Source organism: Staphylococcus sp. FSL W8-1207 (assembly GCF_038003745.1).
Classification (GTDB): Bacteria; Bacillota; Bacilli; order Staphylococcales; family Staphylococcaceae; genus Staphylococcus; species Staphylococcus equorum.
Genome location: NZ_JBBOPU010000001.1, coordinates 403,700 through 519,042, shown reverse-complemented (window position 1 = coordinate 519,042; position 115,343 = coordinate 403,700). Strand labels below are relative to the sequence as shown.

113 protein-coding genes, 6 tRNA genes, 3 rRNA genes and 1 riboswitch (2 of these 123 running past the window's edge) are annotated in these 115,343 nt (G+C 33.7%); of the genes, 18 read left to right on the top strand and 104 right to left on the bottom strand.

The window, feature by feature from the left end; genetic code table 11:
- Nucleotides 1-704, bottom strand: the 5' portion of a protein-coding gene (locus NSR03_RS02525) for a UDP-N-acetylmuramoyl-tripeptide--D-alanyl-D-alanine ligase (protein WP_064783567.1). It extends 652 nt beyond the left edge of the window; 704 of the gene's 1,356 nt are visible here — the first part of the coding sequence; the start codon lies at nt 702-704; its stop codon lies beyond the left edge, outside the window.
- A gap of 12 nt (nt 705-716) precedes the next feature.
- Entirely contained in the window at nt 717-1,787 is a 1,071-nt protein-coding gene (locus NSR03_RS02520) for a D-alanine--D-alanine ligase (RefSeq protein ID WP_069813890.1), read from the bottom strand.
- A 274-nt stretch (nt 1,788-2,061) separates the two neighbouring features.
- Here NSR03_RS02520 and rodA point away from each other — a divergent pair, with 274 nt between their 5' ends.
- Nucleotides 2,062-3,264: a rod shape-determining protein RodA gene (gene rodA / locus NSR03_RS02515; RefSeq protein WP_002507099.1), complete on the top strand. Its 1,203-nt coding sequence runs from the start codon at nt 2,062-2,064 to the stop codon at nt 3,262-3,264.
- Nucleotides 3,265-3,420: 156 nt separating this feature from the next.
- Here the strand turns inward: rodA and NSR03_RS02510 are convergent, their stop codons facing one another.
- The 3 genes from NSR03_RS02510 to csoR form a co-directional block, all read right to left on the bottom strand.
- Nucleotides 3,421-3,561 carry an Lmo0850 family protein gene (locus NSR03_RS02510; protein WP_002507098.1) on the bottom strand — a complete coding sequence of 47 codons (141 nt, stop codon included), beginning with the start codon at nt 3,559-3,561 and terminating at the stop codon, nt 3,421-3,423.
- Nucleotides 3,562-3,774: 213 nt separating this feature from the next.
- Nucleotides 3,775-3,996, bottom strand: a complete 222-nt coding sequence (csoZ, locus tag NSR03_RS02505; RefSeq protein WP_021339944.1) for a putative copper chaperone CsoZ — start codon at nt 3,994-3,996, stop codon at nt 3,775-3,777.
- A 5-nt stretch (nt 3,997-4,001) separates the two neighbouring features.
- Entirely contained in the window at nt 4,002-4,295 is a 294-nt protein-coding gene (gene csoR / locus NSR03_RS02500) for a copper-sensing transcriptional repressor CsoR (RefSeq protein ID WP_002507096.1), read from the bottom strand.
- Between the two features lie 143 nt (nt 4,296-4,438).
- Between csoR and cls the strand changes: the two genes are divergently transcribed.
- The gene (gene cls / locus NSR03_RS02495; RefSeq protein WP_021339943.1) at nt 4,439-5,923 is read left to right on the top strand and encodes a cardiolipin synthase; all 1,485 of its coding nucleotides are present in this window, start codon (nt 4,439-4,441) and stop codon (nt 5,921-5,923) included.
- 127 nt (nt 5,924-6,050) lie between these two features.
- Nucleotides 6,051-6,701, top strand: a complete 651-nt coding sequence (locus tag NSR03_RS02490) for an HD domain-containing protein (RefSeq protein ID WP_021339942.1) — start codon at nt 6,051-6,053, stop codon at nt 6,699-6,701.
- A 70-nt stretch (nt 6,702-6,771) separates the two neighbouring features.
- Here NSR03_RS02490 and yidC read toward each other — a convergent pair whose 3' ends face one another.
- The 7 genes from yidC to NSR03_RS02455 all read right to left on the bottom strand — a co-directional run bounded on the left by yidC (nt 6,772) and on the right by NSR03_RS02455 (nt 12,633).
- Nucleotides 6,772-7,641 carry a membrane protein insertase YidC gene (yidC, locus tag NSR03_RS02485; protein ID WP_002507093.1) on the bottom strand — a complete coding sequence of 290 codons (870 nt, stop codon included), beginning with the start codon at nt 7,639-7,641 and terminating at the stop codon, nt 6,772-6,774.
- An 87-nt stretch (nt 7,642-7,728) separates the two neighbouring features.
- Nucleotides 7,729-8,367, bottom strand: a complete 639-nt coding sequence (thiE, locus tag NSR03_RS02480; protein ID WP_021339941.1) for a thiamine phosphate synthase — start codon at nt 8,365-8,367, stop codon at nt 7,729-7,731.
- Entirely contained in the window at nt 8,367-9,158 is a 792-nt protein-coding gene (thiM, locus tag NSR03_RS02475; protein ID WP_069813894.1) for a hydroxyethylthiazole kinase, read from the bottom strand. Before thiM ends, thiE begins: the two co-directional genes overlap by 1 nt.
- The gene (gene thiD / locus NSR03_RS02470) at nt 9,151-9,972 is read right to left on the bottom strand and encodes a bifunctional hydroxymethylpyrimidine kinase/phosphomethylpyrimidine kinase (protein WP_069813892.1); all 822 of its coding nucleotides are present in this window, start codon (nt 9,970-9,972) and stop codon (nt 9,151-9,153) included. The genes thiM and thiD overlap by 8 nt, the downstream gene beginning before the upstream one ends.
- A complete protein-coding gene (gene tenA, locus NSR03_RS02465) occupies nt 9,965-10,654 on the bottom strand; it encodes a thiaminase II (protein ID WP_064783564.1) in 690 nt (229 codons plus the stop codon). The genes thiD and tenA overlap by 8 nt, the downstream gene beginning before the upstream one ends.
- A gap of 78 nt (nt 10,655-10,732) precedes the next feature.
- A riboswitch (TPP riboswitch) is annotated at nt 10,733-10,832 on the bottom strand.
- Between the two features lie 214 nt (nt 10,833-11,046).
- Complete coding sequence (locus NSR03_RS02460; protein ID WP_069821179.1) at nt 11,047-11,730, bottom strand: transglycosylase family protein; 684 nt, start codon at nt 11,728-11,730, stop codon at nt 11,047-11,049.
- A gap of 483 nt (nt 11,731-12,213) precedes the next feature.
- Nucleotides 12,214-12,633, bottom strand: a complete 420-nt coding sequence (locus NSR03_RS02455) for a single-stranded DNA-binding protein (protein WP_340719177.1) — start codon at nt 12,631-12,633, stop codon at nt 12,214-12,216.
- Nucleotides 12,634-12,823: 190 nt separating this feature from the next.
- Here NSR03_RS02455 and NSR03_RS02450 point away from each other — a divergent pair, with 190 nt between their 5' ends.
- A complete protein-coding gene (locus NSR03_RS02450; RefSeq protein ID WP_002507086.1) occupies nt 12,824-13,264 on the top strand; it encodes a YwpF-like family protein in 441 nt (146 codons plus the stop codon).
- A gap of 68 nt (nt 13,265-13,332) precedes the next feature.
- Here NSR03_RS02450 and fabZ read toward each other — a convergent pair whose 3' ends face one another.
- From fabZ to NSR03_RS02295, 31 genes are all read right to left on the bottom strand, one after another.
- Entirely contained in the window at nt 13,333-13,773 is a 441-nt protein-coding gene (gene fabZ, locus NSR03_RS02445) for a 3-hydroxyacyl-ACP dehydratase FabZ (protein ID WP_069813854.1), read from the bottom strand.
- A gap of 57 nt (nt 13,774-13,830) precedes the next feature.
- Complete coding sequence (gene murA / locus NSR03_RS02440; protein ID WP_021339774.1) at nt 13,831-15,096, bottom strand: UDP-N-acetylglucosamine 1-carboxyvinyltransferase; 1,266 nt, start codon at nt 15,094-15,096, stop codon at nt 13,831-13,833.
- 106 nt (nt 15,097-15,202) lie between these two features.
- Complete coding sequence (locus NSR03_RS02435) at nt 15,203-15,436, bottom strand: DUF1146 family protein (RefSeq protein WP_002507083.1); 234 nt, start codon at nt 15,434-15,436, stop codon at nt 15,203-15,205.
- A 323-nt stretch (nt 15,437-15,759) separates the two neighbouring features.
- Nucleotides 15,760-16,164: a F0F1 ATP synthase subunit epsilon gene (locus NSR03_RS02430; RefSeq protein WP_002507082.1), complete on the bottom strand. Its 405-nt coding sequence runs from the start codon at nt 16,162-16,164 to the stop codon at nt 15,760-15,762.
- Nucleotides 16,165-16,183: 19 nt separating this feature from the next.
- Nucleotides 16,184-17,596 carry a F0F1 ATP synthase subunit beta gene (atpD, locus tag NSR03_RS02425; RefSeq protein ID WP_021339775.1) on the bottom strand — a complete coding sequence of 471 codons (1,413 nt, stop codon included), beginning with the start codon at nt 17,594-17,596 and terminating at the stop codon, nt 16,184-16,186.
- Nucleotides 17,597-17,618: 22 nt separating this feature from the next.
- A complete protein-coding gene (gene atpG / locus NSR03_RS02420) occupies nt 17,619-18,485 on the bottom strand; it encodes an ATP synthase F1 subunit gamma (protein WP_002507080.1) in 867 nt (288 codons plus the stop codon).
- A gap of 30 nt (nt 18,486-18,515) precedes the next feature.
- Nucleotides 18,516-20,027 carry a F0F1 ATP synthase subunit alpha gene (gene atpA / locus NSR03_RS02415; RefSeq protein WP_002507079.1) on the bottom strand — a complete coding sequence of 504 codons (1,512 nt, stop codon included), beginning with the start codon at nt 20,025-20,027 and terminating at the stop codon, nt 18,516-18,518.
- A 20-nt stretch (nt 20,028-20,047) separates the two neighbouring features.
- A complete protein-coding gene (locus NSR03_RS02410) occupies nt 20,048-20,587 on the bottom strand; it encodes a F0F1 ATP synthase subunit delta (protein ID WP_002507078.1) in 540 nt (179 codons plus the stop codon).
- Nucleotides 20,587-21,114, bottom strand: a complete 528-nt coding sequence (locus NSR03_RS02405; protein ID WP_021339776.1) for a F0F1 ATP synthase subunit B — start codon at nt 21,112-21,114, stop codon at nt 20,587-20,589. Before NSR03_RS02405 ends, NSR03_RS02410 begins: the two co-directional genes overlap by 1 nt.
- Before the next feature lie 96 nt (nt 21,115-21,210).
- Nucleotides 21,211-21,417 (bottom strand): F0F1 ATP synthase subunit C, encoded by a 207-nt coding sequence (atpE, locus tag NSR03_RS02400; RefSeq protein WP_002507076.1) that lies wholly within the window; start codon nt 21,415-21,417, stop codon nt 21,211-21,213.
- Nucleotides 21,418-21,456: 39 nt separating this feature from the next.
- Entirely contained in the window at nt 21,457-22,179 is a 723-nt protein-coding gene (atpB, locus tag NSR03_RS02395) for a F0F1 ATP synthase subunit A (RefSeq protein WP_002507075.1), read from the bottom strand.
- A gap of 28 nt (nt 22,180-22,207) precedes the next feature.
- The gene (locus NSR03_RS02390; RefSeq protein WP_069813852.1) at nt 22,208-22,558 is read right to left on the bottom strand and encodes an ATP synthase subunit I; all 351 of its coding nucleotides are present in this window, start codon (nt 22,556-22,558) and stop codon (nt 22,208-22,210) included.
- Between the two features lie 153 nt (nt 22,559-22,711).
- Nucleotides 22,712-23,845: a non-hydrolyzing UDP-N-acetylglucosamine 2-epimerase gene (wecB, locus tag NSR03_RS02385; RefSeq protein ID WP_021339778.1), complete on the bottom strand. Its 1,134-nt coding sequence runs from the start codon at nt 23,843-23,845 to the stop codon at nt 22,712-22,714.
- A 22-nt stretch (nt 23,846-23,867) separates the two neighbouring features.
- Nucleotides 23,868-24,497 (bottom strand): uracil phosphoribosyltransferase, encoded by a 630-nt coding sequence (upp, locus tag NSR03_RS02380; RefSeq protein ID WP_002507072.1) that lies wholly within the window; start codon nt 24,495-24,497, stop codon nt 23,868-23,870.
- An 18-nt stretch (nt 24,498-24,515) separates the two neighbouring features.
- The gene (gene glyA / locus NSR03_RS02375) at nt 24,516-25,754 is read right to left on the bottom strand and encodes a serine hydroxymethyltransferase (protein WP_069813851.1); all 1,239 of its coding nucleotides are present in this window, start codon (nt 25,752-25,754) and stop codon (nt 24,516-24,518) included.
- Between the two features lie 23 nt (nt 25,755-25,777).
- Nucleotides 25,778-26,302: a TIGR01440 family protein gene (locus NSR03_RS02370; RefSeq protein ID WP_002507070.1), complete on the bottom strand. Its 525-nt coding sequence runs from the start codon at nt 26,300-26,302 to the stop codon at nt 25,778-25,780.
- A gap of 149 nt (nt 26,303-26,451) precedes the next feature.
- Nucleotides 26,452-26,874: a low molecular weight protein arginine phosphatase gene (locus tag NSR03_RS02365; RefSeq protein WP_021339781.1), complete on the bottom strand. Its 423-nt coding sequence runs from the start codon at nt 26,872-26,874 to the stop codon at nt 26,452-26,454.
- Entirely contained in the window at nt 26,871-27,914 is a 1,044-nt protein-coding gene (locus tag NSR03_RS02360; protein ID WP_021339782.1) for an L-threonylcarbamoyladenylate synthase, read from the bottom strand. The genes NSR03_RS02365 and NSR03_RS02360 overlap by 4 nt, the downstream gene beginning before the upstream one ends.
- 94 nt (nt 27,915-28,008) lie before the next feature.
- Nucleotides 28,009-28,845, bottom strand: coding sequence for a peptide chain release factor N(5)-glutamine methyltransferase (prmC, locus tag NSR03_RS02355; RefSeq protein ID WP_021339783.1), 837 nt, complete (start codon nt 28,843-28,845; stop codon nt 28,009-28,011).
- Nucleotides 28,832-29,908: a peptide chain release factor 1 gene (gene prfA / locus NSR03_RS02350; protein WP_002507066.1), complete on the bottom strand. Its 1,077-nt coding sequence runs from the start codon at nt 29,906-29,908 to the stop codon at nt 28,832-28,834. The genes prmC and prfA overlap by 14 nt, the downstream gene beginning before the upstream one ends.
- Entirely contained in the window at nt 29,908-30,507 is a 600-nt protein-coding gene (locus NSR03_RS02345; RefSeq protein ID WP_002507065.1) for a thymidine kinase, read from the bottom strand. Before NSR03_RS02345 ends, prfA begins: the two co-directional genes overlap by 1 nt.
- 195 nt (nt 30,508-30,702) lie before the next feature.
- The gene (locus tag NSR03_RS02340) at nt 30,703-30,960 is read right to left on the bottom strand and encodes a type B 50S ribosomal protein L31 (RefSeq protein WP_002507064.1); all 258 of its coding nucleotides are present in this window, start codon (nt 30,958-30,960) and stop codon (nt 30,703-30,705) included.
- Nucleotides 30,961-31,103: 143 nt separating this feature from the next.
- On the bottom strand, nt 31,104-32,420 hold the full coding sequence (rho, locus tag NSR03_RS02335) for a transcription termination factor Rho (protein ID WP_069813848.1): 1,317 nt from the start codon (nt 32,418-32,420) through the stop codon (nt 31,104-31,106).
- A gap of 182 nt (nt 32,421-32,602) precedes the next feature.
- A complete protein-coding gene (locus NSR03_RS02330; protein WP_002507062.1) occupies nt 32,603-34,030 on the bottom strand; it encodes an aldehyde dehydrogenase family protein in 1,428 nt (475 codons plus the stop codon).
- Between the two features lie 281 nt (nt 34,031-34,311).
- On the bottom strand, nt 34,312-34,635 hold the full coding sequence (locus tag NSR03_RS02325) for a winged helix-turn-helix transcriptional regulator (protein WP_002511426.1): 324 nt from the start codon (nt 34,633-34,635) through the stop codon (nt 34,312-34,314).
- Nucleotides 34,636-34,722: 87 nt separating this feature from the next.
- Nucleotides 34,723-35,982 carry a UDP-N-acetylglucosamine 1-carboxyvinyltransferase gene (locus NSR03_RS02320; RefSeq protein ID WP_021339784.1) on the bottom strand — a complete coding sequence of 420 codons (1,260 nt, stop codon included), beginning with the start codon at nt 35,980-35,982 and terminating at the stop codon, nt 34,723-34,725.
- Nucleotides 35,983-36,297: 315 nt separating this feature from the next.
- On the bottom strand, nt 36,298-37,158 hold the full coding sequence (fdaB, locus tag NSR03_RS02315; protein WP_002507059.1) for a class IIb fructose-bisphosphate aldolase FdaB: 861 nt from the start codon (nt 37,156-37,158) through the stop codon (nt 36,298-36,300).
- A 364-nt stretch (nt 37,159-37,522) separates the two neighbouring features.
- Nucleotides 37,523-39,133 carry a CTP synthase gene (locus tag NSR03_RS02310; RefSeq protein ID WP_021339785.1) on the bottom strand — a complete coding sequence of 537 codons (1,611 nt, stop codon included), beginning with the start codon at nt 39,131-39,133 and terminating at the stop codon, nt 37,523-37,525.
- Between the two features lie 332 nt (nt 39,134-39,465).
- Complete coding sequence (gene rpoE, locus NSR03_RS02305; RefSeq protein WP_069813788.1) at nt 39,466-40,014, bottom strand: DNA-directed RNA polymerase subunit delta; 549 nt, start codon at nt 40,012-40,014, stop codon at nt 39,466-39,468.
- A gap of 109 nt (nt 40,015-40,123) precedes the next feature.
- Nucleotides 40,124-40,984, bottom strand: coding sequence for a GNAT family N-acetyltransferase (locus tag NSR03_RS02300; RefSeq protein ID WP_021339787.1), 861 nt, complete (start codon nt 40,982-40,984; stop codon nt 40,124-40,126).
- A gap of 77 nt (nt 40,985-41,061) precedes the next feature.
- Nucleotides 41,062-41,430, bottom strand: coding sequence for a VOC family protein (locus NSR03_RS02295; RefSeq protein ID WP_002507055.1), 369 nt, complete (start codon nt 41,428-41,430; stop codon nt 41,062-41,064).
- A gap of 91 nt (nt 41,431-41,521) precedes the next feature.
- Here NSR03_RS02295 and coaW point away from each other — a divergent pair, with 91 nt between their 5' ends.
- Entirely contained in the window at nt 41,522-42,319 is a 798-nt protein-coding gene (coaW, locus tag NSR03_RS02290; RefSeq protein ID WP_021339788.1) for a type II pantothenate kinase, read from the top strand.
- Between the two features lie 180 nt (nt 42,320-42,499).
- Here coaW and NSR03_RS02285 read toward each other — a convergent pair whose 3' ends face one another.
- The 3 genes from NSR03_RS02285 to NSR03_RS02275 form a co-directional block, all read right to left on the bottom strand.
- Nucleotides 42,500-43,165, bottom strand: a complete 666-nt coding sequence (locus tag NSR03_RS02285; protein ID WP_021339789.1) for a DUF2750 domain-containing protein — start codon at nt 43,163-43,165, stop codon at nt 42,500-42,502.
- A gap of 125 nt (nt 43,166-43,290) precedes the next feature.
- Nucleotides 43,291-44,484 (bottom strand): L-aspartate--L-methionine ligase LdmS, encoded by a 1,194-nt coding sequence (gene ldmS, locus NSR03_RS02280; protein WP_069802420.1) that lies wholly within the window; start codon nt 44,482-44,484, stop codon nt 43,291-43,293.
- Entirely contained in the window at nt 44,481-45,665 is a 1,185-nt protein-coding gene (locus NSR03_RS02275; protein ID WP_031266098.1) for a M20 family metallopeptidase, read from the bottom strand. The genes ldmS and NSR03_RS02275 overlap by 4 nt, the downstream gene beginning before the upstream one ends.
- Nucleotides 45,666-45,940: 275 nt before the next feature.
- Between NSR03_RS02275 and NSR03_RS02270 the strand changes: the two genes are divergently transcribed.
- A complete protein-coding gene (locus NSR03_RS02270; protein WP_002507050.1) occupies nt 45,941-46,411 on the top strand; it encodes an S-ribosylhomocysteine lyase in 471 nt (156 codons plus the stop codon).
- A 129-nt stretch (nt 46,412-46,540) separates the two neighbouring features.
- On the opposite strand, the gene NSR03_RS02265 is transcribed toward NSR03_RS02270, so the two are convergent.
- From NSR03_RS02265 to deoC, 4 genes are all read right to left on the bottom strand, one after another.
- A complete protein-coding gene (locus NSR03_RS02265; protein ID WP_002507049.1) occupies nt 46,541-46,894 on the bottom strand; it encodes a DoxX family protein in 354 nt (117 codons plus the stop codon).
- Nucleotides 46,894-48,078, bottom strand: a complete 1,185-nt coding sequence (gene deoB, locus NSR03_RS02260) for a phosphopentomutase (RefSeq protein WP_021339792.1) — start codon at nt 48,076-48,078, stop codon at nt 46,894-46,896. Before deoB ends, NSR03_RS02265 begins: the two co-directional genes overlap by 1 nt.
- An 11-nt stretch (nt 48,079-48,089) precedes the next feature.
- Entirely contained in the window at nt 48,090-49,391 is a 1,302-nt protein-coding gene (locus NSR03_RS02255; RefSeq protein ID WP_069813790.1) for a pyrimidine-nucleoside phosphorylase, read from the bottom strand.
- Between the two features lie 64 nt (nt 49,392-49,455).
- A complete protein-coding gene (gene deoC, locus NSR03_RS02250) occupies nt 49,456-50,118 on the bottom strand; it encodes a deoxyribose-phosphate aldolase (protein WP_069813792.1) in 663 nt (220 codons plus the stop codon).
- 177 nt (nt 50,119-50,295) lie between these two features.
- Between deoC and deoD the strand changes: the two genes are divergently transcribed.
- Nucleotides 50,296-51,006 carry a purine-nucleoside phosphorylase gene (gene deoD, locus NSR03_RS02245; RefSeq protein ID WP_002507045.1) on the top strand — a complete coding sequence of 237 codons (711 nt, stop codon included), beginning with the start codon at nt 50,296-50,298 and terminating at the stop codon, nt 51,004-51,006.
- Nucleotides 51,007-51,370: 364 nt separating this feature from the next.
- Here the strand turns inward: deoD and NSR03_RS02240 are convergent, their stop codons facing one another.
- The 9 genes from NSR03_RS02240 to NSR03_RS02200 all read right to left on the bottom strand — a co-directional run bounded on the left by NSR03_RS02240 (nt 51,371) and on the right by NSR03_RS02200 (nt 59,697).
- Nucleotides 51,371-51,820: a Dps family protein gene (locus tag NSR03_RS02240; RefSeq protein WP_002507044.1), complete on the bottom strand. Its 450-nt coding sequence runs from the start codon at nt 51,818-51,820 to the stop codon at nt 51,371-51,373.
- 181 nt (nt 51,821-52,001) lie between these two features.
- Entirely contained in the window at nt 52,002-52,865 is an 864-nt protein-coding gene (gene rbsK / locus NSR03_RS02235; RefSeq protein ID WP_021339795.1) for a ribokinase, read from the bottom strand.
- Between the two features lie 19 nt (nt 52,866-52,884).
- On the bottom strand, nt 52,885-53,268 hold the full coding sequence (locus NSR03_RS02230) for a thiol-disulfide oxidoreductase DCC family protein (protein WP_021339796.1): 384 nt from the start codon (nt 53,266-53,268) through the stop codon (nt 52,885-52,887).
- Between the two features lie 315 nt (nt 53,269-53,583).
- Nucleotides 53,584-54,951 (bottom strand): EVE domain-containing protein, encoded by a 1,368-nt coding sequence (locus NSR03_RS02225; RefSeq protein WP_056935804.1) that lies wholly within the window; start codon nt 54,949-54,951, stop codon nt 53,584-53,586.
- A gap of 72 nt (nt 54,952-55,023) precedes the next feature.
- Entirely contained in the window at nt 55,024-56,004 is a 981-nt protein-coding gene (locus NSR03_RS02220) for a YeiH family protein (RefSeq protein WP_002511433.1), read from the bottom strand.
- A 243-nt stretch (nt 56,005-56,247) separates the two neighbouring features.
- Nucleotides 56,248-56,475, bottom strand: a complete 228-nt coding sequence (locus NSR03_RS02215; RefSeq protein ID WP_002507039.1) for a hypothetical protein — start codon at nt 56,473-56,475, stop codon at nt 56,248-56,250.
- Between the two features lie 20 nt (nt 56,476-56,495).
- Nucleotides 56,496-57,434, bottom strand: a complete 939-nt coding sequence (manA, locus tag NSR03_RS02210) for a mannose-6-phosphate isomerase, class I (RefSeq protein WP_069813796.1) — start codon at nt 57,432-57,434, stop codon at nt 56,496-56,498.
- Nucleotides 57,435-58,201: 767 nt separating this feature from the next.
- A complete protein-coding gene (locus NSR03_RS02205; protein WP_021339799.1) occupies nt 58,202-58,900 on the bottom strand; it encodes a FadR/GntR family transcriptional regulator in 699 nt (232 codons plus the stop codon).
- Nucleotides 58,901-59,040: 140 nt separating this feature from the next.
- Nucleotides 59,041-59,697 carry an NAD(P)-binding oxidoreductase gene (locus NSR03_RS02200; RefSeq protein ID WP_002507034.1) on the bottom strand — a complete coding sequence of 219 codons (657 nt, stop codon included), beginning with the start codon at nt 59,695-59,697 and terminating at the stop codon, nt 59,041-59,043.
- 152 nt (nt 59,698-59,849) lie between these two features.
- On the opposite strand from NSR03_RS02200, the gene NSR03_RS02195 reads away from it, so the two are divergent.
- Nucleotides 59,850-60,149: an ArsR/SmtB family transcription factor gene (locus NSR03_RS02195; RefSeq protein WP_069821182.1), complete on the top strand. Its 300-nt coding sequence runs from the start codon at nt 59,850-59,852 to the stop codon at nt 60,147-60,149.
- A gap of 17 nt (nt 60,150-60,166) precedes the next feature.
- Entirely contained in the window at nt 60,167-61,138 is a 972-nt protein-coding gene (czrB, locus tag NSR03_RS02190) for a CDF family zinc efflux transporter CzrB (protein WP_021339801.1), read from the top strand.
- 79 nt (nt 61,139-61,217) lie between these two features.
- Here the strand turns inward: czrB and NSR03_RS02185 are convergent, their stop codons facing one another.
- The gene (locus NSR03_RS02185; RefSeq protein ID WP_002507031.1) at nt 61,218-61,949 is read right to left on the bottom strand and encodes a metallophosphoesterase family protein; all 732 of its coding nucleotides are present in this window, start codon (nt 61,947-61,949) and stop codon (nt 61,218-61,220) included.
- Between the two features lie 131 nt (nt 61,950-62,080).
- On the opposite strand from NSR03_RS02185, the gene NSR03_RS02180 reads away from it, so the two are divergent.
- On the top strand, nt 62,081-63,220 hold the full coding sequence (locus tag NSR03_RS02180; RefSeq protein WP_021339802.1) for a hypothetical protein: 1,140 nt from the start codon (nt 62,081-62,083) through the stop codon (nt 63,218-63,220).
- 212 nt (nt 63,221-63,432) lie between these two features.
- On the opposite strand, the gene NSR03_RS02175 is transcribed toward NSR03_RS02180, so the two are convergent.
- The 5 genes from NSR03_RS02175 to glmS form a co-directional block, all read right to left on the bottom strand.
- Complete coding sequence (locus NSR03_RS02175) at nt 63,433-64,287, bottom strand: HAD family hydrolase (protein ID WP_002507029.1); 855 nt, start codon at nt 64,285-64,287, stop codon at nt 63,433-63,435.
- A 67-nt stretch (nt 64,288-64,354) separates the two neighbouring features.
- Nucleotides 64,355-65,137 (bottom strand): ABC transporter ATP-binding protein, encoded by a 783-nt coding sequence (locus NSR03_RS02170; RefSeq protein ID WP_021339804.1) that lies wholly within the window; start codon nt 65,135-65,137, stop codon nt 64,355-64,357.
- Between the two features lie 56 nt (nt 65,138-65,193).
- Nucleotides 65,194-65,553 (bottom strand): DUF2200 domain-containing protein, encoded by a 360-nt coding sequence (locus NSR03_RS02165; RefSeq protein WP_069813800.1) that lies wholly within the window; start codon nt 65,551-65,553, stop codon nt 65,194-65,196.
- A gap of 257 nt (nt 65,554-65,810) precedes the next feature.
- Nucleotides 65,811-66,761 (bottom strand): DNA/RNA non-specific endonuclease, encoded by a 951-nt coding sequence (locus NSR03_RS02160; protein WP_021339805.1) that lies wholly within the window; start codon nt 66,759-66,761, stop codon nt 65,811-65,813.
- Nucleotides 66,762-67,061: 300 nt separating this feature from the next.
- Entirely contained in the window at nt 67,062-68,867 is a 1,806-nt protein-coding gene (glmS, locus tag NSR03_RS02155) for a glutamine--fructose-6-phosphate transaminase (isomerizing) (protein ID WP_021339806.1), read from the bottom strand.
- 664 nt (nt 68,868-69,531) lie between these two features.
- Between glmS and NSR03_RS02150 the strand changes: the two genes are divergently transcribed.
- Genes NSR03_RS02150 through NSR03_RS02135 form a run of 4 tightly spaced genes read left to right on the top strand, consistent with a single transcriptional unit; the run spans nt 69,532 to nt 74,690 of the window.
- On the top strand, nt 69,532-71,079 hold the full coding sequence (locus tag NSR03_RS02150; protein WP_002507024.1) for a PTS mannitol transporter subunit IICB: 1,548 nt from the start codon (nt 69,532-69,534) through the stop codon (nt 71,077-71,079).
- Between the two features lie 37 nt (nt 71,080-71,116).
- Nucleotides 71,117-73,147, top strand: coding sequence for a BglG family transcription antiterminator (locus NSR03_RS02145; RefSeq protein ID WP_069813802.1), 2,031 nt, complete (start codon nt 71,117-71,119; stop codon nt 73,145-73,147).
- A 5-nt stretch (nt 73,148-73,152) separates the two neighbouring features.
- On the top strand, nt 73,153-73,587 hold the full coding sequence (locus NSR03_RS02140) for a PTS sugar transporter subunit IIA (protein WP_021339808.1): 435 nt from the start codon (nt 73,153-73,155) through the stop codon (nt 73,585-73,587).
- Complete coding sequence (locus NSR03_RS02135) at nt 73,587-74,690, top strand: mannitol-1-phosphate 5-dehydrogenase (protein ID WP_021339809.1); 1,104 nt, start codon at nt 73,587-73,589, stop codon at nt 74,688-74,690. The genes NSR03_RS02140 and NSR03_RS02135 overlap by 1 nt, the downstream gene beginning before the upstream one ends.
- A gap of 95 nt (nt 74,691-74,785) precedes the next feature.
- Here NSR03_RS02135 and glmM read toward each other — a convergent pair whose 3' ends face one another.
- From glmM to NSR03_RS02040, 19 genes are all read right to left on the bottom strand, one after another.
- Nucleotides 74,786-76,141 carry a phosphoglucosamine mutase gene (gene glmM, locus NSR03_RS02130; protein ID WP_069813804.1) on the bottom strand — a complete coding sequence of 452 codons (1,356 nt, stop codon included), beginning with the start codon at nt 76,139-76,141 and terminating at the stop codon, nt 74,786-74,788.
- Between the two features lie 29 nt (nt 76,142-76,170).
- Nucleotides 76,171-77,103: a CdaR family protein gene (locus NSR03_RS02125; protein WP_021339811.1), complete on the bottom strand. Its 933-nt coding sequence runs from the start codon at nt 77,101-77,103 to the stop codon at nt 76,171-76,173.
- Between the two features lies 1 nt (nt 77,104).
- The gene (gene cdaA / locus NSR03_RS02120; protein WP_002507018.1) at nt 77,105-77,911 is read right to left on the bottom strand and encodes a diadenylate cyclase CdaA; all 807 of its coding nucleotides are present in this window, start codon (nt 77,909-77,911) and stop codon (nt 77,105-77,107) included.
- Nucleotides 77,912-78,048: 137 nt separating this feature from the next.
- Complete coding sequence (gene rocF, locus NSR03_RS02115; RefSeq protein ID WP_021339812.1) at nt 78,049-78,954, bottom strand: arginase; 906 nt, start codon at nt 78,952-78,954, stop codon at nt 78,049-78,051.
- A gap of 290 nt (nt 78,955-79,244) precedes the next feature.
- Nucleotides 79,245-79,317: transfer RNA gene (locus NSR03_RS02110), tRNA-Lys, on the bottom strand.
- A gap of 4 nt (nt 79,318-79,321) precedes the next feature.
- Nucleotides 79,322-79,396: transfer RNA gene (locus NSR03_RS02105), tRNA-Gln, on the bottom strand.
- A 4-nt stretch (nt 79,397-79,400) separates the two neighbouring features.
- A tRNA-Tyr gene (locus tag NSR03_RS02100) sits at nt 79,401-79,484 on the bottom strand.
- A 16-nt stretch (nt 79,485-79,500) separates the two neighbouring features.
- Nucleotides 79,501-79,576: transfer RNA gene (locus NSR03_RS02095), tRNA-Val, on the bottom strand.
- A gap of 8 nt (nt 79,577-79,584) precedes the next feature.
- Nucleotides 79,585-79,656 (bottom strand) — tRNA-Glu (locus NSR03_RS02090).
- A gap of 3 nt (nt 79,657-79,659) precedes the next feature.
- Nucleotides 79,660-79,734 (bottom strand) — tRNA-Asn (locus NSR03_RS02085).
- A gap of 11 nt (nt 79,735-79,745) precedes the next feature.
- Nucleotides 79,746-79,860: ribosomal RNA gene (rrf, locus tag NSR03_RS02080) — 5S ribosomal RNA — on the bottom strand.
- Between the two features lie 81 nt (nt 79,861-79,941).
- Nucleotides 79,942-82,865, bottom strand: a 23S ribosomal RNA gene (locus NSR03_RS02075).
- Nucleotides 82,866-83,153: 288 nt separating this feature from the next.
- Nucleotides 83,154-84,706, bottom strand: a 16S ribosomal RNA gene (locus NSR03_RS02070).
- The 16S, 23S and 5S rRNA genes sit together here with 6 tRNA genes alongside, the layout of an rRNA operon.
- 492 nt (nt 84,707-85,198) lie before the next feature.
- A complete protein-coding gene (locus NSR03_RS02065; protein ID WP_002507016.1) occupies nt 85,199-86,263 on the bottom strand; it encodes an Mrp/NBP35 family ATP-binding protein in 1,065 nt (354 codons plus the stop codon).
- Between the two features lie 322 nt (nt 86,264-86,585).
- Nucleotides 86,586-87,038: a SepA family multidrug efflux transporter gene (locus NSR03_RS02060; RefSeq protein ID WP_002507014.1), complete on the bottom strand. Its 453-nt coding sequence runs from the start codon at nt 87,036-87,038 to the stop codon at nt 86,586-86,588.
- A gap of 224 nt (nt 87,039-87,262) precedes the next feature.
- On the bottom strand, nt 87,263-88,603 hold the full coding sequence (gene sdrM, locus NSR03_RS02055; protein ID WP_021340029.1) for a multidrug efflux MFS transporter SdrM: 1,341 nt from the start codon (nt 88,601-88,603) through the stop codon (nt 87,263-87,265).
- Between the two features lie 338 nt (nt 88,604-88,941).
- Complete coding sequence (trhA, locus tag NSR03_RS02050) at nt 88,942-89,625, bottom strand: PAQR family membrane homeostasis protein TrhA (protein ID WP_021340028.1); 684 nt, start codon at nt 89,623-89,625, stop codon at nt 88,942-88,944.
- Nucleotides 89,626-89,642: 17 nt separating this feature from the next.
- Complete coding sequence (locus NSR03_RS02045; protein ID WP_021340027.1) at nt 89,643-90,830, bottom strand: UTP--glucose-1-phosphate uridylyltransferase; 1,188 nt, start codon at nt 90,828-90,830, stop codon at nt 89,643-89,645.
- Nucleotides 90,831-90,954: 124 nt separating this feature from the next.
- Nucleotides 90,955-91,449, bottom strand: coding sequence for a metal-dependent hydrolase (locus tag NSR03_RS02040; protein ID WP_002507010.1), 495 nt, complete (start codon nt 91,447-91,449; stop codon nt 90,955-90,957).
- Nucleotides 91,450-91,625: 176 nt separating this feature from the next.
- Between NSR03_RS02040 and NSR03_RS02035 the strand changes: the two genes are divergently transcribed.
- Together NSR03_RS02035 and NSR03_RS02030 are read left to right on the top strand one after the other, a co-directional pair.
- Nucleotides 91,626-91,886, top strand: a complete 261-nt coding sequence (locus NSR03_RS02035; protein WP_002507009.1) for a SunI/YnzG family protein — start codon at nt 91,626-91,628, stop codon at nt 91,884-91,886.
- Nucleotides 91,887-92,045: 159 nt separating this feature from the next.
- Complete coding sequence (locus NSR03_RS02030) at nt 92,046-92,360, top strand: heme oxygenase (protein ID WP_002507008.1); 315 nt, start codon at nt 92,046-92,048, stop codon at nt 92,358-92,360.
- A gap of 123 nt (nt 92,361-92,483) precedes the next feature.
- On the opposite strand, the gene NSR03_RS02025 is transcribed toward NSR03_RS02030, so the two are convergent.
- From NSR03_RS02025 to NSR03_RS02000, 6 genes are all read right to left on the bottom strand, one after another.
- On the bottom strand, nt 92,484-93,857 hold the full coding sequence (locus NSR03_RS02025; protein WP_069813202.1) for a YjiH family protein: 1,374 nt from the start codon (nt 93,855-93,857) through the stop codon (nt 92,484-92,486).
- Between the two features lie 210 nt (nt 93,858-94,067).
- Nucleotides 94,068-95,030 (bottom strand): FecCD family ABC transporter permease, encoded by a 963-nt coding sequence (locus NSR03_RS02020; protein ID WP_069813204.1) that lies wholly within the window; start codon nt 95,028-95,030, stop codon nt 94,068-94,070.
- Complete coding sequence (locus NSR03_RS02015; protein ID WP_069801832.1) at nt 95,027-96,061, bottom strand: FecCD family ABC transporter permease; 1,035 nt, start codon at nt 96,059-96,061, stop codon at nt 95,027-95,029. The genes NSR03_RS02020 and NSR03_RS02015 overlap by 4 nt, the downstream gene beginning before the upstream one ends.
- Nucleotides 96,062-96,072: 11 nt before the next feature.
- Nucleotides 96,073-97,083, bottom strand: a complete 1,011-nt coding sequence (locus tag NSR03_RS02010) for an ABC transporter substrate-binding protein (RefSeq protein ID WP_069813206.1) — start codon at nt 97,081-97,083, stop codon at nt 96,073-96,075.
- A 92-nt stretch (nt 97,084-97,175) separates the two neighbouring features.
- On the bottom strand, nt 97,176-98,237 hold the full coding sequence (locus tag NSR03_RS02005; RefSeq protein ID WP_002511440.1) for an alanine/ornithine racemase family PLP-dependent enzyme: 1,062 nt from the start codon (nt 98,235-98,237) through the stop codon (nt 97,176-97,178).
- Nucleotides 98,238-98,239: 2 nt separating this feature from the next.
- On the bottom strand, nt 98,240-99,997 hold the full coding sequence (locus NSR03_RS02000; protein ID WP_065367473.1) for an IucA/IucC family protein: 1,758 nt from the start codon (nt 99,995-99,997) through the stop codon (nt 98,240-98,242).
- A 402-nt stretch (nt 99,998-100,399) separates the two neighbouring features.
- Here NSR03_RS02000 and NSR03_RS01995 point away from each other — a divergent pair, with 402 nt between their 5' ends.
- On the top strand, nt 100,400-102,361 hold the full coding sequence (locus tag NSR03_RS01995) for an IucA/IucC family protein (RefSeq protein WP_069813208.1): 1,962 nt from the start codon (nt 100,400-100,402) through the stop codon (nt 102,359-102,361).
- A 124-nt stretch (nt 102,362-102,485) separates the two neighbouring features.
- Here the strand turns inward: NSR03_RS01995 and NSR03_RS01990 are convergent, their stop codons facing one another.
- From NSR03_RS01990 to NSR03_RS01965, 6 genes are all read right to left on the bottom strand, one after another.
- Entirely contained in the window at nt 102,486-102,992 is a 507-nt protein-coding gene (locus NSR03_RS01990) for an Asp23/Gls24 family envelope stress response protein (RefSeq protein ID WP_002507000.1), read from the bottom strand.
- A 68-nt stretch (nt 102,993-103,060) separates the two neighbouring features.
- Entirely contained in the window at nt 103,061-103,300 is a 240-nt protein-coding gene (locus tag NSR03_RS01985; protein WP_002506999.1) for a DUF2273 domain-containing protein, read from the bottom strand.
- A 12-nt stretch (nt 103,301-103,312) separates the two neighbouring features.
- Complete coding sequence (gene amaP, locus NSR03_RS01980; RefSeq protein WP_069813210.1) at nt 103,313-103,849, bottom strand: alkaline shock response membrane anchor protein AmaP; 537 nt, start codon at nt 103,847-103,849, stop codon at nt 103,313-103,315.
- Nucleotides 103,850-103,975: 126 nt separating this feature from the next.
- A complete protein-coding gene (locus tag NSR03_RS01975; RefSeq protein WP_069820745.1) occupies nt 103,976-105,586 on the bottom strand; it encodes a BCCT family transporter in 1,611 nt (536 codons plus the stop codon).
- A gap of 259 nt (nt 105,587-105,845) precedes the next feature.
- On the bottom strand, nt 105,846-106,865 hold the full coding sequence (locus NSR03_RS01970) for a zinc-binding alcohol dehydrogenase family protein (RefSeq protein ID WP_069813212.1): 1,020 nt from the start codon (nt 106,863-106,865) through the stop codon (nt 105,846-105,848).
- Between the two features lie 21 nt (nt 106,866-106,886).
- On the bottom strand, nt 106,887-107,894 hold the full coding sequence (locus NSR03_RS01965) for an NADP-dependent oxidoreductase (RefSeq protein ID WP_069820735.1): 1,008 nt from the start codon (nt 107,892-107,894) through the stop codon (nt 106,887-106,889).
- A gap of 147 nt (nt 107,895-108,041) precedes the next feature.
- On the opposite strand from NSR03_RS01965, the gene NSR03_RS01960 reads away from it, so the two are divergent.
- Nucleotides 108,042-109,037: an LLM class flavin-dependent oxidoreductase gene (locus tag NSR03_RS01960; protein WP_021338384.1), complete on the top strand. Its 996-nt coding sequence runs from the start codon at nt 108,042-108,044 to the stop codon at nt 109,035-109,037.
- 72 nt (nt 109,038-109,109) lie between these two features.
- Here NSR03_RS01960 and NSR03_RS01955 read toward each other — a convergent pair whose 3' ends face one another.
- The 8 genes from NSR03_RS01955 to rplQ form a co-directional block, all read right to left on the bottom strand.
- A complete protein-coding gene (locus NSR03_RS01955) occupies nt 109,110-109,988 on the bottom strand; it encodes an alpha/beta hydrolase (RefSeq protein ID WP_021338385.1) in 879 nt (292 codons plus the stop codon).
- A 213-nt stretch (nt 109,989-110,201) separates the two neighbouring features.
- Nucleotides 110,202-110,594, bottom strand: coding sequence for a 30S ribosomal protein S9 (rpsI, locus tag NSR03_RS01950; protein ID WP_002506992.1), 393 nt, complete (start codon nt 110,592-110,594; stop codon nt 110,202-110,204).
- A gap of 19 nt (nt 110,595-110,613) precedes the next feature.
- On the bottom strand, nt 110,614-111,051 hold the full coding sequence (gene rplM / locus NSR03_RS01945; RefSeq protein WP_002506991.1) for a 50S ribosomal protein L13: 438 nt from the start codon (nt 111,049-111,051) through the stop codon (nt 110,614-110,616).
- Nucleotides 111,052-111,258: 207 nt separating this feature from the next.
- Nucleotides 111,259-112,062: a tRNA pseudouridine(38-40) synthase TruA gene (gene truA / locus NSR03_RS01940; RefSeq protein ID WP_037539455.1), complete on the bottom strand. Its 804-nt coding sequence runs from the start codon at nt 112,060-112,062 to the stop codon at nt 111,259-111,261.
- Nucleotides 112,063-112,068: 6 nt separating this feature from the next.
- Nucleotides 112,069-112,875 carry an energy-coupling factor transporter transmembrane component T family protein gene (locus tag NSR03_RS01935; RefSeq protein ID WP_021338395.1) on the bottom strand — a complete coding sequence of 269 codons (807 nt, stop codon included), beginning with the start codon at nt 112,873-112,875 and terminating at the stop codon, nt 112,069-112,071.
- Nucleotides 112,865-113,728 carry an energy-coupling factor transporter ATPase gene (locus NSR03_RS01930; RefSeq protein WP_002511443.1) on the bottom strand — a complete coding sequence of 288 codons (864 nt, stop codon included), beginning with the start codon at nt 113,726-113,728 and terminating at the stop codon, nt 112,865-112,867. The genes NSR03_RS01935 and NSR03_RS01930 overlap by 11 nt, the downstream gene beginning before the upstream one ends.
- Nucleotides 113,725-114,534: an energy-coupling factor transporter ATPase gene (locus tag NSR03_RS01925; RefSeq protein WP_002506987.1), complete on the bottom strand. Its 810-nt coding sequence runs from the start codon at nt 114,532-114,534 to the stop codon at nt 113,725-113,727. The genes NSR03_RS01930 and NSR03_RS01925 overlap by 4 nt, the downstream gene beginning before the upstream one ends.
- Before the next feature lie 619 nt (nt 114,535-115,153).
- Nucleotides 115,154-115,343, bottom strand: partial view of a 50S ribosomal protein L17 gene (gene rplQ / locus NSR03_RS01920; RefSeq protein ID WP_002506986.1) — the 3' portion only. Its footprint extends 179 nt past the window's final position; only the last 190 of its 369 coding nucleotides appear in the window; its start codon lies off the right edge, out of view; the stop codon is at nt 115,154-115,156.

Genomic DNA, 115,343 nt, shown 5'->3' with positions numbered 1-115,343 from the left:
GTAACGTGAGATTCTAATAATGGCTCATCACCATCATAAATAAAGACGCCATTTGATCTTAAGCCTGTGATAATTTCAGCTTTTGCTTGGGCAATACCTTCTCTAGAACCTAAATCTTGCATATGTGATTCACCAATATTAGTAATTATTGCTATATTGGGTTCGGCTAAATTTGACAATAACTCAATTTCATTGAATCCAGACATTCCCATTTCTAAAATTGAAATCTCAGTATCTTGATCCAATTCTAATATTGTTAATGGTAATCCGATTTCATTATTGTAATTGCCTTGTGTTTTTTTAACTTTAAATTGTGGTTTTAAAACACTTTCAATCATGTCTTTGGTAGTCGTTTTACCATTTGAGCCTGTTACTGCAATGACTTGAGGCCCAACAAATTCTAAATAAGCTTTAGCTAATTGTTGTAACGCTTTAAGTGTATTCTCAACCCATATCACTGGACCGTCTATGTTTTTATCTAAAGTTACATCTTTTTGATAAAATACTGCACCTGCCCCATCTTTCAGTGCTTGTGCGACGTATTTATGTCCATCTACATTTTCACCTTTAAAAGGAATGAATAAATTTTGATTGTTAATTACACGTGAATCAATAGAAACACCTTTAATCGTATGATCTAAATATTCATTATCAATGTCACATGGAATCCATTCTTTGATTTGTTCTAAAGTTACTTCAATCATTATTCATTCGCCTCAGTCAATTTTGTATTTATTTTGTTTCTTATCTTCATGCTTTTCTTTCGCTAATTCAATTAATCTTTCAATTAATTCAGCATATGTTACACCCATGTTTTCCCAAAGTCTTGGATACATACTAAAAGCAGTAAAACCTGGCATTGCATTTGTTTCGTTAATAAAAATTTGATTGTCTTCAGTGACAAAGAAATCAGCTCGTAACAAACCAGAACAATCTGTCGCTTTAAATGCTTCGACTGCCATATTTCTTAATGTTGTTTGTACTTCTTCATCTAAATCAGCAGGAATATCTAATTTTATTTTTCCATCTTTGTACTTAGCTTTGTAATCATAGAATGCTACTTCTTTAATCACTTCACCTGGCGCAGTCGTTTCAGGATAGTCATTACCAAGTACAGCTACTTCTATTTCTCTCGCATCAATACCTTGTTCAATTACTAATTTACGGTCAAATTGGAATGCTTCTTCAATACCAATTTTCAATTCTTCTTCATTATTACATTTACTAATACCAACACTAGAACCTAAGTTTGCTGGTTTTACAAATACTGGATATTCTAACTTGTCATGTACAAGTTTCAAAATGTTACTTTCATATTTATGATATTCACTTCTTAAAAAGCTCACATAAGGTAGTTGAGGTAATCCTCTATGCGCGAATAATTGTTTCATAACAAGTTTATCCATCGAACTTGAGGCAGCTAAAACACCGTTTCCTACATATGGTATATCTAATACTTCAAACAAACCTTGAATTGTACCATCTTCACCATTCGGTCCATGTAATACTGGGAAAACTGCACTATAGGCGTTCCCTGTGCTACCAATACTAAGTAGTTGAGAGATTTCACCTGCAGCAACATCTGTTAAACGTAAAGTGTCTATTTCATTTATAGTGTCTACGATATTTTCTTTCTTTTTCCAGTCACCTTCATTTGTTATGTAAATGATGTCTATTTGATATTGATCTTTATCTATTGCGTTTAAGACATTTTGTGCTGTTAATATTGAAACATCGTGTTCCGCACTTTTTCCTCCGTATACGATACATACATTTTCTTTAGCCATACTTTAGCCTCCATATACAATTCTTAAACTACATCATATCACGATTTAATATTTTTTTGCATTTGTTAAGTAGTATAAAAACTTTTTATTTTTCAATTTAGTATATGGCACTTTACAATGGATTAAAAGTAATAACTTTAACTCATCAATATATAGTTATCTTATTATAATTTTTCAATTTGGCACCCTACTTCTAGCAATATACATTAAAGTTCGGTAAAATCTATATATATTACAAAGTTAAAGAAAACTAAGCTTTTCAAAGGAGTAAGAAATGAGTACTTCACGTCAATTAAAAAACAACCATTGGATACGGCGAGTCGACTGGACTTTAGTAGGCTTCCTCGTATTGTTAGCAATTATTAGTGTAACAATAATCAACTCAGCTATGGGTGGCGGTCAATATAGCGCCAACTTTGGCATTAGGCAAGTTCTGTATTATGTCCTTGGCGGATTCATAGCATTTTTAATCATGTTAGTTTCACCTAAGAAACTAATGAAATATACATATTTACTGTACTTTCTTTTTTGCGCAGCCTTATTTATATTAATCATTATTCCAGAAACACCGTTCACACCTGTTATAAATGGTGCAAAGAGTTGGTATAAACTAGGTCCAATCAGCGTACAGCCTTCAGAATTTATGAAAATAGTATTGATATTGGCGCTTGCTAAACTAATCTCAAAGCATAATCAATTTACTTTCAATAAATCATTGGAGACAGATTTTAAATTACTGCTGAAAATTTTTGGTATTTCCATTATTCCTATGGGCCTTATCCTACTGCAAAACGACTTGGGCACAACGCTTGTTATTTGCGCCATTATTGTTGGTGTAATTATAGTGAGTGGTATCACATGGAAAATAATTGCACCATTATTTATTACAGTATTTCTCTTAGCATCAAGTATCATCTTATCTATTATTTTCAAACCATCACTTATAGAGAATAGTTTGGGTATTAAAACTTACCAACTCGGACGCATTAGTTCATGGTTAGATCCTTATACTTATAGTAGTGGCGACGGCTATCATTTAACAGAATCACTTAAAGCCATTGGATCTGGTCAACTATTTGGTAAGGGATTCAATCAAGGTGAAGTATATATCCCTGAAAATCATACTGATTTTATTTTCTCCGTTATTGGAGAAGAGTTTGGATTCATTGGCTCAGTTATTTTAATTCTAGTGTTTTTAGGACTAATGTTTCACCTAGTTAGACTTGCAACTAAAATTGAATCACCATTCAGCAAATTATTTATTATTGGTTACACAGCACTAATTCTATTCCACGTGTTACAAAATATAGGTATGACAATACAATTATTACCTATCACTGGTATTCCATTACCATTTATAAGCTATGGTGGTAGTTCCTTATGGAGTTTAATGTGTGGTATTGGTGTATTATTATCTATTTCTTATCATCAACCAAAACAGTACTCACCTGACGTTCAAAAACAAGCTCAAAAATAAAATCATTTTAATTTTTACTTCTAAAAAATAACTGTTACAATCATCTCAATGATCGTAACAGTTATTTTTTTACCAATTATTAAATAAAACAGGTTTCTGTATAACAAAAAAAACGACTGGAGCACACTGCTCCAATCGCTTAGTTAGGTAACTTTACTATTTCAGTTCGTTAGCGGCTTTCACAGTTGTCGGCAAAGTCTGCATAACTTCTAATCTTGATTTGGTTTTCTTTATGTTTACCCCTAATGATGATAATAGTTTAACTACATTTTGAATCTTTTCGTTATCTTTACTCATATCATCACCCCTAAATTACTTGCTTCTACTATATCTTACCCTATTTAATTACTAAATACTACATTATATTCAAAATTTTTTTATTATAGTCAAATATTTAGTCAATTTTATTGTATAATTACATCGTAAAAATAATTTTCCTTTGTAAAATAAGTTTTCAAAAGTAACAAAAACCAGTTAAAGTGAAACTGTACTCTTTTTTAATATTTCAATTTAATATAAAATTTCATATCCTAAATCATAAACTTCTTTTTCTAAATTATTTAAACTTGCAGGGGTTTCAAAATCAATGAAAATTTTGCCATTATTGCTTTCTATTTCTATGTTGACTTGGTGTACACCGTGTAATTGCTTAAGCTGCTGTTCAATATGTTTTTGTTGTGTTTCATTTTCTATACCGGAAATATAAATAACTTTTGTTACCACTACGTTCACCTTGCCTAATCCTTCATTAATTTTTGAAATGTAACCAATAGTTCTTCCATAGCTTCTTCTTGTTGACCCTGCTCTACTTTTTCCATAATACAACTTTTCATATGATGGTCTAATAATTTAGTAGCAACACCATTTAAAGCCGATCGAGTGGCTCTAATTTGTGTGAGCACGTCATCACAATAAACATCTTCATCTACCATGCGATTAATTGCTCTCACTTGGCCTTCTATACGATTTAATCTTGATTTTAAATTAGATTTAATTTGTTCTGAGTGATGCGCTTTTTGTATTTCCGCCATATATTACACGCCTCCTAATAATTTCAATTATATGATATACCCCTAGGCGGTATTAGTCAAATGATAAAACCTTATATTCATGTTACAATAATTAAGACTTTTATAGTACTTTAATTAACTGAAATTCATTTTGGAGGTTTAATATGATAGATATATTTTCTTTAACGTTTAACAACACAAACGTTATTCTTAACATCATTTTTCTTGGCGCATTTATATTAAACCTTATCTTTGCCTTCACAATTATTTTTATGGAACGACGTTCGGCTGGTGCCGTGTGGGCGTGGCTGTTAGTGTTAGTCTTCATACCTATATTAGGCTTTATCATCTATCTATTGTTTGGACGACAAATTCAGCGAGACCGTATTTTCACCTTAGATGAAGAAGATAAAATAGGTATTGAAATGATTGTTAATGAACAATTAGAAGCCTTAAAGAACGATGAATTTTCAAAAGGTAATCATCAAATTGTTAAATTTAAAGATATGGTTCAAATGTTGTTATACAATAATGCTGCCTTTTTAACAACAGATAATGATATTGATATCTTTACAGATGGTAGAGAAAAGTTTGATGCACTTATTAAAGATATAAACGAGGCAAAGGATTATATCCATATCCAATACTATATCTTTAGAAATGACGACTTAGGTAAACGTATTTTAATAGCGCTCGAGCAAAAACTTGAGCAAGGGTTAGAAGTGAAGATGCTTTATGATGACATGGGCTCACGTAGTTTATCACTTAAAGATTTTAAATCATTTCGAAACAAAGGTGGTAAAGTAGAAGCCTTTTTCCCTTCTAAATTGCCATTAATCAATTTAAGAGTGAACAATCGAAATCACCGGAAATTAGTGATTATCGATGGACATATTGGTTACATTGGTGGTTTTAATGTTGGTGATGAATATTTAGGATTAAAGAAAAAATTTGGTTACTGGAGAGATACACATTTACGAATTGTTGGCGATGCTGTCAATGCACTTCAATTACGTTTTATGCTTGATTGGAACGTTCAATCAACACGCGATAATTTGAAATACGCTGAACGTTATTTTCCTGATGTGGATTCTGGAGGTACGATTGGTGTCCAAATCGCATCTAGCGGGCCAGACGAAGAATGGGAGCAAATCAAATATGGTTATTTGAAAATGATTACTTCTGCTAAACAATCTATTCATATTCAATCTCCTTACTTTATTCCTGACCAATCATTCTTAGACGCGATAAAAATCGCAGCATTAGGTGGCGTCGATGTGAATATCATGATCCCTAATAAACCTGACCATCCATTTGTATATTGGGCTACCTATAATAACGTAGCATCACTGTTAGATGCAGGTGCCAATATTTTCCATTACGATAATGGATTTTTACATTCAAAAATACTGCTTATAGATGACGAAGTTGCGAGTGTGGGTACTACAAATATGGATCACCGAAGCTTTACTTTAAATTTTGAAATTAATGCTTTTATTTATGACACATTCATAACGAAAGAACTTAAAGCCACTTTTGAAAAAGATTTAGCCTTATCCTATCGACTAACAAAAGAGGAGTATGAGAAGCGAAGTTTGTGGATTAAATTTAAAGAAGGTATTGCAAGACTTATATCACCTATTTTGTAATAATTTAACTCTGTCCAAAGTAATCGATGAACATCAATATTACTTTGGACTTTCTTTATTATAAAGTAAATGATTATACTAAATCACTAGCTTATATAACTTTATTTCTATGAAAAGAGGTGTTTAGATGAATCCGCAAGAAATAGTCAATTCAGCGCATATATATATGGAGTCATTTCATAAAGAGGATGCAACTGGCCACGATGTCGCTCACGTATTGCGCGTCGTTAAAATGGCAAACTACATTGCGCAACAAGAGCAAGTTGGAAATTTATTAACCATTCAACTAGCTAGTTTATTACATGATACGGTTGACGCTAAACTTACCGACACTAGTCAAGCAAAACATAGATTAACACAATTTTTGACACAACTTCAGCTGCCAATACAACAGCAAGAAGCTATTCTACATATTATTGAACATATGAGTTATAAAAATGGAGAAAATAATGATATTTCATTATCAATAGAGGGTCAAATTGTACGTGATGCTGATCGCCTCGATGCTATCGGAGCAATTGGAATTGCTCGTACTTTCCAATATGCTGGTCATTTTGGAGAACCCATGTGGATTGAAGGAGCATACAACGATACTTTGTCTAACAAAGAAATCGATAATAAAAATGTTCCAGCATCAGCTATTAAACATTTTTATGAAAAACTGTTTAAACTTAAAGCTTTAATGCATACACCAACCGCTAAACGACTTGCACAACAGAGACACGAATATATGGAAGTATTTGTAACTCAATTTTTTAATGAATGGTATTTCAAATAATACAAAAAAGTCATCGTAGTTTAAAACTACGATGACTTTTCATTACAAATTTACTTAAAATTTAAATAATTTATTTTTTCTTATTTTTCTTAGAAACAACTTGTGTGTTTTTACCTTTGCTCGCTGTTTCAGCTTTGTTTTTCTCCATAGCTTCAATCATTGGTGCTACTTCTTTTTTAGCAAGTTTAGAATAATGCATATTCGCCACTTGTGTTTGTACAATCAAGAATGCGGCACTGACTGACCAGTATAGACCTAATGCTGATGCAGAACTTAATGAAATCCACACAATCATAATTGGCGAAATAATCATCATCATATAACCCATTTGACGCTGTTCGTTTGGCATACTCTTACTTGAAACATAAGCTTGTAAGAAGTATAAGACACCTGCTATAATCGTAATCCAAATATCTGGTTGAGCTAAGTTAAACCATAAGAAATCAGGGTGTTCAGTGAAACCACCACTTGAAGGATATTTCAATACGAAGAAAAGACCCATGATGATTGGCATTTGAAGCAAGATTGGTAAACAACCTAACATGCTCTTCATCGGATTCATATCATATTTCTTGTAAACTTCCATCATTTCTTGGTTAGCTGCCATTTTTTCTTCTTGCGTACGTGAACGCTTAACCTTTTCTTGAATTGCATCAATATCCGGTTTAGCAACTTTCATTTTTTCACGCATCATGTGACTGTTTTTATAATTCGATAACATGAATGGTAATAATATGATACGCATCGCCAATACAATGACAATAATTGCTAGTCCATAGTCGTTATTAAAACTAGTTCCTAACCAATGTATAAGACTGTCCATTGGATTTACGAACGTGTTATAGAAAAACCCATCTCTATTTTCAGGTTTAGAATAGTCACAACCTGCTAAAAAGACCATTACACCTAATAATAAAGGGAGTAGCGCTTTCTTCTTCATTTTTCCACCTCTAATGATTTATTCACATAGAATTTATTTTATCATACTCATAGGGAAGTAGAAAACAAAAAAAGAAATTTTTATACATTATTCAACAGTTTTTAAAAATTGTCTTACTGATTCACTTATATTTTGACTTTTAGCAATAGCCGAAATAATTGATATACCATCTGCCCCAGCATGAATTATAGATGGTGTATTATCTAAATTGATGCCACCAATCGCAACAATCGGAAAATCATTAACGTAATGTCTTAATTGTGTAATCATTTCTGGACCAACTGGCAAACTTGCATCATCTTTAGATGTCGTAGCAAACATTGGACCAACACCCATATAATCGACATATTTCAAATCAGAATTTAAGTATTCCTCTACATCACCTACACTCAGACCAATGATTTTATTTTCAAATTGTTGTGCAAATTCATTTACTTCTAAATCATTTTGCCCTACATGAATACCATCTGCATCAATATCTTTAGCTAAACTCACATCATCATTTACTATAAAAGGTACATCGTATTGATGGCACAACGAAAGTAATTGTTTTGCCATCCCCACTTTATCATCACCTACTAATGCAGTTTCCCCTTTCTCTCTATACTGAAATAGTGTTATACCTGCTTCTAAAGCTTCAGTTACAACATCAATAATCGATTCACCTTCTGCAACATCTTGCGTGCCACAAATAAAATAAAGTTTTAGCTTACTTTTATCAAACATTATTGCATCTCTTGACTGCGTATTAAATTCAAATAATCATTATATGTGACTTGATATAGGGCATTTATTAATTCAACCATAAATGTGCCAGGCCCTCGGTTAACCGAATTTTTTTCAGCTTGTTCAGCAGCAATATTATATATAGTCACTGCTTCTACCAATTGATTTAATTGTGGCTGCTGCTTGGATTCTAAAAAGCTCGCTATCGCAGCGCCTAATAAACAACCTGCACCTGTGATTTTTGCAAGCATAGGCGAACCATTAGCAAGTTTCAGAATTTTATCTTCATGCATTACAATATCTTCTTTACCTGTGATAACTATCGCTGTCCCGAATTGTGTATGAGCTTTTTTAGCAATAGTCACAGCATCCAGATTTATATCACTATCTGTACCTTTCATCTGTGTATCATTATCAATTAGTGTTAAAATTTCTGAGGCGTTACCTTTGATAACTGCTACCTTAACCTCACTTAAAAATGTCTCACAGAAATCTTTGCGGTATTGTGATGCACCTACAGCAACAGGATCAAAGACGATTGGTGTTCCAATTTGATTAGCTACCTTCGCAATTTTTAAAATGTCTGACTCTTTATCTTTAGTCAGCGTGCCAATATTAATCAGTAAAGCATTCGCGTGAGTTAACATATCTGACGCTTCCTCTGGTGCTTCACTCATTGCTGGACTTGCTCCTAAACTTAATAAGCCATTTGCTGTAAAATTTTTAACAACATCGTTTGTATAACAAATAACTAACGGGTTACTATTTCTGAGTACTTCTAAATTATTCATCATCTAATCCTACCTCTTTCATATATGCAAAATGATTAACTGGTCCTCTACCTTGACCAATTTCAGGTGTGTGTTTAATGCTTAAAGAAATGAACTGTTTTGCTTTTTTCACTGCTTCATATATTGTTTTACCTTTTGCTAATTCTGCAGTAATCACTGCCGAAAAAGTACACCCTGTACCATGCGTATGTTTTGTATCAAATCGAGGTTCTTCAAAAATATATACATTTTCATTAGTGAATAAATAATCTTTAGCAAAGTCTAAATCCTCTGAATGTCCACCTTTGATAACAACACCTTTACTGCCAATTTCATTAATGAAAATGTCACCTGCTTTATAAATTGATGATTCGTCTTGTATCGTTAATCCTGTTATTTCCTCTGCTTCGGGCAAGTTTGGTGTTGCCACAGCAGCATAAGGCAATAAAATATTTTGCAAGTCAGCTTTAGCATCCTCATCCATCAACGAGTCACCACTTTTAGCTAACATTACAGGATCTATCACATAAGGAATCTCTGGATATTGCTTTAAATAATATTGTATTAATTCCATCATTTCTTTTGAAGCTATCATGCCTGTTTTCAGCGCATGAGGTAACTCATCATCAAAGATACTTTCTAATTGCTCGGATAACCAACTTGTTTCTATGTTATGAATATGTTGAACGCCTTTTGTGTTTTGCGCTACGATACTCGTTATCGCAGCCATACCGTATACGCCACAAGCATGAAATGATTTTAAATCTGCCATGACACCTGCGCCACCCGTTGGGTCAGTGCCTGCTATAGTTAAAGCAATTTTAGGTTTATTCATTATTAACCCCTCCATAAAGCCATTCTTCTTCAATGAATGACATATTAAAAAATTTGCGTTCATGAACTGTACTCTGTAAGAAACAATCTTTGATGTCAGCTTTCTCTTGTTTTGTGCAATTTTGTGTCAATTTATCCATTAAATTATCAAAAATATGCACAAGTTCATCCATTTCGGTACTATAAAATTCAAACCATTTTGCCAAAATAGAATCGGTATTTAAAGTATGGTCTTGTAACGCTTGTTGTGCAATAACTTGATATACGTATGGACAAGGCGCCATGGCAGCAATTGTGTATGCTGCATTTTCTTTAGCAAAAGCATTAAAATACATGTGTTTAATATAATGATCGCCGCTCGGTGGCCAAACTTTCTCTCGTACAATTTCATTGTAAGGTTCATTTACATATTCAGCTAATATTTCGTGTGCCGCTACTTCTCCATCAACAATAAATTGTATCTGTTCAACTAAAAATTTTACATCTTCCATTTGCTCCATTTTAGGTATGAGTAATGCGTAAATATTAGCAAACTCTTTTAAATAAGATGCATCTGCTCTTAAATAAAATTTAGTAGCATCCTTAGATAAATGACCTTGTAACATTTCTTGTATAAATGGGTCATTATAAATGTCATCAATAATTGGCTTGGCATCTATTTTTAATTCTTTTGAAAATAACACGTTAAGTCCTCCTAAATATAAAAAAACTACATTCCAAGTAAGAATGTAGTTAATTAATAGAAAGGCTAAGCAATTCAATTATAAATTAAACTACTTTCCTACGTTGGCATTAACCAAATCAGGTCGTAAGGGTCTGAACTAAATCATCTCAGCCATAAAGGCTCCCCTAGTAGATTTTCATATATTATTATTTCTTTAAACATAACAAATGTAGTGTGACATTGCAAAAGAACGTACTTCAATGAAGCGTCTATGTTGTAAATATTATAGCGATGACACAGTAACTACAAGCTGTAGTTGTATTAGTGGAAATCGTGGACAAAAAAATGCCAACAAAGTCGGTGACTTTATTGGCATACGTTTATAGTATTTATAGTTAATTACTGACTAAATTATGCAGTAACCCATTGTGAAGCGCCAACTTCATTATAAAGTTTAACTGCTGCAGCATCTTGTACTGATTCAGGTACTTCTGTTGGAGATACACCTTGGTAAGCTGCTGGAGCTACTGAATCCCAAGTGCTTTGTAAGAATTGATATTTACCTGCTGCACCTGATGATGGGTTAACAGCTTTAAGATCGCCGCCTGATTCACGTTGAGCGATTGCTTGTAAATGAGAGTTAACATTTACTGATGAACCACTTGAAGCTTCACTTGAGCTTGATTCTTTTGAAGTAGATTCTTGTTGTGGTTGTTGAGTTGCTTCAGTTTTTGGTGCTTCTTGTTGAGCTGGTTCTGCAGCTTGTTCAGCTGGTGCTGATTGTTGTGCTGGCTCTGCTGCTTGTTCAGCTGGTGCTTCTTGTTGAGCAGGTGCTTCAGTTGAGCCTCCGCCAAAGCTCCAGCTAAAGTTTGTACCATCTGATTCAAAGCTATAGTCTGTACCATTATAATTGAAATCTATGTCATAAGCGCCTTCTTGTACAGGTGCTTCATTTAATTGTTCTGAGTTTGATTGAGCTAATTGAGCTAATTCTGCTTTGTCTACGCCTTGTTCTGAAGCGTCAGCTGAATTACCTGCTGCTCCTGTTACGCCTAATCCTAGTGCTAAAGTTGATGCGATTACTGTTTTTTTCATTGTTAAAAAGTCCTCCTATAAGGTGATTAATTTATTTTATGATTAATTTGCAAGTACAACTATATCATTCAAAAGTTCTTTGTAGGTTACAGTGAAATAAAAAAACAAACCTTTTTTTTACAACCTAATTACATCACCAATACTCATTTTTATGTATATTTAAGCATATAAGTACTACCATGATAACCTTTTGTACTATAATTGACTTTATATCCTTGTAATATTTTCGTAATTAAACTGATTATTCTGTATTATGTAAATGCTATAAATCGCATTTTCAAGAAGTTTTGTGAATTGAATTTTACAGTACTTTTACGTTCACTTATTTTTTAGATGTATATATGGATAGATATAATATGTAAAGCTATTCCTCTAGATTGGGCATTATTAAGAGGAATAGCCTGAAAGAAGTATAATTGATAGTAGGATTTAATGTATATTAATTGGAATAGTTTAATGTGGGATAAGTTTTAAGTGGGAGTTTTATACAATTTCGTATATATCATTTTCTTGAATATTAATTTCGTTGAATGATTCATGATCTTGCTCTAATGGGAATGGTTCAAAAAGTTCATCCGTTTCATTTTTAGTTCGTGGAGACATGAATTTAATTGTTTCGATATAAAGTTCTGATACAAAATGCATCTGTCCTTCTTTTTCAAATTTACGTGATTGCATTTGTCCAGTAATACCTACAAGTGATCCTTGATTGATATACTTTTCAATATTGTCAGCAATTTTACCAAATGCTTTACAATACAAATAATCACAGACTGTATTTTGATCTTTATCTTTATAATTTCTATTTACTGCTACACAAAAGGTAGCTAACTTCTTCCCCTCCTTTTCATAAATTTTGAGATCTTTTGTTAATCGTCCTACAATGACGATGTTATTTATCATAGGTCACCTCCTTTGTGTTTTAATCATAATTAAATTTATAAATTGAGTCAAAACTCATATTTTCATATACCAAAAAGTAAATTACTACTAATTTCTACAAATTTCACCTTTCTCTTTTGAAATTACGTTATAATGATTATATAAATGCAATTATAGTAGATTTTAAATTAATCAATTGGATGTGAAGACGATGAAAACATTTAAAGCCGTTCGATTTCAAATCGTATCAGAAAATGGCGGAGTTACTGAATATGAATTAGAAGATGGAGTCATTATAAATAAAGAAAATAGTGGTACTGGCTGGTTGCTTGAAATCGTCATTTCAGACTTCCATTATGAAACCATGAAACAATATATGAATAATGAAGATCTCTTAGATATTCGTGTTGTCATTACACGTCCAGCTAATGACCCTGCGCTATTTGACGCAACAATAAAAAATATTAGCCAATTAGATGACACTATTTCTGTAGTATTTGAATGTCACATCTATACTTTGAGACAAGTTTATGCAGAAAGCTTATTAGAACAGTTGATTGATGAAGGCTTAACTGGTGAAGAACTGAAAAAATCATTTAATCGTATGATGCAATCTAAACCAAGACTTAAAGATGAAAAATTCGAAAAGTAAAGTAAATATTAAACACAAAAATGCCTTAAGGATTTAGTGGAATTCACAAATCCTTAAGGCATTTTTATTTATGCTTTATCTTGTATTGCAAATGTTAATTCACAACTACATGCAAGTTGACCATCAACAGTTGCTTTCGCAGTCCCTTTTCCAATTGGTCCACGCATCTTCGTAATTTCAACTTCTAATTGTAAAGTATCACCTGGTGTGACTTGTTTCTTAAATCGACATTTATCGATTCCTGCAAATAATGCAAGTTTGCCTTTATTTGCATCACTATTTAAAATAGCTACCGCACCTGTTTGTGCTAAGGCTTCGGTAATTAATACGCCTGGCATAACTGCAAATTCAGGAAAATGCCCTTGGAAAAACGGCTCATTTCCAGAAACTTGTTTAATAGCTACACATCGTTCGCCTTCTTCGTATTCAATCACGCAATCAATTAATAAAAATGGTTGTCTGTGTGGAATAATATCTTTAATCTGATTATAATCGAAAATTGTCTCCATTATTTGCTTCCTCCAAATCTTCTTTCGTTGCGAGTTTTATATTAATACATTGAAGTATTATTTTTGTGTACGTTTGATATCGGCACCTAAAGATTTTAATTTACCATGTAAATCAACATAACCTCTATCTAAGTGTATTAACTCAGTAACTTGGGTTGTTCCATCAGCTACAAGTCCTGCTAAAATAAGGGCCGCTGCTGCACGTAAATCTGTTGCTTTTACTTGAGCACCTTGAAGTTCACTTTTACCTTCAATTTTTGCGCTTCTACCTTCAACTTGTATTTTAGCGTTCATGCGTTTGAATTCTCCAACATGCATAAATCTATTTTCAAAAACTGTTTCAGTCACTACTTTATGACCGTCTGCTGTAAGTAACAATGCCATCATTTGCGATTGCATATCAGTTGGAAAACCTGGGTGAGGTAGTGTTTTAATATCTACAGGATTTAATGGGCCTTCTGCTGTAACACGTATCGTGTCACCTTGATAATCTAAGTTTACGCCCATTTCTTCTAATTTATAAACTAAACTTGTCATGTGTTCTTTGATAGCTCCGTTTACAATTATATCACCACGTGTAATTGCTCCTGCAATAAGTAGCGTTCCTGCTTCAATTCTGTCAGGTATAATTGAATGTTCTACTCCATGTAATGCTTCAACCCCGTGAATAGTTATCGTATCTGTACCTGCGCCTACTACATTACCGCCCATTTCATTGATATAGTTTGCTAAATCAACAATCTCTGGTTCACGTGCTACGTTTTCTAACACTGTTTTACCTTCAGCTAATGATGCAGCCATAATGATATTCTGAGTCGCTCCTACACTTGGAAAATCTAAGTGAATTGATGTACCTTTCAATCCATTTTCAGTGCTGGCATAAATAAAACCACCATCCATATGGATATCAGCACCCAACTCTTCAAAGCCTTTGATATGTTGTTCGATAGGTCTTGAACCAATTGCACAACCACCTGGCAACGCAACTTTTGCATGACCTAGACGAGCTAATAATGGACCCATTACAAGTATACTTGCTCTCATTTTGCTCACATACTCATATGGTGCCTCTTCATTTAATTCCTTTGTGGCATCAACAGTGACAGATTCTTCTTCTTTATTGTATGAAACATCTGCATTTAATGTTGAAATTACATTATTAATCGTCTCCACATCACTAAGTGCTGGTACATTCATAAGTTTACTAACACCTTTTGATGCTAATAGTGAAGCAGTTAATACTGGTAATACAGCATTTTTTGCACCTGATACTTTCACTTCACCAGTTAATCTATTTCCACCATTAATCTCTATCATATCCATCTTAAATCCTCCACTTAACTACTTTTATATTTCATTAAAATTCATCTTTTTTATGTACTCTTAAATTATTATATCTGTAAACCAAACAAATATACAGATATTTGAATTATTGTGCTAAATATTTTATTTGAGTTGAAAATTGTAGTAAATCTACAATAAAATTACTTACTGCTGTACCTAATAATATTGCTAAAAATATCATACATATCTGAACTTGAACTGGATACCCTTTTTTAAAAAATTGATCTAACCTTATTGAGTTAAGTGCCCAATAAGCAACACAAATACAAAGCACATGTAAGATAAGATGTACAACTGAGAACTGTCCTAAATACTCCATAAGCCATGCTCCTCACTTCATACTATTCAACTATTTTACACGAAATTGGCTCTAAAAGATACTTAAGAACAACGGTAAATCCCCTAATATAACTAAATGTTATATTTTGCTATTCCCTAATAGCATAAAAGATATTCATATTAAATATAAAGATAAAAATATTTTATGTATATCTCGTAATAAAATATTCTATATAGGAATTAAAATCGTTTATTTATAGGACATCCTTCAATAAAATAATGAACTGCGAGGATATTAATGCGTTTTATAATCAAAAAAAAATGAAGTTCCTTCTATTAGGAACTTCAAATTTCAAATAATATTTATTGTAAGTTAGCGACACGAATACGGTTGTTAGCACGTTCTAACGCACGCTTAGCTCTACTAATATCACTATTATCTTCTTCATTATTTATATGAGATTCTGCTCTAGATTTAGCTAACTCTGCTCTAGCTACATCTATTTCGTTAGCAGGTTCTGCAGTTTGTACAATAACCGATAATTTATCTTGTCTAACCTCAACAAAACCTTCACTCACTGCAATATATTCTGAACCATTATCAAAGTTAATTTTGACATAGCCAATTTCAAGTGCTGCAACTGTTGGAATATGTCCATACATAACACCGATCTCACCTGCAGTAGTTTGGAACACTGCAAGATTAACATCTTCTCGGTTGTTAACAGAACCATTAGGAGTGACAATATTTAGGCTTAATGTGTTCATTATCCATACCTCCTAATTTTTAAACTTCAACACCCATGTCTTTAGCTTTAGCAATTACTTCTTCCATACTACCAACAAGACGGAATGCATCTTCAGGGATATGGTCATAATCGCCATCTAAAATTGCTTTGAAACCTTCTACAGTTTTTTGAACTGGAACGTAAGAACCTTTTTGACCAGTGAATTGTTCTGCTACGTGGAAGTTTTGTGATAAGAAGAACTGAATACGACGTGCGCGTTCTACAGTTAGTTTATCTTCTTCCGATAATTCATCCATACCTAAAATAGCAATGATGTCTTGTAACTCTCTATACTTTTGTAAAGTAGATTGTACATCACGTGCTATTTCATAATGATCTTGTCCAACAATCGTTGGGTCAAGTGCTCTTGAAGTAGATGCTAACGGATCAACCGCTGGATAAATACCCATTTCAGTTAATTTACGTTCTAAGTTTGTAGTTGCATCTAAGTGAGCAAATACTGCTGCTGGCGCAGGGTCAGTATAGTCATCGGCAGGTACGAATACCGCTTGGATTGAAGTAACCGAACCTTTGTTTGTTGATGTAATACGTTCTTGTAATTGTCCCATTTCCGTACCTAATGTTGGTTGATACCCAACAGCTGAAGGCATACGACCTAACAATGCTGATACTTCTGAACCAGCTTGTGTAAATCTGAAAATGTTATCAACGAATAGTAATACATCTTGTCCTTGTTCGTCACGGAAATATTCTGCCATTGTTAAACCAGATAATGCTACACGCATACGTGCACCAGGCGGTTCGTTCATTTGACCGAATACCATTGCAGTTTTCTTAATAACACCACTATCACTCATCTCGAAGTATAAGTCATTACCTTCACGTGTACGTTCACCAACACCGGCAAATACAGAAATACCACCATGTTCTTGAGCAATGTTATTAATTAATTCTTGAATTAATACAGTTTTACCAACACCGGCTCCACCGAATAAACCGATTTTACCACCTTTAATATATGGTGCTAATAAATCGATAACTTTAATTCCTGTTTCTAAAATTTCAACTTTAGTAGATAATTCATCGAATGCAGGTGCTTCTCTATGAATTGGATCACGTCGAACTGAATTTTCGATTTTTTCATCTAAATCAATTGTATCGCCAAGTACGTTGAATACTCGACCTAATGTAATATCTCCAACTGGTACGCTGATACTTTCACCACTATCTCGAACTTCTGTACCACGTTTAACACCATCAGTTGAATCCATTGCAATCGTACGTACTACATTATCGCCAAGTTGTAATGCAACTTCTAATGTAAGCGTGACAGTACCTTCATCTCTTTCAACGTCGACTGTTAAAGCATTGTTAATTTCTGGAACTTCATTGTGCTCAAAGCGAACATCAATTACTGGACCCATAATTTGTGTTACACGGCCTAATCCCATGCTTTTTTGCCTCCTTTAATAATTATTCAAGCGCAACTGATCCACCAACAATTTCAGTAATTTGTTGAGTGATTTCTGCTTGTCTAGCTCTGTTATATTCAATTGATAAATCATCAATAATCTCTGTAGCATTATCAGATGCATTTTTCATAGCAGTCATACGAGTCGCATGCTCACTTGCTTTCGCATCTAAAATCGTTCCATATATTAAACTCTCTACATATTGAGGTAGAATAACGCTTAAGATTGCTTCTTTGTCTGGCTCAAATTCATATGAAGACATTTGACCATGTCCTAAACTTGAATCTTCTGGAGACAATGGAAGTACAGTTTTCATGGAAGGTGTATTTTCTAATACACTGACGAAATGACTATAGTAGATTTTAACCTCATCTACTGCTTCATCGCTATATAAATCTACCGCTTTTTTAGCGATAGCTTGTATTTCTTTAAATGAAGGTTGATCAGGTACTTCAACAAGTGAATCATGAACTTCATAACCTTTATTTTTAAGGAAATCCACACCAGTTTGTCCTAAGACTAAAATTGAATATTCATCTTTACTAGCATGCTTATTCTCAATATCGTTAACTAAATGCTTCAATACATTTGCATTATATGCGCCTGCCAATCCTTGATCACTTGTAATGACAATATAGCCACTTTTCTTCACTTCACGTTGTTGTAACATTGGGTGATTTGAATTTTTATCTGCACCAGCAACCGCAGTAATTGCATCTTGCATTTTTTCCATATAAGGTCTGAATTGATTTGTATTTCTTTCAGCACGACGCAATTTTGAACTTGAAACCATGTTCATTGCTTTCGTAATTTGTTTCATTTTTTTAGTTGATTTTATACGTGTATCAATCTCTTTAAGAGATCCCATTATCTCACCACCTTTTATTTACTATAACTACTATGCTTCTGTTTTACTGAAACTTTTTTTAAATTCAGTAATAGCTGATTCAAATGCATCTTCGTTAGGTAAAGCACCAGAAGTTTTGATTTCGTCTAATAATTCAGAGGCATTTGATTTCGCCCATTGATTTAATTCTGATTCAAAACGAGTGATGTCTTCAACTGGAATATCATCTAAATAACCTTTAGTTAGAGCATAAATAATTAATACTTGATTCTCTACAGGTAGTGGTTGGTTTTTATCTTGTTTTAAAATTTCTACAGTACGTTTACCACGTTCTAATTTTTGTGCAGTAAATTCATCTAAATCAGAACCAAATTGAGCAAATGATTCTAATTCACGGAACGACGCTAAGTCCAAACGTAAAGTACCGGCAACTTTTTTCATTGCTTTAATCTGTGCAGAACCACCAACACGTGATACTGACTGACCAGCATTGATTGCAGGTCTTACACCAGAGAAGAATAAATCTGATTGTAAGAAAATTTGTCCATCAGTGATTGAAATAACGTTTGTTGGTACATATGCTGCGATATCGCCAGCTTGTGTTTCGATAATTGGTAATGCAGTAATTGAACCGCCACCTAATTCATCGTTTAATTTTGCTGCTCTTTCTAACAATCTACTATGTAAGTAGAACACGTCACCAGGGTAAGCTTCACGGCCTGGAGGTCTACGTAATAGTAATGATAGTTCACGATAAGCCGCAGCTTGTTTTGTTAAATCATCATAAACTATTAATACATCCTTACCATCGAACATGAATTCTTCAGCCATAGCTACACCAGAATACGGTGCAATATAAAGCATTGGTGCCGGATCAGCTGCAGAAGCAGAAACAATAATTGTATAATCCAACGCGCCTTCCTGGCGTAATTTTTCAACGTTCGTACGTACAGTTGAATCTTTTTGACCGATTGCAACATAAATACAAATCGTATCTTGATCTTTTTGGTTTAAAATCGTATCAATTGCAACTGTTGTTTTACCAGTTTGACGGTCACCTATTATTAATTCACGTTGTCCACGGCCAATTGGTACTAATGCGTCAATCGCTTTAATACCCGTTTGTAATGGTTCATCAACTGATTTACGATCCATTACACCAGTTGCTTTTTTCTCAACTGGGCGTGTCTTTGTTGTGTTAGCAGGACCTTGTCCATCTATTGGTTGTCCTAATGGGTTAACAACACGGCCAAGTAATTCTTCACCAACAGGAACTTCCATAATACGTCCAGTACGTTTTACTTCGTCCCCTTCTTTTATGTCATCGTAAGGGCCTAAAATTACGACACCTACATTTGACTCTTCTAAGTTTTGTGCTAAACCTAGAACGCCGCTATTAAATTCTACTAGCTCACCAGCCATAACATCATTTAATCCGTGGATTAATGCTATACCATCACCTATTTGTAGTACTGTACCTACATCAGTAACAGCCATTTCTGACTCATAATTTTCTATTTGTGAGCGAAGTAATGCACTGATTTCTTCAGCTTTAATGGCCATCTATGTCACTCCTTAAGTTTTTATTTCACTCTAATAAATTGTTTCTCTAATTGTGCAAGGTCATTTTTAATGCTTGCGTCCATGACTTTCGTTCCAACTTTAACTCGAACCCCGCCGATAAGCTCTGGATTGATTTTATTTGTAATCATGATTTTAGAGTAATTTGTACGTGATTTAATTATCGTATCAATGCGTTCTAAATCTTCATCTGACAATTCATACACTGATTCAACTACAGCATATTCTTGATTGTGATGTTGATTAAATAAAGCTTCAAATTCTATATAGATTTCATGAATGTAAGAAAGATGACGGTTACTTGCAAGAATCGTTAACATGTTTTGCAAGTATTGATTGGCATGACCAAACACTACTTTTGCAAAACTACGACGCTGTTGTACATCTTTTTGTGGATCTGCATCCAATGCTTGTAATTTTTTTGTTTCAGGTTGTACTGCTGTGTTGATTGTTGAAAATTCTTCGTACATCATTTCAAGATTGTTTGTGTCTTTAGCAGTATCAAATAAAGCCTTGGCATATTTTTTTGCTATGATAGCCATTATTTATCGCCTGCCTCTTTAATGTACTTTTCAACTAATTCTTTTTGATCTTTGCCTGATATTTCTTTTTGCAGTACTTTCGATGCAATCAATACTGAAAGTTCAGAAACTTGATTATTAATATCAGCAATTGCACGTTCTTTTTCACTGTTGATTTCATTCTGTGCTGTTTCAATCATACCATTTGCTCTAATATTTGCTTCATGAATAATTTCTTCATGCTGTTTGCGAGCTTGGACTTTAGAATCTTCTAAAATCTTTTGAACCTCATCTTGTGTTTCTTTTAGCGTTTGTTTGTTTTGTTCTTCTAACTTCTGTGCATTTAATTTAGCTTGTTCAGCATCATCTATATCTTTATTAATATCATGTTCACGTTGATCCATTACACCTTTTAATGGACCCCAAGCGAATTTTTTCAATAAAGCTACTAATATAAGAAAAGTTACAAGGGTAACAAGAATTGTTCCCCACTGAACACCACTAGTGTCAGCCGCACCAAGTACGAACATATTTGTCGTAGCAGTCACTTACATAGACACTCCTTTCATTCATTATAATTATAAGTCATATTGATAAAAACGAACGGCGAAAGTCTACAAGACTTCGCCATAAAACTGGTTTAATTATAGTGACATGAAAGCGATAACTACACCGATGATTGGTAATGCTTCAACTAAGCCAACACCAATGAACATAATACCCATTAATTGACCACGTGCTTCTGGTTGACGTGCTACACCTTCTACTGTTCTTGAAACGATAAGACCATTACCAATACCTGCACCTAGTGCTGATAAGCCGATTGCGATTGCTGCTGCGATTAAATTCATTTATAAATCCTCCTAATTTTTCTTTTTTTAAATTTTAAATTAATGACTGTCCTGAACTTTATGGGACATGTATACCATTGAAAGCATTACAAAAATATAAGCCTGAATCGTACCAATAAATATTGAGAACCCTTGCCAAACAATTAAACCTGGGATACCAATCAACCATCCCCATGCTGGGAAACCGATAACTAAACCTGCTAGTAATCCAAGTAGTAACTCACCTGCAAAGATATTACCGTATAGTCGTAAACCTAATGTCAATGTTGAAGTGAATTCTTCAAAGATATTAATAGGTAATAAGAATATAGGTTTAGTATAGTTCTGGAAGTATCCTTTTGGACCCTTGATTTTAACACCGTAATAGTGTGTTAAAAGGATAACTAAAGTTGACAATGTCAAAGTAACAGTTGCATCAGCTGTTGGTGATTTCCACCACAGTGTATGACCTGAAATTAATTGAAAAGGTAATCCAATCATATTACTGACAAATATGAAGAATATTAATGTAACAGCAAGGAAATGGAATTGACCACCTTTAGACCATGCCATGTTACTTTCAATAACTCCTCTTACAAAGTCAAAAACCCACTCTATAAAGTTTTGCTTACCAGATGGACGTTTCTTGAGGTTGCGTGTACAAATAATAGCTATGACAAAAACAATAAGCGCTGTAATAACCAACATCATAATTGATGATAGATTAAACACGATGTCTAGACCGAACACATTCCAACTGACTAGAGGGTCTTTATGATCCATGCTTTCTCACCTCTTTCATATTAAGATTTTATTCCTTGTGCAAAAACGGTTTCAAAACCATTAACACATAAGAAATCATTAAACCAACAACCACACCAATTATATTTATATAGTCCTTATAAAAATACCAAGTACAACATGCAAGAATCACAATCAAATATCTCCAAACGTTGCCCGTTGAAATATGTATATTATCTTTTTGTTTAGCTTTCGCTAAGTAAAACTCGAAAGTAAAAGTATTAATAAGTGATCCAATCATGCCTATGATAAGTCCTAAAATAAATGGCGAACTTGTGAAAATAAACACAAATAACAGTACAACTATACCATATAAATAAAATTGTATATACTGTTGAAAAATGATGTTGAAATGTTTCATTACTGTGCCTCACTTCATTTTTTCATTCAATGATGAAAACCATTTCAATCATACAGTTTTAATAATAATATAGGACGGTAAAGGTGTCAATTCTATTCAAAATGTAGTTTAATTTTTTGCACACTTGTCACAAAAATGACACATTTACCACTATTAATATTTAAAAAAACTAGGTTTTTGGGGAATTAGATGAAAATAATACTTTATATTTTCACAAATTCTATTTGATGCATTTCCATCGCCATAAGGGTTGCGCGCTTCACTCATTGCTTTGTACAATTGCTCGTCTTCCAATAATGCTTGCGTAGCATCAAAAATCATTTGTGCATTTGTACCAACAATTTTCAGTGTGCCTGCTTCTACACCTTCTGGTCTTTCAGTTGCTTCTCTTAAAACTAATACCGGTTTACCTAGAGATGGCGCTTCTTCTTGAACTCCACCTGAATCCGTTAATATCAAATAAGACTGATGCGCAAAATTATGAAAGTCTACTACTTCTAATGGTTCGATCAATTCAATTCGATCATGATTAGATAAGTATAAATCTGCAATACTTCTTACTTTTGGATTTTTATGTACAGGGTAAACGACTACTACATCTTCATATTTATCGACAATATCTCTTACTGCTTTAAAAATATGTTCCATAGGCTCTCCAATATTTTCACGCCTATGAGCAGTTAGTAAAATAATGCGTTTATCTTTATGTCTGTCGATAATATCAGATTGATAATGTTCATGTATGGTAGTCTTCATAGCATCAATTGCAGTATTTCCAGTAACCACTACAGTATCTGACGGTTTATTTTCCGCAATAAGATTTTCTGCAGCATTATTAGTAGGGGCAAAGTTCAAATCTGCCATTACCCCTACCATTTGCCTATTCATTTCTTCAGGAAATGGAGCATATTTATCCCAAGTTCTTAACCCTGCTTCCACGTGGCCTATAGGAATTTGATTATATAATGCTGCCAAACTTCCAGCGAAAGTTGACATGGTGTCACCATGCACAAGTATCATATCTGGTTGTTCTTCCTTAATAACGTCCTCTAGTCTAGTCAATATACGAGAAGTAATTTCAGATAATGATTGGCCTTGCTTCATAATATCCAAATCGTAATCTGGTGTAATATGAAAGCTTTCCAGTACAGAATCTAACATTTCTCTATGCTGCGCAGTAACTACTACTATCGGTTCCAACTCAGCATCATCTCGCAATGCTAATACAAGCGGCGCCATTTTCACTGCCTCAGGACGTGTCCCGAACACAGTCATTATCTTCTTCATTCTACTCCACTCCTGGGTAAAACTATTTTGTTCCGAATAAACGGTCTCCAGCATCACCTAAACCAGGTGTAATATATGCATGGTCATCTAATTTTTCATCTAATGCAGCTATGAAAATATCTACATCCTCATGTGCTTCTTGTAATTTTTCTACACCTTCAGGCGCAGCAACTAAGCACATAAAACGAATGTTTTTCGCGCCACGTTTTTTAAGAGAATTGATTGCTTCAATTGCTGAAGCACCTGTAGCTAACATTGGGTCTACGACTACAATTTCTCTTTCTTCGATATCTTGTGGTAATTTCACAAAGTACTCAACTGCATCAAGTGTTTCAGGATCTCTATATAGACCCACATGACCTATTCTCGCTGCTGGTACTAAGTTTAAAATACCTTGTGTCATACCTAAGCCAGCTCTTAAAATTGGTACAAATGCTAATTTTTTACCCGTTAATCTTTTAGCTACCATTTTAGTTACTGGTGTGTCTATTTCTACATCTTGTAATTCTAAATCTCTTGTCACTTCGTATGCCATTAACATACCAACTTCATCTACTAATTCTCTAAATTCTTTAGTCCCTGTATGTACGTCTCGAATGTAACTTAATTTGTGTTGAATAAGTGGGTGATCAAAAACATGTACTTTGCCCATAATTTACTTCCTCCAATTTTAATTGTATAAAGGATGTTTTGTAGTTAATGCTTTAACTCTTTCTTTTCCTTCGTCTAAAGCTTTTTTATCTTCTGGATTTCTTAAAACTAAACTGATAATTTTTGCAACTTCTTCAAAAGCAGCTTCGTCAAATCCACGTGTTGTTGCAGCAGGTGTACCTAAACGAACACCACTTGTTACAAATGGTTTTTCTTGATCGAACGGAATTGTATTTTTGTTACAAGTAATACCTACAGCATCTAATGTTTCTTCAGCTACTTTACCTGTGATACCTACTGAACCTTTAACATCTAATGATACTAAATGATTATCTGTACCGCCTGAAACGACTCTATAGCCTTCTTTAGTTAATGTATCTGCTAATGTTTTAGCATTATTAACTACTTGTTGTTGATATGTTTTGAAGTCGTCTTGTAATGCTTCACCAAAAGCAACTGCTTTCCCAGCAATAACGTGTTCTAACGGTCCGCCTTGAATACCAGGGAATATTTTTTTATCAATTTGCTTTTTGTACTCTTCTTTACATAAAATCATTCCACCACGAGGGCCACGTAATGTTTTATGTGTTGTAGTAGTTACAAAATCTGCATATTCAACAGGGTTTTGATGTAAACCAACTGCAACTAAACCTGCAATATGCGCCATATCTACCATTAATTTTGCCCCTACTTCATCTGCAATCTCTTTGAATCGTTTGAAATCAATAGCTCGAGAATAAGCGGATGCACCTGCGACAATTAATTTAGGTTTATTTTCTTTAGCTAATCTTAACACTTCATCATAATCAATTTGTTCATTTTCTTTGTCTACGCCATACTCAACAAAGTTATAAAATTGTCCACTAAAGTTAACAGGCGAACCATGTGTTAAATGACCACCATGGCTTAAATTCATACCTAATACAGTATCACCATGTTCTAATGCTACTAGATAAACTGCCATATTTGCTTGTGACCCAGAGTGTGGCTGTACGTTAACGTGTTCAGCACCAAAAAGTTGTTTGGCACGTTCGATAGCTAATGTTTCAGACACATCCACGTATTCACATCCACCATAGTATCTTCTGTTCGGATAGCCCTCAGCATATTTGTTCGTTAATACTGAACCTTGCGCTTCCATAACTGCTTCCGAAACAAAGTTCTCTGAAGCAATCAGCTCGATATTGTTATTTTGACGGTTAAATTCATTTTGAATCACTTCATATATTTCTTTATCTTGCTCTTGAATAAATGACATAGGTAAATCCCCCTCGTTCTGTATTAGTTATATTTTGCTCTTTCGCCACCAATTTTCTTAGGTCTTGAAGAAGCGATTGTAACAACTGCCTCACCAATCTGTTTAACACTTGTACGTTCTGGAATGGCTACATGCGCAATATGCATGCCAATTAATGTTTGACCAATATCAATACCTTTTGGCACTATTATTCGTTCAACAACCATTGGATCTTGCATATGTTGGTAAGCATAAGTTGCTAAGCTACCACCTGCATGAACATCTGGTATTACAGACACTTCTTCCATCGTAAGGGGGTTGAACTTAGACCTTTCAATTGTTATTGCTCTGTTAATATGTTCACAGCCTTGAAATACAAAAGAAACATTTGTATCATTCTCAATTTGCTTTAATGCTTCAAATATTTCTTGTGCTACATCCATAGAACCTACACTACCTATACGTTCACCAATTACTTCGGATGTAGAACAACCAATCACACATAATTCATTTGCTTTAAAGAAAGATTTAGTCTTTAATTCATTTAACAATAACTTTAGATCTTCCATTCTCCCACCCCTTTTAAAATAATGATTTAAAAAAAGTATTTAAACACCTCAATGCTATGAGACATACAAGATTAGACGATAGCAATTTTGCTATACGTATTTTATTATAACGTATTTAGCTACTCACTCATACTAATTTAACAAAATTATTACTTTAATATTTTATTTTTTAAAGTATCTATCAACAAATTTAATTCATTATATATTTTATTATAATCATATAACGATCCACCATATGGATCAGTGATTTCTCCTTCTCGTTGAACATATTCAGTGATAGTAAAAATTTTCTCTGTCTCTCCATATACTTGTTGTATCGTTTCTTTGTGAGATTGTGACATTGTTAATATTAAATCTGCATTTAAATCCTCCGCTGTAAAACGTTTAGCATTACTAGGTGATGGTAAATGATGTTCATTTATGATACTTAGTGTATTCTGAGACGTAGGCTGGCCATCTTGAGCAAAAACACCTCGTGATTCTATGATATATTCAGGCATTTTCGCTTTGGCAATACTTTCAGCCATCGGACTTCTACACGTATTACCAGTACAAACAAATATTATTCTCATAGTTGGTCTCCTTTAACAATAGTTTGACTTGCAGCTTTCATCATTCTATTCATAATCGCTATGGTATGGTCAGTAATATCAAAACCATAAATATATGCTGTTTTAATTTGTTCATCTTGATCAATATGATGCAATATTTTATAAAGGTTATGATTTGCCCCTTTAATATCATTTTCATTTTTACATAATTCTATAAAAATAGACCCGTCAGGCACGAAATCTCGCTTATCACTTGGAACGATAAATGCTGTTTGGCTCCAATCTTTTTCTTCTGAAGGCTTTATATTGAATGCTTGAACAATTTGTAACGGTGTATCTGGCGCATAATGTTTATATTTCATCCCTGGTGCAATTGGCTTATCGCTATCCAAAGTCTTTCTTGTAGATACACTATGAGGTAACACCGCTTCAATCATCGGTTTCGTAATTGAACCAGGTCTAGCGATTCTAAATGGAAACTGTGTGCAATCTAATACAGTGCTTTCCAATCCTTCTTCACTTTGATCACCATTTACCATACCATTAATACGACCATTTAAATCTGAATAAACATGTTCAAATGTTGTAGGTGACGGTCTACCACTTAAATTTGCGCTCGGTGCTGCTATGGGTATATCTACGAATTGCAAAATTTGTCTGCCGATTGAATGACTTGGCATTCTAACAGCAATTGATGATAAACCACCACTTACACTTTCACACAAATATCCTTTTTTAAGCGGTAATATAAAAGAAATTGGTCCAGGCCAAAAATGCTTCATCAATAATTTAATTTCGTTTGTTATATCATGTGTAAAATGCTCTATTTGTTTTAAATCATGTATATGCACAATCAAAGGGTTATCTGAAGGTCTACCTTTCGCTTCATATATCTTTTTGATTGCTTCTGCATTTCTCGCATCCGCACCAAGACCATATACTGTTTCTGTTGGTATTGCAATCAAGCCTCCTTGTTCAAAGATGTGCTTGATTTCATTTATATCCGGAAATTGATTGATTTCATTTTTATACTGTCGTAAATCCCAAATCTTCGTTTCCATTTAGCCCCGCCCTTTCTTCTCATGATTTTATTTTAGAATAAAATAAAAAGTTATGCACTCTCATGATTTATCATGTTCAGTACATAACTTCTTATTACCACTCGAAAGAAATAATTCTATCGTTATTATTAATATCTTTTATAATTTGAACATCTAATGAAGGATATTTAGATTGTATTTTTTGCTTCAATGTTTGACCTTGTTTATAACCAATTTCAAAAACGACCTTTGCATTCGGCAGAAGTACTTTTGGCAATTGGTTTAATATTGCATCATAAACCTTATACCCATTATCTTCTGCAAATAATGCAGAATGTGGTTCATATTTCAATACTGTGTCATCCATCAGTACAGCCTCATTATCATCAATATAAGGCGGGTTAGAAATTAGACCATTCACTTTTATACCTCTTTCTATTAAAGGTGCTAATGCATCACCCTGCAAAAAGTTAATATCTACTTGATGGCTAAGGGCATTTTCTTGTGCTACTGCTAATACTGTAGCATATAAATCTGTAGCATAGACAGTTAATGATTGATTCATCTTTTTTAGTATAATTGGAATATTACCACTACCTGTACCAATATCAACAATTGTATCATCAGAATGAATCTCGTTATAAAAGTGTAACATGACTTCCTCAGTTTCAGGTCTAGGTATTAAACAATCTTCAGTCACCTTGAATGTCTCACCGTAAAATGATTGGCTTCCAACAATATACTGAATCGGTTCACCTTTTAACATTCTAACTTCAGCGTCGTTATATAATTCTAAATGTATGTCCGACATTACCTCATCCTTATGCATCAAATAATCCGCTTTACTCCATTGCAATAAATCTAACATTAACCATTCTGCTCGAGTTGTTTCAATATCTAGTTCAAAGCATTTCATTTTTGCATTAGAAAGTCGTGTTTTATAATTCACCATTGTTAAGTTCTTTCAATTTATCAGTTTGTTCAGCTAAAGTTAATGCATCTATCACTTCGTCTAATTTTCCTTCCATAACTTGATCTAACTTCTGAATCGTTAAACCAATACGGTGGTCAGTCACTCGACTTTGAGGATAATTATACGTTCTAATACGTTCTGAACGATCACCAGAACCTACTGCTGATTTACGTTGGGCAGCATATTTTTGTTGCTCTTCTTGTAATTTCATATCAAATAAACGTGCTTTCAAAACTTTCATAGCTTTTTCACGGTTTTGAATTTGTGATTTTTCTGAAGACGTAGCAATGATTCCGGTCGGCACATGTGTGATACGTACAGCTGAATCCGTAGTATTGACATGTTGTCCACCCGCACCACTAGAGCGGTAAGTATCTACTTTAATATCTTCATTACGCACTTCAATTTCTACATCTTCAACTTCTGGTAGTACTGCAACTGTAGCAGTCGATGTATGAATACGTCCACCTGACTCGGTCTCAGGTACACGTTGTACACGATGGGCGCCATTTTCATATTTCAACTTACTGTAAGCACCTGATCCTGAAATTGAAAAACTGATTTCTTTATAACCACCATGGTCACTTTCAGCGGCTTCTACAATTTCTGTTTTATAACGTTGTGCTTCAGCGTATTTAGAATACATTCTAAATAAGTTCCCAGCAAAAATTGCAGCTTCATCTCCACCAGCAGCAGCACGTATTTCCACGATAACGTCTTTCTCATCGTTAGGATCTTTCGGAATAAGTAAAAATTTAAGATTTTCTTCTAGTTTCGGAACTTGATTGTTAAGTGATTGGTGTTCTTCTTTTAACATTTCAATTTCATCACTGTCTTTTGTTTCTTTTAACATTTCTTCTATTTCAACAATGTCTTCTTTGACTTGTTTATAATTACGGTATACTTCTACAGTTTTTTGTAGATCTGATTGTTCTTTTGAATATTTTCTTAAGTTATCTGGATCACTTACTACATCTGGATCACTTAATAATTCATTTAATTGTTCATATCTTTCTTCTACGATATCTAATTGATCAAACACTACATTTCCTCCTTCATATTATTACTTGGTGCAACAATATGATGCGCTCTGCATCTTGGTTCATAACTTTCATTTGCACCAACTAATATAACTGGATCATCTATTTTTGCTGGGTTACCATCAATCAACCTTTGTGTGCGGCTTGAAGATGCACCACAAACAGCACAAACAGCTTGTAGTTTAGTCACTTCTTCACTTACTGCTAGTAGGTGTGGTATAGGTTCAAACGGTTCCCCTCGGAAATCCATATCTAGTCCCGCTGTAATGACTCTATGGCCTTTTTTAGCTAATTGTTCAACAATATTAACTACACCTTCTTCAAAAAACTGCACTTCATCGATACCTATAACATCTGTATCTGACAAATCGTGCTTAAGTATTTCAGCCGCTGTTGAAATATTAATTGCTTCAATAGCGTTGCCATTATGAGAAACAATCTTATCTTTATGATAGCGGTCATCTATAGCCGGTTTAAATACAACTACTTTTTGCTTAGCATAAAGGCCTCGTCTTAATCGACGAATTAACTCTTCAGATTTACCACTAAACATGCTTCCAGTAATACATTCAATCCACCCGGAATGATAAGTTTCATACATTATGCGTTCCACCTTTTTCAAAACATAATCGATTCATTATAGCATATTTTTTTAATTGAAATATGCTATTTCTTCAAGATATTGAGTTATTTTTATGTATAAAAACTATTAAAACTGTAATATTCTCAATTAGAGACTTATATTTCTAAAAACAAAAAGGCATTCTCATTATATGAGAATGCCTTATAACAACGATTACTCGTCGCTTGATTTGATTCCGAATTTTTTGTTGAAACGTTCCACACGGCCATCCGCAGCAGCGAATTTTTGGCGTCCTGTGTAGAATGGATGTGAATCAGATGAAACGTCTAAACGAATAACTGGGTATTCGTTGCCATCTTCCCATTCCATAGTCTCTTTTGAAGATTTTGTTGAACCACTTAGGAATTTAAAATTCGTAGTTGTATCTAAAAAGATTACACTGTGATATTCAGGATGAATATTTTTTCTCATTATTTTCAGCTCCTTTGCCCTGAACCATCTGGAACAGAGTTGTTTGTGAGTTTTTACCCAATACTTGATAATTATAATTGCTTTAAAACCAAAACGCAACCCTAAATCATATATTAGCTTGATAACACTTTGCTAATTTCAACTTAAATAATTGGTTTACCTGTTTTAGTGCTTTCTTTAGCAGCCTTTTGTAATTGTTCAAAAAATTCTTGGTTATTTTCTGTACGTTTTAATTTGCGTACAAATCTTTCTGTAAAATCAATTGAATCTGTAAACATATTACGTAATTGCCATAATGATTCTAAATCTTTTGGAGAAATAAGTAGTTCTTCTTTACGCGTTGAACTACGACCGATATCAATAGCTGGAAATACTCGGCGCTCTGCCAATTTACGATCTAGGTGTAATTCCATGTTACCCGTTCCTTTAAATTCTTCGTAAATCATATCGTCCATACGTGATCCTGTATCAACTAACGCTGTAGCTAGTATCGTCATACTGCCACCAGCTTCAATATTTCTTGCAGCTCCGAAAAATGCTTTTGGCTTGTGTAATGACGCAGGGTCTAAACCACCAGACAATGTGCGTCCACTTGGTGGTATGACAAGGTTGTATGCACGAGCTAACCTTGTAATTGAATCCATTAAAATAATGACATCTTTTCCTACTTCAACAAGTCTTTTTGCACGTTCTAATAAAAGTTCTGCAACTTTAACATGGTGTTGTGGTGGCTCATCAAATGTAGAGTGCACAACTTCAGCAGATTCAACAGAACGTTCAATATCTGTTACTTCTTCTGGACGTTCTCCGACTAATAATACAAATAATTCTGCATCTGGTTTGTTGATAGCAATAGCGTTAGCAATCTCTTTTAATAGAGATGTTTTACCTGCTTTTGGTGGTGCAACAATAAGTCCACGTTGGCCCAAACCAATTGGCGTAATTAAATCCATAATACGAGTCGAAAAATTTTGCTTCGTTGTTTCTAAAACGATTCGTTCTTCAGGATATAATGGCGTTAACGCTTGAAAGTGAGGTCTTTTTTTAACTTCTTCTGCATTCTCGTCGTTAACAAAATCAACTTGTAGCAAACCATAATACTTTTCATTATCCTTTGGTTTTCTTACTTTACCAGTAACTTTATCGCCGCGTTTGATTTCAAAACGTCGTATTTGACTGGCAGAGATATAAATATCTTTTTCACCTTTTGAATAATTAACTGTTCTAAGGAAACCATAGCCATCTTGTTGGATGTCATCTAATACACCCTCCATATAATAGTTACCGTCTTTTTCCATTTGCGCTTCCATAATTGCAAGAACAAGTTCTTTTTTATTAAGTTTACTATAATTTGTTAGTTTTAGAGATTTTGCTTTTTGAGTGAGATCTTTTGTAGTGTAATTTTTGTATAATTCGTGGAACGATTCATACTGAGGTGATGTTCGTATTTTATCAGGCATTATCTTGCACCCATTTCATAAATAAGTTTTTAAATAACGCAACGTACTACGCTACTTACTTTTATAACTATAGCAAATTTCTTATTTAATTACAAAATGTATTTCAGTTTTTATAAATTATAAAAGCAAGACAGTTAAACTGCCTTGCTTCATTTAAATTATTTAATTACTGCTAAACTTTATTATTTATAATAGCCAGCAATGGACTTAACTTCTAGGAATTCTTCGATACCGTAGTCGCCCCATTCGCGTCCAATACCAGATTGTTTATAACCACCAAATGGTAAGTCCGATTTACGGCCAGCTTCATTAATTTCTACTGTACCAGCTTCAATTGAACGTGCTACTTTGTGTAATGTGTCTTTATCATTACCGTATACATATCCAGCTAAGCCATATTTAGTATCATTTGCAATTTTAATTGCTTCATCTAAATCATTGTAAGTGATAATTGACATCACTGGGCCAAAAATTTCTTCTTGCGCGATTGTCATACTATTATCAACATTATTAAATATTGTTGGGCGAGCAAAGTAACCTTTTTCTAAGCCTTCAGGTTTGCCAGGTCCACCATAGAATAATTCTGCACCTTCTTCAATACCTTTATCGATATATGATTGTACTTGGTCAAATTGTTTTTTACTAATGATTGGACCAACTTGAGTGCCTTCTTCGCGTGGATCACCGACTTTAACTTGACTGAATTTTTCTTTTACAGCTGTTAAGAATTCTTCTTTTAGACTTGCTGGTACTAATGTTCTAGTACCTGCTGTACAAACTTGACCAGTATTGCTAACAACTTTACCAGTTGCTGCACTTGCTGCACCATCAATATCTGAATCATCTAAAATAATATATGGTGATTTACCGCCCAATTCAAGTGACACTTTTTTGAAATCTTCAGCTGCTTTTTTCATAATGCTTGAACCAGTTGGACCAGAGCCAGTGAACGACATCATTCTTACTTTCGGATGTTCACTTAATGGATTACCTACACCTTGTCCATCACCATTCACTAAGTTAAACACACCTTTTGGCACGCCTACTTTATCAAAAATTTCAGCCAAAATAATTGCGGCGAATGGTGTCTCTTCAGATGGTTTTAATACGACTGGACTTCCTGCTGCAAAAGCGGCAGATAATTTCAATGAAGTTTGATTCGTTGGGAAATTCCAAGGTGTGATTAAGCCAGAAACACCAATAGCTTCCTTCACAACTAAATCATCACCACGACGTTCTTCAAATTCAAAATTATCTAATGCATCACGTGCTGCTTCAAAGTGATCTAGTCCCATTTGATAATGTACTTTTTCTGATACTGATAAAGGCGCACCTAATTCGTCTGTAATTGCCTCTATAAGATCATCTTTTCTATTTTTATATTCTTGTACTATTTTATCTAATAATGTTCTTCTTTCTTCTATTGAGCTGTGTCTAAATTCTAGATACACATTTTCTGCAGCGTCTACTGCCTTATCAACATCTTCTTTATTACCTTTCGCAATTGTACCTGCTACTTCTTCTGTCGCTGGATTAATAACTTCTAGTGTTTCTCCACTAGTGCTTTCAATCCATTCTCCGTTAATATATTGTTTAGTGAAATTTCTCATCAATAATTCACTCCCTAATTTGTGTTGATAATTATATTATAACCGAGATTCTGTATTTTTAAACATTAATGCTCACGTTATATGACGACAAACGTTGTTATTAAGCGTTTTCTAATCATTTTACATTAATAATTAGTCCCAACAAAAACCTTGAACCTCACAATTTATAAGCTAAAAAAATATATATTTTCTTTTTTTAAAACAAAAAAAGAAGTCTATGACATGTCATAGACTTCTTCTCTTATTATAACGCTTTAAATTTTCGTTCATAGACATTGATATTATTGATTTTCAAGTTCAATAAAATCTTGCGCCCACTTTTCCATTGGTACTAATGCTGCCGCTAGTGCATCACCTTTATCCGTAAGTTGGTATAATATGTTCATCGGGCTTGTAGATACTATTTTTTTCTCTACAAGACCCCATTCACTTAGGTCTGTTAATTTTATACTAAGTGCACGTGGTGTAATTGTTTTCAAATCACGTTTCATATCCGAAAAATGAGCAGATTTTTCTGGACACCTAGACAAATAATTAATAATTAGACCATTCCAACTTCTACCTACTATTTTAAAGGTCTCTTCAAGATAAGGGCAAACCTCCATGGTCATCACCTCATATCGTTTTTATTCTATAATCTGAGTTACTAAAATATATTTCAAGTACTTAGTATATTTAGTATACCACATTTCCTAAATTTCTTCAGTCCAAATATCTGCACCTAATGATTCTAAAGTACTCACAATATTAGTGTAGCCACGATAAATATGTTTTACGTTGTAAATTGTAGTAACACCTTCTGCTAAAAGTCCTGCAACAATAAGACATGCACCTGCTCGTAGGTCACTCGCATATACTTCTGCTCCTGTTAATTTAGATGGCTTAATAGTTGCCGTACCATCATCTGCATTGATATTGGCACCCATGTTTTTTAATTCATCAACGTGTCTAAAACGCGCTGGGTATATTGTTTCAGTCACAAAGGATACACCATCTGCCATAAACAATAGCGGTGTAATAGGTTGTTGTAAGTCTGTAGCAAATCCAGGATAAACTAAAGTTTTAATGTCGACGCTTGAATAAGGCGCACTACGTTTAATTTTAGCACTATCATCGCCAACTTGAATATCCACGCCTAATTCTTTTAACTTTACAGTTAATGGTTCAACATGTGTTGGGATAATATTATTAATTTGAATATCCTCACCACAAGCTGCAGCTATACACATATACGTACCGGCTTCTATTCTATCTGGAATAACTTGATGATGAGAACCGTGAAGACGATCCACACCATTAATCTTAATCGTACTTGTACCTGCACCTTTTATATCTGCACCTAGACCAATTAAATACGTTGCTACGTCTACAACTTCTGGTTCTTTAGCTGCGTTTTCAATGACAGTATGCCCTTCAGCTCGTACAGCTGCAAGCATAATATTAATTGTTGCACCAACGCTCACAATATCTAAAAATATATTTGCACCAGTTAATTTGTCAGCTTCAATTTTCATAGAAGTCTCACTTGATTCATCAATCTTCGCGCCTAAAGCTTTAAAACCTTTGATATGTTGATCAATAGGTCTTGGTCCTAATGGACAACCTCCAGGTAAACCAATGACACATTTTTTAAATCTACCTAACATTGCACCCATCATATAATAAGAGGCACGTAAAGACTCGACTTTATTATTAGGTAATGGTGCATTTTCAATGTCAGTAGGGTCGACCTTTAATGTCATACCATCTAATTCTGTTTTAATATTTAAATCCCCTAATAGACTAACCAATGTTTCTACATCAGAAATTTCTGGAAGACCTTCAATTGTTACTTTATCTTCAGCCAGGATTGCTGCAGGTATAATTGCTACTGCACTGTTTTTAGCACCGTGGATATCCACTTCACCTTTAAGTGTTTGTCCACCTCTAATTTTTATCACTTCTTGAGCCATTCGCTTGTTCTCCTTTGACTTTCAATCATTATTTGCATTATAAATTACTTTTTCCAGTTTGCAAAGTACATCAGTCTACTAAAACTTTTTAATATTAAAATTAAGTGATGCAAGTTACATATAAATTATTTACTATAGTTTTTATTTCCCATTATTTTATGTTTTAAATCATAATTATATATATTTTGATTGAGATTTATGTAAATAGTTTGGATTTAATAATAACCTCTTTACCAAACGATAGCAATTATAACATAAAAAAATAAGACTGGGACATAATTACATGTCTCAGTCTCATTTGTAATATAGATTAAATTATTTTGCTCGGTTAGATGTACCAAACTCTTTAATTTTACCAATAACTGTTGCTTTGATTGCTTCACGTGCTGGTCCTAAATATTTACGAGGATCATATACTTCTTTATCTTTGTCTAAAGCTTCACGTACTGCTTTAGCAGAAGTGATTTGGTTTTCTGTATTAACGTTAATTTTTGCTGTGCCGAAAGGAATAGCTTTTTGGATATCTGTAGTTGGGATACCAGTACCACCGTGTAATACTAACGGTAATCCTGTAGAAGCACCAATTTCTTCCATTTCTTTAAATCCTAATTTAGGTTCACCTTTATATGGTCCGTGTACTGAACCTAATGCTGGTGCTAATGTATCAATGCCTGTTCTTTCAACAAGTTCTTGACACTCTTTAGGATCTGCATAGATAACACCTTCAGCGATAATATCGTCTTCTTGTCCGCCTACAGTACCTAATTCAGCTTCAACTGATACGCCATGTTCATGCGCATATTCAACCACTTTTGAAGTGATTTCAACGTTGTCTTCAAATGAACCATGAGAAGCATCGATCATTACTGATGTAAATCCAGCATCAATTGCTTCTTTACATTTTTCAAAGCTTGAACCGTGGTCTAAGTGGATTGCAACAGGGACAGTGATTTCTTTGTCGTGCATTAACCCTTCAACCATTTTAACTACCGTGTAGAAACCACCCATATAGCGAGCAGCACCTTCAGATACACCTAAAATAACTGGAGCATTCTCTTCTTGTGAAGCTTCTAAGATAGCTTGTGTAAATTCTAAGTTATTTAAGTTGTATTGACCAACTGCGTAACCATTTTCTTTTGCGTCTATTAACATTTCTTTCATTGAAACTAAAGGCATGAAAGTTCCTCCTTGGTGCTTTAAGCACATATTTTTACAATCTAATTATATCAAAATTAGAAACCTTTTGCATTCTTCTAAACAATTGTAAGCGCTTTTAATTGTTTTTTTTCTTTTTAAAACCTTAAAAATAGACATTTTTCTTCTAATTTTTGTAAATTTGTTATACTATACATCTTATTTTACAGTAATTATAAAAATATAATTATGAAATCGTTTGAATCAAATAACACGAATTTTGAAACCTTTATAAAAAATTCAATTATCGTTAATGTATAATGACATTTAACAATTAAGGATATAAAAAAAGACGCATTGCTAACTGTAACCTTTAATTACTTAGCTAACATGCGTCATTTTTATTTTATTTAGATTGTTTATTTTTTAAAGAAGCTTCAATAAACGCTTTGAAAATTGGTTGTGGACGGTTAGGTCTTGATAAAAATTCAGGATGGAATTGACAAGCTACGAAAAAGTCATTTTCAGGAATTTCCACCATTTCAATTAAGCGACCATCAGGGCTCGTACCTGAGAATACCATACCGTTTGCTTCTAATTGTTCTCTATATTCATTGTTAAATTCATAACGATGACGATGTCTTTCTTCAATATCAGTTTCATTGTAAATTGAGTGTGCTAATGTACCCTCTTTAATATGGCAAGGATAAAGTCCTAAACGTAACGTACCGCCTAAATCTTCAATATCTTTTTGTTCAGGTAGTAAATCAATAATTGGATACGGCGTGTTTGGATCTAATTCTGCTGAATGCGCACCTTCAAGGTTAAGTACATTTCTAGCAAATTCAACTGTTGCTAATTGCATACCTAGACAGATACCAAAGTACGGTACGTTATTTTCACGTGCATATTTAATCGCAGAAATTTTTCCTTCACTTGCACGGAATCCAAATCCACCTGGGACTAAAATACCATCTACATCTGATAATATTTCTGACACATTATCATCTGTCACTTCACTAGAATCAATCCATCTTACTTCAATATCTTTTTTAAATGGATAACCTGCATGTTTTAATGATTCAACAACCGATAAATAAGCATCTTGAAGACTTACATATTTACCAACTAAACCAATTGTCACTTTGCCATCTAAATTATTCACTGTGTCTAGTAAATATTGCCATTCATCTAACTGTGTTTCGTATTTTGGATTAAGTTCTAAACGATCAATCACTATGTTTTCCATATCTTGTTTGCTTAACTGTAAAGGAATTTCATATAGTGATTCTGCATCACGACATTCGATTACACTTGCTTTGTCGATATCACAGAATAAAGCGATTTTATCTTTTAAATCTTGTGTTAATTCATATTCTGTACGAACCACAATCAAATCAGGCTGAATACCTAAACCGCGTAATTCTTTTACGCTATGTTGTGTTGGTTTCGTTTTCATTTCTCCAGCAGCTTTAATATATGGTAATAATGTACAGTGTACATACATTACATTTTCGCGACCTAAGTCACTGCGAATTTGTCTAATAGCTTCAATAAATGGTAATGATTCTATATCCCCTGTTGTTCCACCGATTTCAGTAATAACAACATCAGCATTTGTGCTTTCTCCTGCTAAAAGTAAACGTTCTTTAATTTCATTTGTGATATGCGGGATAACTTGTACTGTTCCTCCTAAATAATCACCACGACGTTCTTTCTTCAATACGTGAGAATACACTTTACCAGCTGTAACATTAGAATATTTATTTAAGTTAATATCTATAAATCGTTCATAGTGTCCTAAATCTAAGTCTGTCTCTGCACCATCATCAGTAACAAAAACTTCACCATGTTGATATGGACTCATCGTTCCAGGATCTACGTTTAAATATGGATCGAATTTTTGGATTGTTACTTTTAGCCCTCTATCTTTTAATAGTCTTCCTAAAGATGCTGCTGTGATACCTTTTCCTAATGAAGAAACAACTCCACCAGTTACAAAAATAAATTTTGTCATGTTCTGCCTCCTAGTTATTAAAACAGTTTTTTCAATCAATACCGATATTGACATCGAATTTTTAAAATCAATTGCTTATTTTTTTGTGTAATAGCGTGTTTTACATATTATAATTATCATTTATTATTTTCATATGTATAAATTATTGCTCTAAGCAATTACCTAATTTCAAAGAATTCATAAATTTTTTATAGTCATTTAAATAAAAAAATCGCTCCCTCTCACATCGTTGTAAGGGGGAGCGTATAATATTTATACACGTCGTCCTAATTAAAGGAGCCCGAATAAAATTTTATCATTTTCACGAGAAAAGTCAATTAAATCTCAAATAATTATTTTTCAGTTTCTTCTTCGTCTTCATCTTCTTCTTCGTCTTCATCTTCTTCTTCGTCTTCATCATCAAAGTCTTCATCATCTTCATCAATAACAATGCCTTCTTCTTCAACTTCGTCTTCTTTTGGTTCTTCAGGATCATTCAAAGTTTCTTGGTCATCAGTTACAGCTGGGATGTCATCATCGTCATCAGTTTCATCTTCACCAAGTAATTTTAAATTTTTATCTTCTTCTGGGTCATCATCCAATATATCGAATTTTTGAATTGTTGGCGCAATTTTTTCTTCAATATCATCTACTGAATACCAATCACGTAATCCCCAGATATTTTCTCCAACGTTTAAAAAACGACCGTCAGTATTTAAGTCTGTATAGAATTGTACAATTCTATGTTCTACTTCATGGTCTTCATAATGTCCAAGCGCTTTAAATTCATCGATGATATCGTATAAATTCATAGTACTATTTTTTTCATTTAATAGCGTATAGGCCATATCGATAAATGATTTCTCATCAACCATTTCTTTTGTATAATCTTGAATTCTCATTATTTATTCTTCCTTTCAAAGGCATTTATCCAAATTCGTACTAAGTTCATCTTAAGTAATAATAACAAATGTAAATTATAAATGACAATTTGTGATTTCGCAATCTCTATTAATAATTTATATGCTTTTCAAATACTTTAAAATCATCCGCAGACTCGATTTCAACAAAGTTACTATTGATACATAACGGTTTTAATTCATTATTCTCACCATATAGTGTAATTGTCAACAGACTGACATCATCAAAATACTTTCTGATATATGTAGAAAGTTGTCTCAAAGCACTTTCCGCAATACCATTGTGTCTTTCTGATTTATTAACCTCTACAGAAGAAATATTCATACGTTGTTCATGTTTTTCTACTGCAATAAATCCTACTTTGTTTCCATCTTTAAATAAATCAATAATATGAATGTTGAACGGCACATCTTCCGTATTTGGCTTTAATTTCAATGATGATACATGGTTTGAATCTAAGTCTAAATAATATAATCTTTCTTTTCCTAGTGGTCCTTCTTCTTTAGTTGCAGTGTGCATGAAACCTGCACGTTCATAAACATTCCAAGCACTCTCATTTTCCGCATCAACGACTAAATATAAGTGGTTGAAATCTGGAAATAAAGATTGAACATATTGTGGAAGATACATCATCATTTTAGTACCATAACCATAACCTTGAAAATTTTGGTTAACAGATAGTGATCTAACATAAATCACTTGTTTTGGTGTATCGTAGCCTTCATGTTGATAATACTGATGCAAAACGAAAAATCCTACAACTTCCCCTTTTTTATTCAATGCGATGTTTGCAATTCTATCTTTATCGTGCAACGCATCTTCTAAAACATCACTCGGCAAAGATGAATAAATTTGTTGGCGTTCATTCAATTTAAAATTATAAAGTGCATCTTTATATTTATCTTCATACACTTGAACTGTAATTCCTTCAAATTGTTTTTTAATAAACATATCCTATCCCCTATTTAAAACTTAGTAATTATTTATTAATACCACTTTCTAACTAATTATAACCTATATTAAACGGTTTAGTTTAAAAAGCAATTCATGAGCCAATTCACACCAAATTGATCTTTAACTTGACCATGCATAGCATTGAAAAATGTTTTTTCAAGCGGCATATGTGGATCACCTAATTTACTCAAAGCGTTATATACTTGTTGTTGCACTTCTAAATCGTCAAAGGTCAAAATAATATTAGTATTATCATTATGCCATTCTTTTCCGTATGTACTTGATATATGTAATATCACTGTTGCATTCACATGCAATTCTGTATGCAGTCGTAGTCCATTTGTTTCGTTTAATATTTTTTCTTCTCCACCAAACGCATTTTTATAAAAATTCACAGCTTCATCAACGTCGTCTACTTTAATAAACGGACTTAATTGCATCATAAAAGAACGCTCCTTTTAATTTCATATTTGATTTCCCCCCATTTTATTATAATATTAGTTATAATGTAAATTTATTTGGGGGGGAATAGAAATGAAGATTGGCATTGATGCTGGTGGAACTCTAATTAAGATAGTTCAAGACAATAACGGGGAACGTGTATATACAACAAAATCAACTACTGAAATTGATGAAGTTATCTCATGGTTAAATCAACAAGATTGTGAAAGCATTAGTTTAACTGGTGGACAAGCTGCATTAATACAAGAACACTTAACTTGTCCTTCGCGTATTTTTGTCGAATTTGATGCAGCTGCAAAAGGTTTAGAAATACTTTTAGTAGAACAAGAGCATTTATTAGATGATTACATCTTTACTAACGTCGGTACCGGCACTTCATTACACTTTTCAGACGGTAATCATCAACAACGTGTAGGTGGCGTTGGCGCAGGTGGTGGAATGATTCAAGGGCTTGGATATTTATTAACTGGTATTAAAGATTATAAACAATTAACTGATACAGCTCAAAATGGAAATAGAGAGATTATTGACTTGAAAGTTAAACATATTTATAAGGACAGTGAACCACCTATCTCAGGTGACCTTACAGCAGCAAACTTTGGTCATGTCCTACATAATTTGGATGCCAATTTTACAGATGCTGATAAATTAGCATCTGTTATAGGTGTTGTTGGGGAAGTTATTACCACAATGTCTATTACTGTTGCTAGAGAAAATAATACTGAAAATGTCGCTTATATTGGTTCATCTTTTCATAATAATGATTTATTAAAAAAAGTTGTTACAGATTATACAATACTTCGCGGGTTTAAACCTTATTATATTGAACATGGTGCATTCTCTGGTGCGTTAGGTGCAATTCATTTATAAATATCAACATGAAAAAAGCAGCTTTCTACGTTTTTCAGTAGAAAACTGCTTTTACTAGTAATTCAAAATACAAATGTCCCAAATTTCTATCTATAGTTTCAAAACAACTCATCATAATTAATCATTATTCAAATAATATAAAAACAAAATACTAGCGCATTGAAACGCATTTAGAAATAATTAAAATGTAAGTTGGTCAATCACTTTTTGAGCAGATACAACTGTGCCTACAACACCAGATTTCAAGTCTATTGCTACAGCTTTATCATCATCTCGTAAATTATCTAACCATTCAGCGAATACTTCACCTTCGATTTCGATAATTTCACATTCTTCAAAGTCTTCGTTCCTTACCTTTTCAGCTCTACTTTTAATGCTCCAAACAGGCATAATTTGTGGTCTTTGATGTTCATCATCACTAATCAATATAAAATGCTTTTCTTTTTGATTAGATAAACCAAAGACTGCATCCTCTTTAGCAACATCGTTTACAAATTCTTTCAAACGAATATTGTCTAAATCAGACATTAACTCATTTGTAATTTCTACAATATTAATCAATTCGCCATCTGTAGTACCAGTAGCATCAATGAGTACTTCTTCGCCTTCTTCAAATAAGTTATCCATTTCGTATGTTACAAAACGGTCTATATCAATTTTCTTTATATTGCTGTAGTCAATATTAAGCTTCTTCAAAAATGTTTCCGCTTTAGATTTTTCCGACCACGCACATACTACATTTTTTCCCAATACTTCATGTCTAATTAATTCTTTTGATTTTGTAGCTACGTAAAAGACTTCATTGACTAAAATTTCTTGGAAAAATGAATTTTGTTTATAAGACATCATAGCACCTTCAATTCATTTATAATATTTACCCATACTTAAAATATAAATGACTCTTATACTCTAGTCAATTAACGTCTAATGTAATTTACTAGAGAGTTTCATTATATTTGTGAGTAATTGTTCTATTTTTCTTCTAAATCATTTAAAAATTGTTGCTCCATTTTTTCCACATATGATTTGTTTTCCCCATGCCATATGCAACCAAACCTTGATTTAACAACTTCATTATCAAACCAATCCCCATCATAATAAGATAACGGAAATAATACACCCTTATTTACATACTTCATAATTGTGTTGAAAAATTTTGAATTATCTACATGTGACAAATAACTATAAAATTTATGGTACCCTTCTTGAAGAAACGGTTCTAGCAATAACATACTTGTTGAGCCATTCTGTCTAAAGTTCAAATCTATCGCAAAAATGTCATCGTTGCTATCTACCAAAAGGTCAAAACCAGCTATTCCAAAATATCCTTTCGAAACGCCGACTTCCATAATCTCTTTACCCGCTTGAATTACAGCATCAGGCACATCTTGTACATTTTCGTTTCCATTATAATACCCATATTTATTGGTTAACTGTTCAGAAGTCCCAATATAACGCACACCAGTATACTTCGAATATGCATATTGAACACAATAATTTGCAACTGCTTCTACTTTTTGTTCGATAATCATCGTATCTGTTTCGTTTTTAGCATTTTCAATACGCAATTTTGCTTGTTTTAAATCAGCATCATTATAACAAATCATCACACCATATCCACCTGCTGTTGGTAGGTCGTCTCCAGGTTTCAATACAAATGGATACTCCCATTTTGCTACAGCTTCTACAAAATTATCTATATCAACAACTTCTCTTATAGGTAGATATTTATGGTTTGTCCATTCTGGTATACGTGCTTTATTATTTAAAGCTACAAAAATATCCTTATCCAACGCGTAATACTTTTTATTCAAAATATCTTCACCATGAATGTATTGAAAGTAAACTTTTTTATAATCATGTGCCAAATCTTGTATCAATTGTTCATAGCTACTTTGATCTTGAAATTTAAGCGTATTGGTTGGCATAGCTTTACCAATTGCTTCAAATAGCATTTTTAATTTATCAGTTACACTTGCTGCGTGTACGATTACAGGCATCTCATTAGCAATAATCAGCTCTCTACCAGTCAAAAAATTAGATTGATGTACTTCGGGTTCCAACCAAGGATTCGATATATAAGACGGTCTAGAAGTATAAACAATATGTGAATCGTAAAGATCACTAAGTGTTAATGTAGGTCTTAGAGAGCTTTGATTTGTCATTTTTTGTGCCCCTTTGTATATTGATATTGTTCGATGATTTCTTCAAACAATGGTTTATTTTCTATGAGTTCTTGCCCCATTAAAGCGAGAATTTTCGCACCTCTAATTAATGCCTGATCACCATGGGTACTACCTGCTGCTTCACGGAAACGATGTGTATGACCAACTAAATTTCGTGAACCAATTTTGATATGAGGATGAATCGTTGGTATACAATGACTGACATTCCCAGTATCTGTAGAACCATATCCAAAATCATCATCTATAACTGCTTCACCCATTTCAGTGGCATATTTCGCAAATAAGTCATCTAATTTAGACGTTTTAATAAATTCATTAACCCCATTTTGTATTGGTCCAAATTCAAAGTCACAATCTGTTTGTAGTGCTGCACCTTTTGCTATCTGTCCAACCCGCTCAGTCAAAACATCTAGCTCTTTTCGAGACGTAGCCCTCGTATAAAAACGCGCATGTGTAAAATCAGGTATAATATTCGCTGCTTTACCACCATCAAGTATCACACCATGCACACGTTGGCGTCTTTTAATGTGTTGTCTTAATTGCGCTATCCCATTAAAATAAGAAATCATCGCATCTAAAGCATTTCTCGCTTCATCTGCGTTTTCAGATGCATGCGTACTTTTACCATAAAATTTTATATCTAAAACATCGACAGCCAATGTATCAATCGTTCGATATGTTTCATTTCCAGGGTGGACCATGAGTGCAATATCCAACTCATCTATAACACCTGCTTTAACATAAGTCGCTTTAGCACTGCCATTTTCACCGCCTTCTTCTGCAGGACATCCTAAGACAATAATTTTACCACCAATCTTATCAATCACTTGTTTCAATGCAGTTCCCGCTAATACACTCGCAGTACCTATAATATTATGACCACAAGCATGTCCTAAACCTGGCAAAGCATCGTATTCTGCTAAAAATCCAATTGTAGGCCCTTCTATACCTGAGTCATATCGTGCAATAAATCCTGTTGCATGTCCTGCTATATCAGTTTCCACATCAAAATTATGTGCTATTAGATCTTCAATCAAAGTTCTCGAAGCAAAAATCTCTTCATTTCCTAATTCTGGTCTTTGGTGTATCTGATGACTTATTTCTAAGTATTTATGATTTTCATTTTCTATATAATCTAAAATAATTTGTTTTTTCTCCATCGTTTGCACTCTACCTCCTGAATTACCAAAACACTTTCAACTTCCATACACTATGCATTAAGTAATTTTATAGATAACACCACATATCATGCTAAATATTTATATCGTGTTTAATTATTATTTATTCTATCGGGTTTCTCGTCTTCTGTCATTACTTTTCTGAATTTTAAATAAATTAGTATTTTACCACTTTATATTTATACCCGTTTCAGAAATTGTAAATACATTGCGGTCTTGTTACAATTAACTTACTTATAATATTAGGAGGATATGACATGCCAAAAATGAACGTTGAAAGCTTCAATTTAGATCATACGATAGTATCTGCACCATTTGTTAGACTAGCTGGTAAAATGGAGGGCGCTAACGGTGATGTTATCCATAAATATGATATCCGTTTCAAACAGCCAAACAAAGAGCATATGGAAATGCCTGGTTTACACTCTTTAGAACATTTAATGGCCGAGAATATTAGAAATCATTCAGATAAAGTAGTTGATATTAGCCCAATGGGTTGTCAAACTGGCTTCTATGTTTCATTCATTAACCATGATGATTATGAAGATGTCTTAAACATCATCGAACAAACAATCAATGATGTATTAAACGCTACAGAAGTACCTGCTTGTAACGAAGTACAATGTGGCTGGGCAGCAAGTCATTCTCTTGAAGGCGCTAAAGAAATTGCACAAACTTTCTTAGATCAAAAATCAGTATGGCAAGATGTATACGGAGAAAACAAATAATCATACTAACCAATAATTATCTCAAGATAACTGTGAGTTCATTTATTCCTAACTTAATTATATTGCATAAAAAAGTGGCTGTTAGATTCCCAATAAGGATACTAACAGCCACTTTCTTTATTTAACCGATTATAGCTTACTAATCATTTTTATCATGATAAATTGTAATGGTAAACGGCCATACAAAGCCCATTTAGGTAATTGCTTACCAGCTAGTGGTAAATTTTTACGTGCCATATAAATATTAGCTGGGAATACAGCCCATAGAAAAGCATTTATCGTTTTTTTCAAACATGTTGAAGGCTGCTTGATTAATAATAATAAACCAAACACGATTTCAAACACACCTGTGATTAAAACTGCGGCTTTTCTAAATGGTAAATATTCAGGTACAATATTTCTGAAATTTTCTTCATCTTTAAAATGAAGCACGCCAGCTACGCTAAAACCAATGCCAAATAAAATTCTAATTATTTTCTTCATTACTCAATGCCCATTTCTTTTAAATAGCTTCTTCCGTACTCTGGTAATTTCACATTAAAATTATCAGCAATCGTTGCACCTAGCGAACTAAATGTAGCATCTACCGATAATTCATGATACTCAGCAATTTTCGGACTAAACATTAAAACTGGGATGTACTCTCTTGTATGATCTGTACCTTCAGCAGTTGGATCATTACCATGGTCAGCAGTGATAATTACTAAATCATCTTCTTGTAAATGCTCGATAAGTTCAGGTAAACGCTCATCAAAATCTTTAATCGCTTGTGCATAACCTGCTTTATCACGACGATGTCCGTATAAGGCATCAAAATCCACAAGATTTAAAAAGCTTAGTCCATTAAAATCACGTTGTACTGTTTCTATTAATTTGTCCATACCGTCCATATTATCTTTTGTACGAACCGCTTCAGTCACACCTTCGCCATCGAAAATGTCATTTATTTTTCCTAAGGCAATGACATCATAGCCACCATCTTGTAATTCATTCATAACTGTTCTGCCAAAAGGTTTTAAAGCATAGTCGTGTCTATTAGATGTCCTTTTAAAGGAACCTGGTTCACCAAGATAAGGTCTGGCAATAATTCTACCAATTAAATATTTTGGATCTTTGGTCAATTCTCTTACTTTTTCACAGATATCATAGAGTTCTTCTAACGGAATAATATCTTCATGGGCAGCAATTTGGAGAACTGGATCAGCTGAAGTGTAGACTATTAAGTCTCCAGTCTTCATTTGATGTTCGCCCCATTCATCTATAATTTGCGTTCCAGAAGCAGGGCGATTAGCTACTACTTTACGACCAGTTAATGACTCAATTTCATCTATCAACTCTTTAGGGAACCCTTCAGGATATACTTTAAAAGGTTGCATGATATTTAAGCCCATAATTTCCCAATGCCCTGTCATTGTATCTTTACCAACAGAGGCTTCACTCATTTTAGTGTAAAAAGCTTGTGGTTTTACTTCTTTTTCAATTACAGGTAGTGGTTCAATATTACCTAAACCTAATTTTTGAAGATTAGGTAATGACTGATTAAAATCTTCTAACGTGTGTTTTAATGTATGACTGCCTTCATCGTTAAAAGCTTTTGCATCAGGGCCTTCCCCTATGCCTACTGAGTCCATCACAATTAAGTGGACTCGTTTAAATGGTGTAGTCATTATCTCAACTCCTATTCAGTAATAATTTTATGAATCAATGTTGGTTCTGCACCTTGTTCACTTACTGTGATACTTTGGTTCAATTTCTCTATTACATCATCAACGTTTTCGCGATTACTGTGTATTGTTAATAGAGGTTCGCCTTCATCGACTCTGTCGCCTACTTTTTTATGCAGTACAAGACCAACACTTAAATCGATATCATCGTCTTTTGTTTGTCTACCTGCGCCTAACATCATCGAGGCAACGCCCATTTCATTCGCAACAATTTCAGTTACGAAACCAGATGATTCCGCTGGTAATGCTACTTGATATTTGGCTTGTGGTAATTTTGATACGTCGTCTACCACTGAGCCATCTCCATCTTGATTCTCTAAAAATGTTCTAAAACTTTCTAAAGCAGAACCATCTTGTATTGATTTTTCTAACAATGCACGTGCTTCTTCTAAATCTTTTGCTTTGCCGCCCACTACAACCATTTGTGAACCTAAGGTCATTACAAGTTCAGTTAAGTCTTCAGGACCTTTACCTTGTAGTGTTTCAATCGCTTCTTTTACTTCTAAGGCATTACCTATAGCGTGTCCTAAAGGTTGACCCATATCTGAAATGATAGCCATTGTATTTCTACCTACATTATTACCGATGCTTACCATAGCATGTGCTAAAGCTTCAGCATCTTCAAGTGTCTTCATAAATGCGCCATTACCTGTCTTAACATCAAGCACAATTGCATCAGCACCTGCTGCAATTTTTTTACTCATAATTGATGAAGCGATAAGTGGAATAGAATTTACTGTACCAGTAACATCACGAAGACCGTACAATTTTTTATCTGCGGGTGTTAAATTACCAGTTTGTCCAATGACAGCAACTTTAGCTTCATTAACTAACTTAACGAATTTTTCTTCACTGATTTCAACATGGAAACCTTCAACTGATTCTAATTTATCAATCGTTCCGCCTGTATGTCCTAGTCCTCTTCCGCTCATTTTAGCTACAGGTACACCTACAGCTGCAACTAAAGGTGCAAGTACTAATGTAGTTGTATCTCCAACTCCACCAGTAGAATGCTTATCAACTTTAGTACCGTGAATATCTGATAAGTCAATAACGTCACCTGAATTAACCATTGCCATAGTTAACGCAGCTCTTTCTTCATCATTCATATCTTGAAAGAATACAGCCATCGCTAAACTAGAAGCTTGATAATCCGGTATGTCACCATTTGTATAACCAGTTATAAAAAATTCAATTTCCTCTTTCGTAAGTACTTGTCCGTCACGCTTTTTTTCAATAATATCTACCATTCTCATATGAGTTGGCCTCCCCTGTTTGTCTATCATACAAACTTAATAATATATCCCTTTTTTAACTATTCTAGTAGTCAGAATCGCTTTCTAAGCCTTGAATTATTTGAACGCCTGCACTCGCACCGATACGCGTTGCACCAGCTTCAAGCATCTTGTTGAAATCTTCAAGATTTCTCACGCCACCAGAAGCTTTCACTTCTAAGTCATCTCCAACAGTATCTTTCATTAATTTCACGTCTTCTGGAGTTGCACCGCCACCAGCAAAACCTGTTGATGTTTTAACAAAGTTAGCACCTGCTGCTTTACTTAGTTCACTTGCTTTAACTATTTCTTCGTCTGTTAATAGACATGTTTCAATAATTACTTTAACTGTTTTACCGTTCGCAGCATCAACAACACTTTCAATGTCTTTTTGTACGTCTTCATAACGTCCGTCTTTTAATGCACCAACATTGATAACCATATCAAGTTCAGAAGCACCATTTTTTACAGCATCTTCAACTTCAAACATTTTCGTTTCTGTAGTAGACGCGCCTAAAGGGAATCCAATTACAGTGCAAACTAATACTTCTGTATCTTTAAGTTTTTCTGCTGCATATTTTACATGTGTAGGATTAAGACACACTGATTTAAAATTAAATTCTCTAGCTTCCTCGATAATTTTGTCGATTTGAGCTCTAGTCGACTCCGGTTTAAGTAATGTATGATCTATATATTTTGCATAATTCATATTAAATCCTCCTAATTTTTGTTTACAATAAACATTCATTTCACTTATTATTATAAAGCAAAATTAAATAGATATCTTTATAAACACTCTCTTATTATCTATATTACAAAAATTCGCAATAATAATAAACAAATGTTATCTTTAAATTGATAAAAGAACATAAAGGAGAAGATGATTATGACAAAATCTACACCTCATATTCAACCCAATGGAACTAAAATTGCAAAAACAGTATTAATGCCGGGAGATCCGCTTCGAGCAAAATACATAGCTGACAACTATTTAGAAAATGTTGAACAATTCAACGAAGTTAGAAATATGTTTGGATATACTGGTACTTATAACGGGAAAGAAGTATCAGTAATGGGATCAGGCATGGGCGTACCTAGTATTGGAATTTATTCTTATGAGCTTTATAATTTCTTTGATGTTGAGACAATTATCCGTATTGGATCTTGTGGTGCATTACAAGAAAACGTTAACCTTTACGATATAATTATTGCTCAAGGCGCTTCTACAAACTCTAGTTATGTAGAGCAATATAATATTCCAGGTCATTACGCACCTTTAGCTGATTTCGATTTAGTTTTAAAAGCAAAACAAAAAGCGGATGAAATTGGGGCAACTACACATGTAGGAAACATATTATCATCTGATACATTCTATAATGCTGATCCAACGTTTAATGAAAGATGGCAACGTATGGGCATCTTAGGTATAGAAATGGAATCTGCTGCATTATACTTAAATGCAACTTACGCTGGTAAAAAAGCGTTAGGTATATTCACAGTGAGTGATCATATTTTACGCGATGAAGCAACTACAGCTGAAGAACGTCAAAATTCATTTACACAAATGATGGAAGTCGCACTCGAAATGGCTGAGTAATTGATGTTTCAAATCATTATTTAAATAAAACAGGTCCTTCAAAACAACGCATGTTTTGAAAGACCTGTTTTTTAATGAAAAATGGATAAGATATAGAAATTCCGAATAAATGGATTCACTGCGATAGTGATTATATTCATGGCCTTTTGTATAATTGTTGCGATTTTTAAATAGAAAAAGAGCGAAGAAAAATCAAAATTTGATTTTTCCTCGCTCCTACAACGTTGACTGGTTATCAGACAGCTACTATGCAATCCTTCAAAGATAACAGATTGATGCTTATAATCTAAAATTAGATTATTTTCGCACTAGCTTATCACTCAATCAAAATATAATATTCATTCATATATGTGACTGAAGTCTCTTATTTACCTAAATAAGATTTTAACATCCAGTTATGTTTATCTATATTTGTTTTCATACCGATGAACATGTCTTCTGTTACATCATCTTCAGCAGCTGAAGCAACTTCAATTGCTTCTTCTAATTGTTTTGTAATATTTTCAAAGTCTTTAGATAGTTCTTCTACCATTTCTTCAGCTTTATAGCCTTTACCAGCTTCATCAATGATTGCAAGGTCTAAACTTTCTTTTAATGTTGCAACTGGGTTTCCACCTGCTGCTAAAATACGTTCAGCTAAATCATCGATATATTGACTTGCTTCATCATACAATTCTTCAAATTTAGTGTGTAATGAGAAGAAATTAGGTCCTTTTACATACCAATGAAAATTGTGTAATTTAGTAAATGCTACTGTCCAGTTTGCTACTTGTTCATTTAATACTTTTACTACGTCTTTATTACTGTTTGCCATGCTAAAATCTCTCCTTTAAGTTTAATTATCATTACAAAATGACAACTCAAGTTCTTGATTACATTTATTATTATATAATAATCATTATAATCTGTAAAGTGTTTAACTTACCTAAATTAGAATTATTTTAATCTGTGTTGTCATTTAATAATCTTACTATATTATACCCAAATTAAGGGGTTTAATCTAGTTCTTTTCTGTATGGCATCGCACCTTGAGCACCTAATCCAGTTACAGAAAAACTACCCGCTAAATTAGCAAAATCAACGGCTTCTTCTAAAGGTTTATTTTCAATTAGTGCAACAGCTAAAGCACCATTGAATGTGTCACCAGCACCTGTAGTATCAACGACTTTCTTTTTATATCCTTTGACAAGTTGTTGAGAATCATTGTAAAACATAGCTCCTGCTGCTCCTTTAGTTACAATAAGCTTACGAGGATAAGCTTTCAGTGCTTCATCTACTCCGCTTTCAAATAGTAGTTCACTTTCTGATTCATTTGGTGTAATCCAAGTCACTTTATCTATAATTTCTTTGTCAATGTTACGATATGGTGCTGGGTTTAATATTACTTTCATATCATGTTTCACAGCATAATCTGTCACTTCTTTAATTGTATGTTCTGGTATTTCATGTTGCATCAAAATAATATCTCCTGCACCAAAGCGCTCGAGTTTTGGTAACACTTTTTCAGGCGTTACATGATTATTAGCAGCAGGCACAACGATGATTCGATTATCATCTTCAAACAGTGTAATATGCGCTGTTCCAGATGTTTCATTTTCAATTTTATCCATAAAAGTTGTATCTACATTGTTTTGTTCTAAGTTCTCAATAATCTGTTTACCATTTTCATCATCGCCTACAGCGCCTATCATATAGACCTTATTACTCAAACGAGCTGCTGCAACAGCCTGATTAGCACCTTTGCCACCAGTAGTTGTAAAAAATGAATTACCCATAACTGTTTCACCTGCTTGTGGTAAAACGTCTGTTTTCACTACTAAATCAATTGATGAACTACCTATTACAACAATGTTCTCCATATTTGCTTCCTCCGTCTATTCAATCAATAAAAAATGATTGCTCATAAGCATTAGGCTGATGCCAATGCGTTTTCCACATTTTATCCCTATTATCAGCAAACAATTGATATCCTAAATCTCTAAGTGGTTTAGGCGTCAAATGTAGCAATATACCGATCCATTTATAATTTGTCAGTGTTGTGATTAGTGTAGTGATTGCATCAGATTTATATTCGAAATGATCCCCTTCTTGCAATATAACACTGTCATATTGTTTTGTTTCAGGATAATTTTCAAATAAATTTTGTGCTGTTTCTCCTTGTAATTCAGCAAATTGATAACGTCTTGACAAACCATTTTGTATTAGCCAAATTGCATAGTTATAGCAATACACACAATTGGCATCATAATATATTATTGGCATATACTTCACCCCTAACAGTAAAATATTATATTGTCACTTCATAAGAGAATGTGATTTCTCCACACTATTATTATATCCTAAAATTATAAAATTAAATCATTATATCACTCGTTATCTTATTTTATTGTCATTTATCCTCTAATTATAACCGATGGGACGTTTTAAACTAAATCGGACTAACACTTTAAACTCCGAAAATTTAAAAGAGCACCAATCCATTGATAAAATGCAATGAATTGATGCTTCTATTTTAAGTATGGATATATCCATAGCTTATCTTATATTATTAACTTTAAATAAGTTATGACTTAAAAATTAGTCTTGATTTACTTTCACGATTCTTGTATATTTCAAAAATTGTTCAGTATATTTTTGCTTAATTTCATTTAAGTCATCATATGTGATACCCACAATATGCCAATTTGGATTAAAATGATAAAATGAATCTTTTTTTCTAGACCATTTAACCATACTACCATCTCTATTATAGCGTGGTAATGTTATTTCATAACCTTCAAGCACATTGATATATGTTTGGAATATATCAGGATCAATACGATTAAAGTTATCTATAACAAGGTAGCTTTTATCTGTACGAGGCATAAGATTCGTTATAAACCCTTCTCTGTAGTACAGTGCACCTGTTTCATTTGGTAAATACTTCCCGTACAACATATCTTCAGAAAAGTCAGGATGACCAGAAGTTATCACTGGTTTCGCATTCGTTTTTTGTAATAAATCTTCAGCTGCCTTTAAGCCTTCTCCTTTATCAACTACGAGTAAAATAAACGGTTTTAAATCTTCAGTATGTTCATCAATCATCTGACCACTTTTAACAGCTTCAAACTGTGATTTCATACCATCATTTTTACTTATTTCACGAATCGCATCGAATTGTGTTTTTGACATGCTAGCAATAGCTTGTTTTGCGTTTTCTTGAAGATAATATAAATTTTTCAATTTAGGATGTTTGTTTAATGTACCCAATGAAACAGGGTCAATTTCCTTTTCAAAATAAACCTCAATTGCAGTACTGTTTGTTCTCCCAGGTATAGGTGCTTTTTCATGTATATGCTTACTTACTTCTCCTACACCAATGACGGACTGATCTCTATTTTTATTATAAAAAATAAGTTGATCACCTATTTCAAGTTGCGTGTAAAAATGATAACCATTTCGTTTAATACCGTTATATGTGTGCGTATATATTGTATTGTATGATTTAGGTTCGAACTCTTGTTCTTCCGCTATAAAAAAGTATCGAGGAATTTTTGTTTCTCCTTTACCTAAACTAACAATTAACTCAAATTCTTCTTGTGTTATTTGATTAAATAAAGTTTCTTTCATATTTCTCATTCTAAATTCTAATTGTTCGCTTCTTTTCAAATAATCCGCAGTTAATGGTTTAAGCTGTTCTTGTAATTGAAAATGAACACGAATTTTATTTTGAGCACCTGTTTGTACACTTGTGATTTCACCCAAACCTAATAAACCAGTATCCATTTGTACTTGATAAAAGATAACACGGTCTCCTACTTTAGCTTGTTTAAATGATCGGAAACCTTGTGAAGGATTAAATTGTGCACCTGATTCAAATAATGTCGTCTGACCTACTAATAGTTCATTATGGTTCCAGCGATTATATCCGCAGTTCAACCAAAAATAACTTGTTTCCTCTGCCATTTAGATACTCCTTATCTCATATAAAAATTCTATCTAACCTATTATATGCAAAAATTTCTTTCTGAACAAACATTACAATAAGTTTATCAACTTCATCGTAATTAAACTTGAAATAATGACGACAATCCATGTTACTAACCCAAGCATTACCGGTTTCATACCTGCTTGTTTAAATTGTTTAAAATCAACACTTAATCCAATGCCAGCCATTGCCATTGTAATTAAAAACAATGAAATTTGTTGGAATACATGTATCACTGTTGGTGAAAAATTAAAAACAGTGCTTATTAAAGATGCTACGATAAACCATACAATAAACCATGGAAATATTTTAGCAATAGATGTATCAGTTTGTTTCGCTTTTTCTTTACGTATCGTTCTATATGTAAAAAAGAGTACCACCGGTATAATCATTAAAGTACGCGTTAATTTTACAACTGCCCCTGTTTCTAAGGCTGTATTGCCATAGTTTGAAGTTGCAGCAATCACACTTGAAGTATCATTAATAGCGGTTCCTCCAAAATATCCAAATGCAGTTTGCCCCATATTTAATACGTGGCCTAATGGTGGAAATACAAATACTGCTATTAAATTAAATAAAAATATCGTAGAAATAGCGAATGCTACTTCACTTTCTTTCGCTTTAATTACTGGACTTGTTGCAGCAATTGCCGATCCACCACATATTGCTGTTCCAACCCCTATTAAAATACTTAGATGTTCATTAATTTTAAATATCTTCATTAACAAAAACACAGTGATAAAGGCAGCAAGTAAAGTAATGATAATGATTGGTAACGATTTCCATCCAATTGCACCAATAGATTGAAAGCTCAATGTAAACCCAAGCACGATAATGCTGTAATGCAAAATCTTTTTGCTACTATACTTGATACCAGCTTCATATTTTTTAGGAATTAAAATTATATTATTGATAATAATTCCTATAATAATAGCAAAAATTGCACCGCCAATGACTGGAAATTCACTTCCTAATATTGTTGCAACCATTGCAATTACCAAGGTCATCATGATACCCCGTACTTTTTGCACACTTGCCACCTCCCAATTTAGTTTCATTTTAGCATATTTCTTTTGACATAAAACTGTAAAAATAAATATTATATTTTGCAATATTTATTTAAATATTTTCAGCTAAATTCTCACAGCACACAAATAATTAATCATAAGATACTTCGTAAAGTATATTTCAAATTGTTTTTGTTCTGTTTTTTTTATAAAATCACAAAAAAAGTATCTTCTACAATAATGTAAAGATACTAAACTTATTGGCTATTACGCTACGGCAAACGCAGCCATAATCGGCATGATGTTAATCATAACCCCGCCAAGCTTTAATAAACCGCTTATCTCTTTATTAGGAATTGTAATCAATGATGAAATTATCCCAATTACCCCTATCATTACTGGAAATGCCATAGAAGGAAAAATTGGTAATTTTAAAAATATGCCTGCACCTGCTAACATTCCACAAACTAATGAGATATACAAAAATTTATACATTTCAAAACACTCCATTTTTTCTATAAGTAACTAACTATTAGTTCGTAGTCTCCTTCAAATATTGTATCTAAGTCGTCTGAAGTTAGAATAAAGTTTTGTCCATGATTTAAATCATAAACTTCGCCATCAATAATCACTTGTCCCTCACCTTTAAGTACTGATACGAGAACAAACTCTCTTGGTTTCATATAATTTAGTGTACCTGAAATTTGCCATTTCACAATTGTGAAAAAATCATTAGATACGAGTTGTGTACGTTTGTGATTTTCAATGATTTCAGTATCTGTAGCAATATTGATATTTTCATTGGCTATTTCAATGACGTCTTTAGCTTTTCCTTGGTCAAGTTCACGTTTATGTCCTGACTCATGTTCACGATCGAAATCATACACGCGATACGTTACATCTGAAGATTGCATCGTTTCATACACTAGAATACCTGCACCTATGGAATGGATTGTACCTGCAGGGATAAAATAAAATTCTCCTGGTTTAACTTTAACTTTATTAAATAAACCATTATACTCCCCGTCATTTAATTTATCTATGGCTAACTCTTTTGTTTCTGCAGAAAGCCCATAGATAATTTCTGAATCTTCTTTAGCGTCGATTATGTACCAACATTCAGACTTTCCATATTGCCCGTTCTCTTTTTCATAAGCATACGCATCATCTGGATGAACATGTACTGACAATGCTTCCTTAGCATCAACAATTTTAGTCATTAACGGTAATTCTTTGCTTGGAAAATCACCAAACAATTCTCTGTGCTCATTCCAAACTTGATCTAAAGTTTGACCTTGGTATGGTCCATTTAATATCTCACATTTGCCATTTGGGTGCGCTGATATCCCCCATGCTTCTCCAATACAATCGCTTGGTAAATCATATCCTAATTCTTTTAATCTATTGCCACCCCATATTTTTTCATGGAAAATTGGTTTTAAAAATAATGGCATTAATCACACCTCCAAATTCTTAAGTTGCTTCATTCAAATTTTAAGTCTTTCTATATAAAATACTTTTAACGGAAATTTTTATGTATAGTTTTGTATTTTTTATTTGAGCTATAAAGATTGTATCATATAACGCTGCGCGTTATAAACGACTAGTTCAACGTTCAATGATACTAAAATCACTTGTTATTATATCAATTATTTATAAAGCATAATAGATTGTTTTATTTGACTCAATTACATTTTTCGACATTTTAATGAACAATTATATTATTGTCGTAAATTTTTTACAAAAATACTTGCCATTATATACTTAAAAATATTATAATTACTATAGAGTCACAAAAACAGACTCTATCTGTTTTACATATAAGGTAATTAAAAGTTTATTATGATGTACTTGAAAAAGCTGATTACTTTTTCAAAAATATAAAATTTGCGATAAAGCCCAAACTTCCTTAGTTTGGGCTTTTATTATTGCTCAACAACCTAAAGTAAAAAATTTCTGGCTTAAACTTAATAAAATCAAAAAAATAAAAGCACTTATTTCATTTTTTAAAATTGAAATAGGTGCTTTTTTCAATAAGACTGAAACATAAATACCTGTCGCAACCATACTGTTACATTGGCAGTAGCTGTCTAAATTGAAATTACGCTTATATTAATGCTTTTATTCCTATTTTTAAGTCCTCTTTGCCGACCTAACTTCACAATACAAAAGCTGTTTTAAAAATTAGATTGCTGACACACTCCCAGATGCTTTCCAAATATTATTGCTCTTTAAAATTAGCTAAAATTGTTTCTTTAACTTCTAATAAATGTGACTCCATGGCTTTAACTGCGTTGGTAGCATTTTGTTCTACGATTGCATTATAAATAATCACATGTTCTTCATGTAGTTTATTCATTGTTTTTTGTTTGCTATAAATAAATATCTTTCTTGTTTCTTCCATTGAATCTTGCATTAATTCAGAAATGTTATTTAATAGCTCAACTAGCAATGAATTTTTGGCTGCTCTTGCAATTGAAAGATGAAATTGTAAATCTGCTTTTTCCCCAGATGTGCCATCGGTTACCGCTTCACCCATTTCATCTAATGCTTTCTTTAAACTCACTAAATCTGCTTCATTACGATGTATGGCAGCCTTTTCTACCGTAGCACTTTCTACGATTTCTCTTAACTCTAAAAGTTCTGTAATTTGATCTAACGACGTGAACTTATCACCTAATTCAAAAAAGGTTGGTTCTATTTGCTTAATAAATGTGCCATACCCTTGTTTCATTTCTATAATGCCAATTGTTCTTAAAGCATTTAATGCTTCTCTCACTGATGCAACACTTACACCATACTGTTGACCAAGTTTTTGTATAGAAGGTAACTTATCACCCACTTGATACTCCCCTGATTTTATACTTTCTAACAGAATGTCAGCGATTTGTTCATAGATTTTCGTGTTTGAAATTTTCATAATTACCTCCAAACGATATCTATTATTGTATCAAATTTTTGCTATTTATTTATATTATAAGCTATATATTTCAAATAAAAAAGAACCAATTTACACTTCTATGTAAATTAGCCCTCTAAAGTCCGCTCTAAAATCGATAATTACTTATTAAAATTTGATAAAGCGGTTGAAATTTCTTCATCGCCACTAACAATTTGGAACTCAGTATTTAAGTAGTCATCTTCAGTCAATACTTTTGTTAATACAGATGCTACATCTTCACGAGGGATTGATCCTCGACCTTCAAAAAATGCACCTACTTCAATTTTATTCGTACCTGCATCATCTAATAAACCGCCCGGATGTACAATTGTATAACCTACATCTGCTTGTTTAAGATATTCATCAGCATAGTGTTTCGCAATTGTATATGGTTTTAAACCTCCACTTGCTTCGAATGACTCTCTTCTAGAATCATAAGTTGAAACCATCACATATTGTTTTACGTTATTGGCTTCACTTGCTTTAATTGATTTAATTGCGCCATCTAAATCCACACTGATTGTTTTATCTGCACCTGTGTTACCACCAGATCCAACAGAAAAGACAACTTTGTCGAATCCTTTAACCTTTTCAGTCAATGTTTTGATATCATCCGTTTCTACATCTATTAAAGTTGCATCTATGCCTTTATCTTTTAACGCGTCTACTTGTTCTTGCTTTCTTACAGCAGCTGTAAAGCTTTCACCACGTTCTTTTAATTGATTTACTAGATGTTGGCCAACGCCACCATTTGCTCCAATTACTAATATACTCATAAATTATTGCCTCCTTAAAGGTAGTTGCTACTTAAAAGTCTACCACTTATGTAGGATTTTAAAACTAAAGTGAATTATACTTTGACAATAAAGCCTCCTTATATTAATATATGAATAAATGTTCATGTATTAATATAAGGAGGCTTTACGTAATGAATGAATCTTTAGATTCACAAACAATTGATAACGTGACTGAAATTTTCAAAGAATTAAGTGAAGGCAATCGTTTACGTATTATGCACTTATTATCGCATGGCGAAAATAGTGTCGGTCATATTGCTCACAAATTAGAGATGAGCCAATCAAATGTTTCTCATCAATTGCGTGTACTGAAACAAGCTCATTTAGTGAAAGCTAAACGTGATGGTCAATCTATGATATATGCCATAGATGATACGCATGTTACTACCCTATTAAAACAAGCGATACATCACGCAACACATCAATCATAAGGAAGGTGGCGTTTGACATGTCTGAATCTGAACACCATGGACACAATCATGCACATGGTCATGTGCACACAAATAACAAAAAAATATTACTTATTAGTTTTCTAATTATTGGAATCTTTATGATTGTTGAGATTATTGGCGGCTTTGTTTCTAATAGTTTGGCATTACTTTCTGATGGTCTACACATGTTTAGTGATACAATTTCTTTAGGTGTAGCGCTACTTGCTTTTATTTATGCTGAAAGACATGCTAATAAACATAAAACATTTGGTTATAAAAGATTTGAAATATTGGCTGCATTATTTAACGGAGTCACATTATTCGTTATAGGCATTATTATTATTGTTGAAGCTATTGGTCGTTTCTTTGATCCTCAAGAAGTTCAATCCACAGAAATGTTTATAATTAGTGTTACCGGACTAATAGTTAATATTATAGTTGCTTATTTAATGTTTAAGGCCGGAGACACATCACACAATATTAATATGCGTGGCGCATTTCTTCATGTAATCGGAGACTTATTAGGTTCAGTAGGTGCAATTATAGCTGCTGTGCTTATCTGGAATTTCAACTTAACAATCGCCGATCCAATTGCCAGTATCATTGTATCTGTACTTATTATTAAAAGTAGCTGGGGCATAACAAAATCTTCTCTCAATATCTTGATGGAAGGTACGCCAAGTGATGTTAATATGAATCAAGTCTTTTCTATGATTACGGAAGAAGAAAAAATTAAAAATATACATGATTGTCATGTTTGGACAATTTCCAACGAAATGAATGCTTTAAGTTGTCATGCTGTAGTGCCAAATACGATGACTATTGAAGAAGGTGAAGTGCTCTTAAACAGATTAGAACATAAATTAGAACACTTAAATATTCAACATATGACCATACAACTAGAAACAACTGATCATCTACATGATAATAATATTTTATGTTCTGCAATTTATTCAAAACAAACAACACATCATTCACACTCACATTAAAAAAAGTGATTTTCCAAACAAAATTGGAAAATCACTTTTCATTTATGAAACCTTATATTTTTAATAGACCGTTGATAATTTAAATAAACTTATCAAAGATTAGATCTTTTGCTGGTACTTGTTTTTCAGTAAAGCCTCTTATAAATTCTTCATTATCATACGGAACTTTAATACGTTCACATGAGAATTCATTTTCATCAATTGTTATAATGCCATATACTGCATAAGCACCATTATTAAGTCCTACAGAACCAGGGTTAAAATATACAGTAGATTTGTCATCATAAAAATGCACTGTATGATTATGTCCAAAAACGATTAAATCAGCATTCTTGTCTTCAAATAATGCTTTAACGTTTTCTTCACTTGGCTCAACAATTGGACTATAAGGTTGTCCATCAATAGGTGTACTTAATTTCTCATTGGCAATTTCATAATGAATAAACAATACTTTTTTATTATTAAAAGTCTTCTCAATTACACGTGGTAATTCATCTAATTTGTCATAATAGTCTTCATCTAAATGACTTTCAATCCATTGATGATGTTCATAGAATTTATCCTTTAAGTCTTCTGGATAAGGAGTATCATTTACGATCGACATAACCGCTTCATCATGATTACCTGCAATGATTTCCATATCATCTCTATCGAAAATTTCATCAAGCACTTTATTTGTTTCATGCCCTACTCCGATATTATCGCCTAGATTAAATATTTTATTGATTCCTTCTCTTCTATCAATATCATCCAAAACGGTTTCCAATGCATCAAAGTTTCCATGTACATCAGTAATAATTGCAAATTTCATGATGATATCTCCTTTCAACTTTTTCTCATTAGGATATTCTAACATTTTATAGCCAATTTGTTACCTATTAATTTTAAAATCTTCAATTTTTTGATATCGTATTGTTATCACTAAAAAGGAGTGCTTAAAATTTGTTTAAATATCATAAACTAGCTTTGCAAAATGTAAAACCCCAAAATGCTAAAACAATACTGTTTTCAATTGTAAGTTTTATCATATTATTTGCTTTAACAATTTTATCGTTTATACCAGTTCAACCTGCAATTTATAAATTCGCAATGTCGATGGCAATGCAACAACCAATCGGTGGTTCAATATTTATGTTGATACTAACAATTCTGATTCCACTATTGATTTTTGTATTAATCGGTTACCCATTAATAGCTGGAACTATATACACTATAGACAAAGCATTAAATAAAGACAAGGTTAAATTAAAAGATTTATTCTCAGTCTTTAAAAAAGGTAAATATCTTAAAAGTTTAAAATTAGCTTTATTCACTTTATTGTTCATTCTAATTTTATTCGCGCTCAATTTACTCGTATCTAAAGTACTTAATTTAGGTATCATGCAATTATTCACTGCACTACAAGGTCCATTAAGTAGTTCTGATCATGCACTTGGTCTTTCACTAACTTTCCAAATTATTGCAGCAACAATTACCGTCTTTATTCAATCATTTATTTATTGGTTCTTTGCTATTGTAATTATTAACTTTACTGTAGCATTTGTTAAAGATCCTAGTGTTGGTGCTTGGGCAGCTGTTAAACGTGGATTCAAGGGCGTTAAAAATGGTAAGAAAACTTGGTTTAAATTCTACCTTGGTATATTACTATTAAACTTAATCGTAATTATCCTTGCAAATCCTGTTAGTCAATTAATTTCAATTTCAACAGGCGGTATTTCACAAACTGTCGCAATGATTTTAATTTACATTATATCTATTATCGTTATTATTGTAAGATTAGCCATTTACTATATGAATATATTAGCGATTATTCAATATTATAACCGTAATGGTGAAAGTATAGATAAAGCTGAAATTAAAAAAGATAAAAAGAACTCTAAAAAACAATCAAACAATGATTCAAAAATAGAAAACAGTGTAAATAATACTACTGAAAAAACGAAGTCTAATCTAAGTGATAAAAGTGACAATATACAAGAAAATGCAAAAGATAACTTAAACGATAAAAGTAATAATATTCAAGATACTACAAAAGATAAAGCTTCAGATTTAAAAGATCAAATTAACAAAACAGATAAATAATATATATCAGAAACACGAATTGCCAATGTAGCATTTTAAATGTCTACATTGGCAATTTTTATATTTCGATACATTTATACCGCTTATTTATCCGTCGAGTTTTAAACCCCTATTATGTGCATTCTATCTATATCGTGTATTATAAAGTTCTTGAACATATTAAAAAACTGATAGATAATCTTTTTCAAGAAAACCTATCAGTTTTATGTTTATTATTTTATGAAATGTTCTTTTAGATATGCTGCCGCACCATTTTCTTCATTCGTTAAAGATGTTACATCTTTTGCTAAAGCCTGAATTTCAGGTCTCGCATTTCTCATAGCAACAGTATAATGTCCAAATTCAAACATTGCTCTATCATTATCACTATCACCAATGACTAAAGTTTCTTCCTGATTAATACCAAAGTGTTCAATCATCTCTTTAATACCTGTGCCTTTGTCTGTATTAAACGCCATAGTCTCTGCATTAAAGCGTGATGAATTTGATACACTGATTTGTAATGCTGCACTATCTTCGATTAATTGATTACGGAAATTAGTGATTTTCTCATATTCAGGTGAGAATAAATAAATTTTTGAAAATGACGTATCAGGAATAGTATCTTCCCAATCTACTTTGCCTTTTAAAGACTCTCTTCTAGAAGTCCATTCACTTTCTCCTACTTTGCCTGGTGGTGTTGCTGGTTCAAATAAAGCCTTCGCCCATGCTTCATCTTCTTTAAGTACGACACGGTCACTGCCAAATGGGAAGATTTCATAATATATTGCTTCTTGTTTTGCACGTTTAATAACTTCACTTACTGTATTATATGAAAGACCATGTTTAAAAATAGTCTCTTTTTCCACTACACCTAACGTTCCATTCGAACTTATAATGCCATCTACTTCAAAAGTTTCAGGCACCAAATAATGAATTTCGTCATGTGCTCTACCAGTTGCTAAGAACACTTTATAACCAAGGTTTCTTAATTGTTGAATCACTTCAGTTGTTTCCGTATCTACCCTGTTATCTTTATGTAAAATCGTACCATCCATATCTAAAAATATTGCTCTCACATTATCCATTTAAGTAATCCTCCATCACATGTTATCGTATTAAATTATGGCATTATATTTCCTTTTCCGCAACGCGTTATCGTCTTAAAAATAGTGAGTAGCGTTGATTTTGATAAACCACACTCACATCTCTATTGAAAAAATCACTTAAAGTGTCACTATTTAATACAGACTGTAGTTCTCCTTGCTTATAACATGTACCATCCTTCAATAAAAAGCCGCGTTGAATATTTTGTGTAATTTCTTCAACAAAATGTGTTACATAAATCACCGCAAGTTTTGGATTTTGTTTATATAATTTATCAAGTGCACTGAGTAAATCTTCGCGTGCTATAAAGTCTAATCCTGAAGCAGGTTCATCTAAAATCATTAATTTAGGATCACCCATTAATGCTCTAGCAATCAATACTTTTTGTCTTTCACCCGTTGATAAATAACCATAATATTGATTTTCAAATTGACGCATACCCATTTGCTCTAAATATCGTTTAGCCATTTCAATATGACTCGCTTTCACTTCTTTATAAACGCCTATTGATTTAAAAATACCACTGATGACTACATCTAATACAATTTCGCCATCTTGAAATCGATTCATTAAACTGCTTGAAACAAACCCTATTTTATCACGTACATTATCTGCAGAATAACCTTTGTTCCCAGGCTGCATACCAAACAATGATAGCGTCCCTGATGTATGTGGTTCATAAGCATTTAAGATGTTGAGTAATGTTGTTTTACCTGCACCATTTAAGCCGTATAACATCCATTTTTCGCCTTCGCTTATTTGCCAACTCACATTTTCAATTATTTCTTTTCCTTGTTTTCTTCTTGCAACATTTTTCAACTCAACAAGCATGAAATCACCCCTATTCTTTACACTTCAACTGATTTTAAACACTTACTTAAATTATTTTATGATTGAGCGTCTCTAAATATTTTTTCCAAAGTTTTGCCTTTAGCTAGTTCATCAATCATTTTATCTAAGTATCTAATTTCTTTCATAACTGACGGCTCCATATTTTCAACTCGAATACCACATATGACACCTGTAATTTTAGTTCTATTAGGATTTAACTCTGGTGCTTGTAAAATAAATGTTTCATAATCCGTTCCGTCATCAATAAGTTTATCTATTTGTGTTTGCGTATATCCTGTCATCCAACAAATAACTTCATGTGCTTCAGCTTTAGTTCTTGCTTTCTTTTCAACTTTTTTAATCAGATGCGGGTATACAGAGCCGAAAGCCATCGTATATATTTTCGGTTTCGTCATTTTAAAAATCCTCTCTTAGTTTCTCTTAACAATTTTTATAATAATCTTAGCATAATAGAACAATTTATAATTTGAAAATAATATGAATACTATATACCTTTCAAAATCAAAAATAAAAGGCAGGTTTGCAAAAGCAACCAGCCTTTTATGAAAGTAATACATATACAGCAATAAACTTTTCTTTAATTATCAACAGTATGTCAGTATAGAATTAAACTTATATCATTTATTTAATGTTTCATTAAAACAGTGAAATATTATTCACCTACGACCCCATCATTATCTCGATCGTCCATATGTGCATATAACCAATGATCACTATTTATTGGCATGCTGAACCCTGCAGCTTCAGCTTCTGCAATTGTCACTTGTCCATTACCATCAGAATCAACATCCGCAACTGTTTCATCATCCCCCGTTGAAGTTGCTGGCTCAGACTCTGGTTCCTTATTACCAGTTAACCCAAGTGACTCATTTAGTTCATCAGGGTTCACATTATCAAATGAATCTGTTACTTCATTTCCATTTATAGTATAAGTATATTGATAGCTAGAAGGAATTTGTGTTTCGGTATCGGGATAAGTTATATTAGCTTCAAAATTAGTAGCTCCGCCCGCTTCTCGGATAGTCTTTTCGAGATAAGCTTGATCACCATGTCGGTTTAGCGTACTATCTTGTGGAGTAATATTATAAGCATTCGACACGCCACCAAGTGAGTCAGCAATAATGTGTCCTTCGTCTAAGTCATCACTTTCAACACCAGGTACCTTTGCCTCATCAGCATAATATCTACCTGACGATAACACATCCTCTGTCTCATCATCTTGTATTTTAATTTCATCCGCAATAACTCGTGTCAATTGCCCGTGTTCGTTAGTGAACGCCCAATATTTTCGATCACCATAACCGATATCTACAACGACGTTCGCGTCACGGTTCCCAGACATATCACCACCATCGACTTCAATTTTTTCATAGCCTGGAAACGTATCATCACTAGCTTCAGTTGTCGTTTCACCTTCTACTTGAGGTTCCTCTGATTTGTTTTCATTCTTTACCTTGGTAGCTGTTTCTTCTTTTTCATTTTTTAAATCTGTGACTACCTTTGCATCCGTATCTTTATCGGCAGAAGATGTATCTTCTCCGTTGGCACAACCAACAATAAAAACAGTCATTAAAAGTAAAACTAAATATTTTATTTTCTTCATTTTAGTACGCTCCTATTATGTTACTTGTTAATCATTCAAAACCCTCAAAATTATAATCTCGGACATTATAGTACTTACAACTTTTTATGTATTTTTGTATGATATTATTTATTTCCTATTATACAGGAATAACATTACTTTTGTTTTAGTTATGCAACAATTGTTTATAATTATTTTATGCCTAATTTTTTTGAGTAAAATCAATGTATTTCACTAAATTTAATACATAATAAAAAGGCTGAATCACCAATGGATTCAGCCTTTTTTTATATAAACAATAAGTTATAATTTAATCTTTATTTATTCTACTGTAACTGATTTTGCTAAGTTACGTGGTTTGTCTACGTCTAAATCTCTGTGTAGTGATGCGTAATAAGAAATGAGTTGCATCGTTACTACAGAAACTAATGGTGTTAATAGTTCATGTACTTTTGGAATTACGTAAGTATCGCCTTCTTTGTTTAGACCGTCCATTGAAATGATACATGGGTTTGCACCACGCGCTGCAACTTCTTTCACATTACCGCGGATTGATAAGTTAACTTTTTCTTGTGTTGCTAATGCAATCACAGGTGTGCCTTCTTCAATTAACGCAATCGTACCATGTTTTAACTCTCCACCAGCAAATCCTTCTGCTTGGATATATGAAATTTCTTTAAGTTTTAAAGCACCTTCTAGACTCACATTATAGTCTACTGTACGACCGATAAAGAATGCATTACGAGTAGTTCTTAAGAAATCTGTTGCAATTTGTTCCATAACATCAGCGTCATCTACAATCGCTTCGATTGCAGTTGTTACCTTAGCTAATTCACGTAATAAACTTACATCTACTTCTTTACCACGTTCTCTCGCTACGATTTTTGCAAAAATAGAAAGTACGGCAATTTGCGCTGTGTATGCTTTTGTTGAAGCAACAGCTATTTCCGGGCCTGCATGTAATAGTAATGTATGGTTAGATTCACGTGATAACGTTGATCCTGCAACATTCGTAACCGTTAACGATTTGTGACCTAATCTGTTCATTTCAACTAATACCGCACGACTGTCTGCTGTTTCACCCGATTGTGAAATATAAATAAATAATGGTTTTTCAGAAAGTAATGGCGTGTTATACACAAATTCTGAAGAAACATGAACTTCAGTAGGAATACCAGCCCATTTTTCGATAAATTCTTTACCTACTAAACCTGCATGATAACTTGTACCTGCAGCAATAATATAAATACGATCCGCTGCTGCAACATCTTTGATAATGTCTTCATCCATTTTCAAGTTACCTTCTTCATCTTGGTATTCTTGAATAATACGACGCATTACTGCTGGTTGTTCATGAATTTCTTTTAGCATGTAGTGGTCATAAACACCTTTTTCAGTATCAGCTGCATCAATTTGTGCTGTATAAGCTTCTCTTTCTTGAACAGTGCCATCTTGATCTTTAATAATAACTTCGTCACGTTTAACGATAACAATTTCATGATCGTGAATTTCTTTATATTGGTTCGTAACTTGTAACATAGCCATTGCATCAGATGCAATCACATTGAAATCATCGCCTACGCCAATTAATAATGGTGATTTATTTTTAGCTACATAAATTTTATCTTTATCTTCACTATCGATTAAACCAAGTGCGTAAGAACCCTCTAATAAAGAAACTACTTTTGTAAATGCAGCTTCAGTAGCAAGGCCTGTATTTGAGAAATATTCTACTAATTGTACAATCACTTCTGTATCTGTTTCTGAGATAAATGAAACATCTTTTAAGTATGCGTTTTTAAGTTCTTCATAATTTTCAATTACACCGTTATGCACAAGTGTAAATCGTTCTGATGTTGATTGATGCGGATGTGAGTTTTCATGATTCGGCACACCATGTGTCGCCCAACGTGTATGTCCGATACCTACATTACCATCAGTATCATCACTATCTGCAACTTTTCTAAGCTCAGCAATGCGTCCTTTAGATTTAAATACTGAGTTACCTTTGTCATTCACTACTGCAACACCGGCAGAGTCATAACCTCTGTATTCTAATTTTTCTAAACCTTTTAATAACAATTCTTTGGCATTATCATGCCCAATATATCCAACAATTCCACACATTTAATTTTCCTCCAATGTAATGGCGATGGGCAACGAACGTTCAGCGTGTACGAACCTGTTCAATTGCTTATAAGCCATCATAGACGGACTGGTGCCTTTGTTTATTTAAAAGCGAATCCATGTCTAAGATAGGCATATTAGTCCCATACACCTTATAATATTATTTTTATTTTATTTTTGGCTATCTTATTAACTTTGTGCACTAGGTTGCCCTAACGTTTTCCTTAATAAGTTCACGAATGAGCCACATCCGGGATAGCATCCGCCGATGGTTCGATAACTATCCTCCTCGTCTACAAGTACTGATATCATGTCTATTAAGATTTCTGTTATAAACCTTAAATATTTAACATTTATCACTTCACTTGCACAGGCGCTATAATTGAACTAAACGATTTAACTGTCCTCCTTTCCCTCAATAATTCTTATTGTACAATGTAAACAATGTTTTTTGCAAATCATTTATTAACATTATTTTTACAACCACTTAAAATTTTATTTATATGTTGTCACACTACGTAATTTTCTTTCTTTTTTATATTAGATAACTGTCGTAAAGTTGTCAAAAACTCTATGACAAACTTGAAATTACTTTAAGTTGTTTATTAATGTAAACAGCCATACAATGAACTTATAAATAAAAAGAGAAAAAGAGGTGCAATTTATGTCACAAACAGAGACTAAAGAAAACAAAGGTATTGGCCGCAAAGTCCAGGCATTTGGCTCGTTTCTTAGTAGTATGATCATGCCAAACATTGGTGCATTTATCGCATGGGGTTTTATCGCTGCTATTTTCATTGATGGTGGTTGGTGGCCAAATAAAGAGTTAAGTGAATTATCTGGACCAATGATTTCATACTTGATTCCATTACTTATTGCTTATAGTGGTGGACGTTTAATTCATGAAATGCGTGGCGGTATTATTGCTGCTGTAGCAACAATGGGGGTTATCGTTGCTTTACCAGATACACCAATGTTACTTGGTGCAATGATTATGGGACCTCTCGTTGGTTGGTTAATGAAAAAAACTGACGAATTTATTCAACCGAGAACACCACAAGGCTTTGAAATGTTATTCAATAACTTCTCTGCTGGTATTTTAGGTTTTATAATGACTATCCTAGGTTTCAAACTTTTAGCACCAATTATGGAATTCATTATGTACATCCTTTCATTAGCAGTTGAAACGTTAGTACATGCTCATTTACTTCCATTAGTAAGTATTATAGTAGAACCTGCAAAAATCGTATTCTTAAATAATGCAATCAACCATGGCGTGTTTACGCCTCTTGGTGCCGATCAGGCAGCTTCTGCTGGTCAATCCATTTTATATACAATTGAATCTAACCCTGGACCTGGTTTAGGTATTTTAGTTGCTTATATGATTTTTGGTACTGGAACTGCAAGAGCTACATCTTACGGTGCTGGTATTATCCACTTCTTAGGTGGTATTCATGAAATTTACTTCCCTTACGTATTAATGCGTCCGTTACTATTCGTAGCTGTAATTTTAGGAGGTATGACAGGCGTTGCTACTTATTCACTATTTGACTTTGGATTCAAGAGCCCAGCTTCACCTGGCTCCTTTATCGTTTATGTTCTGAACGCGCCTAAAGGTGAATTTTTACACATGCTTATCGGTGTAGTACTCGCAGCCTTAGTTTCATTCATCGTTGCTGCCATCATCTTGAAGTTCACAAAAGAACCTGATGAAGATTTAGAAGCTGCAACAGAAAAAATGGAATCTACTAAAGGTAAAAAATCAAGTGTATCTTCTAAACTAACAGGGAATAAAGATAATAATACTGTTGGAACGACTGGTGCTGCAGCTACATCTTCAGATACTGAAAGTAGTGAAGCACAATCTGAAGAAGACTTATTAGATAATTATGATACAGAAAATGTACATGCGCATGATTATAGTAAAGTAAACCATGCTATATTCGCTTGTGATGCTGGTATGGGCTCAAGTGCTATGGGAGCAAGTATGTTACGTAATAAATTTAAAAAAGCAGGTATCCAAGATGTGGATGTTTCAAATACCGCAATCAATCAATTAACTGAGGATGCACAACTTGTTATTACACAGAAAAAACTTACCGATAGAGCAATTAAACAAGCACCTAATGCAATTCATATTTCAGTAGACAATTTCTTAAATTCACCTAGATATGATGAATTACTTGAAAATCTTAAGCAAGACGAAAATTAATTAAAAATTATATAGAATAATACTGGAGGGTATGACTATGTTTTTGAGTACACGTGAAAAAGAAATTATCGAAATGTTAATTAAGTATCACGGTCAATATGTCACGATTTATGACATTGCTCAACATCTAGCTGTATCCTCTCGTACTATTCATAGAGAGTTAAAATCCATTGAGTCATTCATAAATACGTTTAATATTAAATTAGAACGTGTGACTAAAAAAGGAATACAACTCGATGCAGATGAGCATGCAGTGACCTCACTGAAAAATGTACTGTCACAACAAAATACAATCGATTTATCTCAAGAAGAACAAAAAGTTATTATTTTATATGCTTTGATTCAAGCTAAAGAACCTATCAAGCAATATGGCTTAGCACATGAAATTGGTGTATCTACACAGACGTTAACCAAACTTTTGGATGAATTAGACATTGAACTTGATCAATATCAATTAAAATTACAGAAAAAACGCGGCGAAGGTATTCATTTAAGTGGCGCTGAATCAAAAAAACGTGAATTATTAAGTCAACTTATGGTCAATAATTTAAATAGTACAAGTCTCTATTCAGTGATTGAAAATCATTTTGTCTATCAATCCATTAACCAATCTCAACTGGCGATGGTAGATATGGATAAAATTTTCCAAGTAGAACGCATACTTATGGATCATTTAGATCAACTCCCCTATTCATTGACTGAATCTAGTTACCTTACATTGACTGTGCATATTGTATTAAGTATCGATCGCATGCTTAATGGTGAATACGTTGCGCTAAATAATGATATCTATAATAATGTTAAAGATTCATTTGAACACAAAGTAGCTGCTGCACTCGCCTTACATTTAGAACATATTTATGGCGTGCAGTTCAATCAAGCAGAAGTAACCTTTATTACAATTCATTTGCGTGGTGCGAAACGTAAGGAATCCGTTGAAGTGTTTAAAGATAATAAGGATGAAGCTCGTATCGATCAACTTATTCACTCTGTTGCTAAATATTCACAACAAGACTTTAAAGATTGGGATACACTGAGTGAAGGTTTGAAATTGCACCTTATTCCTGCAATTAATCGATTGAACGCAAATATTGAGACATATAATCCATTAACAGAAATGATTAAACATAAATACCCTAGACTTTTTGAAAGTGTACATCGAGGTTTATCACATATTTGGCCAGATTTTAATTTTCCAGATAGTGAAATTGCATTTATTGTGTTGCATTTTGGTGGCGCTATTCAAAATCAAGGAAGTCCATTTTATAGCGTCTTAGTTGTTTGTAGTAGCGGTATTGGAACAAGTCGCTTACTAGCTACACGATTACAGCAAACATTCAGTGAGATTCAAAAAACGACACAAGCTTCTGTTGGAGATTTAAATGAATTAGATTCAACACAATTTGATGCGATTATCACGACCGTAGATTTAGATATTACAACACCTTATATCACTGTAAATCCATTACTGCCTGATTCAGATATTAATCATGTTGCTGCATTTCTAAACATGCAAAAAGACGTACAACCAAGCGACACATTAGATTATACACATCAAAATATACCAGATCCTGAAGCTAAACTATCTTATATCAGAAAAGGTTTAGAACTTATTGATTCAGTATATATTGATTATATAAGCGTTTCTAATTGGACTAACTATTTAACTGAAACATTATTATCTCACCAAATTATTACAGATGGTCAGTCATTCGCTGAACTCATTAAGCATCATATGGACACTCAAGGATTTGTCTTGGAACCATATCCGATAGCCATACCTCATTTAAAGAATCAAATAATTCAAAAGCCTTTTATTTTAATTACGATTTTAAATGAGCCTATCATGCTTAAAAGTAATCAAAATGACGATTTATCAGTAAATTATTTATTAAATATGTTTGTACCGCATGATGATACGATGTCACAACTTGTCAGTGACATATCAGGAAAAATGGTTGAACATTTAGACAATATTGATGAATTTATGCAACATCCAGAACAATTGTTAGATATTTTAAAACAGAGTTATCTTATACAATTACAAAATCTATTAAACTTGGAGTGAAGAAAATGAGCGAATTATTCAGTAATGAAAACATTTTTATTAACCAATCAATGAAAGACCAAAACGAAGCAATTGAAAAAGCGGGACAAGCCTTAGTTTCAAGTGGTGCCGTGACAGAAGCATATATTCAAGCAATGAAAGACCGTGAACAAGTCGTTACGACTTTCATGGGTAACGGCTTAGCAATTCCACATGGTACTGACGAAGCTAAAACAAGTGTCTTAAAATCAGGATTAACATTAATTCAAATCCCTGAAGGTGTCGATTGGGACGGTGAAGAAGTTAAAGTCGTTGTCGGAATTGCAGGTAAAGACGGTGAACATTTAGATTTACTTTCTAAAATTGCAATTACGTTTAGTGAAGAAGAAAATGTTGAGCGTATTGTTAAAGCTTCATCTGCAGAAGAAATTAAACAAGTCTTTGAGGAGGCTGACGCATAATGAAAGCATTACACTTTGGTGCAGGTAACATAGGCAGAGGTTTTATCGGTTACATCTTAGCTGATAATGACGTTAAAGTAACATTTGCAGATGTGAACGCTGATATTATTAATGCTTTAGATGAAAAACAAGAATATGATGTCATTTTAGCTGATGAAGCTCAAACAACAACACGCGTGCATAACGTTGATGCAATTGATTCAGGTTCTCTTTCTGAAAGTTTGAAAGAAGCAGTATTAGAAGCAGACTTAATTACCACTGCAGTTGGTGTTAATATCTTACCAATTATTGCTAAATCATTTGCGCCCTATTTAAAAGAAAAAGAAACACCTGTAAATATTGTGGCATGTGAAAATGCTATTATGGCCACGAACACTTTAAAAAAAGCGATTCTAGATATAACTGGTCCTTTAGATGACCATATCCATTTTGCTAATTCAGCAGTCGATAGAATCGTGCCAATGCAAAAGAATGAAAATATTTTAGATGTCGTGGTTGAACCATTTTATGAGTGGGTTATAGAAAAAGATAATTGGTTCGGTCCAGAATTAAATCACATTAAATATGTAGATAACTTAACACCATATATTGAAAGAAAACTACTAACTGTGAATACTGGTCATGCTTACCTAGCTTATGCAGGTCGATACTTTAATCAACCTACAGTATTAGATGCTATTAATGATGAGAATATTAAACATGATTTAGATAAAGTGCTTAAAGAAACTAGCCAGTATATTACAAGTCAATTTGATTTTACAGAAAATGAACAAGCACAGTATGTTGAAAAAATTATAGGTCGTTTTAAAAATCCTAACTTATCGGACGAAGTTACACGTGTCGGTCGTGGCACAATTCGTAAAATAGGACCTCAAGATCGTATCATTAAGCCATTAAATTATTTATATCAAAATAATTTAGCGCATGACGGTTTAGTTAAAGCAGCTGCATTGTTGTTAAAATATGATGACTCTAACGATCCCGAAACAGTAGAGAAAAATGATTATATTAAATCCAACAGCGTTGAAGCATTCTTAAAAAATTATGCTAAAATCGATGAACAATTAACTACAGAAATTGTTCAAGCATATAACGTATTATAATATTTTAAAATTGCTGTCAAATAGTAATAAAAAACTGGGAACAAGTGTTTTAACCTTGTTCCCAGTTTTTTTATTTTATCAAAAATGGAATTTGTTTATTCGTCTAATCCCATTTTATCTTGTACCACGTCTGCAATTGTTTGCGCGAAATGTTGTGCATCTTCATCAGTTGAAGCTTCAACCATTACACGAACAAGTGGTTCTGTACCTGAAGGTCTTACTAATATACGGCCTTCCCCGTTCATTTCTACTTCTACTTTTGTCATTACTTCTTGAACAACAATATTTTCTTCTACACGATATTTATCTGTAACTCGTACATTGACTAGTGATTGAGGATATTTTTTCATTTGGCCTGCAAGTTGACTTAGACTTTTACCAGTCATTTTAATAATACTTGCTAATTGTACACCTGTTAATAAACCGTCACCTGTCGTATTATAATCCATAAGAACGATATGACCCGACTGTTCGCCACCTAAATTATAATTGCCTCTTCTCATTTCTTCAACAACATAACGATCTCCAACTTTAGTTTTGTTTGATTGAATACCTTCATTTTCTAAAGCTTTATAAAATCCTAAATTACTCATCACTGTTGAAACAATCATATTGTTATTAAGCTCACGATTCTTAGACATCGCTTGCCCGATAATAAACATAATCTGATCACCATCAACGATTTCTCCATTTTCATCAATAGCGATAAGTCTATCTCCATCACCATCAAAAGCAAGTCCAAAGTCACATTCAGATTCTACAACTTCCTTAGCTAATGTTTCAGGATGTGTTGAACCAACTTCTTTATTTATATTATAACCATCTGGATTACATCCAACTGTCACAGTATCTGCTTCTAAATCTCCGAATAAAAATGGCGCTAATGATGAAGTAGAACCATTCGCTCCATCTAAGCCAATTTTCATGCCGTCTAGATTTACATCTACTGTTGATTTTAAATAACTGATATATTTTTGACTACCTTCAAAATAGTCAGAGTAATGAACGATATCTTCTCCAATTGGTCTAGGTAAGTCAGGATTATCTTGATCTAAAAGAGTTTCTATTTCTTGTTCTTGGTCATCTGACAATTTAAAACCGTCTGAACCAAAGAATTTGATACCATTATCTGGAACTGGATTATGAGAAGCAGAAATCATGACGCCTAAATCAGCTTCCATTGCACGAGTTAAATAAGCAACTCCGGGCGTTGATATAACACCTAAACGCATTACCTCTGCACCAATTGAAATAAGTCCAGCAATTAAAGCTGATTCTAACATTTCTCCAGAAACACGCGTATCTCTACCAACGAGTACTTTAGGGTGCTTTTCCCCTTCATTATGTGCTAATACGTAACCACCGTAGCGTCCTAATTTAAATGCAAGTTCAGGGGTAAGTTCTTTATTAGCTACGCCCCTTACGCCGTCTGTTCCAAAATATTTTGCCATTATATATATCTCCTTTATTTTAAAAAAATCTATTTGACTGTAATTGTTGCAGTTGTATCTTTAGGACTTACTTTAGTAACCTTATCAGGTACTTCAAACGTAATATCTTTTTCAGTAGAACCTGCCACATCATCCAAATCAATATTGGCTGTAATTTCATCAATATCTTCTAGATCTTCTTTATTACCATAAATTTCAACTTCCTCATTATTTAATTCGATATTATCTACTTCACGACCGTTTGATAATGAGCCTACTGTTTTAGTTTTTACTTTCACTTTTTTACTATAGTCTTCTACTTTCACACTTAGATTGACTTCATTTGGTTGAACCATCACATCAATTTTATTTAAGTTTCTATCAAATGCAGTAATTTGTGCAACATCTGTTGTGTCTTTAGAAATTTTACTTTTATTTTTATATGTTGCTTTTAAATAAGCAATTTTATCAATTTGATTTTTACCGCCAGTCACTTTAACAGTTTCTGGTGACACGCTCTGTTCACTCACTTTATATTCCGGATCCAAATCATTATTACTTACATCTGGTTCTACTTTTAATGTTTTACTTACTTTCTCTTCCAGATTTATGGTTGTTTCTTTCGGTTTCACATTATAATCAATATCTTTATTTAACCCATTCACTTGGAATTGTGTAGTATGCTTACCTGCTTTTTCTTCACTCAAGTCTAATACGGCTTTAATACTTTCACCATTTTCAGCCTTTAGTACTTGTGATTGTGGTCCGGATATTTCTACATCTACTTTATTTGGAACTTCACTGGCATACAATGATGTGTTGTCATACTTCACTTGAACTGGTACATCTTCAATTGTTTCTGAAGATTTCTGTCCTAAGTTATCAGCATTAAAAATATTGCCAAACATATTATTAACTGATAAGAAAAATATTAACGCTAATACAAGTGCTATTAACCTTAATCCCCACTTACTTTCTAGCATATTATTTCACACCTTTCTTGTTAAAGTGTGTGCCAAACCAATGTTCAGCCAATAATTCTTCAAAAGCTTCGTTAGAAATATCTTTTCTTAATTTACCATCAAATGTAACGGAAATTGACCCTGTTTCTTCAGAGACAATAACTGTAAAAGCATCAGACACTTCAGAAATACCAACTGCCGCTCTATGTCTTGTACCTAAGCTTTTAGCAATCTTGGCACTATCTGATAATGGTAAATAACTTGCAGCACTTGCAATTTTGTTTTCCTGTATGATCATCGCACCGTCATGTAAAGGTGTGTTAGGCACGAACACGTTTGTTAAAAGTTCTTGTGATATTTCCGAGTTCATGGCAATACCAGTTTCGATATAATCTTGTAATCCTGTTTCATTTTCAAAAACAATCAATGCGCCAATACGTCGTTTTGCCATATACTGCACTGCTTTGGATACAGAGGATATAAGTTTTCCTTCATCACTATTTAAATTAGTTGAATAGCGTTTAAATAGACTTCCACGACCAAGTTGTTCTAATGCGCGTCTAATTTCTGGTTGGAATATTACGATTAAAGCTAACACACCCCATTGAATAACTAAATCAAACAATTTGGCTGTGGCTGTTAAATTTAACATTTTACTCACTTGTTGACCAATAACTATTACGACAATTCCCTTTAATAGTTGAATGGCTTTGGTACCTTTAAAAACTGTAATGAGAAGATAAAGTACATACCATACTATGAGCAAATCGAGTACACTTGCAATTATTTTCACTGTACTCCAGTCATCAAAAAAGTTGGATAAATCCATAACATCTCCTCCGGTTATCTGTTCCCATGATATATATTATACCAATCATAAAGCCAACTGTCATATTTAGTATTTAATTTTATTGTAAAAATTAAAAAAACTGATATGGATTTAATCCACATCAGTTTCATTACTAATTATAGAAGCGTTTCTCCAAAGAAACTACCTACTAAACCAACAGCTTGTTTAGCTGTATCATTGGTGTGATCTATTAATGGATTAACTTCAACTATATCCATAGAAGTTACACACTTCGAGTTATGTAATAACTCTAACGCAAAATGACTTTCTCTATATGTCAAACCACCTAAGACTCTAGTGCCTGTTCCTGGTGTTTCAACAGGATCCAACGCATCGACATCTAATGATAAGTGTATACCGTCTGTTTTAGCTTCTAGATACTCTATAGTTTCATCCATTACTTGTTTAATACCATATCGATCAACTTCCGCCATAGTATAAGTTTTAATATTATTTTCTTTTATGTAACGGCGCTCGCCATCGTCTAAGTCTCTCATTCCTATAAGAACGATATTTTCTGGCTTTACTTTAGGTGTATAATTTGAAATGTTAACTAAACGATCATCCCCGTCTCCAGCAAGCACACGTAATGGCATCCCATGTATATTCCCTGATGGTGATTCTTCAGGTACATTCAAATCCCCATGTGCATCATACCAAATAACGCCTAAATTATTATAGTGTTTACTTACGCCAGATATTGAACCTATAGCAATGGAATGATCTCCTCCAAGAATTAATGGGAAGTTATTTTTCTCAATACTATTCGATACAGCTTCACTTAAGTTGTTAGAAACAGTAATAATTTCATCTAAATTTCGTAAGCCCTCTTGCTCTGAATTAAACTTATCTAAATCGATTGCTGGTACTTCAATATTACCAGAATCTTCAACGGATAAACCTATCGCTCTAATACGATCAACAATACCTGCATATCGTATAGCATCTGGACCAAAGTTAACCCCTAATTTCCTTTGACCATATGTTGATGGTGCTCCAATTATTTCTATTTTTTTATTCATGTTAAAAACCCCTTTGCTTTCATCTGTTACTAGAATAATCGAAAGCGCTTTATGTTTCAAGTTAATGTAATATCATAATTTTTTTATAAAATCGACATTTTACATATAAAACCAGTATAATGATTTATAATTCATAAAAAGGCCTTATATTAGCTTTTACATACTATTCTAATCATAAAAATGTATATAAATTATTTTGAATTTTCTTTATTATATTATCATTTAAAATTTTTAGTAATTTTAATTTTCAACACAAAAAAAGCATTTCTCTTATGAGAAATGCTATAGAGTGAGCCATAGTGGGCTCGAACCACTGACCCTCTGATTAAAAGTCAGATGCTCTACCAACTGAGCTAATGGCTCTAAATGGCTGGGCTAGCTGGATTCGAACCAACGAGTGACGGAGTCAAAGTCCGTTGCCTTACCGCTTGGCTATAGCCCATTAATGGTGGAGGGGGGCAGATTCGAACTGCCGAACCCGAAGGAGCGGATTTACAGTCCGCCGCGTTTAGCCACTTCGCTACCCCTCCGCTATTAAATTAAAAATGGTGGAGGATGACGGGTTCGAACCGCCGACCCTCTGCTTGTAAGGCAGATGCTCTCCCAGCTGAGCTAATCCTCCAATATGTATGACCCCGACGGGACTCGAACCCGTGTTACCGCCGTGAAAGGGCGGTGTCTTAACCGCTTGACCACGGGGCCATATGGCTCCACAGGTAGGACTCGAACCTACGACCGATCGGTTAACAGCCGATAGCTCTACCACTGAGCTACTGTGGAATAATGAAATTGCCTGGCAACGTCCTACTCTTGCGGAACGTAAGTCCGACTACCATCGGCGCTAAGGAGCTTAACTACTGTGTTCGGCATGGGAACAGGTGTGACCTCCTTGCCATTGTCACCAGACAATGAACTGTATAAAAAATTATACATTCAAAACTAGATAGTAAGTAAAATTTGATAATGCCAAACAAAACACTTTTAAATTTGATTAAGTCTTCGATCGATTAGTATTCGTCAGCTCCACATATCGCTATGCTTCCACCTCGAACCTATTAACCTCATCATCTTTGAGGGATCTTATAACCGAAGTTGGGAAATCTCATCTTGAGGGGGGCTTCATGCTTAGATGCTTTCAGCACTTATCCCGTCCATACATAGCTACCCAGCGATGCCGTTGGCACGACAACTGGTACACCAGAGGTATGTCCATCCCGGTCCTCTCGTACTAAGGACAGCTCCTCTCAAATTTCCTGCGCCCACGACGGATAGGGACCGAACTGTCTCACGACGTTCTGAACCCAGCTCGCGTACCGCTTTAATGGGCGAACAGCCCAACCCTTGGGACCGACTACAGCCCCAGGATGCGATGAGCCGACATCGAGGTGCCAAACCTCCCCGTCGATGTGAACTCTTGGGGGAGATAAGCCTGTTATCCCCGGGGTAGCTTTTATCCGTTGAGCGATGGCCCTTCCATGCGGAACCACCGGATCACTAAGTCCGTCTTTCGACCCTGCTCGACTTGTAAGTCTCGCAGTCAAGCTTCCTTATGCCTTTACACTCTATGAATGATTTCCAACCATTCTGAGGAAACCTTTGAGCGCCTCCGTTACTCTTTAGGAGGCGACCGCCCCAGTCAAACTGTCCATCTGACACTGTCTCCCACCATGATAAATGGTGCGGGTTAGAAATCCAACACAGCAAGGGTAGTATCCCACCAACGCCTCGACGTAAGCTGGCGCTCACGTTTCAAAGGCTCCTACCTATCCTGTACAAGTTGTACCGAATTTCAATATCAGACTACAGTAAAGCTCCACGGGGTCTTTCCGTCCTGTCGCGGGTAACCTGCATCTTCACAGGTACTATGATTTCACCGAGTCTCTCGTTGAGACAGTGCCCAAATCGTTACGCCTTTCGTGCGGGTCGGAACTTACCCGACAAGGAATTTCGCTACCTTAGGACCGTTATAGTTACGGCCGCCGTTTACTGGGGCTTCGATTCGTAGCTTCGCCGAAGCTAACCACTCCTCTTAACCTTCCAGCACCGGGCAGGCGTCAGCCCCTATACATCACCTTACGGTTTAGCAGAGACCTGTGTTTTTGATAAACAGTCGCTTGGGCCTATTCACTGCGGCTCTCCTGGGCGTTAACCCTAAAGAGCACCCCTTCTCCCGAAGTTACGGGGTCATTTTGCCGAGTTCCTTAACGAGAGTTCGCTCGCTCACCTTAGAATTCTCATCTTGACTACCTGTGTCGGTTTGCGGTACGGGCACCAAAATTCTAGCTAGAGGCTTTTCTTGGCAGTGTGAAATCAACGACTCGAGGAAACAATTTCCTCTCCCCATCACAACTTGACCTTAAGAGTGCCGGATTTGCCTAACACTCAGTCTCATTGCTTGGACGTACAATCCAATAGTACGCTTCGCCTATCCTACTGCGTCCCCCCATCGCTTAAAACGAAATTTGGTGGTACAGGAATATCAACCTGTTATCCATCGCCTACGCCTATCGGCCTCAGCTTAGGACCCGACTAACCCAGAGCGGACGAGCCTTCCTCTGGAAACCTTAGTCAATCGGTGGACGGGATTCTCACCCGTCTTTCGCTACTCACACCGGCATTCTCACTTCTAAGCGCTCCACATGTCCTTGCGATCATGCTTCAACGCCCTTAGAACGCTCTCCTACCACTGTCCTTACGGACAATCCACAGCTTCGGTAATATGTTTAGCCCCGGTACATTTTCGGCGCAGTGTCACTCGACTAGTGAGCTATTACGCACTCTTTAAATGATGGCTGCTTCTAAGCCAACATACTAGTTGTCTGGGCAACGCCACATCCTTTTCCACTTAACATATATTTTGGGACCTTAGCTGGTGGTCTGGGCTGTTTCCCTTTCGAACACGGACCTTATCACCCGCGTTCTAACTCCTAAGATAAAATTGATTGGCATTCGGAGTTTGTCTGAATTCGGTAACCCGATAAGGGCCCCTCGTCCAAACAGTGCTCTACCTCCAATAATCATTACTTAAGGCTAGCCCTAAAGCTATTTCGGAGAGAACCAGCTATCTCCAGGTTCGATTGGAATTTCTCCGCTACCCACAACTCATCCGCTCACTTTTCAACGTAAGTCGGTTCGGCCCTCCATTCAGTGTTACCTGAACTTCAGCCTGGTCATGGGTAGATCACCTGGTTTCGGGTCTACGACCAAATACTCAACGCCCTATTCAGACTCGCTTTCGCTACGGCTCCACATTAACTGCTTAACCTTGCATCAAATCGTAACTCGCCGGTTCATTCTACAAAAGGCACGCCATCACCCATTAACGGGCTCTGACTACTTGTAAGCACACGGTTTCAAGTTCTATTTCACTCCCCTTCCGGGGTACTTTTCACCTTTCCCTCACGGTACTGGTTCACTATCGGTCACTAGAGAGTATTTAGCCTTGGGAGATGGTCCTCCCGGATTCCGACGGAATTTCTCGTGTTCCGTCGTACTCAGGATCCACTCAAGAGTGAACAAACTTTCGACTACAGGATTATTACCTTCTTTGATTCATCTTTCCAGATGATTCGTCTAATTTGTTCTTTTGTAACTCCGTATAGAGTGTCCTACAACCCCAACAAGCAAGCTCGTTGGTTTGGGCTCTTCCCGTTTCGCTCGCCGCTACTCAGGGAATCGATTTTTCTTTCTCTTCCTGCGGGTACTAAGATGTTTCAGTTCCCCGCGTCTGCCTTCAGATATGCTATGTATTCACATATCGATAACACGACATAACTCGTGTTGGGTTTCCCCATTCGGAAATCTCTGGATCAAAGCTTACTTACAGCTCCCCAAAGCATATCGTCGTTAGTAACGTCCTTCGTAGGCTTCTAGTGCCAAGGCATCCACCGTGCGCCCTTAATAACTTAATCTTTTCGACCTTCAACACGATAAAATCGGTTGAAAACCTAAAATGTTATTAATCTGTGAGTGTTCTTTCGAACACTAGCGATTATTTCTATTTTTTTGAATTCAAGCTTTTTAAAACTCTAATTCACTCGGTTTTGCTTGGTAAAATCATAAATTTTACTTACATATCTAGTTTTCAATGTACAAAATAACGCAATGAATACTCGTAATGAGCATTCAAAACTGAATGCAATATGTCAATGTCGTTCCTCTTCATCTTCTCAAGGAAGATGTTCCGAATATATCCTTAGAAAGGAGGTGATCCAGCCGCACCTTCCGATACGGCTACCTTGTTACGACTTCACCCCAATCATTTGTCCCACCTTCGACGGCTAGCTCCATAAATGGTTACTCCACCGGCTTCGGGTGTTACAAACTCTCGTGGTGTGACGGGCGGTGTGTACAAGACCCGGGAACGTATTCACCGTAGCATGCTGATCTACGATTACTAGCGATTCCAGCTTCATGTAGTCGAGTTGCAGACTACAATCCGAACTGAGAACAACTTTATGGGATTTGCATGACCTCGCGGTTTAGCTGCCCTTTGTATTGTCCATTGTAGCACGTGTGTAGCCCAAATCATAAGGGGCATGATGATTTGACGTCATCCCCACCTTCCTCCGGTTTGTCACCGGCAGTCAACCTAGAGTGCCCAACTAAATGCTGGCAACTAAGTTTAAGGGTTGCGCTCGTTGCGGGACTTAACCCAACATCTCACGACACGAGCTGACGACAACCATGCACCACCTGTCACTTTGTCCCCCGAAGGGGAAGGCTCTATCTCTAGAGTTTTCAAAGGATGTCAAGATTTGGTAAGGTTCTTCGCGTTGCTTCGAATTAAACCACATGCTCCACCGCTTGTGCGGGTCCCCGTCAATTCCTTTGAGTTTCAACCTTGCGGTCGTACTCCCCAGGCGGAGTGCTTAATGCGTTAGCTGCAGCACTAAGGGGCGGAAACCCCCTAACACTTAGCACTCATCGTTTACGGCGTGGACTACCAGGGTATCTAATCCTGTTTGATCCCCACGCTTTCGCACATCAGCGTCAGTTACAGACCAGAAAGTCGCCTTCGCCACTGGTGTTCCTCCATATCTCTGCGCATTTCACCGCTACACATGGAATTCCACTTTCCTCTTCTGTACTCAAGTTTCCCAGTTTCCAATGACCCTCCACGGTTGAGCCGTGGGCTTTCACATCAGACTTAAGAAACCGCCTACGCGCGCTTTACGCCCAATAATTCCGGATAACGCTTGCCACCTACGTATTACCGCGGCTGCTGGCACGTAGTTAGCCGTGGCTTTCTGATTAGGTACCGTCAAGATGTGCACAGTTACTTACACATTTGTTCTTCCCTAATAACAGAGTTTTACGATCCGAAAACCTTCATCACTCACGCGGCGTTGCTCCGTCAGACTTTCGTCCATTGCGGAAGATTCCCTACTGCTGCCTCCCGTAGGAGTCTGGACCGTGTCTCAGTTCCAGTGTGGCCGATCACCCTCTCAGGTCGGCTACGTATCGTTGCCTTGGTAAGCCGTTACCTTACCAACTAGCTAATACGGCGCGGGTCCATCTATAAGTGATAGCAAAACCATCTTTTACTTTAGAACCATGCGGTTCCAAATGTTATCCGGCATTAGCTCCGGTTTCCCGAAGTTATTCCAGTCTTATAGGTAGGTTACCCACGTGTTACTCACCCGTCCGCCGCTAACTTCAAAGGAGCAAGCTCCTTATCCGTTCGCTCGACTTGCATGTATTAGGCACGCCGCCAGCGTTCATCCTGAGCCAGGATCAAACTCTCCATAAATGAATTATGATGTTTGATTAGCTCATAAAATACTAATTTGTGTGTTATCTCTAACACGTTTGAACCAACAATTTAATGTTGTGTTCGGAATTAACGTTGACATATTGCAATTCAGTTTTCAATGTTCATTTGGATAATTGCTTTATTACTATACCATTTCAATTGACGTTGTGTCAATAAAAAATTAATATTCTTTAACAATCATTTAACATTACTCTAATAATATTAAAGTATTTCTTATAAAGTTTCAAGTATATTTTTTACACTTTTTCGAAATTGAATTAAATAATGTTTTTGTCGTTTTTGACGACTTTTATATAATATCAATTCCACAAGAGAAAGTCAATACTTTTTTGTTTATTGTGATTTGTTACGTTTACACTGTATCGTGCTTTCGTTGGTCACAAGAAATAATTCTACCACCATTCAAAAAAATTGCAAGAGAAAAGTGGGTAAAAATTAAATTAATTTCTACCCACTCCTTAAATACTACTATTTACTAGTCTTTTCAATGATTTGTTGTGCCATTGATTGGTATATTTCTCCTAATCTATCATCTGGTTGATAAATGGAAGGCGCGAAATCTTTTGGATTCCATGATGGTTGTTCTAATGGTAGGTGACCTAATAAGTCTGTTTGTAATTCTTCAGCAAGCTTTTCACCGCCACCTGTTCCAAATACATATTCTTTATTTCCAGTTTCTTCGCTTTGGAAGTAAGACATGTTTTCTATTACACCTAAAATCGTGTGTTCAGTGTGTTTTGCCATTGCTCCAGCTCTTGCTGCAACAAATGCTGCAGTAGGATGAGGTGTTGTTACAATAATTTCTTTACTTGATGGCAACATCGTATGTACATCTAAAGCAATATCCCCTGTACCTGGAGGTAAATCTAAAATTAAATAATCTAAATCTCCCCATCGTACTTCAACAAAGAAATTCGTAAGCATTTTCCCTAACATTGGGCCTCTCCATATAACTGGTGCGTTCTCTTCAACAAAGAAAGCCATTGAAATTACTTTCACACCATGACGTTCAACTGGTATGATTTCTTTACCTTGTACCCCTGGTTTTTCATCAATTCCCATCATGTCTGGAACGCTAAAGCCATAAATATCAGCATCAACTAGACCAACTTTTTTACCTTCTCTAGCTAATGATACTGCTAAATTGACTGCTACTGTTGATTTTCCAACGCCACCTTTACCAGAAGCGATAGCTATAAACTCTACAGGATTGTCTTTAGATAATAAGCCTTCTATTGTTTGTTGCTCGTCATCACTCGTACCTCTATATTGTTCTACTACATCAGATGGTAATTCTTCAAATCTGATGCCAACTGTATTAGCCCCATTTTCTTTTAATACTTCCACTACGGCCATTTGTAAATCTAATTGAGGTTGTCCCCCTAATTGAGCCATAGCTATTTTGACACTTACATGCTCTATTTCTTCTTTAATAGTAACCTCTATTATTCCATCAGTTTCTTTTAAAGGTACATTTATTATTGGATCTTTTAATTCTCCAACAAGTTCTTTAACTTGCTCAGTCGTTAACACAATGCGTCCCCCTCTTTATAAAATAATCATTATTTATATTCTAACAAACAAAACTTAAGTTTGCTTTAAATAGTTTATATTCAGTATAAATATAATCAGCTTATTAAAAAAGAAGTTAGCTCACTTCACTCTCTATTAAAGAATAAATAAACTAACTTCTTAAAGTAATTGCTATATGTCTTTCTTAAATGGTTACTTTAACTATCGGAGATAAAGTTAAAGTATTACAGTTTCTACTATATATTAACATTATATTCATTCTTCATAATCACAACAGTTAAAGTGCTTCAATTAACTGTTGTGATTTTCTAAAATAAGATGCTTATTTTCCATTTAAGTTTTCACTATCTGGATAAAATATTTCCTTACATATAAATAAGAGTCCAATGATAAATACAATCACCCAAAAATCAATATTTATATAAGTGTAATGGATATGCACTATGAAGTAAAATAGCAAAGTTGTTACAGTGAAAGTAATTAAGTGATAAGTTAACCCTTTAAAATATGGGTTATCTGGTAATTTTTTTCTAAAGTAATCCATTAAATTCTCTATTATAAACAAATTGAAATAACCTAATACAATATAACTACCATAATAAATTAAGTTATCGTAAAAGTTTTTGTTATATCCAAAATACGCAAGATGGAAATAAATTAGGATTCTACTCAAACCATATAATCCAAATCCTAAAAATGTTAAAAATATAGCCCCAGAAATAATAAATACCGAAAGTACAATAAGCGTTGTAAATAAATATTTTATATATTTCATTGCTTACTGTCCTCCCTTTTCACTCTATTTCGATATTCCGTTTAATAATCACCTAACTTTTATTACAACCTCGCTAGTATTTATTATTAAAACTATAATCGCATAAACTATATTACCATTATAACAACTCACTACCAAATACAAATTAACACGAAGCTCTACTCTTCAAATTATATCGTTTATTGATGAAGTAAATCATGTTTTAGTTATATAGATACAGTTTACTAATTAGATTCTTGTTTCTGTTCTTTATAAAACATAATCCATAAAACTATTAGTATAATCAATATAATTAAACTAAGTAAGATAACATTGTGTATTTGCAGACTGATAAAAGTGAACGATAAAGCATAAACGTAACCCATTACAGTAGAACCTATTGAATTACCTAAACTCTTAGTTAATGTATAGAGTGACATCATCCGCTTCATATTATTTAATGAAGTCTCTTCTTGAGTTATAACACTATCTTTTGTATAAACTGTGCCAAAGCTAACCCCTGCAAGTAATAAACTAAATGCTATAAATAATGGCGATTCGGTGCCTATAAATATTAAAATGCCACATAGCATTAATAGTGTGAAAGCAAAAATATATAATCCTTTTCTACTCATTCTAACCTCTAATTTATCTAATGAAAAATTAAGCGCTAACCAAGCAAATGAAATTGGAAATATTACAAAGCCACTTTGTAATGGTGAGAGGCCCATTTCTTCTTGTAAATAAATAGGCATATATAAGTTGTAACCCATCAAAATAATTGCATAAGCAAAATCAGTAAAGAATATTAAAATAATTGTCTTATTAAATTCTGTAACTGGTACAAATGGTGTTTTTATGTTTTTTTCATTTTTGTATAGAACCACTGCCATTATACAAGCTAAGATAAGTGAAATGATGTTTAAATATAAATTCGCTTTATTCATAACTGTAAATATTAAAAAGAAGATTAATACATAGAAGTACGTTAAGCCCTTCACGTCTAATTTATTTTTTGCAGTTGTATTTTCATTTTCAAAATGGAATGTGATTATCACCAATACCATAGCAGCAATTGCAATCGGAATATTCACGAAGAATAACCAGTGCCACGTTGCAAATTCTAAAATAGTTCCTCCCAAAACCGGGCCAATAATGCTAGAAATCCCCCACACACTACCAACAATTCCCATAATTTTATAACGTAATGGGATTTCAAAGGCAAGTTTAGGTACTATTTGACTCAATGCCATCATTACACCAGCACCTAAACCTTGTATAAAACGAGACATGATAAGTATCTCGAAAGTGCCACTTATTCCGGATAAGAAACTTCCTATAGTAAAAAGCAATAATCCTAAAAGTGTGATATAAATAATTTTCGTTCGATCTAGTAGTTCTCCTACAATCGGATTAGCTATGACAATTGCAATAAAATAAACTGCGAAAATCAATGAAATGGATGAAGTAACATTTAAGTCATCTCTTATAGTAGGAATTGCTAAAGAAACAATTGATGTTTCGATGGCAGACATAAACATAATTAATATTAATGCAACTACGACACCTAAAGACTTAATATTCATAATCTACCTCCTTGCATAACAAATTAAAATTCTTTTAGCATAATCAGAGCAATTACTATGTAGTAATAAGTTTCAAATCGACTTTTTGAGGCTAGGGCAGAAATACATGTTACAGTCTAAATCTTTCTTTTTTTAAAAAAAGAGCGGGATAGAAATCAAAATCTGATTTCATATTCCCGCCCCCACAAAGCCTACTAAAAAATAATACAAGAGCCGAAACTCTTGCATAAGTACTTAAAACAAGCCGATATATATCAGACAGCTAGTGCCCATATAATAATTGCTTTTAAAACATAGATTTATGTCCTAGAGACTACTAAATCTATGTTTTTTTAGAATTACATAAAATATAAAATAGCTATAAAATGAAATACGGATGCAATTACTATAAAGAAGTGCCAAATCATATGAAAATATGGACGATCTTTTTGTGCATAGAACCATGCTCCAACGGTATAAGCAATCCCACCAAATAGTATAAATAGCATAAATGTTACCGATGAATCGAAAATAATTGTCGGTAAAAATAAAACGCCAATCCATCCCATAACTAAATACATAGTTAAGCTCAATTTATGACTAACATTTTTAGCTAAAGATTTGTATAGAATACCCCAGAGTGTAATACCCCAAAGTACTGCCATTGCAGTCCATCCTAACCATCCACCAATTAACACTAAACATATTGGCGTATATGTTCCAGCAATTGCAACATATATCATACTGTGATCAATAATTCTGAGTATATATTTATGCGAAGAATTATTAGGCATCGCATGATAAATCGTTGAAGATATAAGCATTAGGAAAATACTTATCACATATAGCGAAACGCTAAATGAACCTAATATGCCATGATCCAAAAAACTTTGTATTGCTGCATAAGGCAATACACATAAAGCAATGAATGCAGCTGCCCCATGTGAAACTGCATTTCCAATTTCCTCACCAAATGTTAAAGGTACAATATTTTTAAATGTTTTAGCCACTTTGCTATTATCTACATCTACTGTATGAGACATAAGTGTAACCACCTTTTTTATATCAAATTCATACGTTTCAAATCAGCTGTAGCTGTTTCAACACTATCTTTACCTTCTTTATTTTTTAAAGGAGAAAACTCTTCTTCTCTCGGTACTTGTAATGTAATAAAGCTATTAGCATATTGGAAAATATCAAAATAGAATAATTCAAACTTAAGTGTCGGTTGCTCAATTACGCCAAAATCATCATCTAACTGTTTTAGTTTTTTAATCGCTAAATGATATGGCAATGCATGATCAACCACATTGTTAATAAATAAAAGTTTAAATGTATGTATTCCTATATTAGCGTTATTAAATTCATTAGCAACTTCAGGGTCTAATTCTGAATATTCAAGTACAGTATCTTTTTGATTAGCTGTCACTAATCTACCAACACTTTCTCCCTCTTTAGGTTGAATTGACTTTGTAGTGATATCCATACTTTTTTGGAATGTATAACCTGCAAATAATGGATCCAATACTTTCACAAGAACGTTATCAATATTATTCAAGAAAATATATTCCACTCCATTGTCAGTCATTTCATCTAAATAGCCTGAATTTTTAAGTGATTTAAACACGCCACCATTACCGTTAGGCGTTTCTAGGATATTACCATCTACGTCTAAAACTAACTTGCCTTCTTCAGATAAGGCAACAATGTTCTCTTGCTTGAAAAAGTGCACATGTGATTTATCATATCCAAAATAATCTTTAGCTTCGAAAAATAGTTGTGTTTCTTTGTCATTTACTTTGCTAGTCATGATATACCAATCGACAGCTACACCTGTTTGCTCTTTTAATGATATTAATTGTTGTGCTTGAATTTCAAATAAACTAACGCCTTCAATTTCAAACGAACCTTTAGGTCCTTTATAACCTAAACGCGTCCCTTGTCCACCTGCCATTAATAACACTGCAAATTTACCTTTTTGAATTGCGTCTAAACCAACTTCTTCATATTTTTTGATTTCTTCTTCTGAAAAATCATTTTTAACATCATATTTCACCTCATTAATAGAGGAAACGTCATCGATTACTTTTTTATTTACATACAAATCTTCGTATAAATCTTGAATATCAGATAAGTTTAAAGAGTCTACTTTATTAGCCAATTGTTCTTTCTCATTTGTACTCATTAGTTTTTCAAATTCAATTAAATGGTCTTGATTAAACTTTTCTAAACCTTTCTTATCTAGCATGTTCTCTCTCCTTAATATTCAAATATTAGATAAAAATAGTATCTTATTACTGACTTGAATATATAATTTCACTATTTGTACTTTATATTATTATGATTATATGCACAACCTTAATCATAACCATTTAAAAAAAAAGCTGCTTAATAAATGGTTGAAAAAACACATAAGTTGCGCCTATAGTTAACGCGCTCGCAAGTGATAAATCAACGAGACCACCTGTTTTAAAAACTAAAGGGAATTTCACACTGATTGGGATAGGATATAAAAATTTAACTCCCCTAGGTGTTAACATATCTAGTATAACATGAGACAGCATTCCTAATATAATCGTAATTAAATAATAAATTGGCGTTTGAATAGCATATAATAAACAAATTATAATTGAAATAAATAATAGCGAGTGTGTAAATGTCCTGTGACCAAATAATAATCTAATAAAAAAGCTCAAAACTTTAAATCGTCTACCAATTTTACTTTGTGCATGACAAATATCAGGTAATAAACTTGATATAACTGCAAGCGTTATAACCGTAATTGATGTAAACAAATCTGTATGAAAATATTCTATAGTTAATGCGCCTACTAATAAACCGCATGATGCGTGGGTTTTACCTGTCATTTTCACTTCTCCTTATCGCAATATATTTTATCATATCTTTTATATCAATGCGAACGTACTTTCGGAAAAAACACTGAGTATAACATATTAAATAAAAGTATCACACATTTACTTGAAAACGGTTGCATGTTGTTGTATGATATAGCTATAAATTAATTAAAGGATGTGTTCTAGATATGGCAATGACAGTTAAAAAAGATAACAATGAAGTAAGAATTCAATGGAGAGTTGCAGATATTAAGATTCCAACAAGTGATATTAAGAACATTTCACAAGATCAAAATATCCATGAAATTCCAAAATTAGATAGAAACAAAGTTTCGAGAATTGGTTCTACTTTCGGAAAAACGAACCGTGTTATCATCGACACTAATGACCATGAATACATTATTTATACGCAAAATGATCAAAAAGTATATAATGAAGTAACAAAATAATATTAAACAATTAACAATAAAAAGACGCAATTCTAACCCCACGTTAGAATTGCGTCTTTTTTATATTAATCACGACTTAAACATATAAGGGATATCAATTAACCTCTAATTCACAATGATGATATACTATAGCTAAATCTTAGAAAGTGGGTGCATATCATGTACGTTGTTACGAATAGAATTGATGTTAAAAAAGGTTTTGCAGAAAAAATGGCGCCTAATTTTACAAAAAAAGGCAAAATAAATGAATTAGAAGGATTCCGTAAAGTTGAAGTTTGGCTAATCGAAGACGAAACAGATTACGATCAAATGTATGTGAATACTTGGTGGGATTCTGAAGAAAATTTCAAAGCATGGCTTGAAAGTGATGCGTTTAAAGAAGCACACGCAGGTAAGTCAAAATCTAAAAGTGAAGATTCACCAGTCATAGGGAATAAAGTTGTTAAAGCAAATGTTTTATCAACACTTAATTAATCAGATACGTTTGTAAGTTTAAATACAACAAAACAGTAAATATTGCAAAACACCCCGAAGATTAGTTTTTCAATCTAACTTTCGGGGTGTTTTAATTGTATTCATATTCATAATGTTTTTAAACTAATTAAAATATAGATGCGCCATCAACGCTATAATCGGTAATGCAATAATTGTTCTGATTAAGAAAATAACAAATAGTTTAAAGATACTGACTGGAATTTTCGAGCCTAATATCACCCCACCTACTTCTGATAAGTAGATTAACTGACTAATACTTAATGCACCGATAACGAATAATGTAATATCATTGCTTACGCCCTCAATTAATATAGAAGGTAAAAACATATCGGCAAAGCCTATTAATATTGTTTCTGATGCTTGAGCAGCTTCAGGAATTTGCAGCAATTCTAAATATGGTACAAATGGTTTACCTATAATTGCAAATATTGGTGTGTAGGTCGCAACGATTGTCGCTAGTGTACCAATACTCATAACAACTGGTAAAATAACAAACCACATATCTACAACTGTTTTAAGTCCCGATTTGAAAAATGATTTGAATCCTGGTGCATTAATACCTGTTTCTGTTGCCATATCAAAACCGTGACTTAATGCTGTTTTATTTTTTGGTAATTTTTCCGTTCTCATTTCTTCAGATACTTCTTTTGAGTATTCGTCTTTGATAGATTTTAATGGCCAGACTCTTGGCAAAATCAATGCACAAACAATACACGAAACAATAACTGAAAAGTAGAAATAGAAGAAATGGTTTTGCATATGTACTGTTTCCGCAATGACGATAGCAAATGTTATAGATACTACACTAAAGGTAGTAGCAATAACTGTTGCCTCACGTCTAGAATAAAAACCACTTTCATATTGCTTACTTGTTATTAATACCCCTACTGTGCCATCTCCAATAAACGATGCTAAGTTATCCACTGTAGAACGCCCTGGTAATGTGAATAAAGGTCTCATAATAGGTCTAAAGATTGGACCTAAAAATTCTAACAATCCATATTCCATAAGTAATGGTAAAAATAATGCTGCAAATAAGAATACAGCAACTAATGTTGGCAATAAACTTTCAAATACAAGCCCGCCAGTGTCTGCAGAATATATTACTTCAGTACCAACTTTCAAATAAGTCATCCATACAAAGACAACTGCTAATATTCTTAATAGCAACCAGACGATGTTCACATTAAATGCATTATATAAAAGACCGTCTGGTTTTAATTTATTTTTCAGTATTGTAGAGCATAAAATCGATAATATGCCTGATATTGTGACAATCAAAACAATAATTAATGGCATGGCATTCCCTAGCACATCTTGTAATAGTCCTGCTAAAAACGCAACGGGTAATGTGGTTTGTTTAACACCATCTTCAGTCACAGTAATAGGTACTAAAAACAAGATAATACCAATTAATGACATGACAATGAATTTTAATCTACCTCGTACTAATTGTGATTTACTATATTTATTCATTTCATTCACCCCTTAGGTGTTTATATTTTTATATACACTTAAAAAAGCAACAGCAATAATTATAACCTATTATGTATAAATATGTAAATCAATAATTTTAGGTTTTTATTGTCTTCTTGTATATGTATAAATAAAATAATTGACTCTAATATTATTTAGGGTCAATTACACTTTATATGAAAACGCTTACTTTTGCAATTTATTTTTGAATTATATTTTTCTTATTAAAAATAAAAAGTATGGAACGCCGACAATAGCAACGATTACACCGACAGGAATATCGATAGGTGGATGAATACCTCTTGCAAGTCCATCACTAATTGACAGTATAAGTGCACCAATCAAACCTGACATAATTATGATGTGGATATGTTTATGGCCAACTATTCGTCGTGCTATATGCGGTGCAATCAGTCCAAGAAAACTTAATCCCCCGACGAGTGAAATTGAAGCGCCTGCTAAAGCTACTGCTAAAAATAATAAAATCATTTTAATCTTTTTAATTTTTGTCCCTAGTCCCAGCGCTACATCGTCACCAAGAATTAAAATATCTAACTGATGACAGTAATAAAAAATGAGCGGTAAGGTAATGATAAACCATGGTAATATCACTGTTATGTTCGACATGTTGTGACCATATAAACTTCCAGTAAGCCAAACTAATGCAGTATTTGCATCTAGCGGATTACGTATTAACATATATTGAACAATCGCCGTACAAATTGCACCTATTGCTAAACCAATTAATGCGATTTTGGAACCTTTCATATTAAATTTAGATATTAACAAAGTCAAAATCAAACTAATACAAAATGCACCAAAGAAAGAACTAAATGGCAAAATATATAAAGGCGCTGTAGGAAATAGCATTATAACCGTAACAGCGGATAAACTCGCACCTTTTGTAATACCAATAACATCTGGTGATGCAAGTGAATTTCTTACAATACCTTGTATCAGAGCACCAGAAATCGCTAAGCTACTACCAACAATCAAAGCCAAGCACATTCGTGGCACTCGATACTCATTTAAAATAAAGTTATCTTGTGAAAGTAAACTTTTAACCACTTCAGCAGGATGTATAAATACTGAACCTATGGACAATAATCCAATTGCAAAAATAATAAGTAATATCGTCACAATCGTATATTTTAATATAAGTCTAATATTCATATGCGATCCACTCCTTTAGCAGTAATTGCAAGGAAGTATAATGCACCTACAAATGAAGTAACAATACCTACAGGCGATTCAAATGGAAATGCAATTAATCTACTGAGTACATCAGATAGCAATAATAAGTCTGCACCAATAATTATCGCTAAAGGAATCATCACCCTATAATTTGTATGTACATAATATTTAACAATATGTGGGACGATTAATCCTACGAAGCCAATAGGACCCGCTACTGAAACAGAAGTTCCTGCTAATAAAATAACAAGTATAGCTATAATAATTCTCACTACTTTTACATTTTGCCCTAAAGATGTAGCTAACTGTTCACCTAGCTCCATAATTGTTAATTGTTTTGCTATCATAATAGTCCCAATAAAAGCAATAATAAGCCAAGGTAAGATGCCTAAAATTTGTGTCCAGTTGATAGTAGATAATGAACCTACAAGCCAAAACATAACTGTGGAAGTTGCATGTTCGTTTAGTAGAATAATTCCTTGAGTCATACTTGTAAAAAATAAATGAATGGCCATACCTGCTAGTGCTAACTTAATTGGTGTTATTCCTTTTGTAGATCCTGACAGCAGATAAACTGTTAAACCACCTACAAACGCGCCAAAAAATGCTAGTATTGTAGCAAATGGTGTTAAGGCAGGTATAAGCATCGTGATAAATACGATAACAAAAGAAGCGCCCGAGTTAACGCCAAATATTTGAGGCGATGCCAAAGGGTTTCTCGTCATAGCTTGCATGAGTAATCCAGCCACGCTAAGTGCTGCACCAATGAATAGTGCTGCAATCATTCTAGGCATACGCACATTATGAATTAAAAATGTTTGTTTCGTTTGATCGTGTGTCCATAGATAATCTATAAAATCCTTCGTTGTAATGTGTGAAGCACCAACCGTTAAATTAAAATACATCATAACAAAAAGCGCACCCACACTCACAATGAATATGAGTGCTGTGCGTTTTTGTATTTTGCTTTCAGACCTATTGGTTTGACTAATACGCTTTACTTTAGCCATTTACCATCACCCTATTGTTGTTGTTTATCATTATTTTTGGTTTTAGAAACTTCTACGAGTTGTTTTGCTATTTCTTCAGAAGAAATAATACCACGTGCTCGTGCCCATGTATTTCGATCAAAAATAGATACTTTATTATTTTTCACTGCGTCTAGATTTTTCCACACTGGATCCTGTTCTTGTTTTTTCAAATTCGGGTCTTCTTTTCCTTCATCAACCATGATAAACATTCGTCCTGGATTAATATCTGAAAGTACCTCAGAATTTAATTGTAAATAAGGACCTTTTAAGTATTTAGCCAAATTATCTGTTTCTGTTTTATTTAATGCGTTCTTAAAACCTAGCTCTTTTAGCAGTTCACCAACATAAGTATTTTCAGGATGAGATAATAATCCTGATTTTGCAATGACAGTAGCTAACACTGGCTCAGATTTATCCATAGTAATTTCTTTACTGTATTCTGACATTAAATCCTGATGTTCTTTTAATCTTTCTTTTCCTTTATCTTCTTCGCCTACTGCTTTCGCAATTGTTTTAAACGCATCTAAATTATCTTTATAGTCACTATCAAAACTTGGCAGTAGAATTGTCGGCGCAATTTTTTCTAAATCTTTTTGTATGCCTTTATGTCTATTAGTATCAGCTATAATTAAATCTGGTTTTTGATTACTAATTTCTTCTAAGTTAGGCTGTTTACGTAAACCAACTGATTTATAATCACCAATTTTTTCACGAATTGGTTTTAATATTCTATCCTTTTTACCATCACCTGCTATACCCACTGGCTTTATATCTAAAGCTGCAAGTGCGTCTACATATGAAAATTCTAACGCTACGACTCGCTCAGGATTTTTATCAAGCTTTGTTGTACCGCCATCATGTTTAATCATCACGTCAACTTTATTAGCGTTATCCCTTTTAGATTCCCCAGTGTCTTTATCATTACCACTTCCACAAGCGGTCAATAATACTACTGTCAAAGCTAATATAAGCACACTCATAAATTTAAAACTATGCTTCATCGTTGTCACTCCTTAGATGTGTATATTTACATATCTAATTTTATTGAGAACGATTATCGTTGTCAACATATTTTTAATTAACTTTTAATTTTCTACAATGAATTAAACACTTGATTTTTAATGTTAGTGCATGCTTGCTCAACACCTTCATCACGTGTATATGCTTTTGTTAAATTAGGCATATACATGCTTTGTGCTAAAGCTTTATACCCTAGACTAAATTGTATTTTGTCTCCTAATTGATAAAAATCCTGATTTAATAAATCAATCATGACATGATCACTTGTAGCACCTAATATTTTCACTTGATGATGTATAGGTGTAATCGCTTCGACATGCGTATCCAAACTACCAATATCAATAATGGCTTGTAAATATTGTTTGCCTGTATCATAGTTCATACGTGGCTTAATCTCTACTATTTCTGCTTCTAAAATAATTGTATCTTGATATAACATTGCAATTGGATGATTTGTTGTGGTCTCAATTCCTCTGAAGAGCGTTTCGCCTATTCTCAGTTCGTTAATTTTACCTAAATCACTATAAGCCATTTGAGTTAACAAACTTGAATTTCCACCTGATATAATTTTAAATCTTATATTGGTCACTTCTTCAATAGACTTTACAAATTGATTAATCATTTTCACATCTTCATCTGTAGGTGCGTTCGACTGAAAACACATAAAGTTAAATGCTAACCCTGCAATATTAAGGTGATGCATCTGAATTATTTCTTTAATATAGTCAATCACATCATAAGTTAAGATACCTTCCCTAGCATCTTTCCAATCCACCATGAGTAAAATTTGGTGCTTCACTTGTTGTTTACCTGCAAGATTATTTAATTGTCGAATCGTCTCTATCTCAGTTTGAATGCTTATATTCGTATAACGCACTACATCTTCAAGTTCATATTGATTTGTAGTTCCTATCATTGCAAAAGATAGATTCGTATCTTTACTCTTCGTAATATTATCAATTCTGGCATCTGCAAAGTGTGTCATACCAATGTCTTTTAACACTTCTATAATTTTGCTATCACCAGCCACACATTTGGTTACAGGTGTAAAACAAATATTATTTTGACTGCACAAGGCGTTTAATACATGACCGTTATATTTAATTTTAGATAAATTAATCTGTAATTGTGCCATGTTTACACCTCTTTATATAATGGGTTCTTTAATTTTATCGTTACGTACTGTTTCACTTTACTTTCCATTCTCATGCGCAACAATGCTTTGACTGAAATCGTAGGTCCAAACAAAACTGCTTTCAACACTTGTGCATGAGCTTTTTGTGAATCTATCGCTTCATCTACTATGTTCCCAACTAATTTAAATAACGCTCGCTCATCTACTTCTTCATATTTTGAAAAATAATGAATCAGTTCTGCAATTTGATTTTGAATTACTGAATGTTGAAACTTTCCGATAACCGCTTCAATATTTTCAGCAATCAGACTTGAATTCGTTATATCAACATGAGGTAATTTAAGCTTTAAAGTGTCTAAATCTATTCTTGAACCACCTAGATCTCTAATAATAAATTTCATTTGATAATCCGGTCCAAGATTAATAATCGTATTTTGCATATGCGCTTCTAAGGCGATACCGTAATCTTGTATATATGCAATTAATGGTTCAATTAAAGTTTTCGCATAACTACACAAAAATTGTTTGATGGCGATTGATGTAGGTCCTTCTCCAATCCACTCCAAGTAACTATCTACAACGACTTTGTTATCAACTGGATTTTTATTAATTAGACTAGCTGTCACCAACGTCGTTCCGTTATCTGCGATATAAGGTTTGTGTCTCACTATGCAAGCCAATTGACGTGCGGTATCGTCATCTATATTTACATGAATACCATAAGGTTCCAAAGCGACTTGTAATTGTGGGTGTAGCTCTAACATCTCTTGTAATTCATAACTGAGTTTAGGTCCATCTACTGTCGTCACAGCTGCAACGGTTCGGATGGCACTCGTAGCTTGAATATTTACTGGTAATTTAATATGATACGGCTTATTGATTAACGCCATTGTTCTAAATGATAACGTTGCTTTAGATGCTACATCAAATGGTGTGGGTAATAATCGACCTTCTTTTATCCATTCCGAAAATTGATGCACAATCACATTGTCATATTGCCAAGGATGTACAAGTATTATTCTATAATCCTCCAGTTCAAACTGGTACGGTTCTAAAAATGCTTTGAGTTTATAACGATATTCAGGAATAATATGATTTAAAATATATTGTTCATCATCTTCCATTGACGTTGTAATACAATCTGCTTTATGAATAAGCATTACTTTTAATGGAATAATCTTTTCAAACTCTGGCGCATATAATTTTACTTCTTTTCTTGTTAATGGCAATTTTGTTTTAGACAAGGGATGCGTTGGATGCCCTTCTACAACGATACTCTCCGAATAAGTTAAATCATTAATTTCTTCTGAATCTTTAAAATGCTTTAACCAGATGAAGAAATTAATAGTTTCAGGCATTCTCGAAAATTTCAATGTTGCATGAATCAACGCTTGTCTATGAGAAAAATGGTCATACGTCAATGCAAAACCATCTCTACTAGAAATGAGTTCTTCTCTCAATCTGTTACTCATTGGTATATCAAATTGCTTATCCAATACATCGAGCAAGTGTTCTACAGTTTCGATTTCCATCATAGTGTTACCCTTGATGTAACGTATCTTTCCTCTAAATACATATCTTTCCATATCACTTTTATGTACTTTATCCACTTGTAAAAGTTGTCCATGATATTGTAATTCAATATAATCTTCAAACTCATTAACTATCATTTGATCAGGAAAAATATGTTCCTTAATAATCGCATTATAAATACGATACTGTACGTTTTTATCTGCAGATTGCCATGTCCGATCCGTCATACAACAATGCCTCCATTTTGCTCAATCTATTTATTATATATTGAATAATGCTGTAATCACAAATGTATTCAATTTTATTACAAAGCATATGATTACTGTATTTAAAGTAATTTAGTTCTACTTTTCCATTTTAATACTCACTATGTTCCCTCTATTTTTCAAATCAACACAGTACTAAAAATAAATTATTCGGTGTCCATTCACTTTGGGATGTTAAAATACATAGAAAAGTGGTAAATATAAATGATGAAACTGTTATATTTCATATGTCATACAATCAAATTAACACTATTATGATAGAACCCATACTTATTTTTTATAATTGATAATTATTATCAATGTACTTAATATAGATTATATAAATACCTTATACTTTTGTAAAATAATTTTAAGAGGTGCCTTATGAATACAAACATAGACTTTAACAATTCAATTAATAAACTCACTAAAGATGAACAATATGCATTAACCTATTTAGAATCTATCAATTATGAATGGCGTGATGCATTTATGAAAGCGTTATTAATCAGTAGAGATAAAATATCACAGCGGCTCATCACTTCTTTACATAGAGAGAATTTAGTTAATAGCCGCGATTATAGTCAGGTCATTACAACACACGATGCACCAATAAACTTAGCTACTAACCAATTACAAACATTAAAAATAAATTTCCCACACGCTCAAAAAACTTTATATGCACCTATTACTGGATTACATGCATTCGATAGAATTGATGTTGAAGGCCCCTTTTATTTTGAAAGTAAGCATAATCTTGAGAGAATTTTACATCCTAATGAGATATTAAGTTGTATTTTAACCGAAGCACCAACACTTAATAATGACGCAAGTTATCAATTTAGAGAAGATATAAATAATAGCGTAGCTAATATGGCTATTTCGCTTAGCTTTCAAATGATTACATTAGCTGATGAAACTTTGCCTCTTGGTCAACTAATTATTGAAGCGGAAGATAGTTATTTAAGATCCGAACAAGCAGTTGTTGAAGGGCATCCCTTACATCCAGGTGCAAAATTACGTAAAGGTATGACACCTGAAACTACAATTAATTATTCTTCTGAGTTCAATAATGTTATAGGCTTAAAGTTTATCTTAATACATAAAGATATTGCAAAAGTTGAAGCATTATCCAAAAATTACAATGAAACTCTATATGATTTATTCGAAGGCTTATATTCCGAAGTTTTAAGAGAGGTTGGTTCTGAACATATTGATACGTACTATGTCATGGTCATACATCCATGGCAATATAATGAAGTATTAATAAATCAGTATGACAATGAGCTTAAAGAAAAACGAATTATTCCAATTCACTATCAACTTGATTATCACGCTGGTCTATCGTTTAGAACACTAATGCCAAAGCTGCCTATAGCTTTACCCCACATTAAACTATCAACTAATGTGCATATCACAGGTGAAATTAGAACTTTATCTGAACAAACAACAATTAATGGCCCTCAAGTCACAAAAATTTTGAATGACATTAAACATAGCGATACCCTATTTCATAATATTTCTGGAGATACGATTGATGAAATTGCTGGCATCCACTTTTTTAAAACAGAAGATCCACATGATATACAAACTATAAGAAGTGAACAATTAGGTTCGTTATTTAGAACTAATATTTATGATGTTATTGATAATAATACAACACCTATGATTCCATCAAGTTTAGTTGCCAACTATGTTTATAACTATGAAACACCTATCAATACACTTATCAAAAAGTATGCACAAACACATGCTTTTGTTTCTTATAAAGAAGCATGTATCACTTGGATAGAACAGTATAGTCAAGCACTAATTGATATTACGCTACCTTTATACATTAAATATGGCATCGCTCTTGAAGCACATTTACAAAATACTATCGCTACATTTAATAGTGATGGCTCGTTAAACAAATTATATGTCCGTGATTTTGAAGGTTTACGCATTGATGAAGTTTACTTGAATCACATGGGATATAGAACCCAAAATTTTCATGAGAAATCCTTAATTTTAACGAATCAACCACAAACTGTTTTTAATAAAGTATTTTATTCTAGTATTCAAAACCATCTTGGAGAATTAATCTGTACTTTAGCAAAATCTAGTGCTATTGATGATTTAGAACAAAGCATATGGTCAAACGTGAGTGATCTATTAGCTAACAAGTTAAATGTTATCGCCAATACTATGGAAGATTCTAAAAGAATCGATGAAATTAGAGCATTATTATTCGCGTCTGAAATTGACTATAAATGTGTAACCACGATGAGACTAGAAGATGAAGCAGATGTTTATACATATATAAAAGTGAATAATCCACTTCACCGAAATCATGAATCTCATTAAAGTATGATATTAAGTCTATATAAATATTAAAAAACCAAATGCTTTTATAGCAATTGGTTTTTCGACATTTTAAAACCGCTAAAGCAAATTAACTTTAGCGGTTTTTAGTTTGATACTCAATTAATTATTGTAAGCCTTTTTCCTCATTATTTGAGTTTTGACTTTTTTCATTTTTTTGAGACCATTCTTTTTTAGTCATTACATCTTCAACGCGCATGTTAACTTCAACTACGTCAAGACCAGTAATATATTTAACTTGTTCTTTAACTAAATCTGTTACTTTACGGAAGATTTTAGGTGCTGATTCACCGTATTCTAATATTACTTTTAAATCAACAGCTGCTTGTTTTTCTCCAACCTCAACGCTTACGCCTCTTGAAACGTTCTCGTTGCTTCCGAATGAGTTAGAAATACTATCGACGAATCCGCCTTTCATTTCTAAAATTCCACTTACTTCACGCGCTGCGATGCCTGCAATTTTCTCAATTACTTCATCAGAAAATGTTAATTTATTTGAAAATTGCGGTTCTTGTTTTTGTTGTTCTTGTTCTTGTTGCTTTTGTGCTTCTTGTTCATTAACTCCAGTTTGATTATTATATGCTTGTTTTGCTTTGTTATTATCTACTGCCATATTAAAATCTCCTTTGTCTTCTCAATTTTTAAAATTTAATTTTAAGTTATTTTCAAACTTTGGAAATACTAACTCCATCGATTTAAGAAATTTAAAAAGTCTTGCTTACGGTCTTTAGTATACCCGATTGCAATTCCAATCAAACATAATACTAAGATTAATATTGTACTCCAGAAACCTAGTGTTAAGAATAATATTGCGATAATCAAGAATGCTAAGAATCCAATGATTCTCCATTTAAATACTTTTAAGAAATCAACAACTTCTTGTGTAGAATCTTGTCCATTTTGGTGATTATTATTAGTCATGATAACCCTCCCTTACAACACACGTTTGCCTGAGGTTTTTTGATCTCTAACGTTGACCTCTAGTTTTGATACTGGTAATTCAGTAAAGTGTTCTACGTTTTGCTTAATGTCATTTCTAATTTCTTCCGTTAATGATTTAACTTGAACATCAGCTGGTACAAAGAAATCCGCTTTCAAAGCAATATGTGATTTCTTCTTCTTGTTATACAATTTTGCAATCACGTTCGGTTGACGAATTTGATCATATTGTACAAGTGTATCGTATGCTGATTTTTCAATTGCTTTTCTCGATATATAAATATGACCGTCATTGAAATCTTTGTAAAGTCCGGGTTTTCTATACGTAGGTTTAAACAAGCTGAATACTAGTATCAGGCCAATTAAAATGAGTAACGCTGCTAAAGTTATTAAGGTTGGTTGAAACCAATTAAACTGTGTTAAGTAATCTTGATATTGAGTAATTCTAGAGTCTTTGATATACATAAACAGTAAAACACCAACGATTACTACAATTAAAAGTCCTAATATGAAATTTTTAAGTCGCTTCACCTCGTATGCCACCTCCTATGTTTCTAGATTATGTACTTGTTATATATGACTAATACCCTTTAAAAAAATCTTAGAAACATTTTTATTGTATTTGTTAAATATTTTCTATGGCAAAATAAGTTTGCTCTAGTTATTATTCTTCCGATCTTCAGTTGATTCTATTTGTTTATCGTCTTCTGTTTCTGAATCATCTTGATTTGCTTTACGATATTGTAAAAGCTGACTATCCGTGACAAGTAGCTTATTGCTAGGTCTCGGCTTTTCTATTGCTAATGATTTAAAGAGTGACCATATCATTAATATAATGACAATGGAGAATGGTAAAGCTGCAATAATTAAAAGGTTTTGAATCGATTGCGTTCCACCCGTATAAATCATAATCATCGCAAATAACGCTAAAATAATGCCCCAACTGACTTTGACTAAACCAGAAGGATTAATACTACCTTTAGAACTCAACATACCTAATACATACGTAGCTGAGTCGGCTGATGTTACAAAGAAAATCATAATGACTATCAGCGTAATAATACTCAATACAAATCCTAATGGAAATTGTTCCAACGTAGCAAAGGTCGCTGTTTCCGTTGCTTCTTTCGCGATATTCGCAATACCGTTTTGTTGTAAGTAAATTGCTGAGGCGCCAAATACTGCAAAAAATATGAAACATACAAGCGCTGGTACAAATAATACACCTAATATAAATTCTTTAATCGTTCTACCTCGAGAGACACGGGCGATAAAGATTCCAACAAACGGCGCCCATGAAATCCACCAAGCCCAATAGAAGATTATCCATTGTTTTAACCACTGGAATTTTTCGCCACCCGATTGCGGTATACGTAAACTCATGTTAAAGAAATTAGCAATATAATCCCCTAATGAATTGGTAAACGTATTTAATATCGTTAGTGTAGGTCCTACACAGAACAATAAGAGTAACACGAGGAAAGCTAACGCCATATTAATATTACTTAAGCTCTTAATACCTTTATCAATACCTGACCAAGCTGACCAACTAAATAATAAGGTTGCTATAATAATGATAATAACTTGACTCCCAAAATTAGAAGGTATTTCAAATAAGAAATTCAATCCTTCATTGATTTGCAACGCACCAAAACCAAGTGTTGCAGCAACACCTGTTACAGTAGCAATAATTGCAAGGACATCTATCGCCCCACCGATAGGACCTTTCATCATTTTACTGCCTAAAATAGGTATTAACGTAGCACTGACTAGTCCTGGATAACCTTTATGGAAATTAAAGTACGCAAAAACGAGTCCCACGATACCATATACAGCCCATGCGTGCACACCCCAATGAAAGAATGAAAATTGCATCGCATCATTAATTGCAGTTTGCGTGCCTGCTTTATGTAATGGGGTTAAAGTAAATGCATGACTAATTGGTTCAGAAGTTGTCCAAAAGACTAAACCAATACCCATACCTGCACTAAATAACATTGCGAACCATGATTTTAATGAAAATTCAGGATCTTCGCCTTCTTCACCCAATGTAATAGATGAATATCTAGAAAATAATAGATAAACACATACAATTAATATGACTAATACAAGTAATAAATAATACCAACCAAAATTAACTGCTATAAAATTCGTGATAGATTGAGTGACTGATTCTAATTGTTTCGGTAATATTGCACCATAGAGTACAAATACCGTACAAATAGCTAATGCCACCCAAAATACTGCTGTCATTTTTTTAAAATGCATAACAAAATTACACTCTCCCTTTGCTTTATGTAAGATACATACCCTATCATACTTAATATATTCCATATTTGTAACCACTTTTAAGGATTATTATAATCTTATTTAAACACTATAAATAGATTTATTAAATGTGTAATTATAATAAATTTACATATTTAAAAGCCTTCCAATTATTCACCCATAAGGTAATTGCTTGGAAGGCTTATCTAGTATATTAATTTCATAACACATTAACATGACAGATTTTAATATTTATAACTTATGATTCTTGATTGAGTTGAATTACTAATTTACCAATCATGTTTTGATTTTCAAGTTTCGTATGTGCTTCGAACAGACTATTTGCTGTTAAACCATCTATCACTTCATTTAAAGTTGGTTGATATACATTCGCTTCTATTTTTTCAGAAATGTCCGTTAAATAGTCACGATGTAAAGTCATGTCTTCAGTTTCATGTAGCGGTCTTGAATACATATATTCATGTGTAAATGTAATACTTTTAGGTTTGAGTAAGTTTAAATCTTGTTTATTTTTAAAAGCGACAATGGTTGCAATGATCCCTCTTGGTTTTACGAGTTCGATCATTTTTTCATAGTATTGATCTGTATCAAATGTACAGAAAATATAATCAACTTCGCTTATTTCATATTTTTCAAACTCTTTAACTAAATCATTTTTATGATTTAATACAATATCTGCACCCATATCCTTAGACCAAAGATACGTTTCTTCTCGTGAAGCGGTTGTAATAACATGGAGTCCATGATGTTTAGCTATTTGCGTTGCAATACTTCCTACACCACCTGCACCATTGATAATTAAAATAGACTTACCTTTATTATCTTCTGGATTATGCGAAATTTTAAATACATCAAATAATGTTTCTGATGCAGTGAGTCCTGTTAAAGGTAAACTTGCAGCTTCAGCAGCACTTATATTTTTAGGTTTTTTAGCGACAAGACGCTCATCAACAAGTTGGTATTCTTGATTAGAACCTTGATATGCAGGAGAGCCAGAATAAAATACTTCGTCGCCAACTTTAAAATGATTAATTTCTTCACCTACCGCTTCTACCACACCAACAGCATCAAAGCCTAGAACTCGTGGTGGCTCGTTAACAGGAGACTGTCTTATTTTAGTATCTACAGGATTAACACTAATCGCTTTTACACGTACTAAAAGTTCGTATTGCGTTGGTTCAGGTCGTTCAACTTCAAATTCATAGAACTGATTTCCTTCATCTAGATTAAAACGAGTATCTGCACCTATTGCTTTCATATTACATATCTCCTTTAATGTTTAGATATTGTCTGACACCTGTACAACTTGTTTGCCAAAGTTATCGCCTGTAAATAAGTTTCTAAATGCCTCTGGTATGTGTTCAAATCCATTCATGACTGACGTTTTTGTTTTTATTTTATCTTCTTGGACCCATTGGGCAAGTTGTTTACTCGCATTTGCGAAATCATCTGCATAATTTGCCACAATAAAGCCTTTCATTAATGCTTGTGATTTTATGAGGATGGGTTGAATACGTGGACCATGTTCAATCGTTGTATCATTGTAACCAGAAATTGCTCCACAAACAGGAATTCGAGCAAATTGATTTAAGTGTTTCATTACTTCATCAGCAATCAATCCACCGACGTTTTCGAAATACACATCTACACCATTTGGTACTGCTTTAGCAAGTTGTTCTGAAAAATCATCTGCTTTATAATCCACACTCGCATCAAAACCTAATGTTTCTGTTAAGTATGTTGTTTTTTCAGGGCCACCTGCAATACCTACAACATAAGCACCTTTCAATTTAGCAATTTGTCCTACCACTGAACCAACCGCGCCAGATGCTGCAGATACAACAACTGTTTCGCCTTCTTTCGGTTGTCCAATTTTTAATAGCCCATGATATGCTGTTTGACCAGGCATGCCTAACACGCTTAAATATAAATGTAGTGGAACATCTGTGTTAGATACCTTAATAACATGCTTTGCTGGGACATTGCTTAGTTTTTGCCAAGGGAATTGTCCAGTAACAATGTCACCTTTATCAAAACCATCTGCTTCTGATGCAATGACTTTACCAACAACATGCCCTGATAAAGGTTCATCAATTTGGAATGGTGTGATATAAGAATCACTATCATCCATACGTCCGCGCATATATGGATCTACTGATATATATAACGCTTCTACTTGAATTTCATCTTTTTTCGGCATATCTATTTCAACAATTTCATATTTAAATATCTCATCTGAAGGAATGCCTTCAGGTCTCTTAGCTAATACGATTTGTTCTGTATTCATTATATTGCCTCCATTCGCTATTTTCTTTCATTTTATAGTGATATAACAGTGCAATCAATCAAATCGCTTATTGAGCTCTATGTGGTCATGTTATGCTTACGTTAAATTCATATACTGATTGATATATAGTAATAAGGAGATATTGAAGTGAAACTAAGTATTTTAGATTATGTTCCAATTTTTGAAGGCCGCAACGCGACACAGGCTTTAAATCATACCGTTGAATTAGCTCAATTAGCTGAGTCATTAGGCTTTTATCGCTATTGGGTGGCAGAGCATCATCAAGTGCATTCTGTAGCCTCTAGTGCGCCTGAAATGGTTATGATGTCACTCTTAGAACAAACATCCTCCATTCATATTGGAAGTGGCGGTATTATGCTGCCTCATTATAGTGCATATAAAATTGCAGAACAATTTAAATTAATGGAAGCACGTCACCCTGGACGCGTCGATTTAGGCACAGGACACTCGCCTAGCTTCAAAAATGTGAATCATGCTTTAAATGAAGCTAAAACAAAAGATATAAGTTATAAAACACAAATTAATGATTTAATGCATTATTTTAATGATGACAATACTTATAATCACCGTTTTAAAGGGTTACAAGCAACGCCATTAATCGATACGAAGCCGAGTATGTTTATATTAGGCATGAGTAAACAAAGTGCTGCAATCGCTGCAGAAAAAGGATTACCTTTCGTAGTTGCACTTATGGGTCAAGCTAACCACATTACTGAAAATGTAATTAATCATTATCGTGACTTATTTAAACAATTTCATCCTGAAAGTGAATCCTATGTTATTATTTCTACGTTTGTAATTACTGCACAACAGCAATCACAAATAGCTCAATTAGAACATGCATTTCATTTATGGTTAGTGCGCATTGGTTATTTGGATCAGCCTGAGTTTTATCCTTCAATTGAATTTGCAATGCATCGACAACTCTCAACACGTGAACAAGATAAAAAGATTTCTAACCAAAATAGAGTGATTTCAGGTTTACCTAATGATGTTATAAAAGCACTGAATGATGTTGCTTTAAGATTTAATGCTGACGAAATTATGATTCAACCACACGTTTTTGGTGAAACACACCGAAAAACACTGCTAGAGTTAATTGCCAAGGAAAATATGACATAATAATAATAAAAGCAATATATCGCCCACATTTAACTATCGGCTGATATATTGCTTTTTGCATGATATTTTAATTTACAGATCTTTATCCCATAAGAATTCATTTATTTTATCTTGCACTTTTTTATTATTTGCTAGTTTTCCATGCTCTGCATTAGGCCCATGCACTTTAAATTCATCATATGATTTTACGTTGTTACCTAATAAATATTTTAATGATCTTGAAGATACATTAGTCACCCTACCGTCTGAGTCTGTACCATCTTCAATGTCTCCATATATATTTAGCACATTGACGTCATCAGGAAATTTATGTTTCATAGCTCGTAATTCTTTATAATCATCCATCATTTTATTAGGTTTGCCTTTTTTATCTAATTCAATATTTAATTTTTTGCCATCTACATCTACCTCACCATTAAAGTTCCCGGCCAAATTTACTACTTTATTTAAAGTAGGTAGTTGTTCATCGTCTCCATAATTTAACATATAGTAACTAAATGATTTATTACTCATAGAATGTGCGACAAAATTAAATTTTTCAAAGTTATATTGATAGTTCGTGGCAATGATGGCATTTCTTATCCATTTTGCATTTTTTTCTACATTTTCATTATTATTATCTTCTAACTTAATTTTAATAATTGGATATTTAGATTTACTTGTTAAATTTCCATCGAATGTCACCTTTCCATCAGATGAAACATATGCTTGAATAACCTCTTTTGATGCACCTGACTTAATAGCTGAATTTACTAGAAAATTCCCTGAGTCAGCTGAGCCTTTATATCCATGAAGATAAAATGTAGGTATTGCTTCCTCGGAATCACTTCTGACAGGATATTCGTTATTTCCATAATATTTAATTACTAAAATAACTACACTTAATAAGGCGACGAGCAAAATGATAAGTAGTACTGTGTAGAAATTATGAGAGTTCTTTTTATCTTCCATGTAATCACGCCTTATATTATAGAGTTATTTTCCTTAATTACCCAACATCTTATCATACTTAACATTTTAAAATAAATTTTTATTTTGTAATACAAAAAAAGCACTTTCCAATATAATTGGAAAGTGCTTTTTAATATCGAACACAAACTGTCTACACTAATTTGCGTACTGTATCTGGAAGCGAATAACTTCGCAAAAGTTGCAGTAGTAATATTAACGTTTTGAGAACTGTGGTGAACGACGAGCTTTTTTAAGACCTGGTTTTTTACGTTCTTTCATACGAGGATCACGAGTAAGTAATCCAGCGCGTTTTAAAGAACCTCTGTATTCAGGATCTGCTTCTAATAATGCACGAGCAATACCGTGACGGATTGCTTGAGCTTGTCCAGTAAATCCACCGCCGTGAACGTTAACTAAAACATCATAGTTACCTTTAGTTTCTGTAACATCAAACGGTTGGTTTATATCTAAAATTAATGATTCAAATGGTAAGTAGCTACGTACATCGCTGCCGTTAACAGTAATATTACCTTCACCTGGTACTAAACGTACACGTGCTACTGAGTTTTTACGACGGCCTGTGCCTTTATATTCAACTTGTGCCAATGTAATTTCCTCCTTTTAATTAACCACGTAACTCGTAGTTTTCTGGTTGTTGTGCAGCGTGTGGATGTTCAGCGCCACCATATACAAATAATTTTTTACCTTGTTTTTCGCCTAAACGCGTGCTTGGAAGCATACCTTTAATTGAATTTTCAAGTAAACGTTCTGGGTTCTTAGCTTTTAACTCACCAGCAGAAATTGATTTAATTCCGCCTGGGTGGTTTGAGTGACGATAATACATTTTATCTTGTTCTTTGTTGCCTGTAAAATGTATTTTTGAAGCGTTGATGATAATCACATAATCACCTGTATCAACGTGTGGTGTATAAGTTGCTTTATTTTTACCGCGTAAAATAGTTGCTACCTCTGATGATAAACGACCAAGTGTTTTATCTTCAGCATCAATAACATACCATTTGCGCTCAATGTTTGATTCATTAGCCATAAATGTTTGACGCATATAATTGTCCTCCTAGAATAAATAAATGTTTCTTGTTTAATAGTTATTACTTTTAAGTTTAGATGTCATTTATTTTGTTAATTTTTTGTTCTTGTTCTACGTGCTTCTATATCTTGTTACACAATAAGATTCCGGGGCTTATCGTGGGTGATATAAAACAATACCGTTAGTAATCGTATAATTTTTAAGCCGTTTTGTCAATCTTATTTAATCATTTTGTGTTGATTTTTTTTGATGTATTTTTATATCACTACCAAAGTCATTGATTAACGCTGAAGATGTCAAATAAATCCGCTCTAAATATAATCCTTCAGATGGTGCAGTATACGGAACCTGATTACGATCTTTCATCATTAATAACTCAGGTACCTCTTCAGGATTACGCTTTCCTTTGCCAACTTCTAATAGAAACGCCATAAGCACACGTACCATATTATATAGGAATCCTGAGCCTGTGACAATATAATCCAGACCATTTTCTGTAATTTTAATACGACTTTCATATATCGTGCGCACCTTACTCTCTACTTCTGTTTTTTGTGAACAAAAACCAGTAAAATCATGCGTTCCTACGAATAATTGGGCTGCCCTATTCATTTTTTCAGTATCTAATGAATCAGTAATATATGTTTTCAAACCGCATTGGAAAGGATCCTTGTGCTCTGATTGATAAATTTTATAACGGTAAGACTTTCCGACACAATCATATCTACAATGAAAGTCATCATCGACAATCATTACATCATTCACATAAACATCATCAGGCAAAGCACGATTCATTACGTACTTCCATTGTGGCGGAGCAATGTTCAATTCTGTATCAAAATGAAAATATTGTTCTAACGCGTGTACGCCTTTATCGGTTCTACTACTTGGGTGAATTCGCACATGACGTTTGTGCATTCTTTTAAGTATTTTTTCAAACTGTTGTTGTACTGTTCTGCCATTTTGTTGTATTTGAAAACCAAGAAACTGACTTCCTTGGTATGAAATATTTACTAAAACACGCATCATGCATTACACTCCTATATATTTTAAAACAAACAATATCACTGCTATTGGTATTAGTAATATGAGCACTAATACATCTGTCCATCGCCATTGCAACTTACGATAACTCGTACGCTGTTTTTTAGTATCGTAACCTCTTACTTCCATTGCAATAGCTAAGTCTTCTGCCCTTTGAAATGCTGAAATAAACAATGGTATTAATAATGGTATAAATGCTTTAATTCGATTAATCAATCCTCCAGAGCTTATTTCTGAGCCACGAGATTTTTGAGCTAAAATAATTTTATCTAACTCGTTCATCAGTGTTGGTATAAATCGCAACGCTATCGACATCATCATGCTCAATAGATGCACAGGTATCTTAACAAGTTTAAGCGGTGATAATAGTCTTTCAAATGCATCTGTTAAGTCAATTGGACTTGTCGTTAACGTTAATATCGTTGAAATCATAATGATGAACATGAGTCTCAATACAATATAAATACCTTCTAAAATCCCCTGTGTATCGATAGAGATAAATGACATCTCAAATATTCTTGTGCCGCCCTTGGTTAGAAACAAATGCATTAGAAAGGTAAATATGAGAAATATCCATATTGGCGTTAATCCTTTTACTAAAAACCATAATTTAATATGGGCTAACTTCATGAAAGTTAATATTAATAGAAACAACCAAAAATAAGTAGCAAACGAATGTGCAAAAAAGATTAATACAATAAAGAAAAAGGCAAATATCAATTTTGAACGTGGGTCCAAACGATGGATTATTGTATCTAACGGCAGATAGCGGCCTATGATAAACTTATCTCTCATGTTGTTGCCACTCCTTATACATTTCAATAAATTCTGCTTCAGTTAATGCGATTTTATTAAAATAATATTGATGTTTATCTTCAATATCCCTTTGCAGTTTCACAATATTTGGTACATCTAAGTGCATTTGATTCACATAGTTCGTATCACTAAATAATTTACGTGGTGTACATGAATCAATAAGTTTGCCATTGCTCATAATTTTAACTTCATCTACATATTTTGCTACGTCATTCATTTCATGCGTTACAAGGATGATTGTTTTTTGTTGTTCTACTTGAAGTTTTTTTATTAATTCCATGATTTGTTTTCTACTCTTTGGATCAAGGCCTGCAGTAGGTTCATCTAAAATAACAATGTCTGGATCCATTGCCAGTATTGATGTAATTGCGATTTTTCTCATTTGCCCACCTGACATTTGAAAAGGAGACTGCTGCAATATATCCCTGTTAAAACCAAATTCTAATAGTAAACGAAACGCACGTTCTTTTACTTCGTTAAGTGGCATGTTAAAGTTTTGAGGACCAAAAAGAATCTCTCTTTCAACAGAATCTTCGAATAGCTGTGACTCCGGAAATTGAAATACAACACCTACGCGTTTACGTACTTGCTTTAAAAACTTATCTTTAGTCTTATGGGTGATTGTTATATCATCTACTTCTAACGCACCACTAGTTGGCTTTAAAAGGCCATTGAAATGTTGAATCAATGTTGATTTGCCAGAACCAGTTTGTCCTATTACAGCATAGTATTTTCCTTGTTCAAATGACGTGACAATGTCTTCCAACGCAAGATACTCAAAGGGTGTGCCATTTTGATATACATAACTAACTTGGTTAAAATGAACCGTCATAATTTTCTTACCAACCCTTCATAAGTTACGTAATCAGTAACGCCTAATAACTGCTGATGCATTCGCATTGAAAATGGAAGATCTAAACCAATCTTTGTGAGTTCATTACCATCACTAAAAATTTCTTCTGGTAAGCCCGATTGATGTACAGTACCTTCATTTAACACCACTACATGGTCGGCCTCTACTGCTTCTGACAAATCATGTGTAATAGAAATAATCGTAACATCTTTATCGTCTTTTAAACGATGAATCAATGAAAGTAACTCATTTCTACCAGCAGGGTCTAACATAGAAGTAGCTTCGTCTAATATAATGATATCTGTATCCAAAGCGAGGACTCCTGCAATTGCAACACGTTGCTTTTGGCCTCCTGAGAGAGACTGGGGTTCGTATTTAGCTCTATCTAACATTTCTACGTCAGCTAATGCTTCAGGCACAATACTCTGCATGCTTTCATATGTTACGCCATTATTTTCTAAACCAAATGCAACATCATACTCCACTGTAGACCCTACAAATTGATTTTCAGGATTTTGGAACACAATACCAATGTGCTGTCTTAAATAACTCAAATTATCTTCTTGAACTAATCTATTAAGCAAATAAATATCACCATCAAATGGTGATTCTATGCCTATCATTAGTTTAGCAATAGTAGATTTACCTGAACCATTATGTCCTACAATTGATGTCCATTGTCCTTTTGGAATCTCAAAAGATACGTCATTTAACGCAAATCGTTCATCACTATTATATTTAAATGAAACATGATTAAATGTAATAATATTATCTCGCGTGTCCACATCAATTGCCTCCCAAAATTTATAATCATCATTGTTGTATACTTATCCTATTTTACATGAAACTTTCTAAAGAAGCACTAGTAAAGTCTAAAGAAACACTGCTATAAATAAGTACTTTAAAACTTTTATAAAATAACTCTTTTGACATTTGCGCATTAGTGTAAGTGTTCATACCTTGCTAATGGGAGTGGGACAGAAATCTAATTTTTCTAACAAGATTTCGTCGCATGAGCCAAGTCCGGCTAAGCGGACTAGAAAATGGCATACAAGCGTTGAAGCTCTTGCATAAGAACTACTGCTCTTCATAAATGAAGTAGTTCTTTAAAAGTTTAATATAATCGCATTTTCAGTCCAGTCAGCCACTGCCAATATAATAATTGAGGATGAGACATGTATTTTGTCCCAACCTCTTGATTTTCAAATGCATAAGGCCCCCTCAATTCTGTATGAATTGTGGAGGCCTTATAAATAAAAAAAGCGCGCACCCCATCATATTTTTGAGTTCACGCTTTAAAGTTTATTAAGTTTGATGGGGTACTCTGAGCTAGACAATATTTGTATGTGGCAAACATTATCGTTGCACTCATTTGCTTTATACATAGTAGTACGTATATTTAAATTAAACTAATTCGATAATTACTGATTCAGCTCCGTCACCGCGACGAGGGCCTACTTTAAGAATACGAGTGTAACCGCCTTGACGTTCTGTATAACGTTCAGCAACTTCACCGAATAATTTTTGTAGTGCAGTTTGAATTGATTCATCATCATTTAAGATTTCAACATTGCGTAAAGTTTTAGCAGCTTGA

Excerpts from the sequence above, each read along its gene's own strand:
- NSR03_RS02025 (WP_069813202.1), bottom strand. The coding sequence starts at position 93,857 with ATGAATAAATATAGTAAATCACAATTAGTACGAGGTAGATTAAAATTC.
- NSR03_RS02255 (WP_069813790.1), bottom strand. The coding sequence starts at position 49,391 with ATGAGAATGGTAGATATTATTGAAAAAAAGCGTGACGGACAAGTACTT.
- NSR03_RS01995 (WP_069813208.1), top strand. The coding sequence starts at position 100,400 with ATGAATACAAACATAGACTTTAACAATTCAATTAATAAACTCACTAAA.
- NSR03_RS02340 (WP_002507064.1), bottom strand. The coding sequence starts at position 30,960 with ATGAGAAAAAATATTCATCCTGAATATCACAGTGTAATCTTTTTAGAT.
- NSR03_RS02365 (WP_021339781.1), bottom strand. The coding sequence starts at position 26,874 with ATGAGAATAATATTTGTTTGTACTGGTAATACGTGTAGAAGTCCGATG.
- csoR (WP_002507096.1), bottom strand. The coding sequence starts at position 4,295 with ATGGCGGAAATACAAAAAGCGCATCACTCAGAACAAATTAAATCTAAT.
- sdrM (WP_021340029.1), bottom strand. The coding sequence starts at position 88,603 with ATGAATATTAAGTCTTTAGGTGTCGTAGTTGCATTAATATTAATTATG.
- NSR03_RS02225 (WP_056935804.1), bottom strand. The coding sequence starts at position 54,951 with ATGGCAGAGGAAACAAGTTATTTTTGGTTGAACTGCGGATATAATCGC.
- NSR03_RS02165 (WP_069813800.1), bottom strand. The coding sequence starts at position 65,553 with ATGACGAAACCGAAAATATATACGATGGCTTTCGGCTCTGTATACCCG.
- NSR03_RS02230 (WP_021339796.1), bottom strand. The coding sequence starts at position 53,268 with ATGCCAATAATATATTATGATGCCAATTGTGTGTATTGCTATAACTAT.
- NSR03_RS02345 (WP_002507065.1), bottom strand. The coding sequence starts at position 30,507 with ATGTATGAAACTTATCATTCCGGGTGGATTGAATGTATTACTGGAAGC.
- czrB (WP_021339801.1), top strand. The coding sequence starts at position 60,167 with ATGTCTGAATCTGAACACCATGGACACAATCATGCACATGGTCATGTG.
- cls (WP_021339943.1), top strand. The coding sequence starts at position 4,439 with ATGATAGATATATTTTCTTTAACGTTTAACAACACAAACGTTATTCTT.
- thiD (WP_069813892.1), bottom strand. The coding sequence starts at position 9,972 with ATGAATAAACCTAAAATTGCTTTAACTATAGCAGGCACTGACCCAACG.
- NSR03_RS02125 (WP_021339811.1), bottom strand. The coding sequence starts at position 77,103 with ATGCTAGAAAGTAAGTGGGGATTAAGGTTAATAGCACTTGTATTAGCG.
- NSR03_RS02020 (WP_069813204.1), bottom strand. The coding sequence starts at position 95,030 with ATGAATATTAGACTTATATTAAAATATACGATTGTGACGATATTACTT.
- NSR03_RS01930 (WP_002511443.1), bottom strand. The coding sequence starts at position 113,728 with ATGACGGTTCATTTTAACCAAGTTAGTTATGTATATCAAAATGGCACA.
- thiM (WP_069813894.1), bottom strand. The coding sequence starts at position 9,158 with ATGAATAATTTAGAAGTACTCAGAAATAGTAACCCGTTAGTTATTTGT.
- rplM (WP_002506991.1), bottom strand. The coding sequence starts at position 111,051 with ATGCGTCAAACATTTATGGCTAATGAATCAAACATTGAGCGCAAATGG.
- atpB (WP_002507075.1), bottom strand. The coding sequence starts at position 22,179 with ATGGATCATAAAGACCCTCTAGTCAGTTGGAATGTGTTCGGTCTAGAC.
- NSR03_RS02295 (WP_002507055.1), bottom strand. The coding sequence starts at position 41,430 with ATGATGCAATTAAGTCCGTTTATTAAAGTAGACGACGTTGATGAAGCT.
- NSR03_RS02175 (WP_002507029.1), bottom strand. The coding sequence starts at position 64,287 with ATGGATAATGTGAGAGCAATATTTTTAGATATGGATGGTACGATTTTA.
- rpoE (WP_069813788.1), bottom strand. The coding sequence starts at position 40,014 with ATGAGAATTCAAGATTATACAAAAGAAATGGTTGATGAGAAATCATTT.
- rodA (WP_002507099.1), top strand. The coding sequence starts at position 2,062 with ATGAGTACTTCACGTCAATTAAAAAACAACCATTGGATACGGCGAGTC.
- NSR03_RS02510 (WP_002507098.1), bottom strand. The coding sequence starts at position 3,561 with ATGAGTAAAGATAACGAAAAGATTCAAAATGTAGTTAAACTATTATCA.
- NSR03_RS02035 (WP_002507009.1), top strand. The coding sequence starts at position 91,626 with ATGGCAATGACAGTTAAAAAAGATAACAATGAAGTAAGAATTCAATGG.
- deoB (WP_021339792.1), bottom strand. The coding sequence starts at position 48,078 with ATGACTACACCATTTAAACGAGTCCACTTAATTGTGATGGACTCAGTA.
- NSR03_RS02140 (WP_021339808.1), top strand. The coding sequence starts at position 73,153 with ATGAGCGAATTATTCAGTAATGAAAACATTTTTATTAACCAATCAATG.
- NSR03_RS02325 (WP_002511426.1), bottom strand. The coding sequence starts at position 34,635 with ATGGAGGTTTGCCCTTATCTTGAAGAGACCTTTAAAATAGTAGGTAGA.
- NSR03_RS01970 (WP_069813212.1), bottom strand. The coding sequence starts at position 106,865 with ATGAAAGCAATAGGTGCAGATACTCGTTTTAATCTAGATGAAGGAAAT.
- NSR03_RS02160 (WP_021339805.1), bottom strand. The coding sequence starts at position 66,761 with ATGAAGAAAATAAAATATTTAGTTTTACTTTTAATGACTGTTTTTATT.
- NSR03_RS02490 (WP_021339942.1), top strand. The coding sequence starts at position 6,051 with ATGAATCCGCAAGAAATAGTCAATTCAGCGCATATATATATGGAGTCA.
- NSR03_RS01935 (WP_021338395.1), bottom strand. The coding sequence starts at position 112,875 with ATGAGAGATAAGTTTATCATAGGCCGCTATCTGCCGTTAGATACAATA.
- NSR03_RS02200 (WP_002507034.1), bottom strand. The coding sequence starts at position 59,697 with ATGAGTATATTAGTAATTGGAGCAAATGGTGGCGTTGGCCAACATCTA.
- NSR03_RS02300 (WP_021339787.1), bottom strand. The coding sequence starts at position 40,984 with ATGTTTATTAAAAAACAATTTGAAGGAATTACAGTTCAAGTGTATGAA.
- atpG (WP_002507080.1), bottom strand. The coding sequence starts at position 18,485 with ATGGGATCTCTTAAAGAGATTGATACACGTATAAAATCAACTAAAAAA.
- NSR03_RS02435 (WP_002507083.1), bottom strand. The coding sequence starts at position 15,436 with ATGGAGTATTTAGGACAGTTCTCAGTTGTACATCTTATCTTACATGTG.
- NSR03_RS01985 (WP_002506999.1), bottom strand. The coding sequence starts at position 103,300 with ATGACTAATAATAATCACCAAAATGGACAAGATTCTACACAAGAAGTT.
- NSR03_RS02360 (WP_021339782.1), bottom strand. The coding sequence starts at position 27,914 with ATGGAAACGAAGATTTGGGATTTACGACAGTATAAAAATGAAATCAAT.
- NSR03_RS02195 (WP_069821182.1), top strand. The coding sequence starts at position 59,850 with ATGAATGAATCTTTAGATTCACAAACAATTGATAACGTGACTGAAATT.
- NSR03_RS02520 (WP_069813890.1), bottom strand. The coding sequence starts at position 1,787 with ATGGCTAAAGAAAATGTATGTATCGTATACGGAGGAAAAAGTGCGGAA.
- deoC (WP_069813792.1), bottom strand. The coding sequence starts at position 50,118 with ATGAATTATGCAAAATATATAGATCATACATTACTTAAACCGGAGTCG.
- cdaA (WP_002507018.1), bottom strand. The coding sequence starts at position 77,911 with ATGGATTTATCCAACTTTTTTGATGACTGGAGTACAGTGAAAATAATT.
- prmC (WP_021339783.1), bottom strand. The coding sequence starts at position 28,845 with ATGGTGAATTATAAAACACGACTTTCTAATGCAAAAATGAAATGCTTT.
- NSR03_RS02145 (WP_069813802.1), top strand. The coding sequence starts at position 71,117 with ATGTTTTTGAGTACACGTGAAAAAGAAATTATCGAAATGTTAATTAAG.
- fdaB (WP_002507059.1), bottom strand. The coding sequence starts at position 37,158 with ATGCCTTTAGTTTCAATGAAAGAAATGTTAATAGACGCAAAAGAAAAT.
- NSR03_RS02005 (WP_002511440.1), bottom strand. The coding sequence starts at position 98,237 with ATGGCACAATTACAGATTAATTTATCTAAAATTAAATATAACGGTCAT.
- ldmS (WP_069802420.1), bottom strand. The coding sequence starts at position 44,484 with ATGACAAATCAAAGCTCTCTAAGACCTACATTAACACTTAGTGATCTT.
- wecB (WP_021339778.1), bottom strand. The coding sequence starts at position 23,845 with ATGAAGAAGATAATGACTGTGTTCGGGACACGTCCTGAGGCAGTGAAA.
- NSR03_RS02270 (WP_002507050.1), top strand. The coding sequence starts at position 45,941 with ATGCCAAAAATGAACGTTGAAAGCTTCAATTTAGATCATACGATAGTA.
- NSR03_RS02410 (WP_002507078.1), bottom strand. The coding sequence starts at position 20,587 with ATGGCTATCATAGCAAAAAAATATGCCAAGGCTTTATTTGATACTGCT.
- NSR03_RS02040 (WP_002507010.1), bottom strand. The coding sequence starts at position 91,449 with ATGACAGGTAAAACCCACGCATCATGCGGTTTATTAGTAGGCGCATTA.
- NSR03_RS02030 (WP_002507008.1), top strand. The coding sequence starts at position 92,046 with ATGTACGTTGTTACGAATAGAATTGATGTTAAAAAAGGTTTTGCAGAA.
- glmM (WP_069813804.1), bottom strand. The coding sequence starts at position 76,141 with ATGGCAAAATATTTTGGAACAGACGGCGTAAGGGGCGTAGCTAATAAA.
- rho (WP_069813848.1), bottom strand. The coding sequence starts at position 32,420 with ATGCCTGATAAAATACGAACATCACCTCAGTATGAATCGTTCCACGAA.
- NSR03_RS01975 (WP_069820745.1), bottom strand. The coding sequence starts at position 105,586 with ATGCATTTTAAAAAAATGACAGCAGTATTTTGGGTGGCATTAGCTATT.
- truA (WP_037539455.1), bottom strand. The coding sequence starts at position 112,062 with ATGCGTGTTTTAGTAAATATTTCATACCAAGGAAGTCAGTTTCTTGGT.
- NSR03_RS02060 (WP_002507014.1), bottom strand. The coding sequence starts at position 87,038 with ATGAAATATATAAAATATTTATTTACAACGCTTATTGTACTTTCGGTA.
- glmS (WP_021339806.1), bottom strand. The coding sequence starts at position 68,867 with ATGTGTGGAATTGTTGGATATATTGGGCATGATAATGCCAAAGAATTG.
- NSR03_RS01955 (WP_021338385.1), bottom strand. The coding sequence starts at position 109,988 with ATGGAAGATAAAAAGAACTCTCATAATTTCTACACAGTACTACTTATC.
- fabZ (WP_069813854.1), bottom strand. The coding sequence starts at position 13,773 with ATGGAGACAATTTTCGATTATAATCAGATTAAAGATATTATTCCACAC.
- NSR03_RS02320 (WP_021339784.1), bottom strand. The coding sequence starts at position 35,982 with ATGGCTCAAGAAGTGATAAAAATTAGAGGTGGACAAACACTTAAAGGT.
- thiE (WP_021339941.1), bottom strand. The coding sequence starts at position 8,367 with ATGTTTGATAAAAGTAAGCTAAAACTTTATTTTATTTGTGGCACGCAA.
- NSR03_RS02015 (WP_069801832.1), bottom strand. The coding sequence starts at position 96,061 with ATGGCTAAAGTAAAGCGTATTAGTCAAACCAATAGGTCTGAAAGCAAA.
- NSR03_RS02330 (WP_002507062.1), bottom strand. The coding sequence starts at position 34,030 with ATGAGAAATTTCACTAAACAATATATTAACGGAGAATGGATTGAAAGC.
- NSR03_RS02455 (WP_340719177.1), bottom strand. The coding sequence starts at position 12,633 with ATGATAAATAACATCGTCATTGTAGGACGATTAACAAAAGATCTCAAA.
- yidC (WP_002507093.1), bottom strand. The coding sequence starts at position 7,641 with ATGAAGAAGAAAGCGCTACTCCCTTTATTATTAGGTGTAATGGTCTTT.
- atpA (WP_002507079.1), bottom strand. The coding sequence starts at position 20,027 with ATGGCCATTAAAGCTGAAGAAATCAGTGCATTACTTCGCTCACAAATA.
- atpD (WP_021339775.1), bottom strand. The coding sequence starts at position 17,596 with ATGGGATTAGGCCGTGTAACACAAATTATGGGTCCAGTAATTGATGTT.
- NSR03_RS02170 (WP_021339804.1), bottom strand. The coding sequence starts at position 65,137 with ATGCTTGTTGAGTTGAAAAATGTTGCAAGAAGAAAACAAGGAAAAGAA.
- NSR03_RS02370 (WP_002507070.1), bottom strand. The coding sequence starts at position 26,302 with ATGGAAGATCTAAAGTTATTGTTAAATGAATTAAAGACTAAATCTTTC.
- NSR03_RS02135 (WP_021339809.1), top strand. The coding sequence starts at position 73,587 with ATGAAAGCATTACACTTTGGTGCAGGTAACATAGGCAGAGGTTTTATC.
- NSR03_RS02265 (WP_002507049.1), bottom strand. The coding sequence starts at position 46,894 with ATGAAGAAAATAATTAGAATTTTATTTGGCATTGGTTTTAGCGTAGCT.
- NSR03_RS01965 (WP_069820735.1), bottom strand. The coding sequence starts at position 107,894 with ATGAATACAGAACAAATCGTATTAGCTAAGAGACCTGAAGGCATTCCT.
- manA (WP_069813796.1), bottom strand. The coding sequence starts at position 57,434 with ATGCCATTATTTTTAAAACCAATTTTCCATGAAAAAATATGGGGTGGC.
- glyA (WP_069813851.1), bottom strand. The coding sequence starts at position 25,754 with ATGTCATTTATTCAAGAGCAAGATAAAGAAATATATGAAGTGATTCAA.
- coaW (WP_021339788.1), top strand. The coding sequence starts at position 41,522 with ATGAAGATTGGCATTGATGCTGGTGGAACTCTAATTAAGATAGTTCAA.
- murA (WP_021339774.1), bottom strand. The coding sequence starts at position 15,096 with ATGGATATGATAGAGATTAATGGTGGAAATAGATTAACTGGTGAAGTG.
- NSR03_RS02205 (WP_021339799.1), bottom strand. The coding sequence starts at position 58,900 with ATGAAAATTTCAAACACGAAAATCTATGAACAAATCGCTGACATTCTG.
- upp (WP_002507072.1), bottom strand. The coding sequence starts at position 24,497 with ATGGGCAAAGTACATGTTTTTGATCACCCACTTATTCAACACAAATTA.
- NSR03_RS02215 (WP_002507039.1), bottom strand. The coding sequence starts at position 56,475 with ATGTATAAATTTTTGTATATCTCATTAGTTTGTGGAATGTTAGCAGGT.
- atpE (WP_002507076.1), bottom strand. The coding sequence starts at position 21,417 with ATGAATTTAATCGCAGCAGCAATCGCAATCGGCTTATCAGCACTAGGT.
- NSR03_RS02000 (WP_065367473.1), bottom strand. The coding sequence starts at position 99,997 with ATGACGGATCGGACATGGCAATCTGCAGATAAAAACGTACAGTATCGT.
- NSR03_RS02430 (WP_002507082.1), bottom strand. The coding sequence starts at position 16,164 with ATGAACACATTAAGCCTAAATATTGTCACTCCTAATGGTTCTGTTAAC.
- NSR03_RS02285 (WP_021339789.1), bottom strand. The coding sequence starts at position 43,165 with ATGTCTTATAAACAAAATTCATTTTTCCAAGAAATTTTAGTCAATGAA.
- trhA (WP_021340028.1), bottom strand. The coding sequence starts at position 89,625 with ATGTCTCATACAGTAGATGTAGATAATAGCAAAGTGGCTAAAACATTT.
- NSR03_RS02275 (WP_031266098.1), bottom strand. The coding sequence starts at position 45,665 with ATGGAGAAAAAACAAATTATTTTAGATTATATAGAAAATGAAAATCAT.
- NSR03_RS02390 (WP_069813852.1), bottom strand. The coding sequence starts at position 22,558 with ATGAAACATTTCAACATCATTTTTCAACAGTATATACAATTTTATTTA.
- NSR03_RS02450 (WP_002507086.1), top strand. The coding sequence starts at position 12,824 with ATGAAAACATTTAAAGCCGTTCGATTTCAAATCGTATCAGAAAATGGC.
- NSR03_RS02310 (WP_021339785.1), bottom strand. The coding sequence starts at position 39,133 with ATGACAAAATTTATTTTTGTAACTGGTGGAGTTGTTTCTTCATTAGGA.
- NSR03_RS02240 (WP_002507044.1), bottom strand. The coding sequence starts at position 51,820 with ATGGCAAACAGTAATAAAGACGTAGTAAAAGTATTAAATGAACAAGTA.
- rbsK (WP_021339795.1), bottom strand. The coding sequence starts at position 52,865 with ATGGAGAACATTGTTGTAATAGGTAGTTCATCAATTGATTTAGTAGTG.
- NSR03_RS01990 (WP_002507000.1), bottom strand. The coding sequence starts at position 102,992 with ATGGCAGTAGATAATAACAAAGCAAAACAAGCATATAATAATCAAACT.
- NSR03_RS02010 (WP_069813206.1), bottom strand. The coding sequence starts at position 97,083 with ATGAAGCATAGTTTTAAATTTATGAGTGTGCTTATATTAGCTTTGACA.
- NSR03_RS02185 (WP_002507031.1), bottom strand. The coding sequence starts at position 61,949 with ATGAAATTTGCAATTATTACTGATGTACATGGAAACTTTGATGCATTG.
- deoD (WP_002507045.1), top strand. The coding sequence starts at position 50,296 with ATGACAAAATCTACACCTCATATTCAACCCAATGGAACTAAAATTGCA.
- NSR03_RS02150 (WP_002507024.1), top strand. The coding sequence starts at position 69,532 with ATGTCACAAACAGAGACTAAAGAAAACAAAGGTATTGGCCGCAAAGTC.
- NSR03_RS02045 (WP_021340027.1), bottom strand. The coding sequence starts at position 90,830 with ATGCTAGATAAGAAAGGTTTAGAAAAGTTTAATCAAGACCATTTAATT.
- NSR03_RS02460 (WP_069821179.1), bottom strand. The coding sequence starts at position 11,730 with ATGAAAAAAACAGTAATCGCATCAACTTTAGCACTAGGATTAGGCGTA.
- rocF (WP_021339812.1), bottom strand. The coding sequence starts at position 78,954 with ATGAATAAAAAAATAGAAATAATTGGAGCACCATCAACATATGGTCAA.